General features: G+C 67.5%; 123 protein-coding genes, 1 pseudogene and 1 riboswitch (1 of these 125 only partly in view). Of the genes and pseudogenes, 44 read left to right on the top strand and 80 right to left on the bottom strand.

Annotation, left to right across the window (positions count from 1 at the left end; translation table 11 throughout):
• The 6 genes in view from resB to H7I57_RS09400 are tightly spaced (at most 53 nt apart) and all read right to left on the bottom strand, a layout consistent with a single transcriptional unit that may run on beyond the window.
• A protein-coding gene (gene resB, locus H7I57_RS09425) for a cytochrome c biogenesis protein ResB (protein ID WP_264023170.1) crosses the window boundary here: on the bottom strand, window positions 1-128 show its 5' portion. The gene continues 1,495 nt to the left of window position 1, outside the view; the window shows 128 of its 1,623 coding nt (coding positions 1-128); the start codon lies at window positions 126-128; the stop codon falls past the left edge of the window.
• Window positions 128-916, bottom strand: coding sequence for a cytochrome c biogenesis CcdA family protein (locus H7I57_RS09420; RefSeq protein ID WP_264023169.1), 789 nt, complete (start codon window positions 914-916; stop codon window positions 128-130). The genes resB and H7I57_RS09420 overlap by 1 nt, the downstream gene beginning before the upstream one ends.
• Window positions 913-1,464 (bottom strand): TlpA disulfide reductase family protein, encoded by a 552-nt coding sequence (locus H7I57_RS09415; RefSeq protein WP_264023227.1) that lies wholly within the window; start codon window positions 1,462-1,464, stop codon window positions 913-915. The genes H7I57_RS09420 and H7I57_RS09415 overlap by 4 nt, the downstream gene beginning before the upstream one ends.
• Window positions 1,465-1,517: 53 nt before the next feature.
• Window positions 1,518-2,129 (bottom strand): histidine phosphatase family protein, encoded by a 612-nt coding sequence (locus tag H7I57_RS09410; protein ID WP_264023168.1) that lies wholly within the window; start codon window positions 2,127-2,129, stop codon window positions 1,518-1,520.
• Window positions 2,126-3,430, bottom strand: coding sequence for a glutamate-1-semialdehyde 2,1-aminomutase (gene hemL, locus H7I57_RS09405; RefSeq protein WP_264023167.1), 1,305 nt, complete (start codon window positions 3,428-3,430; stop codon window positions 2,126-2,128). The genes H7I57_RS09410 and hemL overlap by 4 nt, the downstream gene beginning before the upstream one ends.
• A 51-nt stretch (window positions 3,431-3,481) precedes the next feature.
• Complete coding sequence (locus H7I57_RS09400; RefSeq protein WP_264023166.1) at window positions 3,482-3,868, bottom strand: nitroreductase/quinone reductase family protein; 387 nt, start codon at window positions 3,866-3,868, stop codon at window positions 3,482-3,484.
• A 223-nt stretch (window positions 3,869-4,091) separates the two neighbouring features.
• Here H7I57_RS09400 and H7I57_RS09395 point away from each other — a divergent pair, with 223 nt between their 5' ends.
• Both H7I57_RS09395 and H7I57_RS09390 read left to right on the top strand, forming a co-directional pair.
• Window positions 4,092-4,391 (top strand): hypothetical protein, encoded by a 300-nt coding sequence (locus tag H7I57_RS09395; protein ID WP_264023165.1) that lies wholly within the window; start codon window positions 4,092-4,094, stop codon window positions 4,389-4,391.
• Window positions 4,392-4,483: 92 nt separating this feature from the next.
• Complete coding sequence (locus tag H7I57_RS09390; RefSeq protein ID WP_264023164.1) at window positions 4,484-5,218, top strand: ZIP family metal transporter; 735 nt, start codon at window positions 4,484-4,486, stop codon at window positions 5,216-5,218.
• A 37-nt stretch (window positions 5,219-5,255) separates the two neighbouring features.
• Here H7I57_RS09390 and H7I57_RS09385 read toward each other — a convergent pair whose 3' ends face one another.
• Window positions 5,256-6,626: a thioredoxin family protein gene (locus H7I57_RS09385; protein WP_264023163.1), complete on the bottom strand. Its 1,371-nt coding sequence runs from the start codon at window positions 6,624-6,626 to the stop codon at window positions 5,256-5,258.
• 500 nt (window positions 6,627-7,126) lie between these two features.
• On the opposite strand from H7I57_RS09385, the gene H7I57_RS09380 reads away from it, so the two are divergent.
• Complete coding sequence (locus H7I57_RS09380; RefSeq protein WP_264023161.1) at window positions 7,127-7,507, top strand: nitroreductase family deazaflavin-dependent oxidoreductase; 381 nt, start codon at window positions 7,127-7,129, stop codon at window positions 7,505-7,507.
• A 2-nt stretch (window positions 7,508-7,509) separates the two neighbouring features.
• On the opposite strand, the gene H7I57_RS09375 is transcribed toward H7I57_RS09380, so the two are convergent.
• From H7I57_RS09375 to H7I57_RS09310, 14 genes are all read right to left on the bottom strand, one after another.
• The gene (locus H7I57_RS09375; protein WP_264023160.1) at window positions 7,510-8,883 is read right to left on the bottom strand and encodes a cytochrome P450; all 1,374 of its coding nucleotides are present in this window, start codon (window positions 8,881-8,883) and stop codon (window positions 7,510-7,512) included.
• A complete protein-coding gene (locus H7I57_RS09370) occupies window positions 8,880-9,326 on the bottom strand; it encodes a pyridoxamine 5'-phosphate oxidase family protein (RefSeq protein WP_275081089.1) in 447 nt (148 codons plus the stop codon). The genes H7I57_RS09375 and H7I57_RS09370 overlap by 4 nt, the downstream gene beginning before the upstream one ends.
• Window positions 9,327-9,424: 98 nt before the next feature.
• Window positions 9,425-9,775: a hypothetical protein gene (locus H7I57_RS09365; protein WP_264023158.1), complete on the bottom strand. Its 351-nt coding sequence runs from the start codon at window positions 9,773-9,775 to the stop codon at window positions 9,425-9,427.
• A 40-nt stretch (window positions 9,776-9,815) separates the two neighbouring features.
• Window positions 9,816-10,412, bottom strand: coding sequence for a TetR/AcrR family transcriptional regulator (locus H7I57_RS09360; protein ID WP_264023157.1), 597 nt, complete (start codon window positions 10,410-10,412; stop codon window positions 9,816-9,818).
• Window positions 10,393-11,283: an oxygenase MpaB family protein gene (locus H7I57_RS09355; protein WP_264023156.1), complete on the bottom strand. Its 891-nt coding sequence runs from the start codon at window positions 11,281-11,283 to the stop codon at window positions 10,393-10,395. The genes H7I57_RS09360 and H7I57_RS09355 overlap by 20 nt, the downstream gene beginning before the upstream one ends.
• Before the next feature lie 104 nt (window positions 11,284-11,387).
• Window positions 11,388-11,654 (bottom strand): hypothetical protein, encoded by a 267-nt coding sequence (locus H7I57_RS09350; RefSeq protein WP_264023155.1) that lies wholly within the window; start codon window positions 11,652-11,654, stop codon window positions 11,388-11,390.
• Complete coding sequence (gene mce1N / locus H7I57_RS09345; RefSeq protein WP_264023154.1) at window positions 11,651-12,163, bottom strand: transport-regulating membrane protein Mce1N; 513 nt, start codon at window positions 12,161-12,163, stop codon at window positions 11,651-11,653. Before mce1N ends, H7I57_RS09350 begins: the two co-directional genes overlap by 4 nt.
• On the bottom strand, window positions 12,160-12,612 hold the full coding sequence (locus tag H7I57_RS09340) for a hypothetical protein (protein ID WP_264023153.1): 453 nt from the start codon (window positions 12,610-12,612) through the stop codon (window positions 12,160-12,162). Before H7I57_RS09340 ends, mce1N begins: the two co-directional genes overlap by 4 nt.
• Window positions 12,613-12,710: 98 nt before the next feature.
• Window positions 12,711-13,166, bottom strand: coding sequence for a hypothetical protein (locus H7I57_RS09335; protein WP_264023151.1), 456 nt, complete (start codon window positions 13,164-13,166; stop codon window positions 12,711-12,713).
• On the bottom strand, window positions 13,163-14,143 hold the full coding sequence (gene hemB, locus H7I57_RS09330; RefSeq protein WP_264023149.1) for a porphobilinogen synthase: 981 nt from the start codon (window positions 14,141-14,143) through the stop codon (window positions 13,163-13,165). The genes H7I57_RS09335 and hemB overlap by 4 nt, the downstream gene beginning before the upstream one ends.
• Window positions 14,144-14,220: 77 nt before the next feature.
• Window positions 14,221-15,903, bottom strand: coding sequence for a bifunctional uroporphyrinogen-III C-methyltransferase/uroporphyrinogen-III synthase (locus H7I57_RS09325; protein ID WP_264023148.1), 1,683 nt, complete (start codon window positions 15,901-15,903; stop codon window positions 14,221-14,223).
• 8 nt (window positions 15,904-15,911) lie between these two features.
• Complete coding sequence (gene hemC, locus H7I57_RS09320; protein ID WP_264023147.1) at window positions 15,912-16,847, bottom strand: hydroxymethylbilane synthase; 936 nt, start codon at window positions 16,845-16,847, stop codon at window positions 15,912-15,914.
• A 49-nt stretch (window positions 16,848-16,896) separates the two neighbouring features.
• The gene (locus H7I57_RS09315) at window positions 16,897-18,291 is read right to left on the bottom strand and encodes a glutamyl-tRNA reductase (RefSeq protein ID WP_264023146.1); all 1,395 of its coding nucleotides are present in this window, start codon (window positions 18,289-18,291) and stop codon (window positions 16,897-16,899) included.
• Window positions 18,292-18,391: 100 nt separating this feature from the next.
• Entirely contained in the window at window positions 18,392-18,646 is a 255-nt protein-coding gene (locus tag H7I57_RS09310; RefSeq protein WP_264023145.1) for a glutaredoxin family protein, read from the bottom strand.
• 39 nt (window positions 18,647-18,685) lie between these two features.
• On the opposite strand from H7I57_RS09310, the gene H7I57_RS09305 reads away from it, so the two are divergent.
• Together H7I57_RS09305 and H7I57_RS09300 are read left to right on the top strand one after the other, a co-directional pair.
• Window positions 18,686-19,588: an HAD family hydrolase gene (locus tag H7I57_RS09305; RefSeq protein ID WP_264023143.1), complete on the top strand. Its 903-nt coding sequence runs from the start codon at window positions 18,686-18,688 to the stop codon at window positions 19,586-19,588.
• A gap of 64 nt (window positions 19,589-19,652) precedes the next feature.
• Window positions 19,653-20,183: an FAS1-like dehydratase domain-containing protein gene (locus H7I57_RS09300; protein ID WP_264023142.1), complete on the top strand. Its 531-nt coding sequence runs from the start codon at window positions 19,653-19,655 to the stop codon at window positions 20,181-20,183.
• 6 nt (window positions 20,184-20,189) lie between these two features.
• On the opposite strand, the gene H7I57_RS09295 is transcribed toward H7I57_RS09300, so the two are convergent.
• The 9 genes from H7I57_RS09295 to H7I57_RS09255 all read right to left on the bottom strand — a co-directional run bounded on the left by H7I57_RS09295 (window position 20,190) and on the right by H7I57_RS09255 (window position 28,015).
• Entirely contained in the window at window positions 20,190-21,260 is a 1,071-nt protein-coding gene (locus H7I57_RS09295) for a lysophospholipid acyltransferase family protein (protein WP_264023141.1), read from the bottom strand.
• A gap of 39 nt (window positions 21,261-21,299) precedes the next feature.
• Window positions 21,300-22,403, bottom strand: a complete 1,104-nt coding sequence (locus H7I57_RS09290) for an SDR family oxidoreductase (RefSeq protein ID WP_264023139.1) — start codon at window positions 22,401-22,403, stop codon at window positions 21,300-21,302.
• A 29-nt stretch (window positions 22,404-22,432) separates the two neighbouring features.
• Window positions 22,433-22,534: a 30S ribosomal protein bS22 gene (locus H7I57_RS09285; protein ID WP_003402602.1), complete on the bottom strand. Its 102-nt coding sequence runs from the start codon at window positions 22,532-22,534 to the stop codon at window positions 22,433-22,435.
• 191 nt (window positions 22,535-22,725) lie between these two features.
• A complete protein-coding gene (locus H7I57_RS09280; RefSeq protein WP_264023138.1) occupies window positions 22,726-22,989 on the bottom strand; it encodes a helix-turn-helix domain-containing protein in 264 nt (87 codons plus the stop codon).
• A 139-nt stretch (window positions 22,990-23,128) separates the two neighbouring features.
• Window positions 23,129-24,001: a pyrroline-5-carboxylate reductase gene (gene proC, locus H7I57_RS09275; RefSeq protein ID WP_264023137.1), complete on the bottom strand. Its 873-nt coding sequence runs from the start codon at window positions 23,999-24,001 to the stop codon at window positions 23,129-23,131.
• Window positions 24,002-24,045: 44 nt separating this feature from the next.
• Window positions 24,046-24,900: a thioesterase family protein gene (locus tag H7I57_RS09270; protein WP_264023136.1), complete on the bottom strand. Its 855-nt coding sequence runs from the start codon at window positions 24,898-24,900 to the stop codon at window positions 24,046-24,048.
• A gap of 15 nt (window positions 24,901-24,915) precedes the next feature.
• Window positions 24,916-25,761 carry a sugar phosphate isomerase/epimerase family protein gene (locus tag H7I57_RS09265; protein ID WP_264023134.1) on the bottom strand — a complete coding sequence of 282 codons (846 nt, stop codon included), beginning with the start codon at window positions 25,759-25,761 and terminating at the stop codon, window positions 24,916-24,918.
• Between the two features lie 40 nt (window positions 25,762-25,801).
• A complete protein-coding gene (locus H7I57_RS09260; protein WP_264023132.1) occupies window positions 25,802-26,941 on the bottom strand; it encodes an Rv0497 family membrane protein in 1,140 nt (379 codons plus the stop codon).
• A gap of 27 nt (window positions 26,942-26,968) precedes the next feature.
• Window positions 26,969-28,015 (bottom strand): Ppx/GppA family phosphatase, encoded by a 1,047-nt coding sequence (locus H7I57_RS09255; protein ID WP_264023131.1) that lies wholly within the window; start codon window positions 28,013-28,015, stop codon window positions 26,969-26,971.
• 12 nt (window positions 28,016-28,027) lie between these two features.
• On the opposite strand from H7I57_RS09255, the gene H7I57_RS09250 reads away from it, so the two are divergent.
• Complete coding sequence (locus H7I57_RS09250) at window positions 28,028-28,825, top strand: DUF3109 family protein (RefSeq protein ID WP_264023130.1); 798 nt, start codon at window positions 28,028-28,030, stop codon at window positions 28,823-28,825.
• A gap of 187 nt (window positions 28,826-29,012) precedes the next feature.
• Here H7I57_RS09250 and regX read toward each other — a convergent pair whose 3' ends face one another.
• The 5 genes from regX to mshA form a co-directional block, all read right to left on the bottom strand.
• Window positions 29,013-29,699: a two-component sensory transduction protein RegX gene (regX, locus tag H7I57_RS09245; protein ID WP_264023129.1), complete on the bottom strand. Its 687-nt coding sequence runs from the start codon at window positions 29,697-29,699 to the stop codon at window positions 29,013-29,015.
• A 7-nt stretch (window positions 29,700-29,706) separates the two neighbouring features.
• Window positions 29,707-30,891 (bottom strand): sensor histidine kinase, encoded by a 1,185-nt coding sequence (locus H7I57_RS09240; RefSeq protein WP_264023128.1) that lies wholly within the window; start codon window positions 30,889-30,891, stop codon window positions 29,707-29,709.
• A gap of 150 nt (window positions 30,892-31,041) precedes the next feature.
• The gene (locus H7I57_RS09235; protein WP_264023126.1) at window positions 31,042-31,794 is read right to left on the bottom strand and encodes a phosphoglyceromutase; all 753 of its coding nucleotides are present in this window, start codon (window positions 31,792-31,794) and stop codon (window positions 31,042-31,044) included.
• 23 nt (window positions 31,795-31,817) lie between these two features.
• Window positions 31,818-32,339, bottom strand: a complete 522-nt coding sequence (locus tag H7I57_RS09230; RefSeq protein WP_264023125.1) for a type III secretion system chaperone family protein — start codon at window positions 32,337-32,339, stop codon at window positions 31,818-31,820.
• Entirely contained in the window at window positions 32,336-33,709 is a 1,374-nt protein-coding gene (mshA, locus tag H7I57_RS09225; RefSeq protein ID WP_264023124.1) for a D-inositol-3-phosphate glycosyltransferase, read from the bottom strand. The genes H7I57_RS09230 and mshA overlap by 4 nt, the downstream gene beginning before the upstream one ends.
• Window positions 33,710-33,839: 130 nt before the next feature.
• Between mshA and H7I57_RS09220 the strand changes: the two genes are divergently transcribed.
• Window positions 33,840-34,604 carry an SDR family oxidoreductase gene (locus H7I57_RS09220; RefSeq protein WP_264023123.1) on the top strand — a complete coding sequence of 255 codons (765 nt, stop codon included), beginning with the start codon at window positions 33,840-33,842 and terminating at the stop codon, window positions 34,602-34,604.
• A gap of 89 nt (window positions 34,605-34,693) precedes the next feature.
• Here the strand turns inward: H7I57_RS09220 and H7I57_RS09215 are convergent, their stop codons facing one another.
• Both H7I57_RS09215 and H7I57_RS09210 read right to left on the bottom strand, forming a co-directional pair.
• A complete protein-coding gene (locus H7I57_RS09215; RefSeq protein ID WP_308204332.1) occupies window positions 34,694-35,983 on the bottom strand; it encodes a L,D-transpeptidase in 1,290 nt (429 codons plus the stop codon).
• A gap of 15 nt (window positions 35,984-35,998) precedes the next feature.
• Window positions 35,999-37,048, bottom strand: coding sequence for a UDP-N-acetylmuramate dehydrogenase (locus tag H7I57_RS09210; RefSeq protein ID WP_264023122.1), 1,050 nt, complete (start codon window positions 37,046-37,048; stop codon window positions 35,999-36,001).
• Between the two features lie 26 nt (window positions 37,049-37,074).
• Between H7I57_RS09210 and H7I57_RS09205 the strand changes: the two genes are divergently transcribed.
• Both H7I57_RS09205 and H7I57_RS09200 read left to right on the top strand, forming a co-directional pair.
• Entirely contained in the window at window positions 37,075-37,587 is a 513-nt protein-coding gene (locus tag H7I57_RS09205; protein WP_264023121.1) for a DUF2505 domain-containing protein, read from the top strand.
• Window positions 37,588-37,609: 22 nt separating this feature from the next.
• Window positions 37,610-38,425 carry a class I SAM-dependent methyltransferase gene (locus H7I57_RS09200; protein WP_264023119.1) on the top strand — a complete coding sequence of 272 codons (816 nt, stop codon included), beginning with the start codon at window positions 37,610-37,612 and terminating at the stop codon, window positions 38,423-38,425.
• On the opposite strand, the gene H7I57_RS09195 is transcribed toward H7I57_RS09200, so the two are convergent.
• The gene (locus tag H7I57_RS09195) at window positions 38,422-39,960 is read right to left on the bottom strand and encodes a high affinity choline transporter 1 (protein ID WP_264023117.1); all 1,539 of its coding nucleotides are present in this window, start codon (window positions 39,958-39,960) and stop codon (window positions 38,422-38,424) included. The genes H7I57_RS09200 and H7I57_RS09195 overlap by 4 nt on opposite strands.
• An 82-nt stretch (window positions 39,961-40,042) precedes the next feature.
• A riboswitch (guanidine-I (ykkC/yxkD leader) is annotated at window positions 40,043-40,148 on the bottom strand.
• A 210-nt stretch (window positions 40,149-40,358) separates the two neighbouring features.
• Here H7I57_RS09195 and H7I57_RS09190 point away from each other — a divergent pair.
• From H7I57_RS09190 to H7I57_RS09180, 3 genes are read left to right on the top strand one after another with little or no spacing between them, the layout of a single operon-like run.
• Complete coding sequence (locus H7I57_RS09190) at window positions 40,359-41,513, top strand: agmatinase family protein (protein WP_264023116.1); 1,155 nt, start codon at window positions 40,359-40,361, stop codon at window positions 41,511-41,513.
• Between the two features lie 25 nt (window positions 41,514-41,538).
• On the top strand, window positions 41,539-42,354 hold the full coding sequence (locus tag H7I57_RS09185; protein WP_264023224.1) for a carbon-nitrogen hydrolase family protein: 816 nt from the start codon (window positions 41,539-41,541) through the stop codon (window positions 42,352-42,354).
• A complete protein-coding gene (locus H7I57_RS09180) occupies window positions 42,351-43,220 on the top strand; it encodes an LmeA family phospholipid-binding protein (RefSeq protein ID WP_264023114.1) in 870 nt (289 codons plus the stop codon). Before H7I57_RS09185 ends, H7I57_RS09180 begins: the two co-directional genes overlap by 4 nt.
• 3 nt (window positions 43,221-43,223) lie before the next feature.
• Here the strand turns inward: H7I57_RS09180 and deoC are convergent, their stop codons facing one another.
• The 6 genes from deoC to H7I57_RS09150 all read right to left on the bottom strand — a co-directional run bounded on the left by deoC (window position 43,224) and on the right by H7I57_RS09150 (window position 47,221).
• Window positions 43,224-43,898, bottom strand: a complete 675-nt coding sequence (gene deoC, locus H7I57_RS09175) for a deoxyribose-phosphate aldolase (protein WP_264023113.1) — start codon at window positions 43,896-43,898, stop codon at window positions 43,224-43,226.
• Window positions 43,898-44,314, bottom strand: a complete 417-nt coding sequence (locus H7I57_RS09170) for a DUF2599 domain-containing protein (RefSeq protein WP_264023111.1) — start codon at window positions 44,312-44,314, stop codon at window positions 43,898-43,900. The genes deoC and H7I57_RS09170 overlap by 1 nt, the downstream gene beginning before the upstream one ends.
• Window positions 44,314-44,595: a DUF2516 family protein gene (locus H7I57_RS09165; protein ID WP_264023110.1), complete on the bottom strand. Its 282-nt coding sequence runs from the start codon at window positions 44,593-44,595 to the stop codon at window positions 44,314-44,316. Before H7I57_RS09165 ends, H7I57_RS09170 begins: the two co-directional genes overlap by 1 nt.
• Before the next feature lie 58 nt (window positions 44,596-44,653).
• Window positions 44,654-45,283: a heparin-binding hemagglutinin gene (locus H7I57_RS09160; protein WP_264023109.1), complete on the bottom strand. Its 630-nt coding sequence runs from the start codon at window positions 45,281-45,283 to the stop codon at window positions 44,654-44,656.
• A gap of 17 nt (window positions 45,284-45,300) precedes the next feature.
• Window positions 45,301-45,816, bottom strand: a complete 516-nt coding sequence (locus H7I57_RS09155) for a helix-turn-helix domain-containing protein (protein WP_264023108.1) — start codon at window positions 45,814-45,816, stop codon at window positions 45,301-45,303.
• Window positions 45,817-45,907: 91 nt separating this feature from the next.
• On the bottom strand, window positions 45,908-47,221 hold the full coding sequence (locus H7I57_RS09150) for a DUF445 domain-containing protein (protein WP_308204331.1): 1,314 nt from the start codon (window positions 47,219-47,221) through the stop codon (window positions 45,908-45,910).
• Window positions 47,222-47,337: 116 nt separating this feature from the next.
• On the opposite strand from H7I57_RS09150, the gene H7I57_RS09145 reads away from it, so the two are divergent.
• Window positions 47,338-48,042: a TetR/AcrR family transcriptional regulator gene (locus H7I57_RS09145; protein ID WP_264023107.1), complete on the top strand. Its 705-nt coding sequence runs from the start codon at window positions 47,338-47,340 to the stop codon at window positions 48,040-48,042.
• A gap of 4 nt (window positions 48,043-48,046) precedes the next feature.
• Window positions 48,047-48,916, top strand: a complete 870-nt coding sequence (locus H7I57_RS09140) for a polyphosphate kinase 2 family protein (protein ID WP_264023106.1) — start codon at window positions 48,047-48,049, stop codon at window positions 48,914-48,916.
• Between the two features lie 166 nt (window positions 48,917-49,082).
• Here the strand turns inward: H7I57_RS09140 and H7I57_RS09135 are convergent, their stop codons facing one another.
• The 4 genes from H7I57_RS09135 to H7I57_RS09120 all read right to left on the bottom strand — a co-directional run bounded on the left by H7I57_RS09135 (window position 49,083) and on the right by H7I57_RS09120 (window position 53,464).
• Window positions 49,083-49,946: an endonuclease domain-containing protein gene (locus tag H7I57_RS09135; RefSeq protein WP_264023105.1), complete on the bottom strand. Its 864-nt coding sequence runs from the start codon at window positions 49,944-49,946 to the stop codon at window positions 49,083-49,085.
• A 184-nt stretch (window positions 49,947-50,130) separates the two neighbouring features.
• Window positions 50,131-51,003: a 3-hydroxybutyryl-CoA dehydrogenase gene (locus H7I57_RS09130; RefSeq protein ID WP_264023104.1), complete on the bottom strand. Its 873-nt coding sequence runs from the start codon at window positions 51,001-51,003 to the stop codon at window positions 50,131-50,133.
• Between the two features lie 129 nt (window positions 51,004-51,132).
• The gene (gene aceA, locus H7I57_RS09125) at window positions 51,133-52,419 is read right to left on the bottom strand and encodes an isocitrate lyase (RefSeq protein WP_264023103.1); all 1,287 of its coding nucleotides are present in this window, start codon (window positions 52,417-52,419) and stop codon (window positions 51,133-51,135) included.
• Between the two features lie 268 nt (window positions 52,420-52,687).
• A complete protein-coding gene (locus H7I57_RS09120; RefSeq protein ID WP_264023222.1) occupies window positions 52,688-53,464 on the bottom strand; it encodes an acyl-[acyl-carrier-protein] thioesterase in 777 nt (258 codons plus the stop codon).
• 129 nt (window positions 53,465-53,593) lie between these two features.
• On the opposite strand from H7I57_RS09120, the gene ramB reads away from it, so the two are divergent.
• Genes ramB through H7I57_RS09105 form a run of 3 tightly spaced genes read left to right on the top strand, consistent with a single transcriptional unit; the run spans window position 53,594 to window position 56,591 of the window.
• Window positions 53,594-55,027: an acetate metabolism transcriptional regulator RamB gene (gene ramB, locus H7I57_RS09115; protein WP_264023102.1), complete on the top strand. Its 1,434-nt coding sequence runs from the start codon at window positions 53,594-53,596 to the stop codon at window positions 55,025-55,027.
• 14 nt (window positions 55,028-55,041) lie between these two features.
• Complete coding sequence (locus H7I57_RS09110; RefSeq protein ID WP_264023221.1) at window positions 55,042-55,566, top strand: carboxymuconolactone decarboxylase family protein; 525 nt, start codon at window positions 55,042-55,044, stop codon at window positions 55,564-55,566.
• A 56-nt stretch (window positions 55,567-55,622) separates the two neighbouring features.
• Entirely contained in the window at window positions 55,623-56,591 is a 969-nt protein-coding gene (locus tag H7I57_RS09105) for an alpha/beta fold hydrolase (RefSeq protein ID WP_264023101.1), read from the top strand.
• 38 nt (window positions 56,592-56,629) lie between these two features.
• Here H7I57_RS09105 and H7I57_RS09100 read toward each other — a convergent pair whose 3' ends face one another.
• The 8 genes from H7I57_RS09100 to H7I57_RS09065 form a co-directional block, all read right to left on the bottom strand.
• A complete protein-coding gene (locus H7I57_RS09100) occupies window positions 56,630-56,908 on the bottom strand; it encodes a hypothetical protein (RefSeq protein ID WP_264023100.1) in 279 nt (92 codons plus the stop codon).
• Complete coding sequence (gene lpdA / locus H7I57_RS09095) at window positions 56,909-58,324, bottom strand: dihydrolipoyl dehydrogenase (protein ID WP_308204333.1); 1,416 nt, start codon at window positions 58,322-58,324, stop codon at window positions 56,909-56,911.
• A 29-nt stretch (window positions 58,325-58,353) separates the two neighbouring features.
• Complete coding sequence (locus H7I57_RS09090; protein WP_264023098.1) at window positions 58,354-58,806, bottom strand: hypothetical protein; 453 nt, start codon at window positions 58,804-58,806, stop codon at window positions 58,354-58,356.
• The gene (locus tag H7I57_RS09085) at window positions 58,799-59,077 is read right to left on the bottom strand and encodes a putative holin (RefSeq protein WP_264023097.1); all 279 of its coding nucleotides are present in this window, start codon (window positions 59,075-59,077) and stop codon (window positions 58,799-58,801) included. The genes H7I57_RS09090 and H7I57_RS09085 overlap by 8 nt, the downstream gene beginning before the upstream one ends.
• A 61-nt stretch (window positions 59,078-59,138) precedes the next feature.
• Window positions 59,139-59,642: a DUF779 domain-containing protein gene (locus H7I57_RS09080; protein ID WP_264023096.1), complete on the bottom strand. Its 504-nt coding sequence runs from the start codon at window positions 59,640-59,642 to the stop codon at window positions 59,139-59,141.
• A gap of 1 nt (window position 59,643) precedes the next feature.
• Window positions 59,644-60,945, bottom strand: coding sequence for a GAF domain-containing protein (locus tag H7I57_RS09075; protein ID WP_264023095.1), 1,302 nt, complete (start codon window positions 60,943-60,945; stop codon window positions 59,644-59,646).
• A 23-nt stretch (window positions 60,946-60,968) separates the two neighbouring features.
• Window positions 60,969-61,763 carry an acetoin reductase gene (locus tag H7I57_RS09070; protein ID WP_264023094.1) on the bottom strand — a complete coding sequence of 265 codons (795 nt, stop codon included), beginning with the start codon at window positions 61,761-61,763 and terminating at the stop codon, window positions 60,969-60,971.
• Entirely contained in the window at window positions 61,760-62,860 is a 1,101-nt protein-coding gene (locus H7I57_RS09065; protein WP_264023093.1) for a 2,3-butanediol dehydrogenase, read from the bottom strand. Before H7I57_RS09065 ends, H7I57_RS09070 begins: the two co-directional genes overlap by 4 nt.
• A 151-nt stretch (window positions 62,861-63,011) precedes the next feature.
• Between H7I57_RS09065 and H7I57_RS09060 the strand changes: the two genes are divergently transcribed.
• Window positions 63,012-64,832, top strand: a complete 1,821-nt coding sequence (locus H7I57_RS09060) for a flavin-containing monooxygenase (RefSeq protein ID WP_264023092.1) — start codon at window positions 63,012-63,014, stop codon at window positions 64,830-64,832.
• Between the two features lie 75 nt (window positions 64,833-64,907).
• Here the strand turns inward: H7I57_RS09060 and H7I57_RS09055 are convergent, their stop codons facing one another.
• Window positions 64,908-65,192, bottom strand: coding sequence for a ribosomal protein L7/L12 (locus H7I57_RS09055; protein WP_264023091.1), 285 nt, complete (start codon window positions 65,190-65,192; stop codon window positions 64,908-64,910).
• A gap of 10 nt (window positions 65,193-65,202) precedes the next feature.
• Here H7I57_RS09055 and H7I57_RS09050 point away from each other — a divergent pair, with 10 nt between their 5' ends.
• The 6 genes from H7I57_RS09050 (at window position 65,203) to H7I57_RS09025 (ending at window position 69,700) form a co-directional block, all read left to right on the top strand.
• Complete coding sequence (locus tag H7I57_RS09050) at window positions 65,203-67,266, top strand: prolyl oligopeptidase family serine peptidase (RefSeq protein WP_372510156.1); 2,064 nt, start codon at window positions 65,203-65,205, stop codon at window positions 67,264-67,266.
• A 1-nt stretch (window position 67,267) separates the two neighbouring features.
• Window positions 67,268-67,909, top strand: a complete 642-nt coding sequence (locus tag H7I57_RS09045) for an LpqN/LpqT family lipoprotein (RefSeq protein WP_264023089.1) — start codon at window positions 67,268-67,270, stop codon at window positions 67,907-67,909.
• A complete protein-coding gene (locus tag H7I57_RS09040) occupies window positions 67,906-68,226 on the top strand; it encodes a hypothetical protein (protein WP_264023088.1) in 321 nt (106 codons plus the stop codon). Before H7I57_RS09045 ends, H7I57_RS09040 begins: the two co-directional genes overlap by 4 nt.
• A 162-nt stretch (window positions 68,227-68,388) precedes the next feature.
• Window positions 68,389-68,805, top strand: a complete 417-nt coding sequence (locus tag H7I57_RS09035) for a YkgB family protein (RefSeq protein WP_264023220.1) — start codon at window positions 68,389-68,391, stop codon at window positions 68,803-68,805.
• A gap of 23 nt (window positions 68,806-68,828) precedes the next feature.
• Window positions 68,829-69,464, top strand: coding sequence for an RNA polymerase sigma factor (locus tag H7I57_RS09030; RefSeq protein WP_264023219.1), 636 nt, complete (start codon window positions 68,829-68,831; stop codon window positions 69,462-69,464).
• A gap of 11 nt (window positions 69,465-69,475) precedes the next feature.
• Window positions 69,476-69,700 (top strand): anti-sigma factor family protein, encoded by a 225-nt coding sequence (locus H7I57_RS09025; protein ID WP_264023218.1) that lies wholly within the window; start codon window positions 69,476-69,478, stop codon window positions 69,698-69,700.
• Here the strand turns inward: H7I57_RS09025 and H7I57_RS09020 are convergent.
• Window positions 69,697-70,530 carry an enoyl-CoA hydratase/isomerase family protein gene (locus tag H7I57_RS09020; RefSeq protein WP_264023087.1) on the bottom strand — a complete coding sequence of 278 codons (834 nt, stop codon included), beginning with the start codon at window positions 70,528-70,530 and terminating at the stop codon, window positions 69,697-69,699. The genes H7I57_RS09025 and H7I57_RS09020 overlap by 4 nt on opposite strands.
• Window positions 70,527-71,141 carry a TetR/AcrR family transcriptional regulator gene (locus H7I57_RS09015; protein ID WP_264023086.1) on the bottom strand — a complete coding sequence of 205 codons (615 nt, stop codon included), beginning with the start codon at window positions 71,139-71,141 and terminating at the stop codon, window positions 70,527-70,529. The genes H7I57_RS09020 and H7I57_RS09015 overlap by 4 nt, the downstream gene beginning before the upstream one ends.
• 69 nt (window positions 71,142-71,210) lie before the next feature.
• On the opposite strand from H7I57_RS09015, the gene H7I57_RS09010 reads away from it, so the two are divergent.
• The 3 genes from H7I57_RS09010 (at window position 71,211) to H7I57_RS09000 (ending at window position 74,340) form a co-directional block, all read left to right on the top strand.
• Complete coding sequence (locus tag H7I57_RS09010) at window positions 71,211-72,110, top strand: crotonase/enoyl-CoA hydratase family protein (protein WP_264023085.1); 900 nt, start codon at window positions 71,211-71,213, stop codon at window positions 72,108-72,110.
• A gap of 125 nt (window positions 72,111-72,235) precedes the next feature.
• Window positions 72,236-73,741 carry an FAD-dependent oxidoreductase gene (locus H7I57_RS09005; RefSeq protein ID WP_264023084.1) on the top strand — a complete coding sequence of 502 codons (1,506 nt, stop codon included), beginning with the start codon at window positions 72,236-72,238 and terminating at the stop codon, window positions 73,739-73,741.
• The gene (locus H7I57_RS09000; RefSeq protein WP_264023083.1) at window positions 73,738-74,340 is read left to right on the top strand and encodes a TetR/AcrR family transcriptional regulator; all 603 of its coding nucleotides are present in this window, start codon (window positions 73,738-73,740) and stop codon (window positions 74,338-74,340) included. The genes H7I57_RS09005 and H7I57_RS09000 overlap by 4 nt, the downstream gene beginning before the upstream one ends.
• On the opposite strand, the gene H7I57_RS08995 is transcribed toward H7I57_RS09000, so the two are convergent.
• Window positions 74,337-74,723 carry a GbsR/MarR family transcriptional regulator gene (locus H7I57_RS08995; RefSeq protein ID WP_264023217.1) on the bottom strand — a complete coding sequence of 129 codons (387 nt, stop codon included), beginning with the start codon at window positions 74,721-74,723 and terminating at the stop codon, window positions 74,337-74,339. The genes H7I57_RS09000 and H7I57_RS08995 overlap by 4 nt on opposite strands.
• 213 nt (window positions 74,724-74,936) lie before the next feature.
• Here H7I57_RS08995 and H7I57_RS08990 point away from each other — a divergent pair, with 213 nt between their 5' ends.
• From H7I57_RS08990 to H7I57_RS08980, 3 genes are read left to right on the top strand one after another with little or no spacing between them, the layout of a single operon-like run.
• On the top strand, window positions 74,937-75,812 hold the full coding sequence (locus H7I57_RS08990; protein ID WP_264023082.1) for an ABC transporter ATP-binding protein: 876 nt from the start codon (window positions 74,937-74,939) through the stop codon (window positions 75,810-75,812).
• The gene (locus tag H7I57_RS08985; protein WP_264023081.1) at window positions 75,809-76,519 is read left to right on the top strand and encodes a fluoroquinolone export ABC transporter permease subunit; all 711 of its coding nucleotides are present in this window, start codon (window positions 75,809-75,811) and stop codon (window positions 76,517-76,519) included. The genes H7I57_RS08990 and H7I57_RS08985 overlap by 4 nt, the downstream gene beginning before the upstream one ends.
• Complete coding sequence (locus tag H7I57_RS08980; RefSeq protein ID WP_264023079.1) at window positions 76,519-77,277, top strand: Rv2686c family ABC transporter permease subunit; 759 nt, start codon at window positions 76,519-76,521, stop codon at window positions 77,275-77,277. The genes H7I57_RS08985 and H7I57_RS08980 overlap by 1 nt, the downstream gene beginning before the upstream one ends.
• Here H7I57_RS08980 and H7I57_RS08975 read toward each other — a convergent pair whose 3' ends face one another.
• The 6 genes and pseudogenes from H7I57_RS08975 to H7I57_RS08950 form a co-directional block, all read right to left on the bottom strand.
• The gene (locus H7I57_RS08975) at window positions 77,278-78,126 is read right to left on the bottom strand and encodes a hypothetical protein (RefSeq protein WP_264023078.1); all 849 of its coding nucleotides are present in this window, start codon (window positions 78,124-78,126) and stop codon (window positions 77,278-77,280) included.
• A 42-nt stretch (window positions 78,127-78,168) separates the two neighbouring features.
• Window positions 78,169-78,735 (bottom strand): annotated as a pseudogene (locus tag H7I57_RS08970) (polyphosphate kinase 2 family protein); the annotation flags it as partial.
• A gap of 19 nt (window positions 78,736-78,754) precedes the next feature.
• Window positions 78,755-80,284: an aldehyde dehydrogenase family protein gene (locus H7I57_RS08965; RefSeq protein ID WP_264023076.1), complete on the bottom strand. Its 1,530-nt coding sequence runs from the start codon at window positions 80,282-80,284 to the stop codon at window positions 78,755-78,757.
• 9 nt (window positions 80,285-80,293) lie between these two features.
• Window positions 80,294-80,860, bottom strand: coding sequence for a phosphatase PAP2 family protein (locus H7I57_RS08960; RefSeq protein WP_264023075.1), 567 nt, complete (start codon window positions 80,858-80,860; stop codon window positions 80,294-80,296).
• Window positions 80,861-80,871: 11 nt separating this feature from the next.
• Window positions 80,872-81,384: a mycothiol transferase gene (locus H7I57_RS08955; RefSeq protein WP_264023074.1), complete on the bottom strand. Its 513-nt coding sequence runs from the start codon at window positions 81,382-81,384 to the stop codon at window positions 80,872-80,874.
• The gene (locus tag H7I57_RS08950; RefSeq protein WP_264023072.1) at window positions 81,377-81,775 is read right to left on the bottom strand and encodes a VOC family protein; all 399 of its coding nucleotides are present in this window, start codon (window positions 81,773-81,775) and stop codon (window positions 81,377-81,379) included. The genes H7I57_RS08955 and H7I57_RS08950 overlap by 8 nt, the downstream gene beginning before the upstream one ends.
• 22 nt (window positions 81,776-81,797) lie before the next feature.
• On the opposite strand from H7I57_RS08950, the gene H7I57_RS08945 reads away from it, so the two are divergent.
• The 6 genes from H7I57_RS08945 (at window position 81,798) to H7I57_RS08920 (ending at window position 88,350) form a co-directional block, all read left to right on the top strand.
• Window positions 81,798-83,534 carry an N-acyl-D-amino-acid deacylase family protein gene (locus H7I57_RS08945; protein ID WP_264023071.1) on the top strand — a complete coding sequence of 579 codons (1,737 nt, stop codon included), beginning with the start codon at window positions 81,798-81,800 and terminating at the stop codon, window positions 83,532-83,534.
• A gap of 290 nt (window positions 83,535-83,824) precedes the next feature.
• The gene (locus H7I57_RS08940; protein WP_264023070.1) at window positions 83,825-85,717 is read left to right on the top strand and encodes a glycoside hydrolase family 15 protein; all 1,893 of its coding nucleotides are present in this window, start codon (window positions 83,825-83,827) and stop codon (window positions 85,715-85,717) included.
• Window positions 85,714-87,123: a glucose-6-phosphate dehydrogenase gene (locus tag H7I57_RS08935; RefSeq protein WP_264023069.1), complete on the top strand. Its 1,410-nt coding sequence runs from the start codon at window positions 85,714-85,716 to the stop codon at window positions 87,121-87,123. Before H7I57_RS08940 ends, H7I57_RS08935 begins: the two co-directional genes overlap by 4 nt.
• Window positions 87,124-87,239: 116 nt before the next feature.
• Window positions 87,240-87,623 (top strand): pyridoxamine 5'-phosphate oxidase family protein, encoded by a 384-nt coding sequence (locus H7I57_RS08930; protein WP_264023068.1) that lies wholly within the window; start codon window positions 87,240-87,242, stop codon window positions 87,621-87,623.
• Window positions 87,624-87,661: 38 nt separating this feature from the next.
• Window positions 87,662-87,916 carry an antitoxin gene (locus tag H7I57_RS08925; RefSeq protein ID WP_264023067.1) on the top strand — a complete coding sequence of 85 codons (255 nt, stop codon included), beginning with the start codon at window positions 87,662-87,664 and terminating at the stop codon, window positions 87,914-87,916.
• On the top strand, window positions 87,913-88,350 hold the full coding sequence (locus H7I57_RS08920) for a type II toxin-antitoxin system VapC family toxin (RefSeq protein ID WP_264023066.1): 438 nt from the start codon (window positions 87,913-87,915) through the stop codon (window positions 88,348-88,350). Before H7I57_RS08925 ends, H7I57_RS08920 begins: the two co-directional genes overlap by 4 nt.
• 56 nt (window positions 88,351-88,406) lie before the next feature.
• On the opposite strand, the gene groL is transcribed toward H7I57_RS08920, so the two are convergent.
• Window positions 88,407-90,032, bottom strand: coding sequence for a chaperonin GroEL (gene groL / locus H7I57_RS08915; protein WP_264023065.1), 1,626 nt, complete (start codon window positions 90,030-90,032; stop codon window positions 88,407-88,409).
• Between the two features lie 191 nt (window positions 90,033-90,223).
• Window positions 90,224-90,796, bottom strand: coding sequence for a TetR/AcrR family transcriptional regulator (locus H7I57_RS08910; protein WP_372510154.1), 573 nt, complete (start codon window positions 90,794-90,796; stop codon window positions 90,224-90,226).
• Between the two features lie 101 nt (window positions 90,797-90,897).
• On the opposite strand from H7I57_RS08910, the gene H7I57_RS08905 reads away from it, so the two are divergent.
• Entirely contained in the window at window positions 90,898-91,806 is a 909-nt protein-coding gene (locus H7I57_RS08905) for an SDR family NAD(P)-dependent oxidoreductase (protein ID WP_264023064.1), read from the top strand.
• Here the strand turns inward: H7I57_RS08905 and H7I57_RS08900 are convergent.
• Complete coding sequence (locus H7I57_RS08900; protein ID WP_264023063.1) at window positions 91,782-92,849, bottom strand: PE-PPE domain-containing protein; 1,068 nt, start codon at window positions 92,847-92,849, stop codon at window positions 91,782-91,784. The two genes, H7I57_RS08905 and H7I57_RS08900, sit on opposite strands and share 25 nt — an antisense overlap.
• A 127-nt stretch (window positions 92,850-92,976) precedes the next feature.
• Between H7I57_RS08900 and H7I57_RS08895 the strand changes: the two genes are divergently transcribed.
• The 4 genes from H7I57_RS08895 (at window position 92,977) to H7I57_RS08880 (ending at window position 97,016) form a co-directional block, all read left to right on the top strand.
• A complete protein-coding gene (locus H7I57_RS08895) occupies window positions 92,977-93,474 on the top strand; it encodes a cupin domain-containing protein (protein ID WP_264023214.1) in 498 nt (165 codons plus the stop codon).
• Window positions 93,475-93,567: 93 nt separating this feature from the next.
• Entirely contained in the window at window positions 93,568-95,271 is a 1,704-nt protein-coding gene (locus tag H7I57_RS08890) for a DEAD/DEAH box helicase (RefSeq protein ID WP_264023062.1), read from the top strand.
• Between the two features lie 43 nt (window positions 95,272-95,314).
• Complete coding sequence (locus H7I57_RS08885; protein ID WP_264023060.1) at window positions 95,315-95,899, top strand: IS630 family transposase; 585 nt, start codon at window positions 95,315-95,317, stop codon at window positions 95,897-95,899.
• A 625-nt stretch (window positions 95,900-96,524) separates the two neighbouring features.
• Complete coding sequence (locus tag H7I57_RS08880; RefSeq protein WP_264023059.1) at window positions 96,525-97,016, top strand: hypothetical protein; 492 nt, start codon at window positions 96,525-96,527, stop codon at window positions 97,014-97,016.
• Between the two features lie 426 nt (window positions 97,017-97,442).
• Here H7I57_RS08880 and H7I57_RS08875 read toward each other — a convergent pair whose 3' ends face one another.
• From H7I57_RS08875 to H7I57_RS08865, 3 genes are all read right to left on the bottom strand, one after another.
• A complete protein-coding gene (locus H7I57_RS08875) occupies window positions 97,443-98,636 on the bottom strand; it encodes an acyl-CoA dehydrogenase family protein (protein WP_264023058.1) in 1,194 nt (397 codons plus the stop codon).
• Window positions 98,637-98,721: 85 nt separating this feature from the next.
• The gene (locus H7I57_RS08870) at window positions 98,722-98,901 is read right to left on the bottom strand and encodes a hypothetical protein (protein ID WP_264023057.1); all 180 of its coding nucleotides are present in this window, start codon (window positions 98,899-98,901) and stop codon (window positions 98,722-98,724) included.
• A gap of 174 nt (window positions 98,902-99,075) precedes the next feature.
• Window positions 99,076-99,912 carry a spirocyclase AveC family protein gene (locus tag H7I57_RS08865; protein ID WP_264023056.1) on the bottom strand — a complete coding sequence of 279 codons (837 nt, stop codon included), beginning with the start codon at window positions 99,910-99,912 and terminating at the stop codon, window positions 99,076-99,078.
• Window positions 99,913-100,125: 213 nt separating this feature from the next.
• On the opposite strand from H7I57_RS08865, the gene H7I57_RS08860 reads away from it, so the two are divergent.
• Window positions 100,126-100,782: a TetR/AcrR family transcriptional regulator gene (locus H7I57_RS08860; RefSeq protein WP_264023054.1), complete on the top strand. Its 657-nt coding sequence runs from the start codon at window positions 100,126-100,128 to the stop codon at window positions 100,780-100,782.
• Between the two features lie 77 nt (window positions 100,783-100,859).
• Here the strand turns inward: H7I57_RS08860 and H7I57_RS08855 are convergent, their stop codons facing one another.
• Complete coding sequence (locus tag H7I57_RS08855; RefSeq protein WP_264023052.1) at window positions 100,860-101,891, bottom strand: zinc-dependent alcohol dehydrogenase; 1,032 nt, start codon at window positions 101,889-101,891, stop codon at window positions 100,860-100,862.
• Window positions 101,892-101,951: 60 nt separating this feature from the next.
• Window positions 101,952-103,283, bottom strand: a complete 1,332-nt coding sequence (locus tag H7I57_RS08850) for a cytochrome P450 (protein ID WP_264023051.1) — start codon at window positions 103,281-103,283, stop codon at window positions 101,952-101,954.
• A 493-nt stretch (window positions 103,284-103,776) separates the two neighbouring features.
• Between H7I57_RS08850 and H7I57_RS08845 the strand changes: the two genes are divergently transcribed.
• On the top strand, window positions 103,777-104,007 hold the full coding sequence (locus tag H7I57_RS08845; protein WP_264023050.1) for a hypothetical protein: 231 nt from the start codon (window positions 103,777-103,779) through the stop codon (window positions 104,005-104,007).
• Between the two features lie 215 nt (window positions 104,008-104,222).
• Here H7I57_RS08845 and H7I57_RS08840 read toward each other — a convergent pair whose 3' ends face one another.
• The 4 genes from H7I57_RS08840 to H7I57_RS08825 form a co-directional block, all read right to left on the bottom strand.
• Window positions 104,223-105,017, bottom strand: coding sequence for a thioesterase family protein (locus H7I57_RS08840; RefSeq protein ID WP_264023049.1), 795 nt, complete (start codon window positions 105,015-105,017; stop codon window positions 104,223-104,225).
• 137 nt (window positions 105,018-105,154) lie between these two features.
• Window positions 105,155-105,355, bottom strand: a complete 201-nt coding sequence (locus tag H7I57_RS08835) for a (2Fe-2S)-binding protein (RefSeq protein WP_264023048.1) — start codon at window positions 105,353-105,355, stop codon at window positions 105,155-105,157.
• On the bottom strand, window positions 105,355-105,834 hold the full coding sequence (locus H7I57_RS08830; protein ID WP_264023047.1) for a hypothetical protein: 480 nt from the start codon (window positions 105,832-105,834) through the stop codon (window positions 105,355-105,357). The genes H7I57_RS08835 and H7I57_RS08830 overlap by 1 nt, the downstream gene beginning before the upstream one ends.
• Window positions 105,835-106,344: 510 nt before the next feature.
• Complete coding sequence (locus H7I57_RS08825; RefSeq protein WP_264023046.1) at window positions 106,345-106,704, bottom strand: dihydrodipicolinate reductase; 360 nt, start codon at window positions 106,702-106,704, stop codon at window positions 106,345-106,347.
• A gap of 241 nt (window positions 106,705-106,945) precedes the next feature.
• On the opposite strand from H7I57_RS08825, the gene H7I57_RS08820 reads away from it, so the two are divergent.
• Window positions 106,946-108,247 carry a spinster family MFS transporter gene (locus H7I57_RS08820; protein WP_264023212.1) on the top strand — a complete coding sequence of 434 codons (1,302 nt, stop codon included), beginning with the start codon at window positions 106,946-106,948 and terminating at the stop codon, window positions 108,245-108,247.
• Window positions 108,248-108,389: 142 nt separating this feature from the next.
• Here H7I57_RS08820 and H7I57_RS08815 read toward each other — a convergent pair whose 3' ends face one another.
• Together H7I57_RS08815 and H7I57_RS08810 are read right to left on the bottom strand one after the other, a co-directional pair.
• Entirely contained in the window at window positions 108,390-109,598 is a 1,209-nt protein-coding gene (locus H7I57_RS08815) for a linalool dehydratase/isomerase domain-containing protein (RefSeq protein ID WP_264023045.1), read from the bottom strand.
• Window positions 109,599-109,745: 147 nt separating this feature from the next.
• On the bottom strand, window positions 109,746-111,137 hold the full coding sequence (locus H7I57_RS08810; protein ID WP_264023044.1) for an IS1380 family transposase: 1,392 nt from the start codon (window positions 111,135-111,137) through the stop codon (window positions 109,746-109,748).
• Between the last annotated feature and the right edge of the window lie 37 nt (window positions 111,138-111,174).

Raw genomic sequence — 111,174 nt, 5'->3', positions numbered from 1 at the left:
TTGAGGCTGCGCTGGGGCAGCAGCGCGCCGGGGATCGCCGCGAGCGCCAGCAGGAACAGCAGCACCAGCGCGGTGCCCATCGAGGTGAGGGTGCGCCACGTGTTGCGTATCGGCGCGAATACCCGCATCAGATCGGCAGCCTCACGTCGCTGACGAAGGCGTCGCGCACCCAGGACACGAACTCGTTCCACAGGCCGGTCACCAGCGCGGTGCCCACCAGGATCAGCAGCACCCCGCCGAAGATCTGGATGGTGCGGGTGTGACGACGCAACCACCCCAGCCCGGTGACGGCCCGCGCCGACCCGAAGGCCAGCAGCACGAACGGCAGTCCCAGCCCGATGCAGTAGGCGACGACCAGCACGACGCCGCGTGCCACGTTGCTTCCCTCGGTCGCCGAGGCGACGGCGATCACCCCGGTCAGCGTCGGCCCCAGGCACGGCGTCCAGCCCAGCGCGAACACCGCACCCAGCAGTGGGGCGCCTGCCAGCGTGGAAACTTGCCGGGGCGTGAACCGGGTGTCGCGCTGCAACGCGGGGACCAGGCCGATGAACACCAGGCCCATCAGGATCGTGACGACCCCGCCGATGCGTTGCAGCAGCACCTGATTGGTGATCAACGTCGTCGTCATGCCCAGCACCGCGACAGTGCCGAGCACGAACACCACCGTGAATCCGGCGACGAAGAGCCCCGCCGCCCCCGCCACGCGCAGCCGGGCGCCGCGCACCGCCAGCGCCCCGGGGACAGCTCGGGTCGACGCCGGGGCGGCGTCGACGCCGACCACGGCGGCGAGATAGGACAGGTAGCCGGGCACCAGCGGAACCACGCAGGGTGAGGCGAACGACACGACGCCTGCGAGCACGCTGACCGCCATGGCGAGCAGCAGCGGACCGCCCGCGGTCAGCTCGTCGAGGTTCATTTCTCCGATGCCAGTCGTTCGACGACCGGTTGCAGGTCCTCCGCGAGCAGTTCCCGCAGGAACACCGCCGCCACCCGGTGCTCGCGGTCCAGCACGATCGTCGACGGGATGACGGTCGTCGGGTAGCGGCCGCCGAACGCGATCATGGTGCGCATCGACGGGTCGTAGATCGACGGGAAAGTGATTCCGCGGTCGACGACGAAATCCCGCGGCGCGTCGATGCTGTTGTCGCGGACGTCGATCCCCAGAAACGCGACACCCTGGTCGCGGGTCGCGTCGTACACCTGCTGCAGCTGGGTGATCTCGGTGCGGCACGGGCCGCACCACTGTCCCCACACGTTGATCACCACGACGTCGCCCGCGAAGTCGGCCAGCGAGATCGTCCTGTCGGTGTCCATCAGGTCCGGGCCCTTCAGCGGGCCCGGTGTGCCGCGGCTGTCGGGCGGGTCGTAGAAGATATCGGTCTTGCCGCCGGGTGCGACGAACTCGAAGGTGCCGCCCTGGGCGACGGCGTCACTTCCGGTGGCGCATCCGGTGAGGCCGAGCATCGCCGCGCACGTGATGTACGCGACGAGCCGGCCGACCCGATGCACCGAGAGTTTCACTGCCCGGCCAACTCCGCATACCCCCAGCCCACGCAGACGTCGTCGTGGAAGTAGAACGATGTGACCGAGGCCAGGTTGCACATCCGCTTGGTGGGAAAGTGGTGCAGCGGTCTGCCGGTCATGGCGCGGCGCAGCGTCTCGACGGGCAACTGGTGGCTGACGCACACCCCTTCCCGGCCGGTGGCGTCGACCCTGGCGCGGTGCAGGGCCCGCCTCATCCGAGCCGCGATCTCGGAGTACGGCTCACCCCACGACGGGGTGCGGGGGTTGCGCAGGTGCCACCAGTTGCGCGGGTCGCGCAGTGCCCCGTCGCCGGGCGAAACCCGTTCTCCCTGAAAGACGTTGGTCGACTCGATCAGCTCGTCGTCGGTGCTGACGGACAGGCCGTGCCTGGCGGCGATGGGTGCCGCGGTCTCCTGGGCGCGTTCCAGCGGTGAGGCGACCACGTAGCTGATGTCACGCCGGGCCAGCCAGTCGGCCACTGCCTGGGCCTGCGCCTGTCCCCGTTCGGACAGGTGGTAGTCCGGCAGTCGGCCGTAGAGGATCTTGTCCGGGTTGTGCACCTCGCCGTGCCGCATCACGTGCACGATGGTCGTGTCGGCGGTCATGCCGGCTCCGAGGCCTGCGCCGCGGCCCGCGCCGCGCCGGGCAGTGCGGCAGCGATGCGCTCGAACGCGTCGTCGTCGAGGGCCGTCGAGACGAACCAGGCCTCGTACGCGCTGGGCGGCGGGTACACCCCCGCGTCGAGCAGGGCGTGGAAGAAGGCCGGGAAGCGCCACGTCTCGGTGGCCCGCGCCGCGGCGAAGTCCGTCACCGGCTCGTCGCCGAAGAACACGCTGAACATGTTCCCGGCTCGCGGAATCTGATGTGCGACACCGGCGTCGGTCAACGCGCCGCCTATCAGTGCGACCAGCCGGTCGGCATTGCCGTCGAGGGCTGCGTAGGCGGCGTCGTCGGCGGCGCGCAGCGTGGCCAACCCGGCCGCCATCGCCACCGGGTTCCCCGACAGCGTGCCCGCCTGGTAGACCGGCCCCAGCGGAGCGAGCCTGTTCATCACCTCGGCCTTACCGCCGAACGCCGCGGCGGGCAGCCCGCCGCTCATCACCTTGCCGAACGTGAACAGGTCGGCGTCCACCGGATCCAGCCCGTACCAACCGGATCGACTGACCCGGAAGCCCGTCATCACCTCGTCGACGATCAGCAGCGCACCGTGCGCGGCGGTGATCCGGCGCAGGGCGGCGTTGAAACCCGGCAACGGCGGCACCACACCCATGTTGCCCGGGCTGGCTTCGGTGATTACACAGGCGATTTCGTCGCCGAAGCGTGCGAACACGTCCTCCAGCGCGGGAATGTTGTTGTACGGCAACACGATCGTGTCCGCCGCAGCGGCACCCGTCACCCCAGGAGAGGACGGCAGCCCCAGCGTCGCCACCCCTGAACCGGCGTCGGCGAGCAGGGCATCGCTGTGCCCGTGGTAGCAGCCCGAGAACTTGACGATCTTCGCCCGGCCGGTGTACCCGCGGGCCAGCCGGATGGCGCTCATGGTGGCCTCGGTGCCCGAGTTGACCAGCCGCAGCAACTCGACCGGCGCGACCCGGCCGATGATCTCACGGGCGAGCTCGGACTCCGACGGTGTCGGCGCACCGAACGACAGCCCGTCGGCGGCCGCCCGCTGCACCGCCTCGACGACCGCGGGGTGCGCGTGGCCCAGGATCATCGGCCCCCACGAGCACACCAGGTCGACGTAGCGGTTGCCGTCGGCGTCGGTGAGTTGGCAGCCCGAGGCCGCGGTGATGAACCGCGGGGTGCCGCCGACGGAGGAGAACGCCCGCACCGGCGAGTTCACCCCGCCGGGGATCACGGAACACGCGTCGGCGAACAACTTCGCGGACAGGTCGGTACTGCTCATGCCGACCAGTGTCCCAGCAGGACCGAAAGCGTCAACTACAGGGTGTAGTGGTCACGGTGCCGGGGTGAGCGCGAACACAGGGTGATCGCCGTCGTCGGGGAGGTGCCGCCAGTAGCCTTCGACGACCCGTCCGGCCTTGGGCTTGTACGCAGCAAGAATGGGCGCCCGCTGGTCCACCGGCACCTCCCTGGCGAGGTAGTTCGCCGAACCGACCGTCACGTGCGGATCGGCGCGCACGTTCTTCACCCACTGCGACTCACCGCGGGTGGACACCAGGTACTTGACGCCGTCGACCTCCGGGACCACGACCGGGATGCGCTGTGGTTGCCTGCTACCGCGCTTCGTCACGGTCAGTGTCTCGCTGTTGCCGACGCCGGTGGCCATGGCGAACCTGTTGAACACCTTCGCCACGAACCACGGGGGCTTGAGATAGGCCACGCCTAGAGTCTGGTCGCCACCGGGCGGCTGCCGCAATGGCCGGCGCGATTCGTTTCGTGGCACCGGCACGACTGAGGTAGTCGAAGACTCCGGCCGGGACCGCCCTCCAGGGGGGGAGCATCGCCATCAACCCGACAGAAGTTGGGATCGGTAGCCGCCTGCGGGGTCTGTGCTGGTCACATCGACAGCGCGGACAAAGCGCAGCCTCTCGAAGGGATCCATCATGAACCGAATCTCGCGGTTTGCCGCGGCCGTCGTGGTATCAGGCGGTCTGGGATTGGCCGGCGTGGCCGGCCTGAGCCCGGGCACCGGCACCGCCCACGCCGACACCTGGTGCCCGGGCGACTACCTGTTCACCGGGATGCCGAACTGGGACATGAACGTCTGCCACGAGTACTTCTGGGCTCACAAGTACGACCTCAACGCTCCGACGACGCTGTTCATCGAAGGCCTTCCTCCCGGACCCCCGGCGCCGGGCTTCTGCGGCCGCGACATGTTCACCGGCATTCCCCTTCCCTGCTAGCCGGTCGTCCGGGCCGATGACGGCGGGCGGCGACGGTACCGGGGGCGGTCGCAACGGGCCGGACGGACAGGCCGAGCCGATAGGGTCTCGCCATGTCGGTGCTGGGCTGGATAGTGCTCGCCGGGCTGGCCATGAGCGCGTTGGCCCTGGTTGGCAGCGGCGCCCTGCTCATACCGGAACGGCTGTTCTCGCGCGTGGTCATGCCTTTGGTGGCGCTGGCGGCGGGTGCGCTGATCGGCGGGGCGCTCTTTCACATGCTGCCCGAATCGATCGCGGTGATCGGCAATCATTTGTCGGTCTATGCGTGGGTCGCGGCTGGAATCCTGTCCTTTCATGTGCTCGAGCAGTTCCTGCACTGGCATCACTGCCATCGCCCGATCGGTGAGCACCGCCCCCTCGGCTACCTGATCCTCGCGGCGGACGGACTACACAACCTCATCGGCGGGGTGGCGGTCGGCAGCGCGTTCATTGTCGATATCCGTCTGGGCATCGTGACCTGGGTGGTCGCCGCGGCTCACGAGATCCCCCAAGAGCTTGGTGATTTCGGCATTCTCGTGCACAGCGGCTGGAGTACCCGCCACGCGTTGCTCTACAACGCCGCCTCGGCGTTGACGTTCCCGCTCGGAGGACTGCTCGCCTACGGTTTCGCCGGTCGGGTCGACGTCGCGGTGCTGGTGCCGTTCGCCGCCGGCAACTTCATCTACATCGCGCTGGCCGATCTGCTGCCGGAGATCACCACCTCCCCAGGCCGGCAGCAGAAGATCGTGCACACCGCGAGTTTCGCGGGCGGGCTTGCGCTGCTCTGGACCATCGCATTGGTGGCATGACGCCGCCGGCACACCTGCGCCCGCTCAACAGGGTCACTCAACGCTTCGCGCGATCAGACGTGTGGTCGGTGGTGCCGACCCCAACGGCCAGCCGGGACAGCACAATGCGCTGGATGAGCAGGACCAGCAGGGTCGCCGCGCCCGCCGCGGCGAACACGAGCAGTGAGGTCGCGACGTTGTTCATCAGCGATGGGTCGACCAGCATCACGATCGCCAGGCTCAGCATCAGCATGCCGCCGACCAGCTTCAGCAGGCGGCCCTGTTTCTCTTGAAGTTTGGTGGCCCGCATGGTCACGACCGCTACGCCGAAGATCACCAGCTCGTCGAGCTGATATACCAGCATGTAGAGGCCGAGCAACAGGGCGAAGACGGCTGGAGTGACATCCCTGGCCGCGACGATGTTCGTCCACAGGACCGGAAATCCGGCCGTGCATGCAAGTTCGACGAACGACACTCCGGCCGCCAGCACCGCCGTGGCCGCCACCAGTGCCGGCATCGAGTCGGCGAGGGCGAGGACACCGCGCATCCGCTGGTAGATGCCCGGCTTGCTGGCCTCCGGGATCGTCAACGACACACCCTGTTTGAACCAGAAGAAGTCCTTGATGTTGATCGCGGCGAAGCCCGCGGCGATCAGGGCGACAACGACGCGGATCCAGGGTGCGGAACTCACTACCGAGAAGATCGAGAACAGTCCGGCGATGAACAGCGCGTACACCAGTGCGGTCACGAAGATGAACGTCAACCCGATGACGGCGATCGCGCGCCGGGAGCCGGTGCGCAGCGTGAGCGCCAGCAGTACCGACAACACCCAGAGCGAGCAGGGATTGAACCCGTCGACGATGGCGATCAGCAGAGTGCTCAGTGCCAGCGACTGACTGCCGGCGTCGATCTCACCGAAGATCGGCAGGTCGACGACGTCCTGGCCGGGACCCGGCGCTTCAGGGGTTGGTGAGATGCCAGACGGGGCTTCGTCCGCGGGGGTCAATACACCCGCGCCGGCGTCCTGGCAGCCGCTGGCCAGACACTGCAGGATCGCGTCCTCGAGTTGGTGCGGGGTCATCGACTCGAGGTAGCCGACCCAATACTTCTGCCCCAGGAAGAACGTGGGCACCCCGGTGGGCTCGATCCCGAACTTCGCGGCCATGCCTGCGAACAGGCGCTGGTTCTCGGCACTGTTCCACACCTCGAAGGAGCGCACCTCGAGCTGGGGGTATCGGGTGTCAAGCTCCGCGAGCACCGGCTTCGCGGCCGCGCAATGCGGGCAGCCTTCTCCCCAGAAGAAATACAGCGTGACCTCATCGCGTGGTGCCGCGCGCGACACCACGGGTGCGGCCAGCGGTGTGATGACAAGCAACGCCGCGAGGAGAACGAGGATCGCGCGGAGTATCGGACTCGTGTTGCGTCCCATGTGCTTTCCTCGCGACCCCGGCAGAGCGTACGACTCACCGCCGACACCCCGGAACCATCACGCCACGGTCAACCCGGCAGGGCCACTCCCCGATCGGGCGGCGCGGCGGATAGGCGGATTGCTACCCCGCGGCCTGCGTCATCTGTTTCCCGCAGCAGATCTCACGGTGATCCATCTCAGGCGGGCACGGACAAGGTTTCTCGTAGACGAGCACCGCTCCGCACTCGTTGCATTCGTAGCGTTCTCCGGCGCTCCGGGACATCTGGACCTCCATGAGTGTTGTGCTCTGCACTGTCCCGCTCGACGGTGTCATCGCACGAGGAATGGACGGTTGCGTTGTTTCAGGCTTGCGTTTTCCATTCTCACCACCGCGGGTCGCCTGCCGGAAGGGTCTTAGTGCCCCTCGCCCACCGGCACCTGCCCGATCCGGCCGACCAGCGTCCCTGACGCATCCCGGCATTCCCCTTCCCTGCTCGCCGGGACAGGCGGATGATGGCGCCATGCAGCTGCCGCAGTGGCTGGCGCGGTTCAACCGCCATGTCACCAACCCGATCCAACGGATGTGGGCCGGCTGGGCACCGTCGATGGGCATCCTCGAGCACGTCGGCCGCCGTTCCGGTAAGCGCTACCGGACACCGCTGACCGTCTTCAGCACCCGCGACGGGGTGGCGGTCCTGCTCACCTACGGACCGGACCGCGACTGGCTGAAGAACGTCACCGCCGCCGGTGGCGGCACCATGCGCCGCTACGGCAAATCGTTCCAGGTCACTGATCCACGGGTGATGTCCAAGGCCGACGCGGCAGCGTCGGTGACGGGCCTGATGCGGCCGCTGTTCGCGGTGCTGCCGTTCGAGCAGGCGGTGGTGTTCACGCGGGCCTGAGGTCAGCCGCGGACGTCGACACGGGCCATGATCGGCCCCTTGGCGACGGTCGTGAACGGCACTTCGACGGGAAACTCGGCGCCCGACGACCGGATTCGCACCGCCCGCACGATGGTCGCCATCGCCAGGGTGGTCTCCAGCCGGGCGAAGTGTTCCCCGATGCAGGGACGTCCCCCACCGAGGAACGGCAGGAACTGCCACCGGTCGCGGGCCTTGACGTTCTCTGGACTGAACCTGTCGGGGTCGAAGACCATCGGGTCCGGCCACAGACCGGGGTCGTGGTGCAGCGCATACAGCCCGAGGGCGACCAGACTGCCGGCCTCCACGCGGTAGCCGTCCACCGCGATGTCACGCGTCACAAGCCGGGCGACGCCGGCGGCGGGCGGGCACAGCCGCACGGCCTCGTGCAGCACCTGGAGGGTGTACCCGAGGCGGGGCACGTCGTCGGGTGTCAGCTCCCGATCACCGATCGCGGCAGCCTCCGCCGCGACCCGATCCTGAACGCCGGGATGGTGCCCCAGCACCCACAGCGCGTACGTCAGCGCCGTCGCGGTGGTGTCGTGGCCGGCCAGCATGAAGATCAGCAGGTCGTTGGAGATCTCGTGGTCGGACAGCGGACGCCCCGTCTGCGGATCGGTTGCCGCGATCAGCGCCTGCACCAGCGGAGCGTCACACGTCGGGTCGTCCCGGCACGCCTTGACCATCTCGTCGGTGATCGTGCGCATGGCGCCGACCGCTGTCCGCGCCCGCCGCCGCGCCGGGGTGGGCAGCCAGCGCGGTGCGCGCACCGGCCGCAGGGCGCGATCGGCGGTGTAGGACGACGCCACATGCATGCACCGGGCGATGGTCTCACCGCGTTCGTTGAGATCGATGCCTAGAACCGAACGCCCCAGCGACTGCATGGCGATCCTGCGGCACTCGACATCGAGATCGACGTCTCCGCCGCCGGGCCAGCGGTCGACAAAAGCCTGTGCTGCTCTTGACATGTGGCCACCGAAGGCGCGCACGCTCGATTTGGTGAACACCGGCTGCAGAGCACGCTTACGCGGTCGCCACTGGTCGTTGGGCAGGACGAAGAGGCTGTCACCGGCCATCTGCCGGACCTCTTCGTGGATGATGCACCTATCCGACGATGCGTCGTTGCGGCCCAACACATCCCGCATCCCAGCGGGTGACATCACCGCGACGATCGGCGGGACCAGTTTCCGGGGTCCCAGCTGGATTCGGGTGACCGGACCACCGGCATCACGGATCGCTTCCTGACCGGTGTCGAGTCGGCGGACCAGCTTCACCAGCTCACGCAGCGGAAGGGGATTGCGCGGCGCGAGAGGCAGCCTCGCCACGTCGACGGCGGCCGCGACCTCGTCGGCGGTCATGGTGCGTGCCAGTTCAGTACCTGGCCCCTGCCCGCGGTCATCACGGTGCCCGGCATCACGCGAAGCCGGTACGGCGCCAGCCGCAGCACGGCGAACTGCTCGGAGGTGGGGCCGTCTTTCCACATCGGGATGACGTACGGGTCGTAGCCGACCGGCTCGGGACCGGTCGCGAACTTCTCCCACACCGCAGTGCGGGTCTCGTCGTCGGTGTACCACTCGACGAGGCAGTCTGCGGTGCAGGTGTCGTGGTTGGGGCTCCAGTAGCTCACCGACACGTCGGGGTGCACGGCGAGATGTGCCCGTTTGATCGGCGTCGGGACCGTCGCGATCCAGCCGAGCAGGTCGGTGCCGTCCCATTCCCAGATCGGGTGCAGGATGCGGGAGCGCGGTTTGCTGTCGGCGTCGACGGTGGCCACCGACGCCCAGACGATCGAGTGCGCCATGCCGACGAAGGCCGGCGCGATCTGGTCGAGAGGTGTCACGAGAAGTCAGCCTAGGCAGTGACGGGCCGCGGTGTGCACCGCCGTGCACACCGGAGGCGTCAACCCTCGAGCTTCTTCTTGAACTCCTCGGTCTCGCGGTATTCGACGTTGCCTTCGTCGGCGGAGGTCTCGATCTTGCCTTTGTCCTCGTCGTCGACCCAGTCGGTGACCGCGGTGCCCGAGACGGTGCCGCTGCTGCCCGGCAGCGTCGTCGTCTGGAGGTCTTCCGAGTAGGACTTGGCCATCTCCTTGGCCGTCGCCTTGTGCTCGTCGGTGATCTCGGGCTTCTCGGTGGCACGCTCTTCTGCAGGCTCCGGGGTCTCAGTGACGCGCTCCATCGTCACGTCCGGTTTGCCACCGTTTTGTTTGTCACCGGTTTGTCGCTGTTCGGTCTTCTCTTCCGCGCTCATGGCCTTAGAACTGCCCGAAAGTGTGATCTGCGAAACACCGTCAGGCGGGCACGGTGCGCAGCACCGCGGGCAGGCTGGGAAGGAAATGCTGGCGCGCGAACGCCCGGATGTCGTCGGCGGTATCCAGTGGCTGGGCACTGGGCAGTAACAGCACCATCGCGGCGTAACGCAGGATGCAGTCAGCGAGTTCGTCGACGGCGTCGGGGCCGATGCGGTCGGCGAAGCCGGGCGGGAAGATGATGCGCAACGCCTCGGCCATGCGCTCGATCGCCGCGCGGTGGTAACGGCCCGCCAGTTCCAGCACCAGACCGGGTTCGTCGGTGATCATCTGATGCAACACCCGGTGCCTGCGGAACTTGACGATCGACAGCGTGAAGGCTTCGACGTAGTAATTCGACTGGGGCCCAGACTGTTTGAGCTCGGCGGCGATGTCGGCGAACAACGCGACGTTCTCTCGCTCGATGACCGCGCCGACGAGTTCGTCCTTGTTGGCGAATCGCCGGTAGATGGTGGTGCGGCTGACACCGGCGCGGCGCGCGACGTCTTCGAGGGCGACCCGGCGGAAGCCGTGCCGCTCGAACTCGACGACCGCCGCGTCGAGGATGTGCTCGGTGGCGTCAGACGCCGTCGCGGGCATAACCCTTGACCGCGTAACCGCTGTAGCGCACCCGCATCGGCAGATGATCCCAGATCCAGTTCACCGGCCGCGAGCGGCACATCGCGGCGAAGCGCTGATAGCGGCGTTCCTGCTTGTCGGTCCACGGCAGCTGTAGCAGGTCGCGGGCCCGCGGCGGCAGGCCACCGGTGGTGAGGAACGCCGCAAGCGGGTTGAACGCGGGTGCGGCCAGCCGCCACACCAGCGGATGCACCGCCTTCGGTTTCGGGAAGCCCTTGGTGACGTAGCCGACGCCGTACTTCGCGGTGGGGTGCGCGACGACGACCTGGTCCATCATGCGGTTCCAGTACTGCTCGAATTCGGCGTAGGTCGCCGGCATCGGCCGGTCGCTGACCCCGTAGCGGCGGTACCACGTCTTGGACTCGAGCCAGATCTGCTCCCGCTCGGCGTCGGTCAGACGCTTCACGAACGTGTCGGCGAAGTAGTAGACCTGCTCGACGAACGTCGCGTGCGCCCAGAAGTAGGTGTCCGGATCCAGCGCGTGATAGCGGCCGGCCGCTGCGCCCTCGGTGGCGGGCATGTCGCCCTTCACGTGGTGGTGGAAGTCGCGGACCTGCAGGCCGGCGTTCTCCTCGTCGGATCCGTAGACGGTATTGAAGATCGGCGGGATGGTGCGCTTGAGGCGCTCGGCGGTGTCGGCGAAGAACGTCGAGTGGTCGTACACACCCTGTCCGAGCTCGGCCAGCATGTTCTGCAGCACCGCGGGCCGGGGGCCGATCAGGTACATCCGGTTGTCGCCGAAATACCGCCAGACCAGCGATTGCGGCCCCAGCGGGAGGGCATCCGATTCAGCACCGCCGAGGTGTCCGCCTTTATCCGCCAACTCCGTCATGCGCAACAGTGTTACAGATTTTGAACTTTGTACCAAGAGTGGTGTGGCGAACGTTACAAGGGCGCGCCGAACGTGCATTCCTTGTCGTCAGAGAGCCCGGATCACTACATGGAATGCACGTTCGCGGTGACGGGGGCGGCCGAGGCGCGGCGCAGGCGGGAGGCGCCCAGCACGACGAGCACCCCGGCCACGGTCGCCAGCAGCAGCGACAGCGTCAGCAGCGGCGGGTAGTACTCCAGCGAGGTCGTCGCCGGTTCACCCTCGATCACCGGCGCGACGACGACCTCCGAACGCGCCGCGAGCCAGCACAGCACGCAACCCACTGCGGCGCACGCCGCCAGTAGCAGTTCCACGGCCGCTCGCCGCGTCATGTCGCCGATTCCGGAGGGATGCGCTCCTCGACCAGGTTGGTCAGCGCAGCCCGCAACTGGTTGTGCTTGCGCGCCCACGCCTGCGCGGTGCGGTCGTTGGTCAGCCGCACGCCGATGCCGGTGCGCCCGCGCGGCACCCCGGTCAGTTCACCCAGGGCGCGCGCGTACTGCCACTTCGGGGTCTCCGAACCGGTGGCTTCCGGATAGACCCGCACGATCTCGTCGGTCAGCGTGGTCTCGGTGCCCTGGCGCAGCTTGTGGGTCGTCAACTCGACCGACGTGTGGATCCGGGCCGCCTTGACCTGGACCGCCAGGAACCCCGACACGAGCACGAAGAAGATGCCGGGCACCAGCAACTGGATGCCGTAGCCGGCCGACAACTGGATCAGCGCCATCGCGACACCCGCCGCCGGGCCCGCCAGCAGCCACAACCAGCTGGCTCCCTGCTCGTAGAACAGCACCTCGTGGGGCGTCTCGGCCTGGCCGGCGTCCGCGCCGTCCTCGATCATCGGCTCCCCTCCGACTCGTACCAGGTGCGTGCCGCAGGCAACGTCAGCAGGACCGCCCCGACGAGCACCGGCAGCAGCGACAGCAAGATGAGCGGCTGCGCGACACCTACGCCCGCCGCGAGAAGCCCCACGACCACGACGATCGCGAATGCCATTCCCAGCGCGGCGAGCCGGAACCGGGCATCGCCGCGACGCGCCCGGCCCGCGAGAAACGCCAGCGCACCCGCGGCCACCACCGCACCCATACCGCTGACCCGATACACGGTCAGATAGCTGCGCACCTGGTCATCGCCGACATCCGGGTTGATCGCCGCGCGGGCGGCCTCGAAGGACGCGGTGGACGCCATCAGCCCGCCGACGATCATGATCACCGCGCCGGCGATGAAACACCAGAACGCGACGTCGACCAGACGCGGCCGATGCGACGGCACGGGCAGTGGGGCGGGCATCGTCGGGTCAGCCTACTGTGCGCCATCCCGACGTCGCTTCGCTCCCCGCCCGCCGGCGCCCAAAACCCACGGTCGCTTCGCTCCCCGCCGGCCGGCGCTCACCGGGTGAAGAACTCGTGGGCATCCTTGCGGTGCAGCAGGAACACCCCGCCCGCGATGAGCACCGAACCGACGATCACGGCGACGGCGTACATCGATGCCGCGACAGCGTGCCGTTCGGCGGTGAACAGACCGGTCGCCGAGAACACCACCGACGCGATCGCGCCGCCGGTCAGCACGGTGCGCACCCAGCGGTACCCCTGTCGCATCAGGACGAGGAACGTCGCCACGACCGCGGCGATGATCACCAGGAACACGACGGAAATCGCCAGGACCGGGCCCGATGGCCGCGCGGGTCCGGTCAGAAGGTCGACGACGTAGCCGGCCGACATCAGTGGCAGCGCCACCACCCACAACCAGAACCCGGTGTCGACATCGGGTGGCCGGGCGGGGGATGACCCGGGTGGCCGGGCGGGGGATGACCCGGGTGGTCTGGGCTTGTGCGATTCCGTCACGACAGCCAGCGGGCCACGTCGGCCGCCCAGTACGTCAGCACGATGTCGGCGCCGGCCCGCCGGATGCCGGTCAGCGTCTCCAGCGCCACCGTCCGCAGGTCGATCCAGCCGTTGGCTGCCGCGGCACTGATCATCGAGTACTCACCGGAAACCTGGTATGCGGCAACCGGAACCGGGCAGATGTCAGCGGCGGCCCGCACCACGTCGAGGTAGGCCATCGCGGGCTTGACCATCACGATGTCGGCGCCCTCGTCGATGTCGAGTTCGACCTCGTGGACGGCCTCGCGCGCGTTGCCGGGATCTTGCTGATAGGTCCGCCGATCGCCTTCCAGGCTGGAGGCCACCGCCTCGCGGAACGGTCCGTAGAAGCCCGACGCGAACTTCGCGGCATAGGCCAGGATCGCGGTATCGGTGAACCCTGCGTCGTCGAGTCCGTCGCGGATGGCGGCGACCTGACCGTCCATCATTCCGCTGGGCCCGACCACATGTGCCCCCGAATCTGCTTGGGCCACAGCCAGTTCGACGTATCGACGGTTGGTGGCATCGTTATCGACACGGCCCCGTCCGTCGACGATTCCGCAATGGCCGTGGTCGGTGAACTCGTCGAGGCAGGTGTCGGCCATCAGCACCGTGTCGTCGCCGATGTCCTTGGCGAGATCCCGCAGCGCGACGTTCAGGATGCCGTCGGGATCGGTGCCGGCAGAGCCGACGGAATCCTTGTGCTCATCGCTGGGCACCCCGAACAACATCAACCCGCCCACACCCGCGGCAACCGCATCGGCGGCCGCACGGCGCAGCGAGTCGCGGGTGTGCTGCACGACCCCGGGCATGGACGAGATGGGGCGCGGTTCGTCGATGTCGTCGGCGACGAACATCGGCAGGACCAGGTGCCTCGGCTCCAGGGTGGTCTGCGCGACCAGTCGGCGCATGGCCGGGGTCGAGCGCAGCCTCCGAGGACGGTGTCGTGGAAACGCCATATCTACCTTCCGCGAAATTGCATTCCAGCAGCAAAAGTTCGAGTGCCGGCCTGCTGGAATGCAATTTCGGCGAGTTCCTAGCGGCGGCGGCTCTTCTTCCGCGGCGGCGGCAGTGCGCCCTCGGCACGCAGCCGAGCGGCATGCTCGGCCAATGCCTCCACCAGCGGACCCACCGCGGCCACTTCCGGCTGCACGTCGACGCGCAGGCCGAATTCCGCTGCGGTTTCCGCGGTCTTGGGCCCGATGCAGGCGACGATGGTGCGGGCGTGCGGCTTGCCTGCGATACCGACGAGGTTGCGCACCGTCGAACTCGAGGTGAAGCACACCGCGTCGAAGCCACCGGTCTTGATCATCTCGCGGGTGTGCGCAGGCGGCGGTGCCGCTCGCACCGTGCGGTACGCGGTGACATCCTCGATCTCCCAACCGCGTTCACGAAGACCCTCGGCCAGTGTCTCGGTGGCGATGTCGGCACGCGGCAGCAACACCCGGTTGACCGGATCGAAAATGTCGTCGTACGGCGGGAACTCGTCGAGCAGGCCCAGCGAGCTCTGCTCACCCGTGGGCACCAGTTCGGGGTTGATGCCGAAGGCACGCACCCGGTCGGCGGTGGCCTGACCGACGCACGCGATCTTGACACCGGAGAACGCGCGGGCGTCGAGCCCGAACTCGTTGAACTTCTCCCAGACCGCGCGCACCGCGTTGGTGGAGGTGAACACCACCCACTGGAAGCGGCCGTCCACGAGACCCTTGACAGCCCTTTCCATCTGGGCCGGGCTACGGGGCGGCTCGACCGCGATCGTCGGCACCTCGATGGGCAGGGCGCCGTGTCCGACGAGGCGATCGCTCATCTCGCCGGCCTGGTCCTTGGTGCGCGGCACGAGCACCGTCCACCCGTACAGGGCCCGACTCTCCCACCAGTTCAGCTTCGCGCGGTTGGCGACGGTACGCCCGATCGTGACGACCAGCGGTCCGGCCAGTGGGCCCGCGGGCTCGGTTCCCCCCGCCAGCGTGGTCTTGTCGAGCAGTCCGGCCAGTGTCGTCTCGACCGAACGCTGCTGGCAGGTGGTGCCGTTGGCCGTCACCACGGTGGGCGTGGAGTCGGACAGGCCGTACTCGATGAGGGTGCGCGCCGCGTCGGGCAGGTGCGACGCCGTCGCGTGCAGGATCAGTGGTCCCGGTGCGGCGGCCAGCGCCGCCCAGTCGACGTCACCGCGCACATCGGCGACGGTGTGCGCCGAACCAAGCGGCAGTCCGGCATAGGTGGGCACGGCCGTGGTGTCGGGCAGTCCCGGCACGATTTCGAAGGTCAGCTGGGTGCGTGCCAGCGCGTTCACCTCGGTGATCACCGCGTCGATCGACAGCGGGTCGCCTGCGACCAGTCGCACGACGTCCACACCTGTGCGGGCCTCGGTGGCCAGCGTCTTGGCGACCTCGGCCGGGTCGCCGAGGGCGGGCCGGATATCCGGGCCGCCGGGAATCACCGCTGTGGCGTCCGGCGCCTCGGCCGGTTTGGCGTCGTCGGCCTGGCCCGAGCCGTCGGGCGTGGCGTTGGCGGCCACGTCCGGCAGCGGTCCCGACGGCGGTGGCAGCTCACACCCCACGAGGGCGAGCACCGCTTCCGGCACGTCAGGATCGGTGAACACCAAGGCGGCGTTGGCCAACACGGTGCGGGCACGCGTCGTCAGCAGACCCGGATCCCCGGGCCCTGAGCCGACGAACGTGATGCGGCCGGGCTTGCCCTTGCGGCCTCGCAAGCTCATCTGGCGAGTCATCTGTCTCTCCCGCTTTCGTCCAATAGATCGCGTGCTCCCAGCTCGAACAGCTCCGCGGCGACCGAGAGCCCTAGCTCTCGTGCCCGACCGGGTGTCCCGATTCCGGACGCACGGATCACATCGGATCCGTCCAGCGTCGCCACGCAGCCGCGCAGCGACAGCTCTTCGAAGACTCGGCCGTCCTCATCGATCGACTCGACCACCTCTGCAATCGCGCCCACCGGTGCGGAGCAACCCGCCTCCAGTTCGGCCAGCAGGGCTCGCTCTGCGGTGACCGATGCCCGGGTGTCGGCGTCGTCCAGCTCCGCCAACAGTTCCGCAAGCGCCGTGTCACCGGCACGGCACTCGACTGCCAAAGCCCCCTGAGCCGGCGCCGGCAACATCTGTACCGGTTCCAGCGTCTCGGTGACAGCGTCGAGACGACCGATGCGGGCCAATCCCGCCCGGGCCACGACGACGGCGTCGAGATCACCGCTGCTTACCCTGTTCAACCTGGTATCTAGGTTGCCTCGTAGGGGGCGGATTTCCAAACCGAGACCCAGTGCCTTAAGCTGTGCGGCCCTCCGCGGGGACGATGTCCCGATCGTCGACCCCGCCGGCAACTCGCCGAGCACGAGTCCGTCACGGGCCACCAGGGCGTCGCGGGCGTCCGCGCGCACCGGGATCGCCGCGATCACGAAGCGTGGGTCGGTCGCGGTCGGCAAATCTTTGTAGGAGTGCACCGCCATGTCGACGCTGCCGTCGGCGATGGCCTCACGCAGCGCCGCGGTGAACACCCCGACGCCGATATCGGCGATCGGCGCCTCGGAGCGGTCGCCCGCGGTGGACACGATGACCAGCTCGGCGGAATGGCCGCGGTCGATCAATGCGTCACAGATAAAACCGGCCTGGGTTGTCGCCAGGAGGCTACCCCGGGTCCCTATACGGATCACTTAGTGGCTTTCATGGAGCTTGGGGTACCTCCCGCTTGCGGGGAGAGAGTTACTCGTTCTTTTCGGGATCGGTTGTCGCCATATCGAATTCGCCGTTTCCACTGACCGGTGGCAACTCGCCTCCGGTGACCAGTGGCAGCTCGCCCGCGGCGACCGCGTCGACCGCCTGCTGGTCGAGTTCGAACAGCTCGCGCAGGGCCTCGGCGTAGCTGTCGCCGCCCGGCGCACTGGCCAGCTGCTTCACGCGCACCGTGGGTGCGTGCAGGAGCTTGTCGACGACGCGGCGCACGGTCTTGGCGACCTCGTCGCGGTGGGTCGAGTCCAGGCCCGGCAACCGGTTGTCCAGCCTCAGCAACTCGGCCTCGACCACGTCGGCGGCGCGCTGACGCAGCGCGGTGACGGTCGGCGTCACCTCGGCCATCCGCTGCCCGGCCAGGTAGTTCGCGACCTCGGTGGCGACGATCGCGCGGGCGGCCTCGGCGTCGGACGCGGCCGCGCGTGCGGACGGCTCCCGCTGGATACGGTCCATGTCGATCACGTAGACGCCGGGCAGCCCGGCGACGGCGGAGTCGACATCGCGCGGCATCCCGAGGTCGCAGATCACCAGCTGTTTGGAGTCCTGGCCGTGCGCCAGACCGCGGTGCACATCGGCCAGCGACACCACGGGCCGCACGGCGCCGGTACAGCTGACGACGATGTCGGCGTCGGCGAGCAGCGGAGGCAGGTGATCGAACGGGTAGGCGTCAGCGGTGATGCCGTGCGCGCGGATGTTCTCGGCGAGCCTCTTGGCTCGGGGCAGCGATCTGTTCACCACGTGTATGCGCTCGACGCCGGCGCGCACCAGCTGCTTGGCCGCCAGGGCACCCATCGAGCCTGCGCCGACGACGACGGCGCGGCCGCCGGCCAGGGATCCGACCTTCGCCTCGGCCATGTCGAGCGCGACGGACACCACCGAGTTGCCCGCAGCGTCGATTCCGGTCTCGGAGTGCACGCGCTTGCCCACCGAAAGGGCCCGTTGCGACAGCTCGTGCAGGGTGCGACCCACGGTGTGGTTGGCCTCGGCGGAGGAGTAGGCCCGCCGAACCTGGCCGAGGACCTGCTGCTCGCCGATCACCGCGGAGTCCAGGCCGCTGGCCACCGCGAACAGATGCTCGACGGCGGCTTCGGCGTAACGGACATAGGCGTACCTGGTGAGGTCCTGCAGTGACATCCCGCAGTGCTCGGAGAGCACCTGCCCGATCACCGACAGGCCACCGTGGAACGCCTCGACGACGGCGTAGACCTCGACACGATTGCAGGTGGACAGGACCATGGCCTCTGTCACCAGCGACGACTGCAGCACCTGGTCGACGATCTTGGCCTGATCGGACTCATCCGTGCTGAGTTGCTCGAGGACGGACACCGGCGCGCTGCGGTGCGAGACCCCGAAAAGCAATACGCTCATGGCTCCCTCACCACGCTGACCACCCGCTCAACGGTAGTCGTTAACCAGCTGGGCTACCAAATTTGCTCGTTCATCCTGCCCTGCGATGCGACCGTGGGGTTCACCGGGCGAGGTCCGCCCGCAACCTGTCCTCGTCGACCTCCCAGTAGCTGTGCTCGGCGCCGTCCAACAACACCACGGGCAGCCGGTCACCGAACTCGGCCCGCAGGGCGGCATCGCCTGCGGCCGCGGAAGCGTCCACATCGGTCACCGTCAACCCGAAGCCCAGCTCGCGGGCCAGGTCGGCCAGCCGCGTCGCCGCGGCCGAACACATCGGGCATCCGTCACGCGTGAGCAATTGCACCTGCCGGTCCACCCGGCCAGTATCCCCGTCAGGTGTCCTAATGTTGTCACCGTGTCCGGAACCGGAGAGGGCGAGTTCGGGTTCGACAGCCCGGAGCAGCAACTCGCCGGGGAAGCCAGCGCCGAGGCCGCCTCGGAGGGCCTGCTGGAGCTGGGCCCCGCCGCGACGCCTCCCCCACCGCCACCCGATCTGACCGCGGCGGCGTTCTTCGACGTCGACAACACCCTGGTGCACGGCTCCTCGCTGGTGCACTTCGCTCGCGGCCTCGCCGCGCGCGAGTACTTCACCTACTCCGACCTGGCCCGGTTCGCGCTCGCCCAGGTCAAGTTCCAGCTCACCGGGCGGGAGAGCAGCGGGGACGTGGCAGCGGGCCGCCGCAAGGCACTGGCCTTCATCGAAGGCCGGTCCACGGCCGAACTGGTCGCGCTCGGCGAAGACATCTACGACGAGATCATCGCCGCCAAGATCTGGCCGGGAACCCGGGCGCTCGCCCAGATGCATCTGGACGCGGGCCAGCAGGTGTGGCTGGTCACCGCGACGCCGTACGAACTGGCGGCGACGATCGCGCGACGGCTCGGGCTGACCGGCGCGCTGGGGACCGTCGCGGAGTCGATCGACGGCGTCTTCACCGGCAGGCTGGTCGGCGACATCCTGCACGGCACCGGCAAGGCGCATGCGGTTCGGTCGCTGGCCATCCGCGAGGGTCTGAACCTGCGACGCTGCACCGCGTATTCGGACAGCTTCAACGACGTTCCGATGCTGTCGCTGGTCGGCACCGCGGTGGCGATCAATCCGGATGCCGACCTGCGGGCTCTGGCCCGGCAACGGGGCTGGGAGATCCGGGACTTCCGCACCGCCCGCAAGGCGGCCCGCATCGGGGTGCCGTCGGCGTTGGCGCTCGGCGCGGTCGGGGGCGCGCTGGCGGCAGCGGTGTCCCGCCGTGACAAGGGTTAGCGAGGATCCCGGTGGGGCGCTGATAGGCTCGCGCCGCCACCCGACGAACGGAAAGGGATCGCGCGTGGGAATCGCTGAGAGCATCATCGGAACCCACTACCGGTATCCGGACTACTTCGAGGTCGACCGCGAGAAGATCCGCGAGTTCGCCCGCGCCGTCAAGGACGACCATCCCGCGCATTTCACCGAAGAGGCGGCCCAGGAGTACGGGTACGACGGCCTGGTCGCGTCCTTGACGTTCATGGCTGTGGCCGGGCGGCGCGTGCAGGAGGAGATCTTCAACCAGTTCGACCTCCCGATCAACATGGAGCGGGTGCTGCACCGCGATCAGAAGTTGATCTTCCACCGGCCGATCGTGGACGGCGACAAGCTGTGGTTCGACTCCTACCTGGATTCGGTGACCGAGTCACACGGCGCCGTGCTCACCGAGATCCGGGGCGAGGTCACCGACGACAACGGCGAGCCGGTCGTCACCAGCATCGTCACGGTCATGGGTGAGGCCGCCCACGACGACGAAGCAGACGAGATCACCGGCAAGATCGCGGCGAAGCGCGACGCTGACGCCCTGTCGAAATTCGTTGCTGGGCAAAAGTAGGGGCAGCTACCCCAGGAACATGTTGCGGCGATTCGCCAGCAGCTGATACAGCGTCTGCTGAATGGTCTCGCGCACCTGGTCGGTCAACTCGAAGGTGACCATCGGGTCGTCGGCGGCCGATTCGTCGTAGTCGCTGGTGTCGATGGGCTCACCGAACTCGATGTACCACTTCGACGGCAGCGGCACCACTCCGAGCGGGCCCGCGAGCGGGAACAGCGGCGTGATCGGGAAGTACGGCAGCCCGAGCAGGCGCGCCAGCAGCTTGACGTCGGCGACCATGGGGTAGATCTCCTCGGAACCGACGATCGAGCACGGCACGATCGGCGCCTTCGTCCGAAGCGCCGCAGAGACGAACCCGCCGCGACCGAATCGCTGCAGCTTATAGCGGTCCTTGAAGTGCTTGCCCAGGCCCTTGTACCCCTCGGGGAAGACGGCCGTCAGCTCCCCTGCGGCCAGGAGGCGGTGGGCGTCGTCGGTGCATGCCATGGTGTGGCCGGCCTTGCGCGCGGCCTGGCCGACCATCGGCATGTCGAACACGATGTCGGCGGCCAGCAATCGCAGATCCCGGTGCGCGGGATGCTTGTCCCGCACGGCGACCGACGTCATCATCCCGTCGAACGGCAGGACGCCTGCATGGTTGGCCACCACCAGCGCCGCACCGCTCTCCGGCAGGTTCTCGATGCCGCTGACCTCGACGCGGAACCAGGAGTTGAAGAAGACTCTCAGCAAAGGCAGGATGATTGCGTTGTTGAGGTGGGGATCGAAACCGAACTCGTCGACGGTGTAGTCACCCGTCATCCGCTTGCGGATGAAGTCGGCGACGGAGGAGATGCGCCTGGCGAGTTCGGTGGGCGTCGCATCGTCGGCGGACGTCCCGGCCGCGGCACCGCGATGTTGGTCGATTTCCCGCACGACTGCCGCGATCTGTTCGGCGGATGCGCGGTTGTCCGGGTCGGTGAGCAGAGAGGGATGGCGGCGCGAACTGTCGACGCGCTGCGCCGCCGCGCGTCGCTGCGCCGCACCGCGCCCCGAATTCGAGTGCAGCGGAATGACTTTCGCTTTTGACTCGCCCGCCACCGTCGTTTCCTCTCCCCACCCTGCTCTAAGTAGTGAAGTCTAGCGCCCCCAGCGCTGCGCCGCCGCCACCGCACGTTCCTCAATCGAATGAATCAGGCGCGGGTCGACGATCGGTGTGAGACCTCGTCCGCGCACGTAATCGTCGAAGGCCTCCGCGGTCGTCCACTTCGGGTGATATCCGAGCTCGGTGCGCATCCTGGTGGTGTCCATGACGCGGCCGTAGCTCAGGTAGTCGAGCTGCTCGCGGTCCAGTTCCGCGTTGCGGGCGGCTCGCCACAGCGAATCGACCGCCACCAAGGCCGACCGCGGGACCGGCAGAGCCAGCCGCCCCGACCTGCGGATGGCCTGGCTCATCATGATGATCCCCGATGCCCCGACATTGAACGTGCCGGCTTTGCCGGCCACCGTCGCGCGCTCGAGCGCACCGAGCGCGTCCTGCTCGTGCAGCAACTGCAGGCGCGGGTCGTGGCCGATGACCGTCGGCACCACGGGACCGGCGAGGTACCGGGACAGTGCGGTGTCCATCGCCGGGCCGATCATGTTGGCCAGCCGCAGGATCGTGACGGCGATGTCGGGCCTGCGCCGTCCCAGGCCGCGGGCGTAGCCCTCGATGTCGATGCTGTCCCTGGCGAATCCCTCACCTGGTGGCCTGCGGCGGCTGCTGCTCTCGGTGAACAGCACCGGGTCCCTCGAGCTGGAGCCGTACACCTCGGACGTCGACTTGAGGATGACGCGACGCACCGACGGCGCCTTCTGGCAGGCCGCGAACAGCTGGATCGCGCCCATGACGTTCAGTTCCTTGAGCATCGCCCTGCCACCGGAACGGGGCGCGTAGGACGCGGCCGCGGCGTGCACCACCGTGTCGACGTCGCCGTTGCGGATGACCTTGGCGATGAACGGGTTGCGGATGTCGGCACGCACGAACTCGGCACGGCCCATCCTGCGGAGCAGGTCTTTGCTCGGCGCGATCGCGTCGACCGCGATCACATGGTTGATCAGCGGGTTCTGGGCCAGGCGCGCGGTCAGGTAGCCGCCGAGGAACCGGCAGGCACCGGTCACCAGGACAACCTTTGGGTAGTGCGGTGCGTCCGGTCCGTCGGGGTTGCCCCCGGAACGTCCCCCGGACCGGCCCTCAGAGTCCATCGGGACAGCCTAGCGACCGGGAAGCCGGGCTACTTGCCGAGTTTTCTGCGCTGGACCCGGGTGCGACGAAGCAGCTTGCGATGCTTCTTCTTCGACATGCGCTTGCGCCGCTTCTTGATGACAGAACCCATGAACTCCGCTACCTGTTGTCTTGAAAAACCTTCGGACATCGAACAACGCCGATGTCAGCCTCGACCGGTCACCTTACCCGGACGGCCCAGCACGGGTGAAATCCGGCCGCTCGCGCGAGGAGCATCTAGCCGGCGATGAGCGCTCGCGCGAAGAGCATCTAGCCGGCGATGAGCGCTCGCGCGAAGAGCATCTAGCCGGCGTCGAAGTACGAACTCTCCAGCATGTCGTGGACTGCCTTGGCGTGCACGCGGAACGAGCGGCCCACCCGGACTGCGGGGAGCTCACCGTTGTGCACGAGGCGGTACACGGTCATCTTGCTGACCCGCATCAGGCTTGCCACCTCGGCAACGGTGAGAAATTGAGCTCGAGGCGGTTGGCCTTCGGTCTTGTCGGCGTCACGCGCCGCCTTCCCGCTTGCCGAATCCCGCGCCGACGGCCCGTTCATAGACGTCATCGCAACCCAATCCATCAGGCACGGGCAGTTCCAGCGGCTTCCCCACCGCTGGCACCGACCCGTGCTTACCCTTGGGAGAATAGCGTGGCAGGTGGGGTTACTGCGACGGGTGTGGGCTAATCAGTCCGAAATTGGTTAACTACTCCGGTGTAATTCCGAGCTGCTCAGAGCGGCTTTTCGCGGCCTCGACCGCGTTGGCGATCGCTGCCCGCAACCCGCCCCGTTCGAGTTCGCGCAGACCAGCGGCGGTGGTGCCGCCCGGAGAGGTGACCGTGGCCCGCAGCTGAGCGGCCGAGGTGTTCACCGTCACGCCCATCGCCGAGTCCCCGTCCGGGGCCGCATCGTCGAGGCGCTCGAGCAGCATCGCGGCCGAGCCGGCCATCGTCTGCACCGCCAGGTCGGTGGCCACCGCCCGCGTCAGGCCCGCGTCAACGCCCGCGTCGACGAGCGCCTCGACCATCAGGAAGAAATACGCGGGACCCGAACCAGACACGGCGGTGACCGCGTCCAGCTGCGACTCGGCCACGGTGAGCACCCCGCCGACCGCGTCGAAGAGCGACGAGACCTCCTTGAGGTGCTGGGCGGTCGCGAACCGGCCCGGCGCGAGCGCGCTCACTCCGCCGCCGACGAGCATCGGCGCGTTGGGCATGACCCGCACGACCGGCGAGCCGGCGGGCAGCTTGTTCTCGTAATAGGCCGTCGTGACCCCCGCGGCGACCGTCACGAAGACCTGTTCGGCCGCATTGCTTTCCGCCTTGGCCGCGGTGTCGGCGATGTCGCCGATCACGTGCTGCACGTCGGCGGGCTTGACTGCGACGACCACGTAGGTGGCGGCGTCGACGGCGTCGGCGACGGTCGTCACCAGCACCGCGTACTTCTCGGAGAGGTATTTCGCGCGAGCCGGATCCCGCTCGGCCACGACCAGGTCCTTGACCTGCTTCCCGGCGCGCAGCAGCCCCGCCAACAGCGCCTCGCCGATACTTCCACCGCCAACGATCGCGATTCTGGCCATGCCGGAAAGCATCGCACGGCGGCGGGACTGGACGTCCGGCGGCGTCACGCCCCTGTCGGATCGTCGGCTCCGCCGCCGGGAGCCGGCACCATCGCCAATTGGCGGGTCTGCACGACGATGCGTCCCGCGCAGTCGACCACGATGTGGTCCTCGTCGAACCAGTCCTGGCCGATCTGGGTCGCCGTGCACAGCACCCGCAGCCAGCCGTCGGCGGGTCGCGCGCGCAGGTAGGCCGTCAGCTGGACTGTGGGCGCCCAGCCGAACCTGTTGACGCCGAACGTCACCGGAGCCGACACGTCCCCGCACAGCAGCGCGAACAACACGTCGGGCGGGCACCCCTTGGGCCGGACCCAGTACTCGATGACGGGCATCCCGCCATCCGGGCGGCGAGTGAACGTCGTCAGCGACGGTCTGATGTCGCAACCGTGCGCCAGGTGGACGATGTCGGCCATCGAGTGCCCCGGGCCGATCGGCTCCAGTCCGGGTGGCGGCTCCGGCGTCATGAGCGGGATCACCGGGTTGACCGACAGCAGCGGCGGCACGTGATGTTCGGGGGTGCCCATGGTGATGGCGGCGCGCAGGGCGGTCCGACCCCCCTGGTTGAGCTCCACGTCGATCAGGCTGACCCGCCGACCACGTTTGCGAACCGCGGTGACCACCTGCATCGGGCCCGGATCCGGCGCCCACAGGAAGTTCCCCGACACCGCGATGGGTTCCACGTCGTTGCCGTCGGGTCCGGATGCGAACTCGGTGCGCGCGGCATTCGCGCACAGCGCCAGCATCGCGCCGCCGTGGACCTTCGGCCCGATCGTCCAGTGTTCGTTCAGCAGGCCCTCGTACACGCCGTCACCCGACGGGGAGAGCGCCATCGCGTCGGTGAACAGGGTGGAACCGGTCATCGGGGCTCCTCGGGGTCAGCGCAGCAGATGCGCCCTGGCGAATTGCAGCGACTCGGTGAGCAGCGCCTCACGTTCGGCGGCGGTGCGAGCACCCGAGGTCGTGACCTCGAGGATGACATGGCCCGCGAAGTCGCTTGCGGCCAGCGTCTCGCAGATCTCCACCGTGGGCTGGGTGCCGCGTCCCGGCACGAGGTGTTCGTCGGCCGAGGCGCCGCTGCCGTCGCACAGGTGCAGATGCACCAGGCCCTCACCCATCCGCCGGGCCATGTCGACGGCGTCGGTGCCCGCCGTCGCGGTGTGCGACAGATCCAGGGTGTAGTGCGCGTGGCCGCCGTCGAGGGGGTCGTAGGAGGGGGCGAACGCCGAGATCCCGGGTCCCGGGTTGCCGCCGCGTTTACGCATCCGCTCGATCGAGGTCTGCCCCGCCCCGAAGAACCGGTCGGCGCGGAACGGGAACATGTTCTCCACCGCGACCATCACCTCGCCGGAGGCCTCGAGGTCGGCGACCTGTTCGGCGAACCCCTCCGCGTAGCGGCGCTGCCAGCGAAACGGCGGGTGCACCACCACGGTCTGCGCGCCCAACTGCTCAGCGGCACGCACGCTGCGCTCCAGCTTCGGGATCGGGTTGGCACCCCACACCCGCTGGGAGATCAGCAGGCACGGCGCGTGGACCGACAGCACCGGAACGTCATAGCGCTTCGACATGGCAGCGATGGCGTCGATGTCCTGGCTCACCGATTCCGCCCACACCATCAGCTCGACACCGTCGTAGCCGAGCCGCGCGGCGTACTCGAAAGCGGCCTCGGTCCTCAGCGGGTAGACCGAGGCCGTCGACAGACCGACCTTGATTGCGGGGCGCACAGTGCTTCTATCCAGGCTCTTCTGGCTCAGGACCCGGCCGTCAGCCCGATTGCAGCAGTGCCAGCGGACCGAGTGTGACCAGCGCACCCACCGCCACCGCGATCAGGGTGCTGCCGATGTCCTCGGTCTTGCGCACCACCCGCACGCCGACGACCAGACCCAGGATGACCAGGACCGACAGCACCAGCGCGATGATGTTGTTCCACTTCCACAGCTGGTCGAATGCGACGAACAGGCCCGCGCCGAACGCCACGGCGAGGACGCTCTGCCCGACGATCCACAGGCCGTGCACGAAAGAGGACATCCGGCGGGGCTCGCCGAGTTCGGCCACCTCGTCGTCGCGTTCGTCCTCCGCCTCGAGTTCGCCGAGGTCGACGTCGTCCGGCGCCGGACGGGACCCGCGCCGGGCGAGGTCGTCGGCGACGGTCTGCCCGCCGAAGAGCGGCTCCTGCGTGGAGCGCAGGTAGGACGGCAACTCGTCGCTGTCGTCGGCCTCGAGGGCGGCCTCGTCGTCGAGATCCTCGATCTCGGGGCCTTCGTCCACGTCGACCGGGGACTCGAGAACAGCGGTCTCGTCACCGTCATCGACGGGATCCGGCAGCATCTGTTCGGCGTCGCCTGCCGCCGGCGCCGTGCTCGACCGCCGGCCGAAGCCGAAACGCCGCGGCGGGGGCGCGAAATCGACCGGGGCGGGTTCGGCGTCACGCTGCTCTAGATGCGCCGAGTACTCCGCGACCGCGTCGGCGTAGTCGTCGTCGGCCTGCTCGTCGTCTTCTTCGGCGGCCTCTTCTTCGGCGGCCTCTTCTTCGGCGACGTCGGCCGCGGCCTCGTCGACCACGACATCCTCGGAAACGGCTTCGGCCTCCTCGGCGACCTCGGGTTCGATGTCGGCGTGGTCGACGGCGCCGTTGGTCGACACGACCTCTTCGGCGCTCTCGTCGCTCGGCTCGGCGACCACCTCGGGCTCGTCCACCGCCGGGGTGGCCGCCGAAGGGTAGGGGTCGGTGGGCCGGACGACGGGGATCTCGCCGGTGAGTTCGGCGACGGTGACGGCGTCGGCGTTACCGCGCCGGCGGCGACGCCTGCCGCCGACGGGGGGTGCACCGATCGTGCCGTTCTTTGCCAGCAGCTCGGCGACCGAGATCGGTCGGGTGCTGCCGCTGTCTTCTGATCCAGTCATCGCCTGTTGCCTTTGAGCCTCGTTGCTTCACCGTCCAGCATTGCGTATGGACATCCGCCGTGAGGCCGATTCCCCGGCACCGTCACGCGGCCCATTGTCGGCACCTCCACGTGGCCCATTGTCGGCACCGCCGACGAGAGCTGTTCCGTCGGCTTCGCTGTCGAGTTTCCGCAAGATCAATCCCTCCCGCAACGCCCAGGGGCAGATGTCGACACTCTCGATCCCGAGAGCCTTCATGCTGGCTTCCGCCACCAGAGCGCCTGCGACGATCTGTGGGGCCCGATCGGCGCTCACCCCTTCCAGTTCCGCACGGTCAGACGCGGTCATCCTAGAGATGAAATTTATGAGTTGCCGAAGACCGGCCGCCGTCAGCGTTCTCTTGACCCGCGGTCCAGCCCCCGACGGCGCGGCGCCCGTCAGCCGGGCCAACGAGCGGAACGTCTTCGACGACGCCACCGCCAGGTCCGGGCTGCCCGCCTCGGCGATCGTGGCGCCGGCCTCCGACAACTCGTTGGCCAGCCATTCGCGCAGCATCGCCACCCGCCGGCGGCCGGGCGGATCATCGGGCAGCCACTCCCGGGTCAAGCGACCCGCACCGAGCGGCAGCGAGAGCGCGACGTCGGGTTCCTCGTCGACACCGCTGGACAGTTCCAGCGAGCCGCCGCCGATGTCGATGTTGATGATGCGGCCGGCGCTCCAGCCGTACCACCGGCGCACCGCAAGGAATGTCAGCCGGGATTCGTCGACGCCGCTGAGCACCTGCAGCTCCACGCCGGTCTGGGCCTTCACCCGGGCCAACACGTCCTCGGAGTTCTTCGCGTCGCGCACCGCGGAGGTGGCGAAGGCCATGAACTCCGCACACCCCGAGCTGACGGCGATCTTGGCCAACTCGTCGATGGTTCCGACCAACTTGTCGGCACCGCGGCGAGTGAGCTTGCCCGAGTTGTCGATCGCCTCCGCCAACCGCAGCGACGCCTTCGTCGAACTCATCGGGGTCGGGTGCCCGCCGCGACGCGCATCCACCACCAGGAGGTGAACGGTATTGCTGCCCACGTCGAGCACGCCTAATCGCACCCTCCCAACCTAATGGGTCTACCGTGGAAAACCGTGAGCGAGGCACATCCCGGCGAAGTGGAACTGGATTTCGCCCGTGAGTGGGTGGAGTTCTACGACCCCGACAATCCCGAACATCTGATCGCTGCGGACATGACGTGGCTGCTGTCCCGCTGGACGTGTGTGTTCGGGACGCCGGCCTGCAAGGGCACTGTCGAGGGCAGGCCCGACGACGGATGCTGTTCACACGGCGCGTTTCTGTCCGACGACGACGACCGCGCCCAACTCGACGACGCCGTCAAACTGCTCACCGACGAGGATTGGCAGTACCGGGACAAGGGCCTGGGCAAGAAGGGCTACCTCGAGATGGACGAATACGACGGCAAGCCCAACCTGCGGACCCGAAAGTACAAGGGCGCCTGCATCTTCCTGAACCGTCCTGGCTGGCCCGGCGGCATCGGCTGCGCGCTGCACAGCAAGGCGCTCAAGATCGGCGTGGAGCCGCTCACACTGAAGCCCGAAGTCTGTTGGCAGCTCCCGATCCGCCGCACCCAGGAGTGGATCACCCGGCCCGACGACACGCAGGTGCTCAAGACGACGATCACCGAGTACGACCGGCGCGGGTGGGGCGAAGGCGGCGCCGACCTGCACTGGTACTGCACCGGCGACCCGGCGGCCCACGTCGGCGCCAAGCAGGTGTGGCAGTCCTACGCGCCCGAGCTCACCGAACTGCTCGGCGACAAGGCCTATTCGGAACTGGCGGCAATGTGTAGGCGCCGCAGCGGACTCGGCCTCATCGCCGTCCACCCCGCGACCCGGGCCGCCGAATGAACGAGGCTGGGCGGTCGGCTCGTCGTGCGAGCCTCATCACTCTTCCTGTTTAGCATGATCCCGCCCCGCGGCGATTTGCGCAGACGATGACCGCCGAGCGTGACCCGTCATTCACCACACTGGCTCGGCGCTGGGCGTAATTGGTCACGCTGGCGTTAACCAACTACACCGGAATCACGGAAGAATCTCAGCCTTCCAGTTTGTAACCGAGACCGCGCACGGTGACCAGGTGCACCGGGCTGGCGGGGTCGGCCTCGATCTTGCTGCGCAGCCGCTTGACGTGGACATCCAGGGTCTTGGTGTCCCCGACATAGTCGGCTCCCCACACCCGATCGATGAGCTGACCGCGGGTGAGCACCCGCCCGCTGTTGCGCATCAGGTATTCGAGTAGGTCGAACTCCTTGAGCGGCAACGTGATCGGGCTGCCGTTGACACTGACCACATGCCGTTCCACATCCATGCGCACCGGGCCTGCCTCCAACACGCCGTCACCGATCCCGATGTCGTCGGCGTCGGCGCCGCGGCGCAGCACGGCGCGGATGCGCGCGATCAGCTCACGCGCCGAATACGGCTTGGTGACATAGTCGTCCGCCCCGAGTTCCAGGCCGACGACCTTGTCGATCTCGCTGTCGCGGGCGGTCACCATGATCACCGGGACGCTCGAGCGCGACCGCAACTGCTTGCAGACGTCGGTTCCGCTCATCCCGGGCAACATCAGATCGAGCAGCACGATGTCCGCGCCGGCGCGCTCGAATTCGGCAAGGGCCGACGGCCCGTCGGTCACCACAGTCGCCTCGAAGCCCTCTTTACGGAGGAGAAACGCCAGGGGATCGGCCAGGGACTCCTCGTCCTCCACGATCAGCACGCTGGTCATCGATGTACTAGTCCTCTCGTTCATGTTGATCATCTTCAGTCTCCCCGTCGGAAAAGGCGGGAATCGACAAAGTGAACGTCGACCCGGTGCCCGGCTGACTCCACAGCCGGATGGATCCGTTGTGATTGGCGGCGACGTGCTTGACGATCGCCAGCCCCAGCCCGGTACCGCCGGTGGCCCGGGACCGTGCCTTGTCGACACGGAAGAATCTCTCGAACACCCGCTCCTGATCGGCGCGTGCGATCCCGATGCCGCGGTCGGTGACCGCGATCTCGATGTTGTCGCCGCGCCGACGCCGGCTGATCGACACCGAGGATCCGTTGGGCGAGTAGGCGATCGCGTTGGACACCAGGTTCGCGATGGCGGTCACCAGCAGCGTCTGGTCGCCGAGAACGCGGAAACCGGTCGGCGCATCGGTGGTGATGGCGATGTCGGCGTTGTCGGCGGCGACCTTGTGGCGCGACAGCGCCTCGGCCACCACGGTGTCGACGTCGACGGCCTCGAGGTCGGGCAGTCGCTCCGCGCCCTGCAGCCGCGACAGTTCGATCAGCTCACCCACCATGTCGGCCAGCCGGTTGGACTCGGTGACCATCATCTGGGCGAAGCGCCGGATCGTCTCGGGGTCGTCGCCCGAGGCCAGGATGGCTTCGGCCAGCACACCCATCGCCCCGACCGGCGTCTTGAGCTCATGGCTGACGTTGGCCACGAAGTCCCTGCGCGTGGCCTCCATGCGGGCGTGCTCGGACTGGTCGTCGACGTAGACCACCGCGAAGCGCCGGTCGTCCTCGGTCAGCAGCCGCACATGGCCACGCACCGCGAGCCCCGACCTGCCCGTCCGGCTGCGTCTGCGCGGTGACAGGTCGACCTCGCCGTCCTCACCGGTGGTCAGCGTGCGCTGGGCGGCCAGCCAGGCGCGGTCGTCGAGGAGCCGGTCGCGCACCAACCCGAGATCGCGGGCCCGGTCGTTGGTGTAGACGACGTCACGGAAGGTGTCGACGACCACGATTCCCACGGGGGACTGCGCCACCACGTGCTCGAGCATCTGCGAGACGGTGATGCCGGACTGCTCGGCGGACCGCCGTTGCCGGCGTTCGCGGAGGCGGGGAACCACCCCCGTCCCGACCGCCACACCGATCGTCAACGCGAGCAGTGCCACGATCGCTGCGAGCAGCAGCGCCGATACGACACTCACGCGAAAATCGTACGCATTCGGTGAACGTCATCCCAGCAGCGTGCGGCCAAATCGGGACAAGTCACAGACGCAAACACCGATGTTCGGGTGCGCGTCCTCCGTTGTTCACCCGTTGTTGGCCGGATGAGGCCGCGGGTGTGGCTCGACGGGCTACTTGGCACCCTGCGCGGCCACCGCCGCCGCGCCGGCCGCGGCGGCCTCGGGATCCAGGTACGTCCCGCCCGGAACCATCGGCTTGAGATCAGCGTCCAGGTCGTAGCGCAGCGGGATTCCGGTGGGGATGTTCAGGCCGACGACATCCTCGTCGGACATCCCGTCGAGGTACTTGACCAGCGCACGCAGTGAATTGCCGTGCGCGGCGATCAGCACCGTCTTGCGCGCCTGCAGGTCGGGGACGATCACCTCGGTGAAGTACGGCACGAACCGCTCGACGACGTCCTTGAGGCACTCCGTGAGCGGGGCGCCGCCCGGGACGTCCGCGTAGCGCGGGTCGGCGTCCTGGCTGAACTCACTGCCCAGCTCGATCTGCGGGGGCGGGGTGTCGTAACTGCGCCGCCACGCCATGAACTGCTCGTCGCCGTACTTGGCCTTCGTCTCGGCCTTGTCCAGACCCTGCAGCGCGCCGTAATGACGTTCGTTGAGCCGCCAGTCCCTGTGCACCGGGATCCAGTGCCGGTCGGCCTTGTCGAGCGCGAGGTTGGCGGTGGTGATGGCGCGCCTCAGCAGCGAGGTGTAGAGGACATCGGGAAGACGGTCCTGAGCCTTGATGAGCTCACCCGCGCGGATCGCTTCGGCTCTGCCCTTCTCGGTCAGGTCGACATCGACCCATCCGGTGAACAAATTCAGCGCGTTCCACTCGCTCTCGCCGTGGCGGAGCAGGATCAGCGTCGCGGTGTCTGCCATGCGGGAAATCCTCTCACGACGGGTCAGTCGTCGTCTCGGTCGTCATCCCGGTCATCGATGAGGTGCTCGAACGCCTGCAGGTTCTTCAGTGATTCGCCCCGCGACACCCGCCACTCCCACTCCCTCTGGATGGAGGTGCGAAAACCCAACTCCAGCAACGTGTTGAAGTCCGAATCGACCGCCTCGAGCACCTGCCCGAGCACCCGGTCGATCTCCTCGGAGGTGACCGACGCCAATGCCATCCGGCCGACGAGGTAGATGTCGCCGGTGTTGTCGAGGGTGTAGGCGACGCCGTAGAGCCTGCGGTTGCGCTTGAGCAGGAACCGGTAGACACCTTCGTGGTTCTCGTCGGGCTGACGGCACACGAATGCCTCGATGCGCACCGAGTGCTCGCCGATGGTCAGGATGGTGTTGGTCTTGAGCCTGCGCTCTCCCGGGAGCTCGACGACCAACCCGGGCGGGCCGCCGCGCGCACCCTGGTGGCGGGTGTAGGTCAGCTCCTGCTCTTTGAGGGTGCGCTCGATGAGGTCCTGGACGTCACTCACGCGCGGACACCCCGCCGCATCGAGAACCGGCGTCCGCTGCGGCGCGCCGACGGCCCCACCGGGGGATGCAGCGCGCGGTAGTCGTCCATCGCGCGGCCGTAGCTCTCCAGCAGCGCGTCGACGGTTTGACCCCACGAGAATCCCGCGGCGTGCTCGAGCGCCGCGGCCCGCATGGTCGCCGGGCCCCGGGTGAACACGTCGCCGATCGCCTTCGCCCAGTCGTCGATGTCGTGGCCGTCGACCAGCGCGCCGCTGACGCCGTCCCGCACCGCCACCGGAAGCCCGCCGACCGCGGCCGCGACCACGGGGGTGCCGCAGGCCTGCGCCTCGACAGCGACCAGGCCGAAGGACTCCGAATAGCTCGGGACCGCCACGACGTCGGCGGCACGGTAGACCCGGACGAGTTCGTCGCGCGACTGCGGCGGAAGGAACGTCACGCGGTCGGTGATACCCAACTCGGCGGCGAGGTGAACCAGACCGTTCGGGGTCGTCAGACCGCCCGCGCCGGGGCGCGGAATCAGGCCGCCCGCGCCGGGGCGCGGAATCAGGCCGCTGCCCGACGGCCCGCCCGCGATCAGCACGTGGACACCCGGCAGCCGGGCGGCCGCACGCAGCAGCACGTCGGGCGCCTTGAGCGGCTGGATGCGTCCGACGAACGCCACCACGGGCAGATCCCCCCAGCCCAGCCCCAGTGCCGCGCGGGCGGCGTGCCGATCACCGGGCGTGAACGCCTCCAGGTCGACACCCGGGTGCACGGTGTCGATCCGGTCAGGATCGGCACGGTGCAACGAAACCAGTTGTTGCGCTTCATGTTCGGTGTTGGCGATCAGCCGGTCGGCTTCGTCGACAACCTGCTGCTCACCGACGGCGCGCAGCGGTGGTTCGGGTGAGTCGCCCGCTGCCAGCGACGCGTTCTTGACCGCGGCCAGGGTGTGGGCGGTGTGCACCAGCGGCACCGCCCACCGGTCGGCCGCCAGCCAGCCCACCTGTCCCGACAGCCAGTAGTGCGAGTGGACCACGTCGTAGTAGCCGGGTTCGTGGGTCGCCTCCGCGCGCAACACGCCCGCGGTGAACGCGCACAGCTGGGTCGGCAGGTCGTTCTTGTCCAGCCCCTCGAACGGGCCTGCCACCACGTTGCGCACCAGCACGCCAGGCGCCACCCGGACGACCGGCGGATCGGCCGAGGACGTCGCCCTGGTGAAGATCTCCACGTCGACACCGCGACGGGCCAGCTCCAGTGCCGTCTGCATCACGTAGACGTTCATGCCGCCCGCGTCACCGGTGCCCGGCTGGGCCAGTGGAGAGGTGTGTACGGACAACACCGCTACCCGGCGTGGCACCGGCAGGTGCGGATCGGTCGCTAGACGCACACCGTCATGTCTACACCGCTCAACGGGCCGGCCCCGCTCAGGCTGCCTGACCATTCCGGGACGCGTGCTCACTTCGCCCCGCCATCGGCACCCGCGCGCAGGCCGAAGGTCGACGCCTACTGTTGAGAACATGACGACTCCAACAGATCCGCGCCGCGTCGCGGTGGTCACCGGGGCCAGCGCCGGGATCGGCGAGGCGACCGCGAGAACCCTTGCCGCACAAGGGTTTCATGTGATCTGCGTGGCCCGCCGGGAGGCTCCGATCGTCGCGCTGGCCGCCGAGATCGACGGTACGGCGATAGTGGCGGACGTCACCGACAGCGAAGCGGTGGCGGCGCTCGCCGGTAGATTGGACCGCGTCGACGTGCTCGTCAACAACGCCGGTGGCGCCCGCGGGCTGGAATCGGTGGCCGACGCCGACACCGATCACTGGCGATGGATGTGGGAGGCCAACGTGCTCGGCACGCTGCACGTCACCCGCGCACTGCTGCCCAAGCTGATCGACTCCGGTGACGGGCTGATCGTCACCGTCACCTCGATCGCTGCGGTGGAGATCTACGACAACGGCGGCGGCTACACCTCTGCCAAGCATGCCCAGGGCGTGTTGCACCGTACGCTGCGCAGCGAACTTCTCGGCAAACCGGTGCGGCTCACCGAAGTCGCGCCGGGAATGGTCAAGACGGACTTCTCGCTCCGCCGCTTCGACGGGGACGAGGAGCGCGCCGAGAAGGTCTACGAAGGGGTGACACCGCTGGTCGCCGAGGACATCGCCGAGGTGATCGGCTTCGTCGCCAGCCGCCCGCCGCACGTCGACCTGGATCTGATCGTGGTCAGGCCGCGCGATCAGGTCAGCGGCGCGAGCGGATCCCGCTTCAACCGCCGGGTTCAGACCTAGCCGCCAGGGTGCCCCCGCCGCCGGAATTGCATTCCAGCAGGGAAAAGCCGAGTGGACTCCTGCTGGAATGCAATTCCGGCCAGAAGGGGCTAGCCACCGGGCTGGCCGCCGACGGGCTGCGGCGCGCCCGACGGTGTCGCAGGAGCCGTGCTGGGCACGCCCGAGGCCTCCTGTTCCGACAGCGCCGACATGGACACCCAGTCGTCCCACGACACGGCCCAGTCCCAAATGTCACCGTCGGCGTACGACAGCGGGATCCGGGTGCCGGTGACCTCGACGGGGTCGCCGTACAGTGCGGTGTTGAAGTAACGCTCGGCGTCTTCGGTGGACAGGTTGATGCAGCCGTTGGTGACGTTGCTGTTGCCCTGGGCGCCCGAACTGGCCGGGTTGGCGTGGATGAACTCGCCGTTGTTGGAGATCCGCACCGCGAACCGCTCGCGGATGTTGGCGTAGCCGGCCGCGGGGTTGGTCATGTAGAAGTCCTCGTACTTCTCGGTGACCACGTGGATGCCGCTGCGGGTGACGTTGCGGTCCAGGTCGCCCTCTCCGTAGCTGCATGGCAGCGTCATGATCACGCCCGCGTCGGTGATGACCTGGATCTGATGCGACGACGCCTCGGCCTTGACCACCTGGAAGCGGCCGATGGTGAAGTCGAGCGTCGAATCGGCCGCGCCGTACGCGCCGTCACCGAACGGGACGCCGTAGAGCTTGGCGTCGACGTGCACGGTGGTGCCCGCCGGGAAGTACTCCTTGGTGCGCCAGTGGACCCGTGACCCGCCGACCTCGTCGGGCAGCCATGCCCAGCCGCCTTCGACCGGCGGGATGGTGGTCACGGTGAGTACCTTCTCCACCTCGGCGCGGTCGTCGTCGGCGATGGCGGCGTCGAACTGCATGATGATCGGTGCCGCGACGCCGACGGTCTGCCCGTCGGAGAGCTGGAACTGCCCGTTGACCTGGTTGTCCGGGTTGATCGTGGTGAACGATCCGGTGAGCGGAACCGCTTTGCCGTCGTGGCCGACCACGGTGCCGCCCCACGTGTAGGAGACGCCGTAGCCCAGCGGCTCGGTGACGGTGAACGCCGTCCGCTCGCGGTTGAGCGACCCCGCGACGACCTTGCCGTCGGGATTGGCGAGGCTGACCTTCTGGAACCATCCGTCGGTGACCTCGACGCCGACGCGCGCGGTGGGCACGACGTCGGCGGACCCGTCGGCGGGTTCGTAGGTCACGGTGGGAGGGGCGAGGGCGTCCCCGGCGTCACCGGCGAGGGTGCCGCCGTCGCTGGTACAGGCCGCCAGGGCGCCCGGCGCCACCAACCCGACCGCGATGGCGGCGAGGGCGCGCCGCCTGTTCAGCGGCGGCATCGGGTCGGCGGGGCTCACGTGTACCCACGGTACCTAGAGGGAGCACCCGATCAGCACAGGCTCGGGTGTGAGTTCGATCCCGAATGCCGCGCTTACGCCGTCACGGACGGTCCTGGCCAGCGCGATGACGTCGGCGGTGGTGGCGTTGCCGCGGTTGGTCAGCGCCAGGGCGTGCTTGGTCGACAACCTGGCGGGCGCCCCGTCGCCGGGGTATCCCTTGCCGAAGCCGGCGCGCTCGACGAGCCAGCCGGCGGCCAGTTTCACCCCGTCGGGGGCCGGATAGTTCGGGACGGGACCGTCGACGGCGGCGGCGAGCCGGTCGAATTCCGCGCGCGTCACGACCGGGTTGGTGAAGAACGACCCGACGCTCCACGTGTCGTGGTCGGCCGCATCGAGCACCATCCCCTTGGCCGCGCGCAGCGCCAGCACCGCGGCGCGCACCCGCGACGGGTCGGCCCGCTCCCCCGGTTCGGCGTCGAGCGCGGCGGCCAACTCGCCGTAGCGCAGCGGCGCGCTGCGGCCCCCCTGGTCCAGCGCGAACTCCACCTCCAGCACGACAGCGTCCGAGGAGTTCTTCAAAATGCTTGTGCGATAACCGAACTGGAGAGCCTCCGGGGGCACCCAGCGATCCTCGCCGGTCCGCCGATGGAGCAGCCTGACCCGGCGGATGGTGTCGGCGACCTCGGCCCCGTATGCGCCGACGTTCTGCACCGGCGTCGCCCCCGCCGACCCGGGAATCCCCGAAAGGCACTCGAGCCCGCCCAGCCCGTGTGCCAGCGACGCGGCGACCACATCGTCCCACACCGCCCCGGCCTCGGCCCGGACGACGGCGCCGGCCACGGATATCCCGGTGTTGGCGAGCCGGACGACGGTCAGGCCGTCGAGGTCGTCGGCGAGCACCACGTTGGACCCGCCCGCCAGCACCAGTGCGTCCCCGTCGACGGCGCGCAGGGCGTCGACGACCTGCTCGGTGGTGGCGCAGGTGATGAGCCTGCGGGCGACCGGCCCGACGCGCAGCGTGGTCAGCGGTGCCAGCGGGACGTTCTCGGCAACCGCCACGCCGCGGATCGACGAAGTGACCACGGGCGGTAACGGTAGCGTGGTTTGCTATGCCGCGTTCATTCGACATGGCCGCCGAATACGGGGGCACGGTCGAACAGGTCCACAGGGCGTTCACCGACGAGGAGTACTGGCTGGTGCGCCTCGGCGATTCCGGCGCCGACCACGCCACGCTGGACGAGATGGCACCCGCACCCGACGGCGGGATCCGGATCAAGACCACCCAGACGCTGCGCGCGAGCCGGTTGCCCGCCGTCGTCACCCAATTTCACCGCGGCGACCTGAGTTTCGTGCGCGAGGAGCTGTGGACCCCGATCGTCGACGGTCGCGCGACCGCGGTCGTCACCGGCAAGATCCCGGGAGCCCCGGCCAACCTGACGGGCGACGCGGTGCTGACACCGGTGCCGTCGGGGGCGGGCTCCCGCATGGCGCTGACGGCCACCGTGGAGGTCCGCGTTCCGCTCGTGGGCGGCAAGATCGAGAACTTCATCGGCGGCCAGCTGGTCGACCTGCTGATCGCCGAACAGCGCTTCACCACGGTGTGGATCACCGAAAACAGCTGATCCCGGGCCTAGACTCGCGGGCATGGCTCAGCGTGCTGGTGCGCCGATCGGCGCGATCACGCGGGGCACCACCGGGCACAACCGGCTGCGCCGCAGCGACCGCTGGCTCGTCCACTCGCCGCGGGTCCGCACCGCATTGCAGTCGTCCACCGATCCGCTGGTCGTCGACGTGGGGTACGGGGCACTGCCGGTGACCACGCTGGAGCTGGCCATGCGACTGCGCTGGGTCCGCGCCGACGTCCGCGTGGTCGGTCTCGAGATCGAACCCGACCGGGTGCGAATCGGCCAGGCGGCGACGCGCAACGGGTCGGCGCCCGGGGTCGAATTCGCGCTCGGCGGTTTCGAATTGGCGGGCCACCGGCCGGTGCTGGTCCGGGCGTTCAACGTGCTGCGCCAGTACCCCGAGGAGGCGGTGGCCGGCGCGTGGGCGGCGATGCGGCAGGGGTTGGCGCCGGGCGGGCTGATCGTCGACGGCACCTGCGACGAGCTGGGCCGCCGCTGTTGCTGGGTGCTCCTGGACGCGACGTCGGTGGTGAGCTTGACGCTGGCGTGCGACCCGTTCGCCATCGAGCGCCCGTCAGACCTGGCCGAGCGCCTGCCCAAGGTGCTGATCCACCACAACGTGCCCGGCGAGCCGGTCCACGCGCTGCTGCAGGCGGCAGACCGCGCGTGGGCCAGCGTCGCCGGTCACGGGGTGTTCGGCCCCAGGGTGCGGTGGCGCGCGATGCTGGAACAACTTGTCGCCGAAGGACTTCCGGTGACACCACCGAGGCGCAACCTCCGCGACGGAGTGCTCACGGTGCCGTGGTCCGCCGTCGCGCCCGACTCGCTTGGCTAGAGCGCCTCGGCCGGCCTGGACTCGACCAACACGGGCTCCTCGACACGCTCCTCGGCGCCCGCAAGTGCCTCGTCGAGGTCCTCGGCGACCCGAATGTCCAGCCCGCGCAGCGTCGCCGGTTTGGTGAGCAGCGCGACGACGACGTAGGCGATCAGCGACGCAGCGAAGGCGATGAAGGTGGGGTAACCGTCGAAGGTCGCGTCGAAGAACCCGTTCTCGACGTAGAAGATCGTGTTGTCCACCCCATACATCGTCGGTGTCATGGCGAACAGGCCGAGACGGACCACCAGGCCCACCGCGATGGCTGCGACCGCCGCCGCCGCGGTTCCCCGGCGCCAGTACAAGCCCAGCACGAACGGCACGATCAGGCAGGCCAGCAACAGGTCGAACGCCAGCGTCAGCAGGATCCCCGTCTGTGGCACCTTGAGCGCGAACAACACCGACACCCCGGCTACCGGCAGCATCGCCCACCGGGTGGCCCGCAACAGCGGATCGGCCTTGCCCTCCACGTGGACTCTCTTGATGTTGCCGACATTGCGCACGGCGACGGCCGCGGTCCCCAGGATCGCGCCATTGGCGGTGCTCATCGACGCGCCGACGATGCCGGCCAGCACCAGCACCGTCAGGCCGATCGGTGCGAAGTCGTCGAGCAGGACGAAAAGGACCGGACCGTCGGATCCTTCCGGCACGATGGCCGTCGACGCGAGCGCCACCAGGGCGAACGGAATACCGACCGCCGCGGCACCGGCCGCACCGATGAAGCAGGCCCGGCGGGCGGTTTCCGGCGAGCGTGCCGAGAAGATCCGCTGCATGAAGTCGATTGCCACGATGTCACCGATGCCCAGGGCGATCAGCGTCGCCCAGTTGATCGCGGCACCCTGCGCCGGATCGCCGAGTTGACCGACGTCGAACGGACCCATTCCGTCCGGGACCGTCAACCCGTACGTCACCGTCACCCAGATCAGAGTGGCCACCGCAGCCACCAGGATCAGGGCCATCTGCACGATCGCGGTGTAGGCGTCGGCGAGCATGCCGCCCGCGCCGGTGTACAGCAGCACGATTCCCGCAATCAACACCACGCCAACCCAGTATGGGAAGCCGACGAAGTACTCGAACAGGAAGCCGCCTGCCACCAGGTTGCCGGCCACCAGGATCGCGAACGCCACGATCATCAGGGCCGACGAGGCCACCTCGACCGGCCTCCCGAAGCGCAGCCGGTAGTAGTCGGGCAGTGTCGTCAGGCCCATTCGGTTCATCGGCTTCGCGAAGAAGATCCCGGTGATCAGCAGGCACAGGCCGAGTCCCAATGGCAGCGCCGCGCCCGCCCAGAAGCCGAACGCCGACGACAGGTCGGTGTTGCCGAGTGTTGCGTTGGTGTCGACGGCTTGCCCCATGAGGGCCGCACCGACCAGCGGCAGGGCCAGGTTGCGACCGCCCACCAAGAAGTTCGTGCTGTCACCACCGACGCGGCGGGCCACGGCCAGGCCGATCAGGGTGACGACGACAATGCTCAATCCGACGCCGAGAAGAATCATTGGGGGAGACCTCCGGATGGATGCGCGGAGGCGGAGCCCCCACATCGGGCGCGGAGGCGGAGCCTCCACATTGGACAGCGGAGTCTCCCGGGCTTTTCTCCCGCCGTGGAACGTCCGGGCATCGCCGCCCGGCCGCCTGCGTCTCTCGGACCAGACCCGCGAACGGCGGAACCCTAGACGCGCCCCACATGTTGATGTGAGTCCGATTCAGGAAAAACCCGTTTCATTACGTCAGGTCGCGCCCGGTGTTAACGCCACGTTTCCTTTAGCGCTGGACAGGGATTCGGGCCTGTGCCAACAATGACCGCAGGGGCCGCGCGAACCGGTTCCCCGGACGAGGTGCTGCGCCTACCCCGTAATCCGGTCAGGGGATCAAGACGGCGCGTTGAGGAGCGCTCGTGCCCGATTCTGGACATCCCGACCCGTCCCTGCCCAACGCCGAAGGCGCCTGGGCCCAGCAGGCCGAGGCCAACCTCGGTGACCGCCGGCTGCGCGAGGAGATCGAGCGTGGCCTGAGCTTCGGCCTGGAAGCCGCGCCCACCATCAACGACCGGACGATCTCGACGTTCGTCCGCGGCGAGAAGCCGCACTTCGCCGGCGAGCGCGGCACGTTCCTGAAATGCCCGTTCATCGAGGACGTCCACCAGGTCGACGACGCCGAGGTCGCGATCTTCGGGGTGCCGCTGGACGCGGGTGCCACCTACCGGCCGGGCACCCGCTTCGGCCCGCAGGGCATCCGGCGCTCGACCAACCTGTTCGGCACCTACAACTACGAATCCGGCGTCGACCTGCGCGAGCAACTCAACATGGTCGACGTCGGCGACGTGTTCACCATCCCGGGCAACCTCGAGAAGTCGTTCGACCAGATCAGCCAGGCGATGGCGTTCGTCGCTTCAAGAGGAATCGTGCCCGTGGTTCTTGGTGGCGACCACTCCATCGGTTTCCCCACGATTCGTGGGCTGGCCCCCTACATGGACGGCAACATCGGCATCATCCACTTCGACCGCCACGTCGACACCCAGGAGACCGACCTCGACGAGCGGATGCACACCACCCCGTGGTTCCACGCCACCAACATCAAGAACGCGCCCGCGACCAACCTGGTCCAGATCGGCATCGGCGGGTGGCAGAGCCCCCGGGAGGGCGTGAAGGTGGGCCGCGACCGCAAGTCGACGGTGATCACCGTCGGCGACGTGGAGCGCGTCGGCGTCGAGAAAATAGCGGAGATGGCCCTCGAGATCGCCTGGAAGGGCGCCAAGGCGGTGTACCTGTCGTTCGACATCGACGTCATCGACGCCGGCTTCGTGCCGGGGACCGGCTGGCCGGAGCCCGGCGGCCTGCTGCCGCGGGAGGCGCTCAACCTGGTCAAGATGGTCTCCGAGCCGGGCCTGGCCGGTATAGAGGTCGTCGAGTGCTCGCCGCCGTACGACTGGGCCGAGCAGACCGCGCTGATGAGCTCGCGGGTGATCCTCGACAGCCTGGCCGCGCAGGTCCGCTCCGGCAAGCTCGGCACCAAGTCCGCCTCGCTCGACCGGCCGGCCTGGGGACCGTAACTAGGCTGGCGGCATGCGCCCCGATATGCGTGTAGCCCTCGCTCAGATCCGCAGCACCACCGACCCGGCGGCCAACCTCGGCCTGGTCCGCGAGTACACGCAGCGGGCCGCCGACGCGGGCGCGTCGCTCGTGCTGTTCCCCGAGGCGACCATGTGCCGCCTCGGGGTGCCGCTCGCCGAGGTCGCCGAACCGCTCGACGGGCCGTGGGCCGACGGGGTGAGGGAGGTCGCCCAGCGTGCGGGCATCGTGGTGGTCGCAGGCATGTTCTGTCCCTCCGGTGACGGCCGCATCACCAACACGCTGCTCGCGACGGGTCCGGGGGTGGACGCCCGCTACGACAAGATCCACCTCTACGACGCGTTCGGCTTCACCGAGTCCAAGACGGTCGCCGCCGGCCGGGAACCGGTGGTGATCAGCGTCGACGGCGTGACGGTCGGGCTGACGCTGTGTTACGACATCCGGTTCCCCGAGCTCTATGTGGAGCTGGCCGAGCGCGGGGCCGAGTTGATCACCGTGCACGCGTCGTGGGGCACCGGGCCGGGAAAGCTCGACCAGTGGACGCTCCTCGCCCGCGCCCGCGCGATCGACACGACGAGCGTGGTCGCCGCGGTCGGGCAGGCCTACCCGGGCGACGAGATCGCCGCGCTCGGGCCCACCGGGGTGGGTGGCAGCATCGTGGCGTCCGCCCTCGGCGAGGTACTGGTCTCGGCCGGCGCCGACCCGGAGGTGCTGGTCTACGACATCGACCTCGAGGCAGCCCGCAAGGCCCGCGAGACCGTCGCAGTGATGAGCAACCGCTCAGGGGTTGCTCATCTGCGTAGGGCAGAATCGCTCGGGTGACCGATCCCTGGGCCCCTCCGCCACAGCAGCCAGGCCCACCGCAGCCACAGTTCCCGCAGAACCAGCCCCCCGGTTATGCGCCTGGGCCGCCGTCCACCCCGCAGGAGGATTCGTCGTTGCAGGCGAAGTTCAAGAAGATCTTCAGCGACCCGCTGTCCATCGTCCTGGTCGCCGTCATCGTCATGGCGCTGGTGTTCGCCGGGCTCCTCGGCGGTGAGTTGTATGCCCGCAGCCGGGCCGACTCGGTGGTCTCCAAGGTCGTCGAGTGCGTGGTGCAGGACGACGTGAGCGCCTCGTTCGGCACGCTGCCGCCGTTCCTGTTCCAACATGCGTCGGGCCACTACACCAACATCCGGATCGAGACCGCGGGCAACCAGGTCCGAGACGCCCAGGGGATGAAGCTCAACCTCGACATCAACGACGTCCGCCTGGAGGACTCCGCCACCTCGAGCGGATCGCTCGGCTCGCTGGTCGCCAACATCACCTGGAGCGCCGAGGGGATCAAGAAGACCATCCAGGGCGCCATTCCCCTGGTCGGCAGCTTCGTCACCGGGGTCTCGACCAATCCGACCGACGGGACGATCGAGCTCGAGGGGGCGCTTGGCAGCATCACCGCGCGGCCCGAGGTCGTCGACGGCGCCATCTCGCTGCAGGTCGTCAACGTGACCGGGTTGGGCTTCACGCTGCCCCGCGAGACGGTGCAGCCCGCGCTGGACGCGTTCACCTCGGAGCTGACCCAGAACTATCCGATGGACATCCGCGCCGATTCCATCGAGGTCACCGACTCCGGTGTGGTGAGCCAGCTCTCGACGAGCAATCAGTCGATCCCGAAGCAGAACCAGGACCCCTGCTTCGTCGGCCTGTAGCGGTCAGCCGAGACCGTCGAGTACCGCCCGGGTGCCCGACAACCCCAGCCTGGTGGCTCCCGCGTCGAGCATCGCGACAGCGTCTGCGGCAGTGCGGATTCCGCCACTGGCCTTGACACCCAACCGGTTTCCGACGGCGGCGGCCATCAGCTCGACCGCCCGCACCGATGCGCCTCCGCTCGGGTGAAATCCGGTGGAGGTCTTGACGAAATCGGCGCCCGCGTCCTCGGCGACCCGGCAGATGTCGCCGAGCATCGGCTCACCGCTGTACTCCAGCACGGCCGCCGACTCGACGATGACCTTGAGCACCGACTGCGGAACCGCCGCACGCACCGCCGCGATGTCGGCGTGCACCCGGTCGAGCACACCCGCGACGGCCATACCGACGTCGATCACCATGTCGATCTCCGCGGCACCGGCGGCCGCGGCCAGTCGCGCTTCTGCGGCCTTGACCTCCGAAAGATGTTTACCGGAAGGGAATCCCACGACCGACGCGACGGCGGGACCGTTGACCGGCGAACATGCCGCCGCTACCAGCGTGGGTGAGACACACACCGCGAACACTTCGAGTTCGGCTGCGTCGGTGAGCAATCCGACGATGTCCGCCTCGGTGGCCTCGGGTTTGAGCAGCGTGTGGTCGACCAGGCCCGCGACGTGGGCGCGGGTGTAGGAGCCCATCAGAAGGGCTCTTCGGTGCCACCCGGATTGCAGCCTGCCGCGACCATCTCCTGCTCGCCGACCTCGGGACGCCACGGCTCGAGGTTCCAGCTGGTCTTGCCGGGTTCGAAGATCTCGGCGAACTTCCAGTGGCAGACGAACTGTTCCCGCATGCCGGAAATGGCCGCGTCGGGAGAGAGTGTCAGCACCTCGGCCCAGGCTTGGTCGGCCTGTGCCGCGGTGCCCGGCCTGCCGGACGTGTCGCGCCCCGAGGCCGTCGGGTAGACGCGCAGGCTGGACAGGTCGCCCCACTTGGCCCACTCGACGTGGTCGACGTAGGGCGGCGGCGCGAGGACCGGTGTGGCAGATGCCGCGGGTGCGACCGCGACGGTCAGTGCGACGGCGACGACGACTGCGGTGGCGGAGATGCGCCGCACTACCGCGACTTCCCTTGGATCTCAAGAATCTTGGGGCGGACGTCGACGAGGTAGACGCCCGCGGCCACGGCGGCGATCGCCACACCGGTGATACCGAGCACGAGGGCCAGCAGCACGCCCGCGCCCAGGATCACCAGCCACACCGGCTTGGTCAACTTGTCGGCGGCGGTGTAGGCATCGGGTCGCTGCATCGCGGCGTGCACGAACGCATAGACCGCCGTCACCAGGACAGCGACGGTCAAAGCGAAGAGGACGTAACCCACCAGGCCTTGGAGCTCCACGCTCGACAGCCTAGGCGGGTTACGCCCTCCGGTCGACTCACCCCACGGGGTGAGCGACTTACTTCTGGGTGACCTTCTTGGCGGGCGCCTTCTTGGCCGGAGCCTTCTTCGCGGCCGGGGTGGCCTTCTTGGCGGGCGCCTTCTTGGCCGGGGCCTTGGCCGCGGACTTCTTCACCGGAGCGGCGGCCGACTCGGCCTTCTTCGGCAGCTCGACGCCGACCAGCTTGGCGGCACGCTCACCGACCGCGCGGGTCTGCGACGCGACGTTGCCGAGCGCCTCCTGGGTCAGCTCGACGGCCTGGTCGGTGTATCCCTCGACCCGGCTGGCGGCCTCTTCCAGTGCAGGCTGGTTGCGGAGCCTCTCCAGGGCGGCCTCGCCGCGCTCGATCAGCTTGTTGTAGGTCGTCTGCGCGGCGTCGGCGTAGCCCTCGGCGAACTTGCGCAGTTCCTCAGAGGTCAGCCGGCCTCGGATGTCGTCGACCTGGGTCGGCAGTTCGGTCTGGAGCTTGTTGATGCGGGCACGGCTCGCCTCGGCGCGGGCCTCGGCGTCGGTGCGGGCTTCGCCTGCGCGTTCGCGCAGCGTCGCGACGATCTCGTTGACGCGCTCCAGGGCCAGGTCGGCAGCGCCGACGGCGGCGAGCAGCGGGGCCTTCAGGTCGTCGATCTCGATCTGGTTCTTCTCAGCCATGGTTGGTTCCTTCCGTTTCACGATTGGTGGTTGATTGGCGGTGCTTGCAGGAGTTGCAGGGTCGGGCTTCGGACGGGGCTTGGGTCTTGTTCAGTCGTCGGCTCCTCATCTGCTTCGCTTGCTGTGTCGACGGGCACCGCCGCTGCCTCGGCAGCCTCGAGAAGGGCGGCCTCGTTCTGCTGACAGAACGACGTGTAGATGTCGAGCAGCACCTGCTTTTGCCGCTCGTTGATCGCCGTGTCGGTGATGACGGCGTCGCGAACCTCGCTGGTCTCCGTGGGCTCGAGAATGCCGGCCCGGATGTAGAGAACCTCTGCGGAGACCCGCAGCGCCTTGGCGATCTGGTTGAGCACGTCGGCTGAGGGCTTGCGCAATCCCCGCTCGATCTGGCTCAGGTAGGGATTGCTGACACCGGCCTTCTCGGCCAGTTGCCGCACCGACACCTGCGCGGCTTCGCGCTGAGTGCGGATAAAGCTCCCGATGTCTTGCGCAGCGCTGGACACGACAGCGGCAAGATTTTCATCCTGCGACATGGGTAGCCCCCTCGTTGCGCTGGGTATCCGAACAGCGACATCCCAACCGTACGACGGGGTGCTAACTTTTGCAAGCACTAGTTAGCGCAGGTCAGAACAGTAACTGGGCCACTGTGTAGATCACCAGACCCGCCAGCGAACCGACCACGGTGCCGTTGATACGGATGAACTGCAGGTCACGACCCACGTGGAGTTCGATTCGGCGGCTGGCCTCGTCGGCATCCCACCGCTCGATGGTTTCGGTGATGATCGCTGTGATCTCCGTCCCATACTGGGTGACCAGGTGCTGAGCGGCACGAACGATCCATTTGTCCACCTTGTCGCGCAGGTCGGCGTCGTCGCGCAGCGATTCCCCGATGTTGACCACCGAGTCGGCGATGCGGGCCCGCAGGGTCGAGGACGGGTCGTCGACCGACTCCATGAGGATCCGCTTGGCCGCGGTCCACGCGGTCTCGGCGGCACGCGCGACCTCGTCACGCGCCATCACCTGCTCCTTGACCCGCTCCGCCCGCGCGACCGTCACCTCGTCGTTCTGCAGGTCGTCGGCGAACTCGAACAGGAACTTCGTCGCCGAACGCCGCAACTCGTGATCGGGATTGCGGCGCACCTTGTCGGTGAAGTCGACGAGCTCGCGGTGGATCCGGTCGCCGATCAGGCTGTCGACCCACCGTGGCGACCACGACGGTGAATCGCGCTCGATGACCCGCTCGATGGTGTCGCCGGCATTCAGCGACCACTGGAAGGCGCGGTCGGCGAGAAGCTGGATCAGCGCCTCCTGGCGGCCCTCCACCAGCAGCGAGTTCAACACCCGACCGATCGGCGGACCCCACTGCGGTTCGGCGATGCGCTTGACGATCATCCGGTCCAGCACCTGCTGGACGTCCTCGTCGCGCAGCATCTCCACCAGAACGCGCAGCGCCGTGGACGCCTCGGCGGCCACCCGTTCGGCATGCGACGGCTCCGACAGCCACTTCCCGAGCCGGCCCGCGACCTGCGCGTCGCTCAGCTTGGTCTCGACGACCTCGGCCGACATGAAGTTCTCGCGCACGAACGCGCCGAGGCCCTCGCCGAGCTGGGCCTTCTTGCGCTTGATGATTGCGGTGTGCGGGATCGGGATTCCCAGCGGATGCTTGAACAGTGCGGTGACGGCGAACCAGTCCGCGAGCGCACCGATCATGCCGGCCTCGGCGGCCGCCCGGACATAGCCGACCCAGGGCGCCGCGTCCCCCCGGGACTGGGCCCACGTGCAGGCCAGGAAGATCACCGTGGCGCCGAGCAGGAATCCGAGCGCGACGACCTTCATGCGCCGCAAACCGCGTCGGCGGTCGGCGTCGGCAGCAGAATCCGCCCCGGCAAGCGACTCGGCGAAGCTGGGACGCGCACCGACGTCGGTTCTGTGTGCCACCCCTACATCATCCGCTATCCCGGCAACTGCCTGTTGTGACGTTCCCGGCGACTCCCGTCGCTGCGGCGCACCCCCCGTATCATCGACACGGACATAGGGAATGGATCACCTCGAACGTGGCACAACACTCGCCGCCGGTGGCGGTCAAGACCGATGGGCGCAAACGACGCTGGCACAAGCACAAAGTCGAGCGCCGAAACGAGCTTGTCGACGGCACCCTCGAAGCCATCCGCCGGCGTGGAAGCAACGTCAGCATGGACGAGATCGCCGCGGAGATCGGCGTGTCCAAGACCGTTCTCTACCGCTACTTCGTCGACAAGAACGATCTGACCACCGCGGTGATGATGCGCTTCGCGCAGACCACCCTGATCCCGAACATGGCCGCGGCGCTGTCGTCGAACCTGGACGGCTACGACCTCACCCGCGAGATCATCCGCGTCTACGTCGAGACCGTCGCCAACGAGCCCGAGCCCTACCGCTTCGTCATGGCCAACAACTCGGCGAGCAAGAGCAAGGCCGTCGCCGACTCCGAGCAGATCATCGCGCGCATGCTCGCCGTGATGTTCCGCAGGCGCATGGTCGAGGCCGGGATGGACACCGGGGGCATCGGGCCGTGGGCCTATCAGATCGTCGGCGGCGTCCAACTCGCCACGCACTCGTGGATGTCGAATCCGCGCATGACCTCCGTCGAGCTGATCGACTACCTGACGATGCTGTCGTGGAGCGCGCTGTGCGGAATCGTCGAGGTGGGTGGCTCCCTGGAGAAGTTCCGGCAGATGCCCCATCCCTCCCCGGTGTTGCCGCCCCGGCTGCTTGACTAGCGGCATGAGGAACGCTGCCGACGCCGTGCCGGCCTTGTGGACACACGAACCGCATGGGCACCTGATGTTCCGTGTGGGTGACAAGGTCGGCGACATCGACACCGACGCCACTCCCGGGTTCAGCGGAAGCAAGGTCGATGCGCCGACGCTGCAGGCCGAACGCAATGTGCGGCTGGCCGAGCTGCAGGAGATGCTCTACGCCAACAGCCGCTCCGGGGACACCAGATCGGTGCTGCTGGTGCTGCAGGGCATGGACACCGCGGGCAAGGGTGGAATCGTCAAACACGTTATGGGAGGGGCGAACCCGCAGGGCATCCAGTACCGCAACTTCGGCAAGCCGACGCCGGAGGAATTGAGCCATCACTTCCTGTGGCGGATTCGCAAGGGCCTGCCGACGGCCGGACACATCGGTGTCTTCGACCGTTCGCACTACGAGGATGTGCTGATCGTGCGGGTGCACAACCTGGTGCCGCTAGAGGTGTGGGAGCCGCGCTACGACGAGATCAACGCGTTCGAGCGCGAACTCGTCGACAGCGGCACGGCGCTGGTGAAGGTCGCGATGTTCGTCTCGCTCAACGAGCAGAAGAAGAGACTGGCCGAGCGGCTCGAGCGTCCGGACAAGTACTGGAAGTACAACCCCGGCGACATCGACGAACGCCTGAAATGGCCGCTGTACGAACAGGCCTACCAGGCGATGCTGGACCGGACGTCGACGCCCCAAGCGCCCTGGCACATCGTGCCGTGCAACCGGAAGTGGTACAGCCGCCTCGCCGTCACCGAGTTGCTGATCGAGGCGCTCAAACGCCTCAACATGTCTTGGCCGCCACCGGATTTCGACGTGGCGGCCGAGAAGAGGCGGCTGGCCACGGCATAGCCGGCGTCCGCCCGCACCGCCGCCCATCGCCCGCCCCGGCTGCCCATCGCCCGCCCCGCCCCGCCGCCGTCCTCCGCCGTCCCTCCGCCGCCGTCCGCCGCCGAACGTACGGCTTCTGACGTAGATCGGGCGAAATCCATCAGAATGCGTACTTTCGGTCGAGACCTCAGGGGCTGACTGTCCAGCCGCGCTCGCGTAGCGCGTTCCTGGCCCGCCGCGATATGTCGTCGGGAGCGTCTCGCAGATGCCTTGCGCTGACCCGGATGATGATCCAACCTCGGGCTGCCAGGAACTCCAGTCGAGTGATGTCCTCGGCATGGGCCACCGGGTCGGTCCAGTGATGTTCACCGTCGTACTCGACACCAACACAGTATTCGGGCCAGCCCATGTCGATCCGGCGCACGACTCTGCCCTTCGCGTCCCTGACGGGAATCTGAGTGATCGGTCTCGGCAATCCATCACGGATCAGAAGCAGGCGTACCCGGGTCTCCTGCGGCGACTCGGCACCGCCGTCGACGAGCTCGAGCACCTTGCGCAGGCTGCGGATTCCCCTCGCGCCAGGGTGGCGGTCGGCAATTTCCGCGATGTCGGGCACCGGACACCGCGTGGCGTTGAGCAACGCATCGATGCGAATGATGGCCTCGTCACCCGGAGTTCGTCGGCCGATGTCGTAGGCGGTGCGCGCGGCTGTCGTGCACTCGATGCTCTGAACCAGGCACACCTCGTCGTCGACAAGCCTGTCTCGGTGGATCAGGATGCCGGGCGCGGTCCCCGCACGGACGCGCGTGAGCTCGGCGGGTGCATCTCCGGGCAACCAGCGGGTGCCGTGCATCGCTGCGGCGGACAACCCTGCGAGAGTGGCCTTGCGCTGCGACCACAACCACGCCGCCTGCGCGCGGTCCCGCGCCGTCAACGCCATGCCCCGTGGGGCGTAGACGTTATGGTGCACCTTGACGAACCGCCGACGAACGTCTTGGCGAGTCAGGTCCCCTGCCGCGAGCGCCTCGGAGGCAACGATGAGTTGCTGCACATCGGATTAGGCGCACGACGGCGCCGATCGGTTCCCGAACGTACGAATGCTGATGGAAATTCAGCAGATTCCATCAGAAACCGTACGCTCGGCGGGTGAGTCGGGCGGCGGCGGCACGCTCGGCGGGCGAGTCGGGCGACGGCGGCCCCGCACGGGCGCGCGAGTCAGCGCGAGTCGTCGCGAGTCAGTAGCTGTAGAAGCCCTTGCCCGACTTCTTGCCGAGCTGGCCGGCCTCGACCATGCGCTGCAACAGCGGCGGCGGCGCGTAGTTCGCGTCCTTGTACTCGTCGTACATGGAGTCGGCGATCAGCTTCATCGTGTCCAGCCCGATGAGGTCGGACAGCCGTAGCGGTCCCATCGGATGCGACAGGCCCGCCACCACCGCCGTGTCGATGTCCTCGACGGTGGCCACGCCCGCCTCGGCCATCCGGATGGCCGCCAACAGGTAGGGCACCAGCAGCGCGTTGACGATGAAACCGGAGCGATCGCCGCACCGCACCACCTTCTTGCCCAGCTTCTCGCCGGCGAACTGCTCGACGCGTGCGGCGGCCTCGTCGGTGGTGACGAGGGTGCTCACCAGCTCGACGAGCGGCAGCACCGGCACCGGGTTGAAGAAGTGCAGACCCAACACCCGGCCCGGATTCTTCGTCGCCGCAGCGATCTTCATGATCGGGATGCTCGACGTGTTCGACGCCAGCACCGCGTCCGGGTCGGTGACGACGGCATCGAGTTCGGCGAAGACCTTGGCCTTGACGACCTCGTCCTCCACGATCGCCTCGATGACGAGCTGGCGATCGGACAGATCGGCGAGGTTCGTCGTGTAGGTCAGCCGCGCGACCGTCACCTCGAATTCGTCGGCGGCCAGCTTGCCCTTCGCCTTCGCGCGCTCCAGCGAGGCGGTGATGCGGGTGCGCCCCGCCTCGGCCAGCTCCTCGGTGGGCTCGAACACCAGGACGTCGGCGCCGGCTTTGGCGCACACCTCGGCGATCCCGCCACCCATCTGCCCGGCGCCGACGACGCCAACCCGTTCGATGCTCACTCGAGAACTCCTCGTCATAGCGACAGACCCCGCTCAAGAAACCCGAGCGGGGCCTGCGCTGTCAACTCCGGCGAGCTTGCGCATATGTACGCATGCAGCGGCGTGTCGCTGTGCAGACACGCGAGCTCGCGGTTGGGAAGGGTCAACTCAGTGGAACTGGCCCTCTTCGGTCGAGCCCGCGAGCGCGGTGGTCGACGAGGTCGGGTCCACGGTGGTGGCGATCCGGTCGAAGTAGCCCGCGCCGACCTCGCGCTGATGCTTGGTCGCGGTGTATCCCCGCTCCTCGGCGGCGAACTCTCGCTCCTGCAGCTCGACGTAGGCGCTCATCTGGTTGCGGGCGTAGCCGTGGGCCAGATCGAACATCGAGTAGTTCAGGGCGTGGAAGCCGGCGAGGGTGATGAACTGGAACTTGAAGCCCATCGCGCCCAGCTCGTTCTGGAACTTCGCGATCGTCGCGTCGTCCAGGTGCTGCTTCCAGTTGAACGACGGCGAGCAGTTGTAGGCCAGCATCTGGTCGGGGAACTCGGCCTTGACGCCCTCGGCGAACTTCTTGGCCAGCTCGAGGTCCGGGGTGCCGGTCTCCATCCAGATCAGGTCGGAGTACGGCGCGTAGGCCTTGGCGCGGGCGATACACGGCTCGAGGCCGTTCTTGACCCGGTAGAAGCCTTCCTTGGTCCGCTCACCGGTGATGAACGGCCGGTCGCGCTCGTCGACGTCGGAGGTGATCAGCGTGGCGGCCTCGGCGTCGGTACGGGCGATGACGACCGTCGGGACGTCGGCGACGTCGGCCGCGAGGCGCGCAGAGGTCAGCGTGCGGATGTGCTGCTGGGTGGGGATCAGCACCTTGCCACCGAGGTGGCCGCACTTCTTCTCCGACGCCAGCTGGTCCTCCCAGTGCGATCCGGCGACACCGGCGGCGATCATCGCCTTCTGCAGCTCGTAGACGTTCAGCGCGCCACCGAAGCCGGCCTCACCGTCGGCGACGATCGGGGCCAGCCAGTTCTCCACCGAGCGGTCGCCCTCGACCTTGGCGATCTGGTCGGCGCGCAGCAGCGCGTTGTTGATCCGGCGGATGACCTGCGGCACCGAGTTGGCCGGGTAGAGGCTCTGGTCGGGGTAGGTGTGGCCGGACAGGTTCGCGTCACCGGCGACCTGCCACCCGGACAGGTAGATGGCCTTGAGGCCCGCGCGGACCTGCTGAACGGCCTGGTTGCCGGTCAGTGCGCCCAGCGAGTTGACGTAGTCCATGTCGTGGAGCTGCTCCCACAGCACCTCGGCGCCACGGCGAGCGAGGGTGCTCTCCTCGACGACGTGTCCCTGCAGGGCGACGACATCGTTGGGCGTGTAGGTGCGGGTGATGCCCTTCCAGCGCGGGTTGTGGTCCCAGTCGTGCTGGATCTGTTCCGGGCTCTTCGGCGTGCCAACGGTGGACATGTGGTGCTCCTTCGGTTTCATGCAAGTCGCTGAAGGCCCTGGGAGCCTCCGCGGTTGTTAACGCTCCAGCATTTTCACTGGTGTGCTAATTCGAGGATGCACTACGCCATAACCGCAGGTCCACCCCTTTCTGTTGCCAACTTTCGCCAATACCCGCCGGTAAGTTGCGAAGATTGCGAAGGCTGGTCACACTGAACCGGTTCAGTAGCTACTAGCCAGTAACCGAATCTGCGCAGGTCAGTACGCTCGTACTGTTAACGGAAGCGATTCAGAGGTTGAACAGCGAGGCGACGGCTTTGGTCTCGTCGCCGACCGCGTATGTGAGCGTTGTAACAGTGCGGTCCGTCAGCGCCTCGCCGAACGCATCGGTCGAACCCGCCGGATACACGTGCGTGACGATCTCCAGCTTGTCACCGAGGGCGACCGGGAGATCGTGCTCGATGGTCACGCGCAGCGGGCGGGCCAACAGCTCGGGATGGCCGGCCAGGTAGTCCTCGACGACGGACCAGTACACGGAGTTGTTCATGTGGTCGAAGATGTCGATGTCGCTGACGCGGACGGGGTAGTCGCGGACCTCGCGGGCATCTTCGCGGCTGCCGGCCTTCAGGTACGCCTTCCACCTCAACCGGTCCACCTCGGTGGTGCGCTGCAGGCCCTCGATGAAGTCATCGGCGATCCGCGCGGGCCCCTGGGTCTCCCGGTTGATGTTGATCCAGAACGCCTCGGATTCCATCAGCCCGCCGCGGCGGCCCTCGACCCGGACCCGCATCTCACACCAGCGGTTGGAGGTCCCCGAACACCAGCGCCGCAGCCTGAGCATGTCCTTGAACTCGATGGGCCGGATCAGGTCGATCATCGTGCGCCGCACGATCCACAGGGGGTGGGTGTCCTCGAAGCCCATCTCGCGCAGCTGGTCCGAACCGATGTCCTGGATGTGGCGGGTCGCGGCGTCGAACTTCAGCCTGCCCGCGCGGTCGACGTCGGCGACCCGCAGCGGCCACTGGACGTCGAACACGTCGGGGTGCGGATCAGGTACCGGCATCATCGCCTTGGCCAGCCCCTGGGCCGGCTGCCCGGTATTGCTCACGGATTCCGATACTGCCACATACCCCTCATTGCCAATACTGCGAATCTTCCCTTCGCAACTGTGCTAGTCCCGGCTACGCTGGGTGACGTGCCCAAGACGTTCGTCGGCGCCCGCGTCCGGCAGCTTCGGAGCGAGCGCGGTTTCAGCCAGGCGGCGCTGGCGCAGATGCTCGACATCTCGCCCAGCTATCTCAATCAGATCGAGCACGACGTCCGTCCGCTGACCGTGGCCGTGCTGCTGCGCATCACCGAGGTGTTCGGCGTGGACGCGACGTTCTTCGCCTCGCAGGACGACACCCGGCTGATCGCCGAGTTGCGCGAGGTGATGATGGATCGCGACCTCGACGTCGACGTCGAACCGGCCGAGATCGCCGACATGGTCGCCGCGCACCCCTCGTTCGCCCGCGCCATGGTCAACCTGCACCGGCGCTACCAGCTCACCACCACCCAGCTGGCCGCCGCGACCGAGGACCGCTTCAACATCAATGCCGGCGGCAGCGGGACCGGGTCCATCACGATGCCGCACGAAGAGGTCCGCGACTACTTCTACGGACGCCAGAACTATCTGCACGACCTCGACACCGCGGCCGAGGACCTCACCGCGGGCATGCGGATCCAGCGGGGCGATCTCGTCGGCGACCTGGCAGACCGGCTGCGTATCGTCCACGGCGTCAGGATCGTCCGTCGTATCGACCTCGGCGCGGGGGTCCTGCACCGCTACGATCCGGCGTCGAAGACCTTGGAGATCAGCGCCCACCTGTCCTCGGGGCAGACGGTGTTCCGGATGGCCGCCGAGCTGGCATACCTGGAGTGCGGCGCGCTGATCGACAAGCTCGTCGGCGAAGGTCACTTCACCAGCGACGAGTCCCGCCGGCTGGCGCGTCTGGGGCTGGCGAACTACTTCGCCGCCGCGACCGTGCTGCCGTACGCACAGTTCCACGAGACGGCGGAGAAGTTCCGTTACGACATCGAGCGGCTCTCCGCGTACTACCTGATCAGCTACGAGACCATCTGCCACCGGCTGTCGACCCTTCAACGGCCGTCGATGCGCGGTGTCCCGTTCTCCTTCGTCCGCGTCGACCGTGCAGGCAACATGTCGAAGCGCCAGTCCGCCACCGGATTTCACTTCTCCTCCAGCGGTGGGACCTGCCCGCTGTGGAACGTCTACGAGACGTTCGCCAATCCCGGCAAGATCCTCGTGCAGCTCGCGGAGATGCCGGACGGGCGCAGCTACCTGTGGGTGGCCAGGACCGTGGAGCGACGGGCTTCGCGCTATGGTCAGCCGGGTAAGACGTTCGCGATCGGCCTCGGCTGCGAATTGCGCCACGCGCAGCGGCTGGTCTATTCGGAAGGGATCGATTTGTCCGGTGACCCCCATGTCCGGGCAACGCCGATCGGTGCGGGCTGCCGAGTGTGTGAACGCGACAACTGTCCGCAGCGAGCGTTCCCCGCTCTGGGGCGCGCGCTGGACATCGACGAACACCGGTCGACGGTGTCGCCATACCTGGTGAGGCAGCCGTGACGGCGCCCTCGCGGATGCCGCCCGGCGGCTTCAAGGAACTGGGCCCGATCAACTGGCTCATCGCCAAGGCGGGCGCGCGCGCCATCCGCGCACCGCGCTTCAGCCTCTTCACCGTGCTCGGCCGGCACCGCCTACTGCTTCCGGTGTGGCTGCCGCTGTCGGGCTTCCTGCTCTACGGGGGCAAGCTGTCGCCGCGCGACAAGGAGACCGTGATCCTGCGGGTCGGCCATCTGCGCGAGTGCGAGTACGAACTGCAGCAGCACCGCAGGCTCGCCCGCAGCCGCGGGCTGGACCCCGTGACGCAGGCCCGGGTCTTCGAAGGTCCCGACGCCCAGGGCCTCACCGACCGGGAGCGGGTGCTGATCACCGCCACCGACGAGTTCGTCGTCACGCGCGGGGTGTCCCCCCAGACCTGGCAGGCGCTCGCCGAGCACTACACCAAACCCCAGCTGATCGAATTCTGTTTCCTGACAGCGCAATACGACGGACTCGCCGCCACCATCGCCACGCTGGGCGTACCGCTGGACTTCCCGGACTGACCGCACGCATTGACACAGCCGACAGAGACTGTAACGACCACGGCTAGCATGCGTTCATGAGTCCGAGCAATCCCTGGCGGCATCCGCCCGGCGTTCCCCGCTGTGAGCCGCCGCGCGCCGAGGGCTGCTTCTTCCTGCCCGACGGTCGCCGGATCGGTTACGCCGAGTACGGGAACCCGACCGGGCCCGTCGTGCTGTGGTTCCACGGCACGCCCGGTGGCCGCAGGCAATTCCCCATCGTCGGACGCCGCGCCGCCGAAAGGCTCGGCCTGCGGGTGGTGCTCGTCGAGCGCGCCGGGTCCGGGCTGAGCCACCCCTACCACTACGACCGGATCGGTGATTGGGCAGCCGACATGGCCCACGTCGCCGATCTCCTCGGCGCCGCCAAGGTCGGCGTCGTCGGCCTGTCGGGCGGCGGGCCGTTCGCGCTGTCGTGCGCCGGGATGCCCGCGATGGCCGACCGGGTGGCTGCCGTCGCCGTGCTCGGCGGGGTGACCCCGTCGGTGGGGCCCGAGGCCACGTGCAGCGGCGCGATCGCGCTGTCGAGGAAGTTCGCCCCGATGATGTCGGCGTTCCGGCGCCCGTTCGCCGCCGCGGTCGCGGGCATGCTGACACCGGTGATCCCGCTGGCGCACCTGGCCTATCGGGGACTGACCGCGGTGATGCCCGACGGTGACCAGCGCGTCTTCTCCGACCCCGAGATCGAGGCGATGTTCATCGACGACATCGTCCACGTCGCCAACGGCCGCTTCCAGGCGTTACTCGACGATGCCCGGTTGTTCGGCCGTGACTGGGGCTTCCGGATGGCCGACATAAAGGTTCCGGTCCGGTGGTGGCACGGTGACGCCGACTCGATCATCTCGTTGGCCGACGCCCAGTCGGCTGTCGAGCACCTGCGCGATGTCGAGTTGACGCTCATGCCCGACGAGAGCCACCTCGGCGGCTTCGCCGCCGCCGACGACGTACTCGAGTTCCTGTATCCGCACCTGCCGACAGGAAGCAAGGCGGCCAGCGCGACGCCGTGAGGGCTGCGGTCTGAGTTGTCGGCTCAGCCGACGGTGCGCTACAGGTACGTCACGCCGAGCACGGTCAGCGACAGCAGCACCGGGGACACCGGCAGCGCCCACAGGAACACCGCCCAGATCTCCGCCGTGCGGGACCGGTGTTTCCACTGCCGCCATCCCACCAGCCCGGCGGCCACCCCGACGACGAACGACACCGCGGCGACGACGAGCACCCAGGTCGGCACTTCGGTCGATGCCATGGCCGCGGAGATACCGGCCAGCCACAGGATGTGGCCGACCACCAACCCACCGATGCCGGCGACCCAGATCGCTCTCAATTAGAAGTTGATCATGTGGCCGGCCAACCCGTGGAAGCACTCCTGCATCGCTTCCGACATCGTCGGGTGGGTGTGCACGTTGCGGGCCAGCTCGTTGACGGTGAGGTCCCACTTCTGGGCCAGCGTGAGCTCGGGCAGCAGTTCGGAGACGTCGTGCCCGATGAGGTGCCCGCCGAGCAGTTCGCCGTACTTCGCGTCGGCGACCAGCTTGACGAAGCCGCTCGGGTCCCCCAGGCCGTGCGCCTTGCCGTTGGCCGTGAACGGGAACTTGGCGACCTTGACGTCGTAACCCTCGTCGCGGGCCTGCTCCTCGGTGAGCCCGAAGCTGGCGACCTGCGGCTGGCAGAACGTGGCGCGCGGCAACATCCGGTAGTCACCGAATGCGAGGGTCTCGGCGCCGGCGATCGTCTCGGCGGCCACCACACCCATCGCCTCGGCGACGTGCGCCAACTGCAGCTTGGCCGTGACGTCGCCGATCGCGTAGATGTGCGGCACATTGGTGCGCATGTAGTCGTCGATGCCGATGGCCTTGCGGTCGGTCAGCTCCACGCCTGCCTTGTCCAGGCCGAAGCCCTCGACGTTGGGGGCGAAGCCGATGGCCTGCAGCACCTTGTCGGCCTTGAGCTCCTCGGACTTGCCGTCCTTGCTGACGGTGACCAGAACAGAGCCATCGGCCCCTTCGTCTCTGATGGACTCGACCTTGGTGCCGGTGCGGATCTTCACGCCGAGCTTCTTGAACTGCTTCTCGATCTCCTTGGAGACTTCGGCGTCCTCGTTGGGCAGCGCGCGCGGCAGGAACTCGACGATCGTCACGTCCACGCCGTAGTTCTTCAGGACATAGCCGAACTCCATGCCGATGGCACCGGCGCCGGCGATGATGATCGACCCGGGCAGCTCCCGGGTGAGGATCTGCTTCTCGTAGGTGACGACGTTGTCGGACAGCGACGTGCCGGGCACGAGCCGGGTGCTGGAGCCCGTCGCGATGATCGCGTGGTCGAACTCGAGCTTCACAGGGCCGTCTTCTGGGCCATCCCCGCTCGGTTCCACCTCGATGCTGTTGGCACCGGTGAACTTCCCGTAGCCGTGGATCTCGGTGATCTTGTTCTTCTTCATCAGGAAGTGCACACCGGCGACTCGGCCGTCGGCCACCTTGCGGCTGCGGTCGAACGCGGCGCCGAAGTCGAAGCTCGCCTCGCCGCTGATGCCGAACTGCTTGGCTTCCTTGGTGAAGATGTGCGCGAGTTCGGCGTTGCGCAGCAGCGCCTTCGACGGAATACACCCGACGTTGAGGCACACGCCGCCCCAGTACTTGGGTTCGACGATGGCTGTGTTCAGCCCCAGTTGGGCGGCGCGAATTGCCGCGACGTATCCGCCGGGGCCGGCTCCGAGAACGACGACGTCATAGTGGGTCACGATTACCCACCCTAGTAGGCGTCGCCCGGTCGTTACCTGCTGATCCAGCCGAACACGTAGCCGCCGTAGAGAACCGCGGCGGCCGCGGTCGACGCGAACGGGGCCGACATCAGCGCGATGGAGACGGCGGACACCGCGGGTCTGCTCTGCACCAACGCGGTGAGCAGGCTGCCGACGGTGCACGCCACGAGATAGACCAGCACGACGAAGACCGGCATGGTCTTGTCCAGCGAGTGATACCACCAGTAGTACAGACCTGCTCCGGCCGCGGCCGCGAGCAGCCAGACACCCGCGACGACGAGGACGAACCGCCAGCGCCCGAGGTACTGCGCGACGCCGGGGACCACGAGGGGCTGCGGCGGGATCTCGACGGGTGGCGCCACCTCGGCGGGCTCGATCAGCCCCTGCGCGGTGAAGGACCCGGTGAACTCTGGCTGGAAGGGCTGGGTGTGCTCGCCGGGCCCCCGCCAGTCGGTGTCAGCCACCGGAGGCCACCTGGATCGCGGCCAGCGTGGCGAACAGGCCCGGCCCCATGGCCAGCACCATCGCGCCCACGGCGGTGACCCACCGACGGCCCGCCAGCAGGATCGTCAGCATGCCGATCACGCTGGGAACCCCGATGACGAGCGCGATCACGAGGTCGGGCCGGATGGTGGCGGTGACCTCGACGGCGGCGACGAGCGCAGCCATCATGCCGAGAGCGACGCCGACGATCATCACCCCGGCCAACACCGATGCACGCGGCAGCGGAATCACGTCTTCGACGATAACGCCGGGACGTGCGGATTCCCGGGCGGCGCGCCCTAGCCGCTGCGCCCTACTTCAGCGGGATCGCGCAGGCGTCGACACCTTCGGCGACGATGTGGGTGCCGTTCGACGGCGGTCGCTCGCCGCGTTCGAAGTCCGCGCCGGTCACCAGGGGCAACGCCGCCAATGCGCTGTTCTCGTCGGCGGTGAACGCGCGGCCGCGGGACAGGAAGCGCATGCCCTCCGGGGCCTCCAGGCTGAATCCGCCGCCCCTGCCGGGAACGACGTCGATCACCAACTGGGTGTGCTTCCATGCGTCGAACTGGGGACCGGAGATCCAGACGGGGACGCCGAAAGTACCTTTGCTCCTCGCGTCCGCACCGCCGACGTCGAGAACCGCCAACAGGACGTCCCGGTCGCCCACGAGGAAGTCGCCGTCGGGGTAACACATCGGCGAGGACCCGTCGCAGCACCCGCCCGATTGGTGGAACATCAACGCCCCGTGGCGCTCCTGCAGCCGACGCAGCAGTTCGGCCGCCGCTTCGGTCACCAGGGCCCGGTTGGGTACGTCCATGTCAGCCATCCTCCCTCAATGTCCGGATCACCGGCGCCGTCGACGGCGGCAACAGCGTCCGCCGGTTCTCCGGGTAGCGGACGTCGAGATCCACCGAGCCGGCGAAGCGGTACGGCTGGGCGGCCAGCAGCCCGGCGAACTGTTTGCGCAGCCGCGACATCTCCGCGCGCACCGTCACCACCTTCGACCGGTCGCCGTACAGATCCTCGGCGAGCTGGGGCGCCGACCGCCCGCAAGGCGAAAGGGCAAGGGCGACAAGGATTTCAGCGTGCCGCAGCGACAGGTCCTGTCGCCACACGCCGAACTCGCCGGTCATGCGCAGTGACGGGGCGTCCGGGTTGGCGAGATCCAGCGTCACCCGCGACGGCTGGTCGGGACTGCCGGTGTCGTCTCCGATGGCGGGCCGCAGCAGCCAGCCGCCGGGTAGCGGCTCGACGGCGCACATGCCCAGCGTCGCCAGCCGTACCCGGCCGGGTTCGAGTTGTTCGGGCAGCAGTATCCGGTTGTGCAGCGGCATCGCGTCGACGGCGGCCACCCAACCGTCGGTGTCGACGGCGAGCGCCGGGCTGCCCATCCGCGCGAGGATCGGGGCGGCGAACGCGCGCAGCCGGTTCAGCGTGCGGTCGTGCTCCTGGCGCAGCTGGGACTCGGCGAGGCGCGCCACCGCGTCCACCAGAGCGATCGTCGTCGGGTGCACCGTGGGCGCCGGACCGGAGACGTCGACGACGCCGATGACCTGTCCGGTCCTCGGATCCCGGATGGGAGCCCCGGCGCATGTCCACGGGTGGTGGCTGCGCAGGAAGTGTTCGGCGGAGAACACCTGGACGGCGCGCTGCGACACCAGCGCCGTGCCGATGGCGTTGGTGCCCACCACGCCCTCGCCCCAATTGGCGCCCTCGACGAAACCCAACCGGTCGGCGTTCGCCAGCACCGCGGGCGACCCGGAACGCCACAGCACCCGTCCTTTGGCGTCGGCGACGACCAGGATGTTCTCGCCCTCGGCGACCAGCGACTCCAAGCCGTGGGCGATCTCGTCGAGCACCTCGATCAGCCCGGAGGAACGCCGCAGCATCTCCAGCGCGCCCGTCTCCACCACCGGCGCGGTCTGGACATCCGGGTCGATCCCCCGCGCGAGCATCCGCCGCCAGGAGTCGCCGATGACATCTCGCGGCCGGGCGGGCGCCCGGTTGCCCGCCATCGTCGCGTCGTACACGGCCGACATCAGCCGCGCATAGCTGCGCGGATCCTCGCCGGCCGCGACAGCGGGTTCAGGCACGGGCCAACTGCCGATATTGCTGGGCATCAAAGCCCAGTGTGCTCCCCATCTCAGCGGTAGACCAGGCCGCCGTCGATCAGGCCGGACTGGCCTGTCATGTAGTCGGCGTCCGGGCCGGCCAGGTACGAGACGAAACCCGCGACGTCGTCGGGAGACTCGGCGCGGCCGAGGGCGATGCCGCCGACGAACTTGTCGTAGGTCTCGCCTTCGGCGGCCCCGGTCAGTTCGGCGAAACGTTTGTCGATCTCCACCCACATGTCGGTGCCGACCACACCGGGGCAGTACGCGTTGACGGTGATCCCGTCGGCGGCGTGCTCCTTGGCCGCGGCCTGGGTGAGGGCACGCACCGCGAACTTCGACGCGCTGTACACGCCCAGCATCCCGAAGCCGTCGTGTCCGGCGATCGACGACGCGTTGATGATCTTGCTGATCTTTCCAGCCTCTTTGTTCCCCAGTTCCTTGAACTTCGCGACGGCGGCCTGGACCCCCCACAGCACCCCGTTGACGTTGATCGCCCAGACCCGTTGGGCCTCCTCGGGGGTGACGTCGGCGATCGGCCCCACCAGCGCGATGCCCGCGTTGTTGACCATGATGTCCAGCCCGCCCAGCGTGGATGCGGCGTAGTCGACTGCGGCGAAGACCTGGTCCCGGTCACTCACATCGGCGACGATCGTGGTTGGCTTGCAGCCGATTTCGTCGATCTCGGCGGCCACGCCGTCGATGCCCCCGGGCGCGACGTCCACGAGCGCGACGGCGGCGCCGTCCCGTGCGAGGCGCAGCGCGATCCCGCGCCCGATCCCCCGGCCGCCGCCGGTGACGAGTGCAACCCTGCCTGTGAGTGTCATGATTCTCCGGTCGGGTCGACTCCTGCTGAATCGGTCGGGTCGACTCCTGCTGAATCGGTCGGGTCGACCAGCACTTTCATCTTCTTGCCTGCGTGCAGCGCCTCGAACCCCTCGTCGATCACGTCGTCGATCGGGATGCGGGTCACCCACCCGGTGGTGTCGTACTTGCCGTCGGCCATCAGCGCGATCACCGCCTGGAAGTCGGCGCCGGTGTAGCACAGCGACCCCTGGATCCGGGACTCGTTCATCACCAGGTTGAGAAGTGGTGTTTCCAAAGGCTTCTCGTAGATCGCGACGCTCACCATCGGCCTGCGCGACCCGACGCAGGCCAGGGCCGTGGTGATCGCCGGTGTCACTCCGGCCGCATCGAACACCGCCTCGGCGCCGTCGCCCCCGGTGTGGTCGGCGATGAACGCCGCCACGTCGGCACCGGTCGGGTCCAGCGTCGTCGCGCCGAGCGCCTCGATCGCGGCCCGCCGGGTGGGTGCGGGTTCCACGACGAACACATCCTCAAGACCCTTGCCGCGCAACGCGAACCACAGGCCGATGCCGATCGGGCCTGCGCCGAAGACCACCGCGGTGTCGCCGGGGTGTACGTCACCGAGCGTCGCGGCGTGGTAGGCCACCGACATCGGCTCGACCAGGGCACCCAGCTCCAGCGATACGCTGTCGGGCAGCCGGTGCAGCATGCCGGTCGGGACGACCGTGTACTCGGCCATCCCGCCGTCGGACATCAGACCGTGGAATCCGATCTGCTGGCAGACGTTGTAGTTGCCCGCCCGGCACGGGGAGCAGTGGCCGCACTTGTAGATCGGCTCGACGGCGACGCGGTCCCCCTCGCCCCACCCCGTCACGCCGTCGCCGACCGCGGTGATGGTCCCGGAGAACTCGTGTCCCATGGTCAACGGCAACTGCTGCCCGGTCAGCGGGTGCGGCTGCGTCGGCACGAAGATCGGGCCGGCGTAGTACTCGTGCAGGTCGGTGCCGCAGATCCCGTTGAACCCGATCTTGAGCTTGACGGTGCCCGGCTTCACGTCCGGTTCGGCGACGTCGTCGATCTCGAGCTTGTTCGGTCCGTAGTACACAGCTGCTCTCATGTCGGCATGTCTATGTGACGACGGCCACACCGCGAAAGAGTTGCAGGGGGTTGCAGCGCGGATTCCCCCGTCGCTTCGCTCGCCCGGCCAGGGGTTTGCAACCGTTCGCAACTCTTGCCACCCCAGGTGAGGCGGGTGTGTCCTGGCTCACATGACTTCCACTCTCGAATCTCAAACCACACGTGATGTGACACCGCAGCAGCGCGTCGACGCCTGGCTGGCCGACTTCGAGTCGGCCCTGGCAGTCCGGAACATCGAACGGGTCGCCGGCATGTTCGCCGTCGACAGCTTCTGGCGCGACCTGGTGTCGTTCACCTGGAACATCAAGACGCTGGAGGGCCGCGATCAGATCTCCGACATGCTGGGCGCCCGGCTCATCGAGACCGACCCGTCGGGTTTCCGCACGCGTGAGCCCGCCACCGCCGATGGGGACGTGACATCGGCGTTCATCGAGTTCGAGACCGGCGCCGGGCGCGGGACCGGGCACCTGCGCCTCAAAGGTGACCAAGGCTGGACACTGCTCACCGCGCTGCAGGAACTCAAGGGCCACGAGGAGCGCAAGGGTCCCAGCCGGGTGCTGGGAGCCGTCCACGGCGACGACCCCGATCCGCGGTCGTGGGCTGAGAAGCGCGCCGAGGAGGACGCCGAGCTCGGCCATACCGTGCAGCCCTATGTGCTGGTGATCGGCGGCGGTCAGGGCGGCATCGCGCTCGGAGCGCGGCTGCGCCAGCTCGGCGTGCCCGCGATCGTCGTCGACAAGCATGAGCGGCCGGGCGACCAGTGGCGCAAGCGGTACAAGTCGCTGTGCCTGCACGATCCCGTCTGGTACGACCACCTGCCGTACATGCCGTTCCCGCAGAACTGGCCGGTGTTCGCGCCGAAGGACAAGATCGGCGACTGGCTGGAGTTCTACACCCGGGTGATGGAGGTGCCGTACTGGTCGAAGACGTCGTGCCTTTCGGCGAGCTTCGATGAGACCGATGGACGGTGGACGGTCGAGGTGGACCGCGACGGTGAGCGTCTCACCCTGCACCCCACGCAGCTGGTGCTGGCGACAGGCATGTCCGGGAAACCGAACGTGCCCACGCTGCCGGGCCAGGACGTGTTCCGCGGCGACCAGCACCACTCCAGCGCGCACCCGGGGCCCGACGGCTACGTCGGCAAGAAGACCGTCGTGATCGGCTCCAACAACTCCGCGCACGACATCTGCAAGGCGCTGTACGAGAACGGCGTCGACGTGACGATGGTGCAGCGGTCCTCGACCCACATCGTCAAGTCGGACACCCTGATGGACATCGGCCTCGGCGACCTGTACTCCGAGCGTGCGCTGGACGCCGGGATGACCACCGAGAAGGCCGACCTGACGTTCGCGTCGCTGCCGTACCGGATCATGCACGAGTTCCAGATCCCGCTGTATGACCGGATGCGCGAACGCGACAAGGACTTCTACGACCGTCTCGAGGCCGCCGGGTTCGAATTGGACTGGGGTGCAGACGGTTCCGGGCTGTTCATGAAGTACCTGCGGCGCGGCTCGGGCTACTACATCGACGTCGGCGCGTGCGACCTGGTCGCCGACGGCAGGATCAAGCTGGCCCACGGTCAGGTCGACCACCTGACCGAGGACTCGGTGGTGCTGTCCGACGGCACCGAGCTGCCTGCCGACGTCGTGGTCTACGCGACCGGCTATGGCTCGATGAACGGCTGGGCCGCCGACCTGATCGGCCAGGAGGTCGCCGACAGGGTGGGCAAGGTGTGGGGCCTGGGCAGCGACACCCCCAAGGATCCCGGGCCGTGGGAGGGCGAGCAGCGCAACATGTGGAAGCCGACCCAACAGCCCAACCTGTGGTTCCACGGCGGCAACCTGCACCAATCGCGGCACTACTCGCTGTATCTGGCGCTACAGCTCAAGGCGCGACACATTGGCATGGCCACGCCGGTGTACGGCCTGCAGGAGGTGCACCACCTGTCCTGACCCCCGTCGCCGGAATTGCATTCCAGCAGCGAAAGTTCGAGTGCGGACCTGCTGGAATGCAATTCCGGCGGGGTGTTACGCCAGCCGGTCGACGATGTCCTTGCATTCCTTGAGGCCCAGGCCGGTCTGCTCGCGCAGCACCTTGATGGCCTCGATCTTCTTTCCGAGCAGGGCCAACTGCCGGACCTCCGCGCTCACGGGTTCGTGGACTGCGTCATCGACAGGTGGCGGCGCCGGCGCCTGGCCGGCCGCACTGCGAAGCGCCCATTCCAGTGCCGCGACCCGGCGTTCCAACTCCTCGACCCGGCGACGCAACCCGCCGTCGTCGACGTCGTCATCGGACCGGCCGAAGATGCCCACGACAGGCAGTATGGCGGCTGACCGCAACCCGGTCGAGGCGGTTGCGCACAATGGCTGCGTGGCACATACCGAGGAGACCGACCCGTACCTCTGGCTCGAGGACGTCACCGGTGACGACGCGCTGGCGTGGGTGCGCGAGCACAACGCCCCCACGGTGGCCGAACTCGGGGGCGAGCGCTTCGAGCAGATGCGTTCCGACGCGCTCGAAGTCCTGGACACCGACGCCCGGATCCCGTACGTGCGTCGGCGCGGCGACTACCTGTACAACTTCTGGCGTGATGCGGCCAACCCGCGAGGCCTGTGGCGGCGCACCACGCTGGAGAGCTATCGCTCCGAGAAGAGCGAGTGGGATGTCGTCATCGACGTCGACCGGCTGGCCGCCGAGGACGATGAGAAGTGGGTGTGGGCCGGAGCCGACGTCATCGAACCGGACCACTCGCTGGCACTGATCAGCCTGTCCCCAGGCGGGTCGGACGCTGCAGTGGTGCGCGAGTTCGACATGCGCACCCGCGAGTTCGTCTCGGACGGTTTCCAGCTCCCCGAGGCCAAGTCGCAGGTCACCTGGGAAGACGAGAACACCGTGCTGGTCGGCACCGATTTCGGGGAGGGTTCGCTCACCGAGTCGGGATACCCGCGCCTGGTCAAGCGCTGGCGGCGCGGTGAGCCGCTCGCCGAGGCCGAGACGGTGTTCAGCGGTGCGCCGGCCGATGTCATCGTGGCGGCCTCGGCGGACCGCACCGTCGGCTTCGAACGCACGCTGGTCAGCCGCGCGCTCGACTTCTTCAACGAAGAGGTCTACGAGCTACGCGGCGGCGAACTGATCCGCATCGACACCCCGACCGACGCGAGCATCTCGGTGCACCGCACCTGGCTGCTGATCGAACTGCGCACCGACTGGTACCGCGGCGTCGACCAGTACCCGGCAGGCTCCCTTCTGGCGGCGGACTACGACGAGTTCGTCTCGGGCACAGCCGAACTGCGGACGGTCTTCACTCCGGACGCGCACACCAGCCTGCACCACTACGCGTGGACCCGCGATCGATTGGTCGTCGTCACGCTCGCCGATGTGGCCAGCCACGTCGAGGTGTTCACCCCGGGACCCTGGACATCCGAACCGGTGGCGGGGCTGCCGGAGAACACCAACACCGCGATCGTCGGCGCCGACAGCCTGGGCGACGAGATCTTCCTCGACTCTTCGGGTTTCGATACCCCGTCGCGGCTGCTGTACGGAACGGTCGGCGGTGCGCTCGACGAGATCAAGCGGGCGCCCTCGTTCTTCGACGCCGCCGACATCGAGGTGACGCAGCACTTCGCCACCTCCGACGACGGCACCGCGATTCCGTACTTCGTTGTCGGCCACCGGAACCGCCAGGGCCCCGGCCCGACCCTGCTCGGCGGCTACGGCGGCTTCGAGGTGGCCCGCACGCCGGGATACGACGGGGTGCTCGGCAGGCTGTGGCTGTCCCGCGGGGGCACCTACGTGCTGGCCAACATCCGCGGCGGCGGTGAGTACGGACCCACCTGGCACACCCAGGCGATGCGCGAGGGCCGTCACCTGGTGGCCGAGGATTTCGCCGCGGTCGCAAAGGATCTGGTGGCCCGCGACATCACGACCGTCGAGCAGTTGGGCGCGCAGGGCGGCAGCAACGGCGGCCTGCTGATGGGGATCATGCTCACCCAGTACCCGGAGTTGTTCGGCGCGCTGGTCTGCAGCGTGCCACTGTTGGACATGCGCCGCTTTCATCTGCTGCTCGCGGGTGCCTCGTGGGTCGCCGAGTACGGCAATCCCGACGACCCCGATGACTGGGAGTTCATCTCGAAATACTCCCCCTACCAGAACATTTCGGGTGAGCGCCGGTACCCTCCGGTGCTGATCACCACGTCCACCCGGGACGACCGGGTACACCCAGCGCACGCACGAAAGATGACCGCGGCGCTGGAGGCGGCCGGGCACCCGGTTTGGTACTACGAGAACATCGAGGGCGGGCATGCCGGGGCGGCCGACAACGCCCAGACCGCATTCCGCGCCGCGCTGATCTACGAGTTCCTGCTGCGGACGTTGCAGGGGAGCTGACGTGACCAGGAAACCGTTTCTCCTCATCCTGACCGTGACGCTGCTGTTGACCGGCTGCTCTCGCGACATCCCGGGCACGGCGGTGACGGCCGCGGGCCCGGGGCCGGGGTCGGCATCGAACGGGGACGGCCAGTGCGCCACGGTGACCGCACCACTGGCCGACATCCCGGCTGTGGGCGCCGGTGAGCCGCAGTTGCGCATTCCGGTTCCGTCCGGATGGCAGCGCAACTCGCTGATGGACAGCCGGATCATCCGATTCGCGATCGTCGCGCAGGGGCTGGCCTCCGGCGGGTTCGCCCCCAACGCGGTCGTCACCCTCGAATCGGTTCCCGGCAGCCAGGACGCCGAGGACGTGTTCGAACAGAACCGGACCAACCTCGTCGAGATGATGGGCGCCTTCGACCTCACCACCGAGAGCAATTCGACCTGTGGATATCCCTCGGAGACAACCGATTACACCGCGCCGGCCATGGGGCCGGCTCCCGAGCGGCCGATCGTCATGCACGCGGTGGTCGCCGAGACCGGCCGCACCACATACCTGGCCACGCTGACCATCCAGGCCGCAGACGACGAGAACCCGACATACCAGCGCGACGCCCGGGAGATCGTCGAGGGATTCCAGATGTTGCCGCCCGGCCGATGACGACGGTCTCGTCGGTGTTGCTCGGTACGGGTGCACTTGCGCTGCTACTCGCCGCCGCTGTTCCGGGGTGGGACACCGCACGCCTGCCCAAGCGCGCCGTCAAGCGCCGGGTCTACTGGGCGGGCACCGTCGTCGGCGCGGTGCTGCTGTTCCTCGGCGGCCTGCCGGACGTGCAGAGCTCGGTCGCGTTCGTGGCCGCGGCGGCGATCCTGATGATTGGTTGGGCGTACTTCCGCACACCCAACATCAAGTTGGGCGGGCACATCCGGTCGGCCTATGCCCCGCACCGCGAGCCCGATCCGCCGCCGGGGGCGTAACGCCCGGCGTCGCTCGAGGCACTACGCCGGTGATGGTCGCGCTTTCGGAGAGCGGGGCCCGCATCCGAGAGGATCGTCATGACCGGCGTCACCAAGAATGTCACCCACTACCCCACCACCGACCGGATCCGTCCGGCCGCTCTCGAGCGCATCGGCGGGGGGCTGGCCCGCTACGGGCTCGTCATCGTCATCGCGTGGATCGGAGCGCTGAAGTTCACCGAGTTCGAGGCCAACGGCATCGCGCCGCTCGTCTCCAACAGCCCGCTCATGAGCTGGGTCTACGACGTGGTCTCCGTCGGCACGTTCTCGGCGTTGCTCGGTGTGCTGGAACTGGGCGCCGCAGCGCTGATCGCAGTCAAACCCTGGTGGCCGAGGGTGTCGATGGCGGGAAGCGTCATCGCCGTCGGTCTGTTCACCGCAACGCTGAGCTTCTTGTTCACCACCCCGGGGGTGTTCGAGGCGTCAGCCGGCGGATTCCCCGTCCTGTCGTCGACGGGTCAGTTCCTGATCAAGGATGTCGCGCTGCTGGGTGTCGCCGTGTGGACGCTGACCGACGCATTCCGCAGTTCCCGGCCTTGACCGGCAACTACGATCTCGCCGAGATGACCATCACCTCGGCCGACGAGTCCGATCTCATCGCGGCGCTGCGGGCCCGCGATGAGTCGGCGTTCGCCGCTCTGGTCGACACGCATGCGGCCGCGATGCTGCGGGTCGCGCGCGGCTACGTCGCCACCCGCGAGATCGCCGAAGAAGTCGTGCAGGAGGCGTGGATCGCGCTGCTCAAGGGCATCGACACCTTCGAGGGCCGATCATCGTTGCGCACCTGGCTGTTCACGGTGCTGATCAACATCGCGAAGAAACGCGGCATGCGCGAACGCAAGGACATCGACGTCCAGATCGCCGCCTTCACCGGCGGCACGGTCGACCCGTCGCGGTTCCGCGACGCCGACGACCGATGGCCCGGCCACTGGAAGGCCGACGAGATGCCCTCGCGGTTCCCGGAGTCCCCCGAGGGGTCGGTCCTCGGCGACGAGCTGATGGCCGTGACCCGGGACGCACTCGACGAGCTGCCCGAGCGTCAGCGCGTCGTGGTCACGATGCGCGACGTTCTCGACATGGACTCCGTCGAAGTGCGGGAACTGCTCGACATCAGCGTCGCCAACCAACGCGTGCTGCTGCACCGCGGCCGGGCTGCCGTACGACAAGCCCTCGAGGACTATCTGAAGGACGCGATGTGAGCCACGAAGACATGGACTGCGACGAGCTCGTCGAGCTGGTCACCGCCTACCTCGACGGATCGCTGGATCCGGACACCCGGGCCCGGTTCGACGAGCACCTGCTCGGATGCGACGGCTGCGGGAACTACCTGCAGCAGTTCCGGTCGACCGTGGCGACCCTCGGCGCGATCCGCGACGACGAGATCGAACCGGCGTTCCGCGACAAGCTGCTCGACGCGTTCCGGGACTGGCGCTAGCCGCCGGGTCCGCGGGTGACCATCGTCCGGACCGTCTGCTGGAACGCTCCGGTGGTGAAACAGTTCGGCTCCGCGAACTCCTCCATCGTGATCGTGGTGTCCCAGGTCGCGTCCGCGGCCTGACGTAACAGGGGCTTGGCCATGGCCAGCGCGTGCGGCGGCAGCGCGGAGATACGGTCACACCACCGGTCGGCCGCGGCCATCAGATCGTCCGGGGCGACGACGTCCTGCACCAGGCCCAGCTCCAGCGCGCGACGCGCGTCGAGCGGAAGACCGCCGGCGAAGAACGCGAACGCTCCCTGGTAACCGAGACGCCGGGTCAGCGCCCACGAGGTGCCGACCTCGGGTATGAGTCCCAATCGGCCGAAGGCCGGGACGATCAGCGCTTCCTCGGACGCGATCACGACGTCGCACGTCAGCGCCCACGCGAGTCCCACTCCGGCCGCGGGTCCGTTCATCGCCGCCACGAACGCTGTGTCGCTGCGTGCGATCAGCCGTGCCACGCCACCGAACTCGTACCGTATCCACCGCCAGATGTCGGTAGAACCCTCCGCGTCGCCGAGGCGTTCCTCGGCCAGTCGCATCATCTCGAGGTCTCCGCCTGCGCTGAATCCCCTTCCGGCCCCGGTGAGTACGACGGTGCGGATCTCCGGGTCGGCGGCGAGTTCGACCAGCGCCGCCTTCGCCTGCACGACCAGCGGCGCACTGAGGACGTTCAGCCGCTGCGGTTCGTTGAGGGTCACGACCGCGGAATGGTCGCGGCGAACGACCTCGACGAAGCTCTCCGTCGCATCGTGCCCCTGTCGCAGCAGTTCCTGATAAACGCTCATGTGTCCTCCTTGTCGGGATCGGTGCGCAGTGCCCGCCACGCGGCGTCGGCCAGCACGGTCGATTCGGTGCGCAGTGACCCGCGCCGTCCGCGCGCCAGCCAGAGCCGCGCCAGTTCCTGGCTGGGGCCGAGCCAGAGCGCGTAGACCACGTCGGTGGACAGTGCGCGCACCTCCCCCGCATCGACGTATCGACGAAGCCACGCCTCAACGAAGCCGAAGAACTCGTTGTTGAGCTCGCGCAGGTCGGTCCCGCCGGCGCGGCGGACATCGGCGCCGGCGACGTTGAACAGAAACTCCGCCCGGTCGGGATTCTCTCGGACCCAACGCATATGGGTGCGGACCGCGGACCGCACGCCGTCGCCTGCATCACGCGCCCGGGTCAGCGCGGCGACGAACTCGCGTTGATAGTTCCGCAGCGCGTCCACGTAGACCGCGGCGGCGATGCCTTCCTTGCTGCCGAACCGGTGGTACAGGGATCCGACGCTCGCACCCGAGCGGCGACGGACGTCGTCGATCGCGGATGCTTCGACGCCCACCTCGAGGAACAACTCGAGCGAGGCATCGAGAATCGTGCGCCGCCGGGCATCGTCCGACAGCTCTTTTCGGCCCACGTCTAGAAACTAATTCTAGAACGAAATTCTTGTCAACCGCGCCGTCGCGGGGCGGGATACGTTCTATCCGTGACGACTGATTTCGAGACCCTGCTGTACCGGGCCGACTCCGCCGTGGCGACCATCACCCTGAACCGCCCGGAGCACCTCAACACCATCGTGCCCCCGATGCCCGACGAGATCGAGGCCGCGATCAGGCTCGCCGAGCGCGACCCCGCGGTCAAGGTCATCGTGCTGCGTGGCGCCGGGCGGGCGTTCTCGGGCGGCTACGACTTCGGCGGCGGATTCCAGCAGTGGGGCGAGGCGATGAACACCGACGGCCGGTGGGATCCCGGCAAGGATTTCGCCATGGTGAGCGCCCGCGAGACCGGGCCCACGCAGAAGTTCATGGCGATCTGGCGGGCGTCCAAGCCGGTCATCGCCCAGGTGCACGGGTGGTGTGTGGGCGGGGCCAGCGACTACGCGCTGTGCGCCGACCTCGTCATCGCCAGCGACGACGCCGTCATCGGGACGCCGTACGCCCGCATGTGGGGCGCCTACCTGACGGGGATGTGGCTCTACCGGTTGTCGCTGGCAAAGGTGAAGTGGCACTCGCTGACCGGTGAACCTCTCACCGGAACGGAGGCCGCCGCAGTCGAGCTCATCAACGAGTCGGTGCCGTTCGAACGCCTCGAGGCCCGCGTCGCCGAGATCGCAGGCAAATTGGCGCGCATCCCGCTGTCACAACTGCAGGCCCAGAAGCTGATCGTGAACCAGGCCTACGAGAACATGGGGCTGGCGTCGACCCAGACGCTCGGCGGGATCCTCGACGGTCTGATGCGCAACACCCCCGAGGCATTGCGGTTCATCGACACCGCCGCCGCCGACGGGGTGCGGGCCGCGGTCGCGCGGCGCGACGGGCCGTGGGGTGACTACAGCCAGGCACCGCCGGAGAAGCGTCCGGACCCCTCACACGTGATCGAGCCCTGACAAACCGCCGCCGGAATTGCATTCCGGCAGGCCCGCTCTCGCAAAAATCCGGCTGGAATGCAATTCCGGCGAGAGGACAGAGGCAACTCTTTAAATTACGGGTCCGTTTCGTTATTATATTGCCCGTGGTTGACACCGACGTCGTGGTGGTGGGAGCGGGCCCGACGGGGCTGACGCTGGCCTGCTCGCTGCGCCTGCATGGGGTGTCGGTTCATGTCGTCGAGCGCGCCCCCGGTCCGGCGACGACGTCACGCGCGAACTTCCTGCACGCCCGCGGCTCGGAGGTACTCGGCCGGATCGGCGCGCTCGGCGCCCTGCCCGACGAGTCGTTGCGGGCCATGCGCATCACCAACTACCTCGGCGATCGCCCCCTGATGACGCTGGAGTTCGGCGACCCCCGGATGCGCACCGCCGCACCACCGATGGTCGTGTCGCAGGCCAAGGTCGAGGCGGCACTGCGCGCCCGGCTCGCCGAACTCGGCACCATCCCGGAATGGGGCAACGGCCTGATCGGCCTGCAGCAGGAGCACGACGGCATCGTGGCCGAACTCCAGGACGGCACGCGGATTCGGGCCGGGTGGATCGTCGGCTGTGACGGCACCTCGAGCATCACCCGCAAGCTCGTCGGCATCGACTTCCCCGGCGTCAAACTCTCCGAACGCTTTCTGCTGGCCGACGTCCACATGGACTGGGACCTCGACCGCGGCGGCACCACGGGCTGGGTGCACCCCGACGGGATCGTCGGCGCGATGCCGATGCCCGACGACACCGACCGCGGCGATCTGTGGCGGCTGTTCGTCTACGACCCCGGCCACGACGAAAAGCCCACCGAGCGCGACATTCTCGAGAGAATCAGGCACGTCGTCCCGGAGCGCACCGGACGCCGGGTACGCATCGGCGATGCCGAATGGCTGTCGGTCTTCACCGTCCACCGCAGGCTCGCAGACACCTACCGGCGCGGGCGGGTGCTGATCGCCGGCGACGCCGCCCATGCGCACGCCCCGTTCGGCGGTCAGGGCATGCTGACCGGTCTGGGTGATGCCGAGAACCTGGCCTTCAAGCTCGCCCTGGTCGTGCAGGGGCTCGCGGCAGAGGCGCTCCTCGACACCTACGAAACCGAGCGTCGCCCACTCGCCACCGGCGTGCTGCGCGGCACCAGCGCGGTGACCCGCGTCAACGTCGCCCGCAACCCGTTCGCGAGGTTCGTGCGCGACCACATCGCCCCGCGAATCTTCGGGCCCGCGCCGGTGCAACGCTGGATCACCTACACCGCGTCGCAGCTCTGGGTGAGCTATCGCAAAGGACCGCTGGGCGGGACCGGACGCAAGCCGCGGCCGGGTGACCGGATCCCCGACATGGGTGCCCGCCGCTCCGATGGCGCCGACTCGATGCTGCACCGCGAGCTGGGCGGGCGATGGGCACTGCTGGTTCCCGCCTCGGCGCCGGGCGTCGGCGCCGCCCGCGTGGCCCGCGATCATCTCGGCGAACACGTCGGGATCCTGACCTACGACGGTGCCCAGGTGATGCTGGTCCGCCCGGACGGCCACCTCGCCTGGCGCGGCGATTCCGGCGACACTGCGGGCTTGAGCCGTTGGCTCACAAGGGCGTTGACCACCGGCATCGCGCGATGACGACGGCCCCCGGCCGCGGGCGACCTCGAGACGCCGCCGCCGACCTGGCGATCCTGCGGGCCGGTCTGCAACTGTTCATCGAACGTGGCGTCGAGGGCACCAGCATGGAGCAGATCGCCAAGAAGGCCGGGGTGGGGAAGCCGACGATCTACCGGCGGTGGGCCAACAAAGAGGAGTTGATCGCCGCGGCGATGGAAACCCTGGTCGCCGGAGAAGCGGGCTGGGCGTCGCAGGAGGCGATCGACACCGAATCTCCGTACGCGTTGGTGGAGGCCGCGATCGATCGCGCGGCGACCACTGTCACCACCGATCAGTACCGCGCGCTGGTCGCCAGGGTCTTCGGTTCGGCGGTCAGTCACCCTCAGCTGATGGCCGCCTACTGGGAGCGCTACATCCTGCCGCGCCGGCGTCTCGCGGCGGGGTTGCTCGCGCGGGCCCGCGAGCTCGGCACGGTGTCCGACGACGTCGACGCCGACGTCGCGATCGACATGATGGTCGGCGCGGTGACCTACCGCGTTCTGCAACCCGACCCGCCCGACGTCGACGAGATGCGCCGCTACCTGCGCGCGGTCTACCGCCAGATCGGGCTGCTGCCCTAGCGGCCCCGCTGCTCGTGCCAGCGGTCCAGAAGCGCCGGGATCTCCGCCATCAGAAAGCCGTAGAAGTCCCGCATCTCGGCGAGACGCTGTCGGGCCAGGCCCTGGTCGTCGGTGGCGTCGATACCCTTGTCGGCGGCTTCCAGCATCGCGCGCATCGTCTCGTTCTTGCTGGTGAACAGCACAGCCCAGGCATCCCCGGGAAGCCGGAAATGCTCCCGGCGGCTGCCCGGGACCGGCACCCGCTCGGCCAGTCCGACCGACGTGAGCATCTTGAGTGCCCCGGAGATCGACCCGGCACTGGCCTGCAGAACCTCGGCCAACTCGGCCATCGTCACACTGGGCTGCTCGGTGAACAGCAGCGTCGCCAGCACTCTCGCGGTCATCCGCTGCAGCCCGTTGCTGGTGAGCACTAGCGCGAGCTCCTCGGCGGCATGCTGCGACTCCGGCGGCGTGGGCGCTACAGCCAACGACGAAACCCCCTCATCCCGAATACCCTTCAATATTTTCTGAAAGTCTAGTACAGTCCTTGGCGGTGCTCCGGGAAGTCTGGTCGGAAACGTGGATATCCCCTACCCGCGAAAGGCACACAGCAGCCGATGAGCACCGCGACGAACGTCATCGACGTTCAGCAACTGACCTACACCTATCCGAAGACGGACGAACCCGCCGTGCGCGGCATGGACTTCACCGTGAGCCGCGGCGAGATCTTCGGTTTCCTCGGGCCCAGCGGGGCAGGCAAGTCCACCACCCAGAAGCTGTTGATCGGCCTGCTGCGCGGCCACGGCGGCCAGGCCCTGGTGTGGGGCAAGGATCCCCGAGCCTGGGGTCCGGACTACTACCAGCGCATCGGCGTGTCCTTCGAACTGCCCAACCACTACCTGAAGCTCACCGGTGCCGAGAACCTCGAGTTCTTCGCCTCGCTCTACGGCGGAGAAACCCTGGACCCGAGGCACCTCCTCGAGGCCGTCGGGCTCACCGATGTCGCCGACACCCGAGTAGCCAAGTACTCCAAGGGAATGCAGATGCGTCTGACGTTCGCGCGGTCGTTGATCAACGACCCCGAGCTGCTGTTCCTGGACGAACCGACATCGGGGTTGGATCCGGTCAACGCGCGCACCGTCAAGAACATGATCCTGGACCTGAAGGCTCGGGGTCGCACCATCTTCCTCACCACCCACGACATGGCCACCGCCGACGAACTCTGCGACCGGGTCGCCTTTGTCGTGGACGGCCGCATCGTCGCCCTCGACAAGCCCGCCGAACTCAAGATCGCCCGGAGCCGGCGCCTCGTGGCGGTGGCGTACCGCAACCCCCAAGGCGCACTGCAGACTTCGCAGTTCCCGATGGACAGCCTCGCCGACGACGTCGGCTTCCACGCCGTGCTGCGCGACCACCATGTCGAAACGATTCACAGCAGGGAAGCCAGCCTCGACGACGTGTTCGTCGACGTCACCGGCAGGAGCCTGGTATGAGCAGGTGGTCGAGCGCGTTGCGGCTGGAAACCACCACGCAGGTGCGGCAACGGTTCGTCCATGCCGCGGTGCTCTCCGGCCTGCTGTGGCTGACGGTGCTGCTGCCGATGCCTGTGCATGTGCGTCCGATCGTCGAGCCCTACGTGCTGGTCGGTGACATCACGATCATCGGGTTCTTCTTCATCGGCGGGTCGGTCTTCTTCGAGAAGCAGGAACGAACGCTGGGCGCGGTGATCTGCAGCCCACTGCGATTCTGGGAGTACCTGTCGGTGAAACTGACTGTGCTGATGGCTGTTTCGCTGGTGGTCGCCGTGATCGTGGTGGTCCTGACCCACGGCGGCGGTGTCGTCCTGCTGCCGGTGGCCGCCGGTGTGGTGCTGGGGACGCTGGTGATGCTGCTGGCGGGATTCGCCTCGTCGCTGCCGTTCTCGTCGGTCAGCGACTGGTTCCTGTCGACCACGATACCGCTGGCCGTCATGGCGCTTCCGGTGCTGCATCTGTCCGGCGTGTGGCCCAACCCCGTGCTCTATCTGATCCCGACCCAGGGGCCGCTGTTGCTGTTCGGCGCCGCTTTCGATCAAGTGACGCTCGCGCCGTGGCAGGTGGCCTACGCGCTGGTGTACCCACTGGTGTGCGCGGCCGGGCTGTATCTGCTTGCGAGATCGTTGTTTGGCCGCTACGTCATCGAACGACCGGGGGTGCTGTGATGAACCCATCGGCACAGCTGGCGGCTCGTTCCTGGGCTGCGTTCGGCCGCAACGATATTCGCGGCACGTATCGCGATCCACTGCTCGTCATGCTGGTGTTGGCCCCGGTGATCTGGACGGTGGGCACCGTTGTGCTGGTGCCGCCGCTGACCGCGACGCTGGCCCGACGTTACGACTTCGACCTGGTGCCCTACTACCCGTTGGTGATCACCGCGCTTCTGTTGCTGACCAGCATCATCATCGTCGGCGGCCTCGCGGCGTTCCTCGTCCTCGACGAGATCGACGCGGGCACGCTGAGCGCGCTACGGGTGACGCCGGTGTCGCTGACCACCTTCTTCGCCTACCGCGCGGCCACCGTCGTCGTGATCACCACCGTCTACGTCGTGGCCACGCTGTCGTTCAGCGGAATCCTGCAACCGGGGCTGGTCCCCGCGCTCATCCCGATCGGGATGGTGGCCGGCCTCTCGTCGGTGGTGACGCTGCTGCTCATCGTCTCGGTGGCGAGCAACAAGATCCAGGGCATCGCGATGGTGCGCCTGCTGGGCATCGTCATCGCCGGACTGCCCTGCCTGCCCTGGTTCGTCGACTCGGCATGGAACCTGGCTTTCGGCGTGCTTCCGCCCTACTGGGCGGCCAAGGCGTTCTGGGTCGCCAGCGATCACGGCACATGGTGGCCGTACCTGGTCGGTGGCGTCGTCTACAACCTTGCCGTCATCTGGCCGCTGCTACAGCGCTTCATCGCCAAGAACACCGCCTGATCACTCCGGGCTTCGCCGCAGGCCACCGAGCATCGACGCGATGACGCCGAGCACCACCAGCCCGGCGCCCGCGGCCAGCGTGACGTTGAGCCACAGGTGCAGGCTGTCTTCGGCGGCGCCCACCATGACCTCGGCGACCGTCCGGATATCGCCCGTCGTGCGATTCAGCGCCGAGTTCACGTAGCGGCGACCCACCTCGATACCGGCCCAGCCTGCGGCGCCGACGAGCAGGGCCGAAACCCCGAGGGCGGTGAGCGCCTTGCCCCGCGACCGCGCCGCGGCCAGCGTCAGCAGGGCGGACATCGCGGCCACCACGGCCGTCGCGACGGCGGCCCACGGACCCCACGTCGCCAGCCAGCGCAGCTTGCCCGGCCGCAACTCGGGCGAGTCCACGGTGATCGGCACCGTCAGCGACGGCGGGAGCTGGAGATCGAGCGTGCCCAGCGTCGCGTCGAACGACGGGTCCGACAGCATGGGCGCGACGTCGATGAGCCATTGATCGGTGGAGTTACCACTGGGGACGGCGCCGGTGAACATCCACCGGTGCGCGATCCTGTTCGCCTGCGCGAACTGTCCCGGGAAGCCGCTGTTGCGGGTGTAGGACAGCGCGACCTGGCGGACCAGTTCGGGGTTGAGGGTGTAGCCGTTGTCGGCGCCCAGCGACACCACCTGGGTGGTCAGCTCCGCGGCCATCGCGTCCTGAAGCCGCGGGTCCTGCGCCGCCGCGGCCGCCAGCCCGGCATAGCCGCTCTCCCCGACGACCGTCACCTGGGCCCACACCGTCGGCACCGCGACCACCAGCGCGGCGGTCGTGACGAGCCACAACATCAGCGCGGCGAGAAACCGCACAGGTCCTCCTTGCCGGGACGGCGCGGCCCGGTCCCGACTCGGTCAGTCGGCGAGCGCGCGTCCCACGATGAGGGGATCGGCTTCGGCGACCACCCCGCGGTCCTTGTTGTCGTAGTCGAACTTACCGAGCACATAACGCATCGCGTTGATGCGGGCGCGCTTCTTGTCGTTGCTCTTGACCACGGTCCACGGGGCGATGTCGGTGTCGGTGAGCGCGAACATGTCCTCCTTGGCCGCGGTGTAGGCATCCCACTTGTCGAGCGAGGCCAGGTCGGTCGGCGAGAGTTTCCACTGCCGCACCGGGTCGACCTGGCGAATGGTGAAGCGGGTGCGCTGCTCGGACCGGGTCACCGAGAACCACAACTTCGTCAGGCTGATGCCGTCGTTGACCAGCATCTGCTCGAACAGCGGGACCTGCCGGGTGAACTCGGTGTGCTGCTCCTGCGTACAGAAACCCATCACCCGCTCCACGCCGGCGCGGTTGTACCAGGACCGGTCGAACAGCACGACCTCGCCGGCCGCGGGCAGATGGTTGACGTAGCGCTGGAAGTACCACTGGGTGCGTTCCCGGTCGGTGGGCTTCTCCAGCGCGACCACCCGCCCCGCGCGCCCCAGCGCCGCGGGTCGACTACTTCGCGGTGCGCTTCGGCCGGATCAGCGCCATCTTGGTCATCAGCGTGTTCATCCGCTTGAGGGCCTTCGGCGAGTTGTTGTAGTAGTTGCCGCCGGCGCCGACGTTGGTGCGCGGGGCGACCACGGCCTCCTGGCGGCAGAACTTGCGCAGACCCTCGGCGCCGCCGAAGCGCGCACCCATGCCCGAGGTCTTCCACCCGCCCATCGGAGCGGTGGTGCACATCAGGTTGGAGATCACGTCGTTGATGTTGACGGCGCCGCAATCCAACTGCACGGCAACGGCTTTCGCGCGTTCGATGTCGCGGGAGAAGACCGCCGCGGAGAGCCCGTAGGGGCTGTCGTTGGCCAACCGGATCGCCTCGTCGACGCTGGCGACCTTCATGATCGGCAGGGTCGGACCGAAGGTCTCCTCGGTCATGCACGCCATCGAATGGTCGACGTCGACCAGCACCGTCGGCGGGTAGAAGCTGCCCGAGCCCGCCTTCCGCTCGCCGCCGGTCACGGCCTTCGCCCCCGCGGCCACCGCGTCGCGGACATGGCGCTCGGTCACCTCGACCTGAGTGTCGTCGATCAGCGCACCGAAGTCGTAGCCGTCGCCGGCGCCCTGCTTGAGCTTCTCCACGTCGCGGACCACTGCGGCGACGAACTGGTCGTACACCGACTCGAGCACGTAGACCCGTTCCACCGACACACACGTCTGGCCCGCGTTGAACATCGCACCCCACACCGCGGCGTGGGCCGCCAGGTCGATGTCGGCGTCCTCGAGAACGATCATCGGGTCTTTGCCGCCGAGTTCCAGGCTCACCGGTGTCAACCGGCGCGCGGCGCGCTCCATCACCTTGGCGCCGGTCGCGCTCGACCCGGTGAACTGGATGTAGTCGGAATTGTCGACGACGGCCTCGACCGCTTCGCGAGCCCCCTGCACGATCGCCATCACCTCGGGAGCGCCCGAGTCGATCCAGCCGCGCAACAGCAGTTCGGCGGTCAGCGGGGTGCGCTCGGACGGCTTCAGCATCACGGCACAGCCCGCGGCGAGCGCCCCGATCGTGTCCATCAGAAGGTTCGCCACCGGGTAGTTCCACGGCGCGATGACGCCGACGACCGGCCGCGGCCGGTAGTGCACGGTGATCTTCTTGATCGACAGAAACGGCAGCGACGCCGGGCGGGTCTCCGGCGCGAGGGCCTTCTCCATCGTCTTGATGTAGTACGACGCGATCATGATGATCAGCGGCACTTCCTGGGCGGCGTCCACCGCGGACTTGCCGGTCTCCTTGATCAGCAGCGATTCGATCTCGGCGCGGTGGTCACCGAGCCACACCGCGTAGCGGGCCAGCACCTTCGCGCGCCCTTTCGGGCCGCGGGCCTCCCACTCCTTCTGCGCGGTGCGCAGGCTCGCCGCGATGCGCGGCACATCGGCAGGATCGGTCCACCGCACCTCGCCGGCCACGGCCCCGGTGGCCGGGTTCTTGATGGTGCCGGTGCCGGTGAACGGGTTGGGCAGTTCCACATCGGACGTCGCAGTCATAACCTCATGCTAACCACTCCTGTGATCCACGTCGCAGCGGGGTTGACACCTGTCAAGTCCGGCGGCCCACACAGCGAGGCACAACACCGCGGTGCCGAGGAAGACCGCGCCGACGGCATCGGTGAAGTAGTGGTAGGAGACTCCCTGCCCCAGCACGCCGAGCAGCGTTGCCACCATGGCCGCGACCACCACCCACGTCGCCGCCCCGGCGATCAGCACGGCAAGGCCGAACACGATCACCGCGAGCGTGGTGTGCCCGCTCGGGTAGGCCATCGCGCCGTCCTTCTCCCGGCCGAACGCGCGTTTGGCCAGCCGCGACAGCAGGACCCCGACGGGTGGCGCCGCCGCGACGACGGCCGTCAACCGCCACCTCTGCCGGATCACCACGACCGCCAGCAGGAGGGCCCACAACGTGAGCGTGACCCGGCCGTCGGTGAACACCAGCAGCCTGCCCAGCAGCCGGTGCGTCTGCCCCAGCTCCTGGAACCGGTCATCCAGCGCCGTCGAGCCCCTTCCCACCGCGAGCCCCAGCAGCGTCATGGCCGCCAACGCCGCGACGGGCCACCACCGGACCACACCGAGCCGGGTCAGCTGGCGATGCCCCTGATGTAGGCCGCCTGGCCGAGGTGCTGCGCGGCATCGTCGATGATGCTCACCAGCCGCGCGCTCGCGGTCACCGGCGGGGTCCAGTTCTGATCCACCACCCTGGCGAGTTCGTCGGCCGACACCGAGGCGACGTACTCCAGCGACTCCTTGTGCACCGCGTGGTAATAGCCGGCCAGCAACTGCGGCGACGCGCGCACCTTGGCCACCTCCGCCGGGGTGTGCCCGTAGCCGTGCGCGTCACGCGGCAGGTCGAGCGCGAACCGGTCCACCCAGCCGTCGCGGAACCACATCTGCTCGATGCCCGCGATGTCGCACAACTGCGCGTCCTGGATGCGGGCGCTGTGCCAGATCAACCATGCGATGGTGTTGGCCTCCGGAGTCGGCCGATAGTACGCGACGTCGTCGGTGAGGCCGTCGGTCAGTTCGTCGACGTGCTCGATCAGGCGGGTGAACGAGTCGCGGAGCAGTTCCCGTGCCGCGTCGATGTCAGACATGGGCGCCGCCGGCCGGACGTCCGTGAAACACCGCTTCGACGTTGTTTCCGTCGGGGTCGCGCACGAACGCTCCGAAGTATCCGGGGTGGTACTCCGGCCACAGCCGCGGCGCGTGCAGCGACTCGGCACCCACCTCCAGGGCCGCGTCGTAGAACGCCTGCACGGCTTCGGCGTCCGCCGCCTGGAAGGCGAAGTGCGTCTCACGGTTCGGGCCCGCCGCGTCGCCTGCGCTCATGTCGGCGATCCAGAAGTCGGGTTTGCCGTCGACGCCGTAACCGATGGCGACCTGGTAGTCCATCTGGCGGGTGTACCCCAGCACGCCGAGAACCTTGTCGTAGAAGGCCTTCGCCTTCTCCCAATCCGCGCAGTTGATTCCGAAGTGGTCGATCATGGGCTCACCGTACATTCGGGGTATGACATTCGATCTGCTGATTCGCGGAGGCACCATCGTCGACGGACTCGGCGGTGACCCCTTCGTCGGGGCCGTCGCCGTGCGCGACGGCGCCATCGCCGCGGTAGGGACAGTGGACGGTTCGGGTGCCCGCGAGATCGACGCCACCGGCCTGCTCGTCACCCCCGGCTTCGTCGACCTGCACACCCACTACGACGGCCAGGCGATCTGGTCGGACCGCTTGACACCATCGTCGGCGCACGGCGTGACGACGGCCGTGATGGGAAACTGCGGTGTCGGTTTCGCTCCGTGCCGGGCGGCCGACCACGACGTGCTCGTCGACGTGATGGCGGGCGTCGAGGACATCCCCGGCGTGGTGATGGTCGACGGGTTGCCCTGGCACTGGGAGACGTTCCCGGAGTTCCTCGACGCCGTCGCGGCCGGCAGGCGTGACATCGATGTGGCGGCGTTCCTGCCGCATTCGCCGCTGCGGGTGTACGTGATGGGGCAACGCGGCGTCGATCGCGAGCCCGCCACCGCTGAAGATCTCGCCATGATGCGGAAACTGGCCGCCGAGGCCGTGCACGCCGGCGCGCTGGGCTTCGCCTCGTCGCGGTTCACCCTCCACAAGACCGAGAGCGGAAGGCCGATCCCGAGCTTCGACGCCGACCGCGCCGAGATCGAGGCGATCGCGCGCGGCGTCGACGACGCAGGCGGCGGTCTGATCCAGTTCGTGCCGGACCTGGTGGCAGGCGACTACGAGCCCGTGCTTCAGACGGTCTTCGACGTCGCCGCCGAGGTCGGCCTGCCCGTGACGTTCACGCTGGCGATCGGCAACGCCGGGGACCCGTTCTTCCTCGACGCGCTGACCATGGTCGAGAAGGCCAACCGCAACGCCGGGACAGACGGGCCCATGATCACCGCCCAGATCTTCCCCCGGCCCATCGGGCTGGTGCTGGGCCTCGAACTGTCGGGCAACCCGTTCGTGACGTATCCGTCCTACCGGGAGATCGCCGCGCTGCCGTTGGCCGAGCATGTCGCCGAGATGCGCAAACCCGAAGTGCGACAGCGGATCCTGGCCGACAAGCCGGAATCCGACGGGCATCCGCTGATGTTCGCGGCCCAGGCCTGGAACTACATGTTCCCGCTCGGCGACCCCCCGAACTACGAGCCCTCACCGTCGGATTCCATCGGCGCCCGCGCGCAGGCCCACGGCGTGAGCCCGCTCGAGGAGGCCTACGACCGCCTTCTCGACGAGGACGGCCACGCGATGCTGCTGGTCACGCTGGCGAACTTCCGGGACGGATCGCTGGACACCGTCGCCGAACTGATCCGCCGCGACGACGTCGTGCTGGGGCTCGGTGACGGTGGCGCGCACTACGGGATGATCTGCGACGCATCGTTTCCGACCTACATGCTGACGCACTGGGTGCGTGACCGGCCGTCGGGCCGGCTGTCGGTCGCCGAGGCGGTGCGGGAGCTGACGTCGACGCCGGCGGGCGTCGCCGGGCTGGCCGATCGCGGCCGAATCGCGCCGGGGTACAAGGCCGACCTCAACGTCATCGACGCGGCGGCGTTGCGGCTGCACAAACCGGTCGTGGTCAGCGACCTGCCCGCCGGCGGACGCCGGCTCGACCAGACCGCCGACGGGTACGTCGCCACGATCGTCGCCGGCGAGGTGATCGCCGAGAACGGTGTGCCCACCGCGGCGCGCCCCGGCACGCTGATCAGGGGCCGCAGGCCCGGACCGGTGAGCTAGGGACTACCCGGCGTCCTCTGCGAAAATCGGCGGTGGCCACGGTGGGATCGACAACGCGAGAGAGGCGTACCGGCGCATGCAGAGCTTCCTCGCCGGCGCGTCGACGTCGCACCCGGCGACGCCCAGGTGACGCTGCGGTTGAGATCACCGGTCGGGCGGGTACTCATAGCGGGCATGTCCTGCATCTGTGTGTGCTGCACACCACGAGATCGACGACGCCGACGGGCTGACCCGACCTGAAGGTCACCTTGTCGACCTGCTCGATCCCCCGACGAGAACCTGGAGCCTCGATGAGCCGGTCCGATCACAGCGATCGCTGGCCCCACCCGATCCCCGGAGTCGCACCCACCCGCCCCTTCGTCCCCCGTGCCGGGTACCTGCCCATCGAGGACCACGGCATCATCGGTGACGGTGCGACGTGCGCGCTGGTGCGCCGCGACGGCACCGTGCCTTGGCTGTGCCTTCCGCAGTTCGACGCCGCTCCGCTTTTCGTCTCCCTCCTCGACGCCGAACGCGGCGGGCAGTGGTCCATCACACCGCTGGGGGCCCAGAGCGGGGAACAGCGTTACGCCGACGACACCGCGGTACTGACGACAACGCTGACGGCAGACGGCGGCGTGGTCGAAGTGACCGACTTCCTCGCGCTCCGTACAGGTGCCGACCTCGCCGAGATCGCACCGGCGACGCGCAGCCAGTTCGTCCGACTCGTCCGTGTCGTCGCGGGCACCGTCGAGTTGCAGATCGAATTCGCTCCCCGCGCGCAGTGCGACTTCGATCGCCTTGGCGGCGGGTGGTCGATCACCTCACCCGACCATCCCGGCCTACCCTTACACCTGCGTTCGTCGCATCCGTTGCGGCCCGCCGAGGACGGGGCGCTCACCGCAACGATCGCCCTGCGCGCCGGCCAAACCTACGACTCCTCGCTGTCGTGGTCCCCGGATCGCCAGGGGCACACCGGCTTATCCGCCAGCGCGCAGTGTGCGAGTACCTCCGAGGTGTGGCGGCGCTGGGCGAGCGGCATCGTCTACGAAGGCCCGCAACGCCATCTGGTCCGCCGATCAGCGCTGACCCTGAAAGTGCTCGATCACGCCTCCACCGGTGCCATCACGGCCGCGGCGACCTCATCCCTGCCGGAATGGGTTGGTGGCCAGAGAAATTGGGACTATCGCTACACCTGGGTCCGCGACGCGGCGTTCTCCACGTACGCGCTGCGGCGGATCGGCCTGACCAGCGAGGCAAACGCATTCCTGTCCTGGACACTGGAGTGCGCCGAGCGGGACGGCGGCCCATCGATCATGTACGCACTCGACGGTGGCCAGCCTTCCGAGGAGCGGACCGATCCGCAGTTGCGGGGATGGCGCAACTCGGCGCCTGTCCGGTGGGGCAACGGGGCATCCGGGCAGACCCAACACGATGTCTACGGCGAACTGCTCGACGTGGCCTACCAATGGGTGCGAGCCGGCGGCGAGGTCGACGACCATCTCTGGTCAGCGCTGACGACGCTGACCGACGCTGCCGTCGACAGTTGGCGCACACCCGATCACGGCATCTGGGAGATCCGGGACAGCGGGCGTCCGTTCACCTATTCGGTGGCGATGTGCCAGGTCGCCGTCGACCGCGCACTGCGCATCGCGAAACTCATCGGCCGCACGTGTCCCACACAGGCATGGCGGTCGGCGCACGACGAGATCAGCGTGAGTCTGCGCGACGGGGCGTGGGACCCCGTCCGACAGACGTTCACCGAACAACTCTCCCTCGACGGGTCGGCGCGCGGCGGCCTCGACGGCTCACTGCTGGCCCTTCCGCTGCGTCGCGTGGTCGAGTTCACCGACCCGCGGATGGTGTCCACCGTCGAGGCGGTCCGGCGTGAGCTGGACGCAGGTGACGGCCTGCTCTACCGGTATCGCCACGACGTATCCTCCGACGGGCTCGACGGTGATGAGGGCGCGTTCTTGTTGTGCTCGTTCTGGCTGGTCGACAACCTGGCCGGCCAGGGCAGGCTGGACGAAGCGGTGGAGCTCTACGATTCGCTGTGCTCCCGCGCAAACCACCTGGGACTCCTCAGCGAGGAGATCGACCCTCGTGACGGGTCGTTCCTGGGTAACTTCCCGCAGGCGTTCAGCCATATCGGGGTCATCTCCAGCGGAATCAACCTGTCCCGGGCGATCGGAGGCAACCGGTGAACACGCACCCCCGACCGCTGGTGATTCTCGGCGGCACCGGCGACCTCACCGGACGATTGCTGTTGCCCTCGCTGGCCCACCTGTTGACAGCCGGCCGCACGTCGCCGCACGTGGTCGCCGTGGCCACCGACGACTACGACGACGACGGTTACCGCCGCTGGGCCACCGACCGACTGGCGCGCCACGGCGATCCGGCCGACGAGGCGTGCAGGGGCACGGTCGTCGACGCGCTGAGCTACGTGCGCGGTGACGTCACGGATCCCGAGGTGCTGCGTGCGGCGTTGGAGAAAGCCGCCACGTTCGATCCCCGGCCACCCGTGGTCTACCTCGCTTTGCCCAACGGGTTGTTCGGCGACACGCTGAGCGCGCTGGAGCAGGCCGGCGTGCCGGACGGCACCGTGATCGCGGTGGAGAAACCGTTCGGTGTGGACGGGAACGACGCACAGCGTCTCAACCATCTGCTGCATCGGCTCGTCCCCGAGCATGCGGCGTTCCGGATCGACCACTTCATCGCCAAGCGCACGGTCCTCAACATCCTCGGATTGCGCTTTGCCAACCGGTTGTTCGAACCACTGTGGAACAACGGGCACGTCGACAGAGTCGAGATCGTCTACGACGAGGACCTGGGCCTGGAGAGCCGGGCCCGTTACTACGACAGGGCCGGCGCATTACGCGACATGTTGCAGAACCATCTGTTGCAGATTCTGGCCCTGGTCGCGATGGATCCACCACAGGCGCTCGATGCGGCGACACTGGCGTCCCGCAAAGCCGACGCACTGCGGGCGGTACGGGCGGTCGACCCCGGCGACGCCGTCCGCGGCCGTTACGGCGCCGGCGACGTCGACGGACGGAAGCTGCCCGCGTACGTCGACGAAGAGGGCGTGGACCCGGACCGGTCGACCGAGACCTTCGCCGAGTTCGTCGTCCACATCGACAACTGGCGATGGGCGGGTGTGCCGTTCCGGCTGCGCACCGGCAAGGCGCTGGCCACCAACCGGAAGGAGATCTGCGTGCACTTCCGCCCGGTCCCCCATTCACCGTTCACCGACGACGCTCCCCGGCCCAACGTCCTGCGGATCAAGCTGGACACCGACGGTATGGTCCTCGAACTCGACCTCAATGGTGAGAACGATCCGTTCGATCTCGAACGGAGGCGGTTCGAAACCGACCCGGCGGCACCGCCGGTGCCGGCCTACGCGACGGTTCTGGAATCGATGCTCGCCGGCGAGTCGGCGCTGTCGATCAGCGACGTCGAGGCCGAGGAGAGCTGGCGCATCGTCGAGACCGTGCTGGCAGCCTGGGAAGCCGACGAAGCGCCGCTCGTCGAGTATCCCGCCGGCTCGGACGGGCCGCAGCCCCCCGCATCGTGGGCTCAGCGCCCCGACCTGCGCAGCGCAGGATGCTGACTGCTCAACAGCGGCAACAGAATCGATGCGTGATCAAGCTGGCACAGCCGGGTGTTGCTCTACGCCAACCACGTCGCGCTCGGGATTCTTCCCCGGCCGCGCCGTATCCTCACCGAATGAGCGTCAAGGTGGACCTCGATCAACTGGCGGCGGCGATGGCCGACTTCACGTTCGCCTATCTGGTGACCGTCGGCGACGACTACCGGGCACACACCGTCGCCGTTCATCCGGTGCTCGCCGGCGGGGTGCTCGGAGTCGGCCCGGTCGGCAACCGCACCCGCAGGAATGCCGGCAGCCATGCCGACGTCACGCTGGTCTGGCCGCCGCGCGAACCCGGCGGCTACACGCTGATCGTCGACGGCGCGGCCACCGTGGCCGGCGACGAGCTCACCGTCGCGCCCGGCGGAGCGGTGCTGCACCGACCCGCCCTTCCCGGCTCCACACCCGGCTCGCCCACCGCGTCGGGGTGCGGCGACGACTGCGTCCCCCTCACCGATTGACAGCAAGGCATCACTGGTGATGACGCTATGCTGTCATCATGCGCACGACGGTAACGCTCGACGACGACACCCTCGCGGTCGTCCGCCGCCTGATGGCCGAACGCGGCGTGTCATTCAAGCAGGCGCTCAACGACGCCATCCGTGAAGGTGGCCAACACCGTCCTGCACCTGCACGGTTCGCCACCACAACCGCTGAGCTCGGCGTGCCCACAGTCAACCTGGATCGCGCGATACAACTCGCCGCTGAGCTCGAAGACGAGGAACTCATTCGCCGTCAGCGCCGCGGCGCGTGAAGATCGTCGACGCCAACGTCCTCCTCTACGCGGTGAATTCGTCGAGCGCGCATCACAAGTCCTCGCTGCGCTGGCTCGACAACGCGCTGTCGGGGGCCGACACGGTGGGCATGGCCTGGGTCCCGCTGCTTGCCTTCATCCGTCTCACGACGAAACACGGCCTGTTCCCGTCACCGCTGCGACCCGAGGATGCTCTCCGCCGGGTGACCGAATGGTGTGGCGCGCCCGGTGCGGTCGTCGTCAACCCGACACCCCGGCACGCGGATGTTCTGGCCGCGCTCCTCGCCCCGCTCGGCACCGGTGGCAACCTCGTCAACGATGCGCACCTTGCCGCGTTGGCCATCGAACACCGCGCCGAGATCGTCAGCTACGACGTCGACTTCAGCAGATTCGGCGGCGTGGCGTGGCGGACACCTGACGAGCTGCTGCTCTGACAGCACGAAAAAGCCCGACTCCCCTTGGGAGCCGGGCTTTTCCGTGAAGCGTCGGACTAGAAGTCCATGCCGCCCATGCCACCGGTCGGGTCGCCCGCAGGTGCGGCCGACTTCTCCGGCTTGTCGGCGACGACGGCCTCGGTGGTGAGGAACAGCGCCGCGATGGATGCCGCGTTCTGCAGCGCAGAGCGCGTGACCTTCACCGGGTCGGCGACGCCGGCCTTGAGCAGGTCCTCGTACTCACCGGTCGCGGCGTTCAGGCCGTGACCCGCGGGAAGGTTCGACACCTTCTCTGCGACGACACCCGGCTCCAGGCCACCGTTGAAGGCGATCTGCTTGAGCGGGGCCGACAGCGAGACCCGGACGATGTTGGCGCCAGTGGCCTCGTCGCCCTCGAGCTTCAGCTCGTCCAGCGAAGGAGCCGACTGCAGCAGGGCCACGCCGCCACCGGCGACGATGCCCTCCTCCACGGCGGCCTTCGCGTTGCGGACGGCGTCCTCGATGCGGTGCTTGCGCTCCTTGAGCTCCACCTCGGTGGCAGCTCCGGCCTTGATCACCGCAACACCGCCGGCCAGCTTGGCCAGGCGCTCCTGCAGCTTCTCGCGGTCGTAGTCGGAGTCGCTGTTCTCGATCTCGGCGCGGATCTGAGACACCCGGCCGGCGATGGCGTCGGAGTCCCCGGCGCCCTCGACGATCGTGGTCTCGTCCTTGGTGACGACGACCTTGCGGGCGGTGCCCAGCAGCGCGACGTCGGCGGTCTCGAGAGACAGCCCGACCTCTTCGCTGACGACCTGGCCGCCGGTGAGGATCGCGATGTCCTGCAGCATGGCCTTGCGGCGGTCACCGAAGCCCGGGGCCTTGACGGCGACCGACTTGAAGGTGCCGCGGATCTTGTTGACCACCAGGGTGGACAGGGCCTCGCCCTCGACGTCCTCGGCGATGATCAGCAGCGGCTTGCCGGCCTGGATGACCTTCTCCAGCAGCGGGAGCAGATCCTTGACGGTCGACACCTTGGAGCTGACCAGAAGGATGTAGGGATCCTCGAGGACGGCTTCCTGGCGCTCGGCGTCGGTCACGAAGTAACCCGAGATGTAGCCCTTGTCGAAGCGCATGCCCTCGGTGAGCTCGAGCTGCAGGCCGAAGGTGTTGGACTCCTCGACGGTGATGACACCCTCGTTGCCGACCTTGTCCATGGCCTCGGCGATGAGCTCGCCGATCTGGGTGTCGCCGGCCGAGATCGCGGCGGTGGCAGCGATCTGCTCCTTGGTCTCGACCTCTTTGGCCGACTTCAGCAGCGTCTCGGTGACCTTCTCGACGGCCTTCTCGATGCCGCGCTTGAGGCCCAGCGGGTTGGCGCCGGCAGCGACGTTGCGCAGACCTTCGCGAACCAGGGCCTGGGCCAGCACGGTGGCGGTGGTCGTGCCGTCTCCGGCGACGTCGTCGGTCTTCTTGGCGACTTCCTTGACCAGCTCAGCGCCGATCTTCTCGTACGGGTCCTCCAGCTCGATCTCCTTGGCGATGGAAACCCCATCGTTGGTGATCGTGGGAGCGCCCCACTTCTTCTCGAGGACGACGTTGCGACCCTTGGGGCCCAACGTCACCTTTACCGCGTCGGCGAGGGCGTTGAGGCCCCGCTCGAGGCCGCGGCGGGCCTCTTCGTCATACGCAATAATCTTGGACATTGCGAAGTGTTCCTCCGGATTGGGGATGCACGTCTTGCTGGTCGGGCGCAGTGCCCGCGACGGACGACTAGGGTGTGCTCCCGCAGGTGCGGACCCTTGCCTCACCGTCCCGACCTAGCACTCGCCGGTCGCGAGTGCCAACTGCATTCTTAGCACTCGACCTGGGAGAGTGCAAGGTAGCGGTGCCGGCGTCAGGATGTGCGGAGACCGTCCTCGATGACGGCCGCCACCCGGTCCGAGACGTCTTCTCCGTAGAGCTGTGCCGACTTGCACACCAGCAGCAGCGCCTTGATCTCACGGACGCCGACGTCGACGCGCGCGGACCCCGCCTGCTGGGCCGCGGTCAACAACTCGCCGAGGACGCCGAGAAATGCCGCTTCGGCGCCGGGCGCCGCCGCCTGGAGGTCGATCCCGTATCCGGCGACCGCATCCACCAGGCCATGGTCGGCGGCACCGGTGGCGACCATGTCCCGCAGGAACGTGAACAGTGCCTCCGCCGGCCCGTCCGACGCGAGCAGGGCATGGGCATGGTCGACGATGCGGCGCACGCGGTCGGAGAAGACGGCGCTGAACAGCGCCTCCTTGGTCGGGAAGTGGCGGTAGACGGTGCCCGCCCCGACACCGGCCAGGCGCGCGATCTCGTCGATCGGCACGGCGAGGCCCTCGGCCGCGAAGGTCTCGTAGGCGACCTCGAGCACCCGCGCCCGGTTGCGGGCGGCGTCCGCGCGGAGCGTCCGATTGCGCGGCCGCTCGATTTCGCTCACAGCGCACCTCCTGGATAACCGGGGCGGTCGTTCCGTATAGTCGACGACATCCGGGGCGCACGCCCCGCTTTCCCTGACGATACGACAGAAGGAACCCGGCCATGACCGACTGGACCACTGCCGACATCCCCGACCAGACCGGCCGCACCGCCGTCATCACCGGCGCCAACACCGGGATCGGGTTCGAGACCGCCAAGGCCCTGGCCGCCAAGGGCGCCCACGTCGTGCTCGCCGTCCGCAACACCGACAAGGGCGGGCAGGCCGCGGCGCAGATCGCCGGAGACGTCGCCGTGCAGGAACTCGACCTGACGTCCCTTGACTCGATCCGCTCGGCCGCCGACGCCCTCAAGTCGCGGTACGAGCGCATCGACCTGCTGATCAACAACGCCGGCGTGATGACGACACCCAAGGGCACCACCGCCGACGGTTTCGAGCTCCAGTTCGGCACCAACCACCTGGGCCATTTCGCGCTGACCGGCCGGCTGCTGGAGGCCATGCTCGACGTCCCCGGCTCGCGCGTTGTCACGGTCAGCAGCAACGGCCACAAGATGGGCGGTGCCATCCATTGGGACGATCTGCAGTGGGAGCGCAGCTACAGCCGGATGGGCGCCTACACCCAGTCGAAGCTCGCCAACCTGTTGTTCACCTACGAACTGCAGCGCCGGCTGGCACCGCGCGGTAAGACGGTCGCCGTCGCGGCCCACCCCGGCACGTCGACGACGGAGCTGGCGCGCAACCTCCCCAAGTCGGTGCAGGGTGCGTTCCAGACCGTTGCTCCACTGTTCGCGCAGAGCCCGGCCGCGGGCGCGCTGCCCACGCTGCGCGCCGCCACCGACCCCGGAGCGCTCGGCGGCCAGTACTACGGACCCGACGGCATCGCTCAGCAGAAGGGCAGCCCGGTCGTCGTCGCCAGCAGCCCACAGTCCTACGACCTCGACATGCAGCGCCGGTTGTGGACGGTCTCCGAGGAACTGACCTCGGTCGCTTATCCCGTCCCCGTGGCGTCCTGAACGCGGCGGGTCACACGAGCCTGCCGTTCCGCCCGCCGCTCTGCTGCATCGCTTGTCGACTCCCGCACATCCGGGTCGCTCTGGTCGGCCCGATCATCTCCTCCGGCCCGCTGCTGTCGGCGATCCTCACGGCGTTGCTCCCGGGTCTGCTGCGCATCGTGACCGTCGCGGCGGATCCTGCCGTCGGACAGGTACGGACGCGGGTCACCGGGCTGGTCGTGGCGGCGATAACCGGCATCGACGATGGGACGAAGAAGCTGATCGGCCCTGTCCACCACGCGGTCGGGGACCCCGACGGCGCGAAGCGGCCGAGTCAGCGGGAGCTTCTCAGTCGGCACGAGATGGGTGGTGACCGTGCCGTCGACGGTCGTGTTCTCGGGTGGAACGTCGCTGAGGTCCACATCCCAGATCGCCGGCCCATGGACGTAGACCAAGCCCAGCGCCGAGTTGGCGAGCGAGATCAAGTTCCACGGCCGATCGGGTGGGTCGGCCCAGCCGTCGTATTCTCCGATCACGACCGTGGTGGGGTAAGGGGACTCCGGAACGCGGCTGACGCGGTAATTCAGCAGCGGAATGTACGTGCCCTCCTTGAACCACTCCGCGACGCCTTCCTCCGGTGATGCGATCAACACGAACCTGATGTCGTTCGGCGAGGGAGGATCCGGGGTGTCGGCCAGTTCCGCTGCGAGTCTGGACGCGACCATGCTCCCCATCGATTCGCCGATGACGACCACTTTGCCGTCGATGTCACGGACAGCGATGTCGGCCTGCTCGACCCCGTCGAGCAGCGCGCGGCGAGTGGCGAGCGGATTCTGTGTGTAGTCGACCACCGTCGGGTCGTCATCATCGTGCAGATTGACACCGATGAGCGGATAACTTCCGGCGATCAGCGGATAGAACGGGTTGATCCGCTTGAGGGGCATGGCTCCCGGGATCACTACGGCTTGTTCGGCGGCGCTGACGGGGCCGGCCACAGTTCCACCCGCCAGGAGCAGAGACGCCAGTGCGATCACGGGCACCAGCCACTTGCGGGATACAGCCATCCGACGTTCTCCTGCCCGGCCGGCGATGGCGAACTATGTGGCACAGCCTGTCACGCCGGTGGCGGCGGCGCTGCGGGTTTGCCGTAGCTGCCTCACCGGGGTGCGGTTCCCGGTCTACGCTGACCGGGTGTCGCTGGTCGTGCCGCCCTATCCCCCGCCCCGTTACACCGCCGACGCTCCCGAGGTCAGCGCCTGGCTTCGGCGCCGGGACGAGCCACCCGACTACGATGCGTTCGGTCTGGTGAAGTACCACTATCTCGCCGACCAGCAGAAGACCGACGGCGACTACGGCCTGTACCGGGTGGAGATCGCACCCAAGGGCGGCGGCCCGGGACCGCATTTCCACCGGGCGATGTCGGAGGCATTCTTCGTGCTGTCGGGCACCATCGAGCTCTACGACGGCACCGACTGGAAGAGCGGCAGCCCGAACGACTTCCTCTACGTCCCTCCCGGCGGCATCCACGGGTTCCGCAACGTCGCCGACGAGCCCGCGTCGATCCTGATGCTGTTCGCGCCGGGCGCGCCCCGGGAGCACTACTTCGAGGGGTTGGCGCAGCTGGGTGAGCTGACCGACGACGAGCGCCGGGAGTGGTTCATCAAGAACGACAACCACTTCGTGGAGTAGCACCGCGCCGACACGCACGCGGACACGCCGGACGATTGTGCGTCCACGGAACCGCCTACCCTAGACTGCATTCCGGTCGGAAGGAGTCACAGGGTGCGGGCTGACGCAGCGCCCAGCACCCAGGCGTTACGGGGCTGGCAGCGACGGGCGCTGGTGAAATACCTGGCTGCCAAACCGCGCGACTTTCTCGCTGTCGCGACGCCGGGCTCGGGCAAGACGACCTTCGCGCTTCGGGTCGTCGCCGAGTTGCTCGCCGAGGGCACCGTCGAGGCCGTCACCGTCGTCGTCCCCACCGAGCACCTCAAGATCCAGTGGGCGCAGGCCGCCGCGAGGCTGGGCATCGCGCTGGACCCGAAGTTCTCCAACTCCAACTCGCAGACATCGTCGGAGTACCACGGCGTCGTCGTCACCTACGCCCAGGTCGCCAGCCATCCCACCCGGCACCGGGTCCGTACCGAGAACCGCAAGACACTGGTCGTCTTCGACGAGATCCACCACGGCGGCGACGCCAAGAGCTGGGGCGACGCGATCCGCGAGGCGTTCGACGACGCGACGCGGCGGCTCGCGCTGACCGGGACTCCGTTCCGCAGCGACGACAGCGCGATCCCGTTCGTCACCTACGAAGAGGACAGCGCCGGCCTCAAACACTCCATGGCCGACCACACCTACGGCTACTCCGACGCGCTCGCCGACGGCGTCGTCCGGCCGGTGATGTTCATGGCGTACTCGGGCGAGGCGCGCTGGCGCGACAGTGCGGGCGAGGAACACGCCGCGCGCCTCGGCGAGCCACTGACCGCCGAGCAGACCGCCCGGGCCTGGAAGACCGCGCTCAACCCGGCCGGGCAGTGGATGCCCGCCGTGATCGCCGCGGCCGACACCCGGCTGCGCGGGCTGCGCCGACACGTCCCCGATGCCGGCGGCATGATCATCGCCTCCGACCAGACCGCGGCCCGCGCCTACGCCGACCTGCTGCGCACGATCACCGGCGAGGCGCCCACCGTGGTGCTCTCCGACGACAAGGGCTCCTCGGACCGTATCTCGGAGTTCTCCGAAGGCACGACGCCGTGGCTGGTCGCGGTGCGCATGGTGTCCGAGGGTGTCGACGTGCCGCGCCTGTCCGTCGGCGTCTACGCCACCAGCGCATCGACTCCGTTGTTCTTCGCGCAGGCGATCGGCCGGTTCGTCCGGTCGCGGCGGCCCGGTGAGACCGCCAGCATCTTCCTGCCCTCGGTGCCCAACCTGCTGCTGCTGGCCTCCGAGATGGAGGCCCAGCGCAACCATGTCCTCGGCAAGCCGCACCGGGAGACGCTCGAGGACCCGATGGACGCCGAGCTTGCCGAGCAGAACCGCGACGAGCCCGATCTCCAGGAGAAGGGGATCGAGTACCTCGGGGCCGACGCCGAACTCGACCAGGTGATCTTCGACGGCTCGTCGTTCGGCACCGCGACCCCCGCGGGCAGCGAGGAGGAAGCTGACTACCTCGGCATCCCGGGCCTGCTGGACACCGCTCAGATGCGAGACCTGTTGCGGCGCAGGCAGGAAGAGCAGCTCACCAAGCGGACCGTCGAGGGCGTGGTGCCGCGGCCGTCGACGCACGGACAGCTGCGCGAGTTGCGCAAGGAGCTCAACACCCTGGTGTCGGTGGCCCATCACCGCACCGGGAAACCCCACGGGTGGATCCACAACGAGCTGCGCCGGATCTGCGGCGGACCGCCCATCGCGGCCGCGACCACCGATCAGCTCAAGGCCCGCATCGAGGCGGTCCGCGGACTCACCGCTCGCACCGCGGGCGGCTAGTATCTTGCGCCGTAAATTGGTTGATTAATTGTAGACTTGGTCGATGGCAGGTAGGGGTCGGCCGGTAGTCGAGTTGACGTTGACCGATGACGAGCGTGAGACGTTGCAGCGGTGGGCGCGTCGCTCGAAGTCGTCGCTGGCGTTGGCGCAGCGGTGTCGGATCGTATTAGGTTGCGCAGCAGGGAAATCTAACCAGGAAGTGGCTGCCGAGGAGGGTGTGTGGCCACAAACTGTGGGCAAGTGGCGGCGGCGGTTCCTCGATTCACGCATGGACGGGCTGGCAGATGAACCGCGCCCCGGCGCGCCGCGAAAGATCACTGACGAGGCCGTTGAGGAGCTGATTGTGGCGACTTTGGAGCGTCAACCCAAAGAGGCCACGCACTGGTCGCGGGCCTCGATGGCCGCCGAGACCGGCCTGTCCAAGTCCGCGGTGGGACGGATCTGGAAGTCGTTCGGGCTCAAACCGCATCAGGTGGATACGTTCAAGATCAGCAACGACCCGCAGTTCGTCGACAAGGTGCGTGATGTCGTCGGGTTGTACCTGGACCCGCGCGCGCCACGAGGCGCTGATGATTCGAGTGGAGGTGAGAGACCTTCGCCGCCGGACCTGTCGCAGCAGGAACGGTGAAGCTGGGGGCAGCCGGTCCCGGGAGGTGCCGGGATGGGTGGGAGCAGCCCCGACAAAGCCAGGATGCGCCAGGACTGCCAGATGGCGTGGGTTCGGCGAGCGTGGCGGAGTGGAGTACGCGAGGAACCAGCGTGAGTACCTCCTTCGAAAGGTAAACCGGCTCCAATCTCGCGGATATGGGTCGGGCGCGGTGCGCACCTGTTCGGTTGTGTTGGGACAGGGAACTTCTGGGCCGGCCTGTGGATGTCGGTCCGGGAGGCCACGGTGACGTGCTGCGGGGTAGCCGTGGCGATGCCGCAGGGTCAGACAGAGTTGGGCTCCTCCTTCGTCGAGCGAATCACAGTGAACGTGGGAACCGTCTCGGTTCTTGCCCGATGTCGTGCCTCCAGCGCGGCGTTCTGGCTGGGTCCATCGTCGACTGATCAGCCCGAGACGGGGCGGAGCCGCCGTAGTACTCCGAGCCGGGGAGAGCCGTGCGCATGGGGAAGGGCGGCAGCAGTTTCGAGAAGGAACGGAGGCTGTAATGCCGATAGGTGCGCCGGTGAATACCGGCGCCTCGCTCGAGTTGCCCGTGGGGCCGCGACAGCGGGTATCGGAGATGCAGGCCTAACTTCACCGTTGGGCGGTGGCCGATCCTGGCCGCCGGTTCGATGACCTGTTCAACTTCGTGTGCGACCCGGCAACGCTGTTCGTGGCGTTCGACCGAGTCGCGGGTAACACCGGATCCCGGACACCGGGCGTGGACGGCCTCACGGTCGCCGACGTCGAGGAACGGGTCGGGATTCCCGGGTTCCTGGATGATCTACGCGCTCAGCTCAGGCAGGGCGCATTTCGACCACAGCCGTTGCGGGAACGTAAGATTCCCAAACCGGGTATGCATTTCACTGCGACCTACTCGTCATGGCTCAACCAGGTCGAGCGGTGGTTCGGGTTGCTGACCGACCAGAAGCTCCGCCGCGGCGTCCACCGTTCGATCCAGGCTCTGGAGAAAGACATCCGCGGCTGGATCGCAGCCTGGAACGCCAACCCACGGCCATTCAACTGGACCAAAGCCGCCGACGAGATCTTCGAACGACTCGCATCATATCTTCAACGAATTCCCGGCTCAGCCCACTAGCCGCGAGGTTCGCCAGCGAGTTCTCCAGGTGCGCCCTCGGGAACGGCGGGAACTCGATGTGCTCGCTCAACACCGCCGGCACGGCGGACCAGTCATAGATGGGCAGTTCTTATTGGCCGCGGATGGGCACTTTCATGTCCGCCGACAGGGGTGGGTCGGATCCATCCGTTCATTGTCGTTCACCGAGGAAATCGTGGAGCTGGTCATGATGTGTCGATCCGAATCTCGCCCTGCGTCAGGCCGATTTGCTGTGAACCACTGGACTCAACTCACCCTGACACGCAGGGCTTCGGCTCCTATTTCGGGTTTCTCGTTGGTGATGGTGGTCAGGCGGCATCGGTCAAGGATGACGAGATCCGTACCACGGGCAACAGACGATGTCGGCAACAGACAATGTCATAGCCGTCGACTGACTGTCACACGCTGCTAGAGAGAATATTCCGCTAGCAGGCTCTTGCTAATTATGGACTTCTGGATCTCGCTGGTGCCCTCGCCGATTAGCAAGAACGGTGCGTCCCGCATCAGCCGTTCGATCTCGAACTCTTTCGAGTAGCCGTATCCTCCGTGGATTCGGAAACTCTGCTGGGTCACTTCGGCGCAGAACTCACTGGCCAGATATTTCGCCATTCCTGCTGCCACGTCGTTGCGCTCACCGGAGTCCTTCAGGCGTGCTGCGTTCACCATCATTAGATGTGCCGCTTCGACCTTGGTTGCCATCTCGGCCAGTTGGAATGCGACCGCCTGGTGGGACGATATTGGCCTACCGAATGTCTCACGTTGCTGCGCGTACCGAACTGCCAGTTCGAATGCGCGGATCCCGACACCGCAAGCGCGGGCCGCGACGTTAACCCGACCGACCTCCACACCGTCCATCATTTGGAAGAAGCCTTTTCCGGGGGCAGCGCCGAGAACGTCCTGTGCGCTCGCGACGTAGTCGTCGAAAATCATCTCGGTGGTGTCGATGCCCCTATACCCGAGTTTGTCGAGCTTTTTCGGTATCGACAATCCGGGCTTCACTTCGCCGAACCCGGAGGGCTTCTCGATCAAGAAGGCCGTGAGGTTGTGATGTCTGCGCTCGGCACCCTCGTCGGTCTTGACGAGCGCTGCCACGAGTGTTGAGGTTGCGCCATTGGTCAGCCACATCTTTTGTCCAGATATGCGGTAACCGTCTTCGGCGTCGCGAACTCCGCGGGTGCGGATAGCGGCGACATCGGAACCCAACTCCGGCTCCGACATCGAGAAGGCCCCCCGGATCTCCCCCGTCGACATCCCGGGAAGCAGGCGTTGCTTCTGTTCTTCGGTGCCGTGCCGGCACAGCATGTATGCGACGATGAAGTGGGTGTTGATGACCCCGGAGACGCTCATCCAGCCCCGTGCGAGTTCTTCGACGCACAGTGCGTAGGTAAGGAGTGATTCCCCCAAGCCTCCGTACTGTTCGGGGATCATCAACCCGAACAGCCCCATCTCGCGCATGGCTGCGACGATTTCCGTAGGGTATGCGTCGGCGCGCTCGAGTTCGTGTGCGCTGGGAATGATCTCGGTGTCGACGAAATGCCTAACCGCCGAGACGATCTCCGTCTGAATCTCGGTCAATCCAATGGTTTGGGCCAGCCTGGTCACACTGTCACGTCCTTTGGTCATTCTCAGTCTGCGCAATTCGAATCATCACGAGCATCTCCACGCCGTCGATTTGCGGTCCTTCATCTCAACAAGCGGCCGGCAAGTCGCCACCATTTCCGCGCAATCCGGCTTCCATCACCCATGGGGTGCCGGCCAAAACGATGACCAGTACGGAGGCCAGGCACAACAGACACAGCGACTGGCGCATAACGATGATCGACGCGAAGAGCGCAAACACCGCGAGCCGTAGAGCGGCGACACTCATCACGCACCACTCCTCCTTTCGCCGTTGATGAGAATAACTGTTCTCAACTCTGGCTTACGGCGGCCCCCCGATCTAGGCTGTGGATGCGTGTAGCAGTGGAAACGACCCTATGCCCCGTGTGACTTGTCTTCCGTATCGAGGTGGCGGCCCGAGTTTCGAGGTCCGCCCAAGGGTTTAGGCAGGCGGCTCGCCGGGCCCATCGTAGCCTGGGTAGCGCTGACTTCCGCCCAGCCCGCCGTGCAGCGGTTGGTTGGGATAGCCCGGGAATATCTCCTCGGTCGGACCGACGTTTTGATATCCGGCTAGCTTGGTGATGAGGTGCGGCAGGAAGACCGCCGCGTAGGTCAAGTGGCCGACGACGATCACCGCAGCGATCGCCAACGCGATCGTCTTGCTCCTCGTCGACGTGCGCTTGGCCGCCCACGACTCGAGCACTGTGCGGCCCTTCGAGTCTGTTCGGCCCATCAGATAGGTGAACAGCATCATCTGCACACCCATCGCCAGCGTGTCATAGAGCGGGTACTGCCATTTCTCGCCTTCCCACAACGCCAGCCCGCCGATCACGTAGCCGTACTGGGTTGACCCGCCACGGGCCCCCAGAATCGCGTTGAACAGGAACGCCCAGACACAGCCCACCACGAGGCCCACCGTGAGCAGCGTCCACGGCCGCCGCCAGTGGAACTTCGCGGCCAACCATCGGCCGATCGTGGCACCGATCACCGCCGGCAAGACAAAGTAAGGGATGTAGCCCAGCGGCACCGAGGCGGGCAGACCGCCCCAGGTGTAGTTGAACGGCCACCACGACGGCATCCGAGGCCACGACGGATCGAAGTTCGCATAACACGCCCAGTCGTAGGGCGCCTCCATCCAGGAGAACGACAACGCGCACACCGACAGCAACAGCACGGGGTTGAGCCGCTTCTGGCGATAACTCAGGAATGCGCCGAGGAACAGGAAGAAGACACCGCCTGTCCACGCGAAGATGACGGTGATCAGGGTCGCGGTGCTCACTGCTCAACCTCGTCAGGTGCGGTACCGCGAACCTCGGAGTCACAGAAGTACACCAGCGCCCAAATCAGAACGATCAGGCCGAACAAAGTTCCCAGCATTATCAAGGCGCCCACGCGAGTACCCTTCCGACTGAACCGCTTAGATACCGGTCACTTTCCAAATTAAGATAGTGGGTACTTCCTTGAGGAAAGTCAACCACCTTGGTGCCCAACGATGACCCCGACCGCACCTCACTCTGCCCAGGATCCGGCGTCGGGCAAGCGTCGACCTCGCGGCGCCCCGCGTCGGCTCATCCTCGACGCCGCGCGCGACCTCTTCGCCCGCCAGGACTACCGCACCACGACGACACGCGAAATCGCACAAGCCTCCGGCATCGCCGAGCATCTCCTGTTCCGGCACTTCGGCTCCAAGGCCACATTGTTCCGAGAAGCCCTCGTACAGCCATTCACTGACTTCGTCGCCGAGTTCGGCCGCACGTGGCAATCGGTCGTCCCAGAACATGCGAATGACGACGACTCGCTGGCACAGATGTTCGTCGGGCGGCTCTACGACGTCTTCGTTGAGCACAAGGGATTGCTTGTGACCCTAATGAATTCGGACACTCTGACAGAAGCGGAGATGACCGACATCGGCATCGCCGACGTCAGAGCATCGCTTGAGGTACTTGGACAGATCGCGGTCGAAGCCATGCGATCGAGCGGCGTGCATCCCAGCGACGAGGATCTGCCGGTACATTCCACTGTCGCGACGATCGCGGGTATGGCGGCATTGCGCTCGTCATTCTTCGGCACCGGCCAACCGTCGCGCGACACGATAGTCCGTGAACTCATCCGCGCGATCCTGCACGGCTTCTTGCACCGGCCCGATTGAGTGCTAGTGCTAGCTATAGCTAGTCCCGCAGGTGCGCCACCGCGCGCGAGCGATCGGGGAAGCCGCGATGATGTTGGTTAGGCGTTCGCGTGCCCAGCGTGCCTGACGAGCACCTTGATGTCTGCAGTCGACCCCGAATGCAGCTCACGAAGCTTGGCGTCCGCCCTGCCGAGGTCGACGACCGAGGTGACCAGCGCTTCGCCGTTTACCTTCCCCGAGGCCAAAAGGTCTAGCGCTCCGGTGAAGTCATTGCGGCTGTAGCCGGTGGAACCGACGATGACGACTTCTTTCAACGCGATCGCCATCGGCTGTACTTCAGCCGGTGTCGACGCGATCCCGAGAACGACGATGCGCGCGCCGTATCCGGCGACATCGACGTTCTGTTGAAGACATTCGGCGCGGCCCGTGCAATCGAAGATTGCGGCCACTCCATCGGGGAAGTGCTCAGCAACTGCGGCGGCGGCCCCGGCGGGTTCGGCCGTCAATGCTCCGCGGCGCGCCGCCATGGCCCGCCGCCCGGCGTTGGGCTCGACAACCAAGACTCGCTCGTGCCCGTAGGCCTTGAGGACCTCAAGAGTCAACGCTCCGATTGGGCCCGCTCCCGTGATCACCACTGCGTCATCACTAGACACCTGGGCGTGCCGGACGCCGCGGACCGCGACGGCGAGTGGTTCGGTCAGTGCGGCGTGCTCGAGGCTGAGATGGTCGGGTACGCGATGAAGCATGTAGGCCGGGACCACCACCGAATCCCCCAGGCCGCCCGCGCATCCCAGCCCGGGGCCGCCCATGATTCCGGTGACGCAGACGGCGTCGTCGTCGCCTCGGCACTCCCTGCATGCGCCGCACGACTTGATCGGCCTGACCACCACGCGATCGCCGGCAGTCCAGCCAGAAACACCGGAACCCGCTTCCCGGACCACGCCGGAGAACTCGTGACCCATGATGTGTCCGGCCAGCGGCTCCGGCGCTCCGAAAAAGATCAGAAGGTCTGACCCGCAGAGTCCGCAGAACGCCACGTCGACGCGGACCTCATCAGCGCCCACGGGGTGTTCGTCCATCTCGATCACCGACAGTTCGCGATCACTGCTGATTGTTGCTGCGAGACTCACTTTCGCCCCTCTTGTTGTCTGGACCATCCGAGCGACAGGCTTTGGCGCGCCACCAAGTACCTAGGCACTATTGCACGTCGAGAATTTATACTCTGATATTTGCGCATATGCCCTACTCACATCGGCAGACGATGCGATCGTGTCGGCGAGCGAACTCGAAGGGGCCCCTCCGAACGCGAGATGCATCGCTGCTGGACCGCTGACACCGTGTATCGGCTTCCAGAGTGTCGGCGCGACCCTGCGCAGGTTTGGCAGTCGGGTTGCCATGATCCGCAGAGCGGCAGCAAGTTCACGCCTAGCGAGATTCGCACCCAGGCAATAGTGCACTCCACCACCGAAGGTCAGGATCGCCGGCGCGTCCGTACGGGCGATGTCAAAGCGATCAGGAAACTCATAAACTTCCGGATCCCGGTTCGCAGCGAAGGTGTTAACGATGATGAGAGCACCCCGCGGAAATACGTAGCCGCCGAATTCCGCACCATCGACGGCCACTCGCGCCGAGCCGCAAATGGCCGGCGAATGTCGCATGGTCTCCTCAACTGCGGGCGCCGCCAATTCCGGCCGCCGACCGAGTAGCGCCCACGACTGCGGGTGGTCGGCCAGCACATCGACCGAGGCCGCCAGCTGGTTCCGCGTGGTATCGGTGCCGGCCATCAACAGCCCCGTCACTAACATGCGCAACTCCGGTCCACTGAGCTTGTCGCCGTCATCCCGGGCGCGGATGAGTTCGGAGAGCAAATCGTCAGTCAAGCGGCGGCGCCGGCGAGCCACCATTTCATCGACATAGGCGTCGAGCTCGGCCCAGGCGGCCATGATGATCGGTTCGTCACGCCCGGCATTCGACGCCATCCCGAACGCTTTGAAGACATCGTCGGTCCAGGCCGAAATCTGTTGCCAGTCTTCCCGGGGAGCCCCGATCAGCGCACAGATGATCGGCACCGGGTACGGCCGGGCGATCGCGTCGACGAATTCGCACGATCCGGTGTCGACGACCCCGTCGATGAGCTCGCTGACGACCTCATCGATCGTCTCGTCGAGCTGTGCTGTGGACCGCGGGGTGAACGCCTTGGAAACCAAGTTGCGCAGGCGACTGTGTGGGGGACCTTCGAGACAGATGATGTTGTTACGCACCTTGTCCCACATCAACCCTGAAGTCACCCCCTGTGCCGTCAAGTTCATGCCCGGAGGCATGACGAAGCGCTCGTCACGCAATATCGCCCGGTTCAAGTTGTACGAGAGAATCTCGGGTCCGGCAGGCCCGATGGCGATCGGGGCGATTCGCTGAGCTTCGCGGATCTCGGGATAGGCCTGCCCCGGCGTAGCATACAAGTCGTAGTCCAGCGCAGGTAGGCCAGCGTCGAAAACGCTGCGTGCGGGAGTACGGGTACTCATAGAGGCGCCCCCTTCCGCACCACCGACAACACCACGGTCACCCCGGGTGCCTGCCCGCTCCCGGACAACAGCAGCCCGCGCTGTTGCAATGCGCGAGAGAACATCTCGCAGTAGGCCACTAGCCCAACCGGCTGCACAACCATAACAATGTGTCTATCCGGTGCCAAGTAACCGAGCCTCGAAGCCCGACACCGCAGTCGATTAGCGCGACGACGGAACCCCTGGGTGTCACGGGACCGAATTCGTTCGGTCGACCACGGGCAGCGGCGCTGTGTGATATTTTGCTCTCCTTCTTGAGAAGCTCGGTTCTCTGCCCAGAGGAAGAGCAGCATGATGAACTCCGCTGGTTATCCGGTCTACGACGCCGACAATCACATGTACGAAACCCGCGACGCGTTGTTGCGATACCTCCCCAGCGAGTGCACCGGAGCAGTGCGGTACGTCGAAATCGATGGCGGCACGAAAATCATGTTCAAGAACCACCTCAGCGACATTGATCCCCAATCCCACACACGCGCGCGTCGCGCGACCCGGTAGTGCCAAGGAATGGTTTCACGGCCGCAATCCCGGAGGAAAAACCTTCCGCGAGTTCATCGGCGAGGCGATGGACGTCGTACCTGCCTATCAGGAGCACGAAGCGCGACTCGAGCTGATGGATGAGCAGGGCAGCCTCACCGCCGCGGTGATCTACCCCACCCGTTGTCTTCTACAAAGGGCTGAGTGAGCGCGAATCCAAGGTCTCCGATAGGCCCGGTGATCGGGATTTCTGTCCGGCGAGCAACGACATCCCTTTATGGATGCCGTTATCGAGCGACGGCAGTCACGGCCCGTCTTCAGGGCGGCACTCGATCTCCTCGGCACTGTCCATCCCAACGCTAACGGCCACCGCCGAGTAGGGATAGGACGCAGTGATCTAATTGAACCGAAGCGGGCCGCTGCTTAGCCTTGCGGTACCCGAAACCCGCTGTGCGCGAGGGCAACCGCGACACAGGTCCCCACCGGCCCTTCGGTGTCGACGAGTGTGGCCGAGCCTGTTGCCACGCCATCGAAGCTGTGATGGGCCTCCGCCGCCAGCCCGAGCACCGGGCCCTGAGGTAGGCGGCTGAGCGTCACGGTGTAATCTGCGTTGATGAATTTCAGGCCTGCGGTGCCCCAGTTGGCCAGCGAGGCTGTGATGTCCCCGGCCATTGCCGCGCGTACGAACGGTGTGAGTTCTTCGCCGTCGACCGCGGGCTGAGTCATATTGAGCCATGTGTACTTCCGGCCAGCCTCGCCGGACCAGTCCTGATCCGGGTTCTGCATCGGTGCGCCCCAACCGTAGGTGCGGATGAACAGTGCCGCAGCAGCCACATCGTCTTCCGAGGGCAACGGCGGCATCACAACCTGCGGCGACCATACGTCGCCGCCGGGTTGCTCGCATCGCCGGAGAAACAGCCCACTCGCCTTGGCGACGATCGCGCCGCGCTGCGCCAAGGAGGCTTCGATGAGCCGGAGTCGTCGACCGTCTCGCAGTATTTCGGTGTGCAGTTCAACGGGTTCGAGTGCCATTGGCTTCGGCAAGTCGACCGTCAGCCTGGCCGGTTGCATATCGGTGTCTCCGACGACGCGTTCGAGCGCCCATGCCAATAGGCCACCAACCGCGTGACCGCTGACGGACTCGCCCCACCCACCCCGTGCTGTCGAACCGGGAACAAAACCCCCGCCTTCGCGAGCGAAACATGCACCCAACTCCATCGACGCACCCTTCCAATCGTGGCCCCAGACAACTATCGACAGGCTTACAGTAGCACCGCCGGCCAGTGCGCAGAGCCTCGGTTGTCGCGACGACAGGTATGGGACAGGAAGTCCACGCACTCTGGACGTTTCCGATCTCATGAACCCGATTGAGTGCCGCTCACAGGGCGTGAGCCGTCGGCCACAGCGTCGATAATGGCTCTGATATTGCGGCGACACCGGCCACACTGCGAACTCGCTCCGGTCTCGGCGGCCACCTGCTTAGTGGTGATGGCACCCGCCTTGATCGCGTCGGTGACGTCGTGGCTCGTCACTCCGAGACATAGGCAGATATACATCAGGGTCCCACGTCCCGATCTTCGGGAAGGTCAATGTCGAAGTCGGCCGATCCGAGGAAGACGGGCGGGTAAATACCGACGCCGGCGGAGGCGAGCCAGACGGCCGCCGCATCGGACTTGGACAGCCACAGATGTGCGCTGTGCTGGTTGTCGACTGTCAAGAGGAGCATCACCTCGCGACGGTCGTCGAATGCTTGGTACACCCGGACCTTGCGGATGCCATATCGGCGGAATCGGCCGAGCGAAGCCTTCACCTGCGCGACGAACTCTTCTGGTTGCGGTACGGGAAAGATTGCGGCGACGACGAATTCACGACCCGGCGGCGCCGCGTCAGCGGTGTCGTGACGGAAGACGATGTCACCTGCGAAGACGGCGGGTACCTCGACCAGGCCAACCGCGTCGAACCAATCGAAAAGGTAGTGCGACCCAAGAAGTTGCCGCACTGGCTGTCGCGACCTGATGCCGATCGTCGTCAGCACTCGGGTTGGCTCAACAGCTGAGTGATGGACGACGACCTCATGGGCACCGAGCGCGGCGAGGGTGTCCCGGTTGCGATCCAAGACTGTCCGCACCCGGTCTGGGTCTGTGATCGAGAACTCCATCGCAAGCACGATCACGGGAACCTCGCGCCTCACGATCCGAGCCCTCCTGTGAGAAACGTTTTGCGATCACGGCGTGATAGTCCCGCGGCCGATGGTCACGGGCATGTCGATTACCGTCTTGACGCCCGGCGAGGCCGCACAGACGTGCCCATGGGGCCACTCGGGCGCCTGATCACCCCCGAGCCGGGTGATCGGATCCTGGTTGAGACCCCATGACGTTGAAGAGGATGTCGTTGCCGTAGGTCGCACAGTCCGTCAGTTCCTAGGCCTTGATTGAGTCAATCCGCCGACTCAGCGCGGAAACCGTGAGCCGCAGCACGTCGGCGGCCCCACCCCGGCCCGATGCCGATTGCGTGGAATGACGAGCCGCCCTTGGCGCACGCATCGTCAATCCGCTGGCGATCGCCTCCCCATCGCCTTCGGAGAGATCAGGCCCGCGACGGTCATGGAGATGATGTTCTCGCCCGACTCCAGAAGGGCGCAAATATCATCAAGAGCGTCGTCCATCCGCGGCTCGCCGATCGCCGCGTAAAGCACGCGGTCGGCGTCCATCGCGATGATGGTGTCACGGTCCTTGGTCGCCTTGACTTTAAGAGAACCGATGCCGCATATCTCACCAAGGTCGTTGCCGTCCGTAGCGCCGCTGTATACCAGCGCTCCGACCAACTCAAGAGTTGACTGGTTGACGATTCCGCAGATCGTATGCTGGCCAACGACACCGGTCGCCCACTGAAAGCCTCGACGCATCACATCTCCTTTGTCGCTCGGCGCGTCCTCAAGACACGGCCCACAACGCCCAGGCCACCGCAACGCATTGACAACGGGAGGGCTCCGATGACGCCGCACGTGCCCCAGTATGCGGAAATATCAATTCTCTACTCGAAAAACAATACCTTCTTTCCCGCTCGTCCGCACGGATCGCCAACCGCCTATGCTCATTCCAGAGAACCACTGTCAACCACAACGTCCAGATGCCAGGCCGGGTGCAATGACCGAAGTCACAACTGTCAGGGATCCAGCCCATCAGGTTCACCGACCGCTTCGCGCGTGGTCAGCCGTCGCGCTGCTCACCGGAGTTGGCGTGCTGAACTACGCCGACCGCTTCCTGCCCGCGATCCTCGCTGAACCGATCAAAGCCGAACTCCACCTGTCAGACACGGCGATCGGAGTCATCAACGGGTTCGGCTTCCTGATCGTCTACGCCGTTGTCGGCATCCCGATCGCTCGGATCTCCGACAAGGGAACATTCGGGCTGGTGATCGCCGGGTGCCTGACCCTGTGGGGCGCGATGACGATGCTCGGCGGAGTGGTCCAATCGGGGTACCAACTCGCGGCCACGCGGATCGGTGTGGCGATCGGAGAGGCCGGCAGCAACCCAGCGGCGCACGCCTACGTGGCCCGCAACTTCGCCCCGGAACGCCGGGCAGCGCCGCTTGCCATCACCACCCTCGCAATACCGATATCCAGCGCAGCCGGCTTGCTCGCCGGGGGTATGCTTGCCGAATACCTCGGCTGGCGTGCTGCATTCGCGATTCTGGGCGGCCTGAGCGTCGCCGCTGCCCCTCTCCTGTTGGCGGTACTCGGCCCACGCCAAGCCATGCCACCCATCCCCGCACCTGCGCAGGCCGTAGCCAACAAATGGTGGGAGCTTCTCCGTATCCAGAACTACCTCGCCATCGTGGCGGGTGTTGCGTGCATCTCCATCGCTGGATACTCGCTCTCGACCTTCGCCCCGGCCTACCTCATGCGCGTGCGCGGAATGTCGCTGTCAGAGGTCGGCGTGCAGTACGGCATCGCCAGCGGCGCGATCGGAGTCCTCGGCCTCCTGGTCGTCGGGCGTTTGGCCGACATGTTGTCGAGCAAGGATAAGCGCTGGCTGCTGTGGCTCGTCATCGCGGTCATAGTTGTGGCCCTGCCGTTTTCGATCCTCGGCTTCATAGTGACTCAACCGGGGCTGGCCGTCTTTTTCATCGCGATGAGCTACATCGTGGGAGCCGCCTATATGGCGCCGTCCGTAGCGGCCATTCAGCTACTGGTTCCGACCGAGCTGCGTGCCACCGCGTCCGCAATCTTCCTTTCCGCGGCCGCCATCATCGGCGCATCCGGACCCTTCCTGACAGGTCTCATCAGTGACGCGCTTCGAGATGACATCGGCGTCGCATCGCTGGGCCGGGCGTTGACCATCGTCGTACCTGTCGCGCAAGTGATTGCCGGAATATGTTTCGCTATGGCCGCCAGGGGATTCAACGAGACGGTCATCGACAACGGTCCGGCCCTCCGCCAGATCTGAGGCCGACACCAGCCGAACAGTCATCCGCGCCTTGGTGTCGCCGCTTTGCTCGGCGGAGGATCGCTAGTCACCCGCGGCTTGCGTCGCACCCGGTAGATCAGGGTGACCATCTCAGTCCAGATGCGGTCGCAGTTGAGGATCATCAGGCCTTCCCGGAATCGGTGGTCTCCACCCGCAGCTTTGTGAACCCGGTGACGGCGATCGACGTGACGGCTCGACCGTCGGCGTCGGCAATGAACTCGGCGACCTCGCGTATCGAGTCACCGCTGCGGTTCGTGACCCCGTACCGCCGGTGCGGCTCGAGTGCCTCCAGCGTCAGACCAACATCGGGCAGGTCGTGCTCCCCGCTCGGCGTGAGCGCCAGATCCAGTGACCGACCATCGGTCGATCGTGCAAGCACAACGAGAACGTCATCCCACGCCGTATCAACCAGCAGCGGTCCGGAAGGGGGAACATATCCCCGAATGTTCAACTCGCCCAGGGTCAGCGGCGCTGACCACCGCGCTACCAGGAATCCCCCGATGCTTGCTGCGCTTCCGTCGAGCGGACGTTCGGGCCAACGCCCGCCGGTGGGCAATTGGGCATCAGCCCCTGCAATTGCGGCTCGGGCAAGCGTCTCGTCGCCGACCAACGCCGCTCCGCCGATCAACTTCGTCCATGTCGTGACGGCGGTCGACGTCTGACGGTGCCGATCAGGTTCCCGAGGCAATTCCAAGTCCAGCTTGCCGTCGGCGACCATGCCCGACAACGCCTCCATTATCGGTCTGGCCTCCTTGAGATCAAGCGCCAGCGCCCGCCGGTAGTGCCCCGGCAAAATGTCGATGAAGCGACCGCTGGCGTGCGCATGGTATGCGCCACCCGGCATCTCCCCTGTGTCCCAAGATAATCCAGTCAAATTGCTCCGGATGTGCGAATAGCTGCCGTCAGGAGTGAGGTATTCCTCGTCAAGCGTTCGTCGCCACCTGTCTTTGTAGTCTGCCCACTTGGTGGTTCCGTGCAACTTGTCGTGGCCGTACATACCCTGGGCGGCGAAGATGTTGCACACGGTGAACGACCAACCGGGCTCACAGGGAAAGAAGCCCAGGCGGCTGGTCTCGAAATTTCGGTGCACCGCCTCGATGAGCGAGTGGTGGTCGTACGGGAACTCCCGCCCGTCCTTCCACACGAAGTTCAGCGATCCCGGTTGGTCGAAGTGCGTCGACCCCGTCGCCGCTTCGTAGTTGCCCAGCACGTCTCCGAGGAACCCGGAGAACATGATGTTGTCTTTCTTGATCGGGTCGGGATCCGCATTGAAATTGCCCAGCAGATTCAGTGTGCGCCAGTAGCCCCAGACCCTTAAGCCTTGATTCACCGATCGACCCTCGGCGTGGGGGCGAAATTCGGTTGTGCGCTTTGGAGTCGGGGTGGGCCGTTGTGCGGGATCAGATGATGGCCCGGCCTGCGAGTCGGGTTGTTCCTGTGGGTCTTTCGGTTCGTGTGGTCGGTGGTGGCTGTGCGGTTAGGCTCTGAGCGGTCGGTATCTGTCAAAGATGCTGTTGAACAGCATGTTCCACGCTGTTTCCCAGGGCCAGTCCCGTGGTAGGTGCAGCCTGAGGCGTCGGGCTGAGGAGGCGATGCGTGCTGGGACCGAGATGAGGGTGCGCCGGATGGTGGCGGTGCGGGCCTTGGCGAGCCGGCCTCTGGTGAGGGTGGCCGCGGCGCGGGTGAGGTTGAACGCGATGGCCGCCAGCACCAACCAGGCACTGTTGGCCGCGAATCGTCCTGAGGGCAGATGGGCCAGGGCGGAGGCTTTCAGGTCGGCGTGGACCTGTTCGATGATGGCGTGCCCGCGATGGATCTTGTCGGCGGTGACGGTGTCGAGGTCGGTGGTGGTGAAGAAGGCGTGGAAACGCCATACGTCGAACAGTGTGGCCTGCCCACCGCCGGTGGGGCGCAGGTCGGGGATGCGGCGCACCACCAGCCTGCCCGGTACCTGCTGGCTGGCTTTCTTGGAGCTGAACGCGGTGAATCCGATCTCGGCGACCTCGGCCCGGGAGATCCACTGACCGGTGGTCTCGTCGTAGATCGCATCGGTGTACTCGATGGGCGTCCACGCATCGTCGTCGATGGCAGCGATGGCGGCTTTGACCTTCGAGTCCAGTCGCACGGTGATCGACACGTCCGCGCCGCCACGGATCGCCGCCACCACGGTGGGAGACCCGTAGAACGCCGAGTCCGCCCGCACCAGCGGCCTGCTGGTGGCTTGGGTGCTGCGCAGCCGTGCCACGGTGGCCAGGGTGTCGCCGACGATCCGGGCGGCCCCGCGTGGGGATCCGCAGGATCCTTTGCGTAGCCGCTGGCCGGTGATCACCGGTGCGCCGACGTCGGTGGTGACGGTGGCGATCAGCGCATTGAGGCCGCGGACCCCGGAGTAGCCGTAGCCGGAACCTTGTTTGGCGTAGCCGTGCACTTCGATGATGGTGTCATCGAGATCGACCCTGACCGGGCCATCGATGCCGGCCAGCAGCGGGGTTCGTGCATGCAGCCCGGCCAGGAACCGGGATGCGACGGCGTCGAGTTGGCGGACGTGGCCGAAGCTGAACTCCCGCAGGAACGACCCGAGTGTCGAGGGTGCGTACGGCCGGTCGAACACCGTTCTCATCGCGCCGTGGCGCAGCAGCCTCATGTCCTCGATGCTGTCGGCGCCGCCGATCATGCCCGCGACCAGCGAGGCGACTTTCGCTCCGGCATTGGAGCCCTTATCGGTCGGCACGCTGAGATGCCCGTCAGTCAACGCCTTGAGGCCGCACTGCTGGGCCAACGCCATGATCGGGACCAACCCAGCGCACGACACCAGGTTCGGGTCATCGAATGCCGCCGACGCCACAGGCCGAGTGTGAGATAGTTGCATCTACGAGATGCCCTTCGTTCTGGCTGAATGTGATCCT

The sequence above is a fragment of the Mycolicibacterium pyrenivorans genome (genome assembly GCF_025821625.1).
Taxonomy (GTDB): domain Bacteria; phylum Actinomycetota; class Actinomycetes; order Mycobacteriales; family Mycobacteriaceae; genus Mycobacterium; species Mycobacterium pyrenivorans.
Note: the sequence above shows the minus strand (reverse complement) of the source record. Positions and strands in the feature narration are given on the sequence as shown.

Excerpts from the sequence above, each read along its gene's own strand:
- H7I57_RS09420 (WP_264023169.1), bottom strand. The coding sequence starts at position 916 with ATGAACCTCGACGAGCTGACCGCGGGCGGTCCGCTGCTGCTCGCCATG.
- H7I57_RS09415 (WP_264023227.1), bottom strand. The coding sequence starts at position 1,464 with ATGCTCGGCCTCACCGGATGCGCCACCGGAAGTGACGCCGTCGCCCAG.
- H7I57_RS09410 (WP_264023168.1), bottom strand. The coding sequence starts at position 2,129 with ATGACCGCCGACACGACCATCGTGCACGTGATGCGGCACGGCGAGGTG.
- hemL (WP_264023167.1), bottom strand. The coding sequence starts at position 3,430 with ATGAGCAGTACCGACCTGTCCGCGAAGTTGTTCGCCGACGCGTGTTCC.
- H7I57_RS09395 (WP_264023165.1), top strand. The coding sequence starts at position 4,092 with ATGAACCGAATCTCGCGGTTTGCCGCGGCCGTCGTGGTATCAGGCGGT.
- H7I57_RS09390 (WP_264023164.1), top strand. The coding sequence starts at position 4,484 with ATGTCGGTGCTGGGCTGGATAGTGCTCGCCGGGCTGGCCATGAGCGCG.
- H7I57_RS09385 (WP_264023163.1), bottom strand. The coding sequence starts at position 6,626 with ATGGGACGCAACACGAGTCCGATACTCCGCGCGATCCTCGTTCTCCTC.
- H7I57_RS09380 (WP_264023161.1), top strand. The coding sequence starts at position 7,127 with ATGCAGCTGCCGCAGTGGCTGGCGCGGTTCAACCGCCATGTCACCAAC.
- H7I57_RS09375 (WP_264023160.1), bottom strand. The coding sequence starts at position 8,883 with ATGACCGCCGACGAGGTCGCGGCCGCCGTCGACGTGGCGAGGCTGCCT.
- H7I57_RS09370 (WP_275081089.1), bottom strand. The coding sequence starts at position 9,326 with ATGGCGCACTCGATCGTCTGGGCGTCGGTGGCCACCGTCGACGCCGAC.
- H7I57_RS09365 (WP_264023158.1), bottom strand. The coding sequence starts at position 9,775 with ATGAGCGCGGAAGAGAAGACCGAACAGCGACAAACCGGTGACAAACAA.
- H7I57_RS09360 (WP_264023157.1), bottom strand. The coding sequence starts at position 10,412 with ATGCCCGCGACGGCGTCTGACGCCACCGAGCACATCCTCGACGCGGCG.
- H7I57_RS09355 (WP_264023156.1), bottom strand. The coding sequence starts at position 11,283 with ATGACGGAGTTGGCGGATAAAGGCGGACACCTCGGCGGTGCTGAATCG.
- H7I57_RS09350 (WP_264023155.1), bottom strand. The coding sequence starts at position 11,654 with ATGACGCGGCGAGCGGCCGTGGAACTGCTACTGGCGGCGTGCGCCGCA.
- mce1N (WP_264023154.1), bottom strand. The coding sequence starts at position 12,163 with ATGATCGAGGACGGCGCGGACGCCGGCCAGGCCGAGACGCCCCACGAG.
- H7I57_RS09340 (WP_264023153.1), bottom strand. The coding sequence starts at position 12,612 with ATGCCCGCCCCACTGCCCGTGCCGTCGCATCGGCCGCGTCTGGTCGAC.
- hemB (WP_264023149.1), bottom strand. The coding sequence starts at position 14,143 with ATGGCGTTTCCACGACACCGTCCTCGGAGGCTGCGCTCGACCCCGGCC.
- H7I57_RS09325 (WP_264023148.1), bottom strand. The coding sequence starts at position 15,903 with ATGAGCTTGCGAGGCCGCAAGGGCAAGCCCGGCCGCATCACGTTCGTC.
- H7I57_RS09315 (WP_264023146.1), bottom strand. The coding sequence starts at position 18,291 with ATGAGCGTATTGCTTTTCGGGGTCTCGCACCGCAGCGCGCCGGTGTCC.
- H7I57_RS09290 (WP_264023139.1), bottom strand. The coding sequence starts at position 22,403 with ATGGACTCTGAGGGCCGGTCCGGGGGACGTTCCGGGGGCAACCCCGAC.
- H7I57_RS09285 (WP_003402602.1), bottom strand. The coding sequence starts at position 22,534 with ATGGGTTCTGTCATCAAGAAGCGGCGCAAGCGCATGTCGAAGAAGAAG.
- H7I57_RS09280 (WP_264023138.1), bottom strand. The coding sequence starts at position 22,989 with ATGACGTCTATGAACGGGCCGTCGGCGCGGGATTCGGCAAGCGGGAAG.
- proC (WP_264023137.1), bottom strand. The coding sequence starts at position 24,001 with ATGGCCAGAATCGCGATCGTTGGCGGTGGAAGTATCGGCGAGGCGCTG.
- H7I57_RS09270 (WP_264023136.1), bottom strand. The coding sequence starts at position 24,900 with ATGACCGGTTCCACCCTGTTCACCGACGCGATGGCGCTCTCCCCGTCG.
- H7I57_RS09260 (WP_264023132.1), bottom strand. The coding sequence starts at position 26,941 with ATGACTGGATCAGAAGACAGCGGCAGCACCCGACCGATCTCGGTCGCC.
- H7I57_RS09250 (WP_264023130.1), top strand. The coding sequence starts at position 28,028 with ATGGGTCTACCGTGGAAAACCGTGAGCGAGGCACATCCCGGCGAAGTG.
- regX (WP_264023129.1), bottom strand. The coding sequence starts at position 29,699 with ATGACCAGCGTGCTGATCGTGGAGGACGAGGAGTCCCTGGCCGATCCC.
- H7I57_RS09235 (WP_264023126.1), bottom strand. The coding sequence starts at position 31,794 with ATGGCAGACACCGCGACGCTGATCCTGCTCCGCCACGGCGAGAGCGAG.
- H7I57_RS09220 (WP_264023123.1), top strand. The coding sequence starts at position 33,840 with ATGACGACTCCAACAGATCCGCGCCGCGTCGCGGTGGTCACCGGGGCC.
- H7I57_RS09205 (WP_264023121.1), top strand. The coding sequence starts at position 37,075 with ATGCCGCGTTCATTCGACATGGCCGCCGAATACGGGGGCACGGTCGAA.
- H7I57_RS09200 (WP_264023119.1), top strand. The coding sequence starts at position 37,610 with ATGGCTCAGCGTGCTGGTGCGCCGATCGGCGCGATCACGCGGGGCACC.
- H7I57_RS09195 (WP_264023117.1), bottom strand. The coding sequence starts at position 39,960 with ATGATTCTTCTCGGCGTCGGATTGAGCATTGTCGTCGTCACCCTGATC.
- H7I57_RS09185 (WP_264023224.1), top strand. The coding sequence starts at position 41,539 with ATGCGTGTAGCCCTCGCTCAGATCCGCAGCACCACCGACCCGGCGGCC.
- deoC (WP_264023113.1), bottom strand. The coding sequence starts at position 43,898 with ATGGGCTCCTACACCCGCGCCCACGTCGCGGGCCTGGTCGACCACACG.
- H7I57_RS09160 (WP_264023109.1), bottom strand. The coding sequence starts at position 45,283 with ATGGCTGAGAAGAACCAGATCGAGATCGACGACCTGAAGGCCCCGCTG.
- H7I57_RS09155 (WP_264023108.1), bottom strand. The coding sequence starts at position 45,816 with ATGTCGCAGGATGAAAATCTTGCCGCTGTCGTGTCCAGCGCTGCGCAA.
- H7I57_RS09140 (WP_264023106.1), top strand. The coding sequence starts at position 48,047 with ATGAGGAACGCTGCCGACGCCGTGCCGGCCTTGTGGACACACGAACCG.
- H7I57_RS09130 (WP_264023104.1), bottom strand. The coding sequence starts at position 51,003 with ATGACGAGGAGTTCTCGAGTGAGCATCGAACGGGTTGGCGTCGTCGGC.
- aceA (WP_264023103.1), bottom strand. The coding sequence starts at position 52,419 with ATGTCCACCGTTGGCACGCCGAAGAGCCCGGAACAGATCCAGCACGAC.
- H7I57_RS09120 (WP_264023222.1), bottom strand. The coding sequence starts at position 53,464 with ATGATGCCGGTACCTGATCCGCACCCCGACGTGTTCGACGTCCAGTGG.
- H7I57_RS09110 (WP_264023221.1), top strand. The coding sequence starts at position 55,042 with ATGCCGCCCGGCGGCTTCAAGGAACTGGGCCCGATCAACTGGCTCATC.
- H7I57_RS09105 (WP_264023101.1), top strand. The coding sequence starts at position 55,623 with ATGAGTCCGAGCAATCCCTGGCGGCATCCGCCCGGCGTTCCCCGCTGT.
- H7I57_RS09080 (WP_264023096.1), bottom strand. The coding sequence starts at position 59,642 with ATGGACGTACCCAACCGGGCCCTGGTGACCGAAGCGGCGGCCGAACTG.
- H7I57_RS09075 (WP_264023095.1), bottom strand. The coding sequence starts at position 60,945 with ATGCCCAGCAATATCGGCAGTTGGCCCGTGCCTGAACCCGCTGTCGCG.
- H7I57_RS09070 (WP_264023094.1), bottom strand. The coding sequence starts at position 61,763 with ATGACACTCACAGGCAGGGTTGCACTCGTCACCGGCGGCGGCCGGGGG.
- H7I57_RS09065 (WP_264023093.1), bottom strand. The coding sequence starts at position 62,860 with ATGAGAGCAGCTGTGTACTACGGACCGAACAAGCTCGAGATCGACGAC.
- H7I57_RS09060 (WP_264023092.1), top strand. The coding sequence starts at position 63,012 with ATGACTTCCACTCTCGAATCTCAAACCACACGTGATGTGACACCGCAG.
- H7I57_RS09050 (WP_372510156.1), top strand. The coding sequence starts at position 65,203 with ATGGCGGCTGACCGCAACCCGGTCGAGGCGGTTGCGCACAATGGCTGC.
- H7I57_RS09040 (WP_264023088.1), top strand. The coding sequence starts at position 67,906 with ATGACGACGGTCTCGTCGGTGTTGCTCGGTACGGGTGCACTTGCGCTG.
- H7I57_RS09030 (WP_264023219.1), top strand. The coding sequence starts at position 68,829 with ATGACCATCACCTCGGCCGACGAGTCCGATCTCATCGCGGCGCTGCGG.
- H7I57_RS09025 (WP_264023218.1), top strand. The coding sequence starts at position 69,476 with ATGGACTGCGACGAGCTCGTCGAGCTGGTCACCGCCTACCTCGACGGA.
- H7I57_RS09020 (WP_264023087.1), bottom strand. The coding sequence starts at position 70,530 with ATGAGCGTTTATCAGGAACTGCTGCGACAGGGGCACGATGCGACGGAG.
- H7I57_RS09000 (WP_264023083.1), top strand. The coding sequence starts at position 73,738 with ATGACGACGGCCCCCGGCCGCGGGCGACCTCGAGACGCCGCCGCCGAC.
- H7I57_RS08995 (WP_264023217.1), bottom strand. The coding sequence starts at position 74,723 with ATGACCGCGAGAGTGCTGGCGACGCTGCTGTTCACCGAGCAGCCCAGT.
- H7I57_RS08990 (WP_264023082.1), top strand. The coding sequence starts at position 74,937 with ATGAGCACCGCGACGAACGTCATCGACGTTCAGCAACTGACCTACACC.
- H7I57_RS08985 (WP_264023081.1), top strand. The coding sequence starts at position 75,809 with ATGAGCAGGTGGTCGAGCGCGTTGCGGCTGGAAACCACCACGCAGGTG.
- H7I57_RS08980 (WP_264023079.1), top strand. The coding sequence starts at position 76,519 with ATGAACCCATCGGCACAGCTGGCGGCTCGTTCCTGGGCTGCGTTCGGC.
- H7I57_RS08965 (WP_264023076.1), bottom strand. The coding sequence starts at position 80,284 with ATGACTGCGACGTCCGATGTGGAACTGCCCAACCCGTTCACCGGCACC.
- H7I57_RS08955 (WP_264023074.1), bottom strand. The coding sequence starts at position 81,384 with ATGTCTGACATCGACGCGGCACGGGAACTGCTCCGCGACTCGTTCACC.
- H7I57_RS08950 (WP_264023072.1), bottom strand. The coding sequence starts at position 81,775 with ATGATCGACCACTTCGGAATCAACTGCGCGGATTGGGAGAAGGCGAAG.
- H7I57_RS08945 (WP_264023071.1), top strand. The coding sequence starts at position 81,798 with ATGACATTCGATCTGCTGATTCGCGGAGGCACCATCGTCGACGGACTC.
- H7I57_RS08940 (WP_264023070.1), top strand. The coding sequence starts at position 83,825 with ATGAGCCGGTCCGATCACAGCGATCGCTGGCCCCACCCGATCCCCGGA.
- H7I57_RS08930 (WP_264023068.1), top strand. The coding sequence starts at position 87,240 with ATGAGCGTCAAGGTGGACCTCGATCAACTGGCGGCGGCGATGGCCGAC.
- H7I57_RS08925 (WP_264023067.1), top strand. The coding sequence starts at position 87,662 with ATGCGCACGACGGTAACGCTCGACGACGACACCCTCGCGGTCGTCCGC.
- groL (WP_264023065.1), bottom strand. The coding sequence starts at position 90,032 with ATGTCCAAGATTATTGCGTATGACGAAGAGGCCCGCCGCGGCCTCGAG.
- H7I57_RS08905 (WP_264023064.1), top strand. The coding sequence starts at position 90,898 with ATGACCGACTGGACCACTGCCGACATCCCCGACCAGACCGGCCGCACC.
- H7I57_RS08900 (WP_264023063.1), bottom strand. The coding sequence starts at position 92,849 with ATGGCTGTATCCCGCAAGTGGCTGGTGCCCGTGATCGCACTGGCGTCT.
- H7I57_RS08885 (WP_264023060.1), top strand. The coding sequence starts at position 95,315 with ATGGCAGGTAGGGGTCGGCCGGTAGTCGAGTTGACGTTGACCGATGAC.
- H7I57_RS08870 (WP_264023057.1), bottom strand. The coding sequence starts at position 98,901 with ATGAGTGTCGCCGCTCTACGGCTCGCGGTGTTTGCGCTCTTCGCGTCG.
- H7I57_RS08860 (WP_264023054.1), top strand. The coding sequence starts at position 100,126 with ATGACCCCGACCGCACCTCACTCTGCCCAGGATCCGGCGTCGGGCAAG.
- H7I57_RS08850 (WP_264023051.1), bottom strand. The coding sequence starts at position 103,283 with ATGAGTACCCGTACTCCCGCACGCAGCGTTTTCGACGCTGGCCTACCT.
- H7I57_RS08840 (WP_264023049.1), bottom strand. The coding sequence starts at position 105,017 with ATGGAGTTGGGTGCATGTTTCGCTCGCGAAGGCGGGGGTTTTGTTCCC.
- H7I57_RS08835 (WP_264023048.1), bottom strand. The coding sequence starts at position 105,355 with ATGTATATCTGCCTATGTCTCGGAGTGACGAGCCACGACGTCACCGAC.
- H7I57_RS08825 (WP_264023046.1), bottom strand. The coding sequence starts at position 106,704 with ATGCGTCGAGGCTTTCAGTGGGCGACCGGTGTCGTTGGCCAGCATACG.
- H7I57_RS08820 (WP_264023212.1), top strand. The coding sequence starts at position 106,946 with ATGACCGAAGTCACAACTGTCAGGGATCCAGCCCATCAGGTTCACCGA.
- H7I57_RS08810 (WP_264023044.1), bottom strand. The coding sequence starts at position 111,137 with ATGCAACTATCTCACACTCGGCCTGTGGCGTCGGCGGCATTCGATGAC.